Here is a 115343-nt window from a genome sequence, read left to right on the forward strand (position 1 = left end):
CGCCGACCTGCCCGCACTCGGCCGGGGTGTCGCCGCCCTCGGACAGCAGCTCTCGCAGCCGAATGTCGATGTCGGCGGCGTTGCAGCGACGGCATCGTCCATCGCCGGCACGCTCGCCCCGATCGTGGATTTGATCGACTCCGGGACCGCACACGCCGCCACCGGGCAGCTGTCCGCCGCCCCGGTGGGCAGTCCCGAACACATTGCCTCCCAGGTATTGTCGAACGCCGGGTCATCCGATCTGTCCGCTGCACTGACCACCGTGTCGACGATCGCCGACACCGCGGGGAAACTGGCAGAGTCGGGGACTTCGACCGTGGCCGGGACATCGGAAGACTTACCGCAGCTGTCGGCCGCGGCCACCACCCTCGGCGGCCAGGTCGCCCCGCTGACCTCGGTTCCAGCCGATGCACTGTCGACGGCCTCGACTGTGCTGTCAGTACTCAAACCGGCCACGGTCGTCAACCAGGTCCTCAACGTCGCCACCGGGGTGACCGCGCTCGACGTCCCCGGCATCCTGAACAACCTCACGGCGCTGCCGCAGAAGGTCGCCGCCCTCGACGCCCACGGCGCGCACCAGGTGGCCGGGGAGCTGAACAACCAGTTCGCGCCGCTGGTGAAGATGGCCGCGGCCGTGGATCTGCGCTGGGTGTCACAGATCCTGTCGGTCATCCCGGACCCCACCGGGTACACCCAGATCGCCGCACTCGTCGCCTCCATCCTGGGAGGCGTCGACGTCATCCGGCTGGCCACCCTCATCGGCCAGATCCAGGAAATCGCCTGGACCGCGGTCGAGAAACTCCTGCCACCCCCCGGGCAGGCACCCGACCCCCTCGGAGCCGGGGCCGCGATGGCCGGCCTGCTGCCCGTCGGCCTCGACCTGGCCTCGGTGGCGGTGAACATGCTCTCCGGCAAAGCATCCAAGACCCCACCGGAACTACTCGGCAAAACCACGAACGCGGCCACCAGCATCAGTACCCACACGGAGAACGTTGATCTGCCGGCGCTGACCGGCTCACTGACGACCATGGCCCAGTCCCAGGGGGCTGAGGACCTGACCGCCCTGCTCGGCGAAGGCCTCAAGGCCGCGAGTTTCTTCACCTCCGGCGCCCACACCAACTACAACACTCTTGTCGTCGACAACGCCGGCCGCAACGCAATCACCTGGCTGTCCGACTGGCTCAATCTGCAGATCGAACGTGCCGTATGACCTCCCGCGCCCACAACCCCGCCGCCCGCTGGACCTTCTGCCACCTGTGTCATCACCGCGGCTATCACAGCCGCGCCGACGCCAAAGCGGTCCGCAGAAGGCACCCCGGCGAGAAGGGGCTCGCCGTGTTCGTCTGCCCGCACACCACCGGACTGTTCCACCTCGGTCACCGCCCCGACGCGCTGAGTAACGGTCAGATCGACCGGCAACGACTGCGCAACCAAGCAGCCCGAACAGCAGGCGACCGACGAGAATGAGCTGCCACAGCACCACGATCCGACCCCCGATCGCCCTGCGGCTCAGTGCCCTCGGCTGTTTCGGGGTCACCGGCCACCACACTGGCATCGCCTCCCACCGCGCCCCACGGCGAGCCGCAGATGACCTGAATGTTAACCGGCCATTCGAGGCTGAAACCTGGACGAACGGCACTCCCCGCGAGCCTATCCCGCTTGCAACATACACTTGTGGCATTGTAAAGTCTGGGTCTGGGCGGCGGCGAGGTGATTCTCGGACATCTGCTGTCCGAGGCAGGCTGGCGCGCAACGGACCGGGATGGGGGTGTGCACGACATGCCCCACGGCAACGTACTCATTGCGCCCGTGCACCCGGCTGGGCGGCGATGTAACCGCCTCGCCCGCCATGTGATCGGCGGTCGACCCGTGTGTGGGGACGTGCCGTCTGCCCAGAAAGATGCCCCGATGTGCCGCTCGAAAGCCCACGGAAGTGGTCGCCGCTGTCCCGGTTGCGGAAGCTACAAGGCCGCTGCGAAAGCCAACGCGAACAGGCGATTGGGCCGTGAAGCTCGGAAAAAGGTGGTCGACCACCTGAAGGAGCAAGGGATGGTCGAGACAGCGGCCGCGGTGCAGGCAGCACCCCCGAGTGTCCTGCCGGAGCTGATGGCCGCGTTGGGAATCGACCCCTCGGTGCTGGGGAAGACCCCGATGCCGAGTACCCACGCCAACCCGCCGTCGGCGAAACTGCTGATCGCCCATGCTGAGGCCGAGCGCGCGAAGTTGGCCAGCTCGCAGATTACTTCGGCGCGGGCCACTCTCGATGAAGCAGAGCAACGCGTCGTCGACGCCGATGCGGAGGCAGAGGACGCCCGCAAGGCGGTCAACCGGCTTCGGGCCCGACTGAGGAAGGCCAAGAAGGCTGTCGAGGACTGCACCGGTTCACCGTCCGACGTCGCAGCGAAGCAGAAGGACCTCGACGACGCCAAGCAGGCGCATCTCGACGCCAAGCGCCGGCAGGTCGACGCCAGGGAAGATCTGGCAGCGGCGAAGTTCGGGATGCGCGACGACATGACCACCGACACCGAACGCGACGCCTACTACGCATCCCTGTCCGATGACGAGGTCGACACGATCACCCGAGCGCTGAACCGCTGCGCCGCCCCTGCCGCGGAGCATGCGCTCACCGAGGGCGGCCAGCCCGCCCTGGCGTCGACTCCCCGCGACACCACCGTCTACACCGCCGGCACCATCGCGATGGAAACCGGATCCGGTGTCACCGAGGTCGAGGGACGCATCCTCGACGGCGGCACCGCCATCTACCGGCGCGGCTACTCGGACTTCATCATCCTGCAGCGCAGCGGCGACGCCTACCACCCGGTGGGGCAGGCCAGCAGCAAGAACGATGCTCTGGCCAAGGCAAACCGAATCCCGGTCCTGTCCGCGCCTGATCCGCTGCCGACGGACGCCACCGACCTGCAGAAACAAGCCCACGCGATGAAGGGCGAGGTCGGACTGCACGTGGCCCGTAAGGCGGTCTCCGGCGCCGCGTCCACGCCGGCCGCGCAACAGGCGGTGATCGACGAAGAGATGGCCGAGGCCCGGGACACACTGACCCACGCGCTCGGCGGCGGACCGGCCCGCGCCGACATCCACGACGGCATCAAACGGCACAAGATCGCGCTGCGCGAGCAAGCGGCGGACGCGGCCGGTCAGCAGGCGCGGGAAAAAGCCCTCACCGGCGGTGCGAGCAAGGCCGAGGCCGACGCCGCGTACAGCAAGGCACACCGACGCGCCCTGGGGACGCCCACGGTCGGTGGCGGGGTGATCCCGCACTTCGACCACGACATTCCGCCGCACAGCCTCGGCGCCGACAAGCACGCCAGCCTCTGGCGCAGCGGAATACGCGCCTACGGCAAGGAAACCGCCGGTGACTACAGCGTGATCGCGCAGAAGGCGGGGGACCTGAAGGCATGGGGGTTCCAGGTGGGCCCAGGCGGGCAGGTGCAGACCTCGAGCATCGGGTCGCTGACCACCTCGAACGCGCAGTTCGTGCAGAAAATGCTCAGCTACCAGGAGCGCAGCGCATTGACCACCTACACCGGCGGCAGCTACCACGCGATCAACGCCGCGATCACCGGCCGCGACCCCAGTCCGTCCGGGCACGTCAAGACCGTGGTGTCGCAACTGGACTCGGCGTTCGGAAAGTTCCGTGAACACAACCCGAACACGACGCCGATGACACTCGTGCGCGGTACCCGAGTGCCGAGCGGATGGACGGGCAGCACCGAGGAGTACATCGACGCCGCCTTCACGGTCGGTTCCCGCATGCAGATCGGCAAGGTGACCAGCTTTTCCACCAATCACGGCACCGCGAACGCATTCGCCGGCCACCCGCCGTACATGATGGTCGTCCGCACACGAGACGGACTTCCGCTCAAGTCCATCTCGAAGTTCTCCTCCGAAGACGAAGTCGTGCTCCCGATGGGCACCAACCTGCGGTGCGTGAAGGTCGACCACAAGGGCATCGGCGGCCGGCCGACGGTGTACATGGTCGCCGAAGACCTCGTCGCCGAAGCCGACAGCGGTACCGGCGGCGGCGCAACCAAGGCCGCGTAACCCATTCTCTACCAGCTAAAATGACACGTCCCCTCCTTCAGAGGGGCGAGACGGAAGGATTACGGCGATGGCCGCACTCAGCGACGAGCAGCTCGACGAGATCCGCCGGCAGCTCGATCAGGGGATGACCCCCGACGCGATCGCCGACTACCTCGGACGAGTCGCCGACCTGGACCTCATGGACATCGAGACCGTCCGCACCGCCGCCTACGCCATCTCGCGAGGAGAGACCCCATGACCATGACGCCGTCGATGAGCCACCCCACCGCCCCGGCCGACACTCAGATCCGGTACGCCAACGCGTTGACCGGACTGGCCGCCGGTGACGCCTGGGGCTACCAGGTCGAATTCATCAGCTACGCACAGATGCCGGCGTACCCGGTCGCCCCACCGGCCGGGACCTGGACGGTCTCCGATGACACCCAGATGACCCTGGCCGTGCATCGGGCTCTGGCCGAGGTTCCCGACCTCGACGACATCGAAGCCGTCACCGACGCGATCACCCGTCAGTTTCTGCTGTGGCAGGTCGACCCCGACAACACCCGGGCGCCGGGCCGCACCTGCATGACGTCGCTGCGCAACCTCCGTGCCGGTGCCCGCTGGTACGACACCGACGGCGCCGTTGAATCCGCCGGCTGCGGGGCCGTGATGCGCCTGGTCCCCACCGCCTTCGCCCCCGATCCGTATTGGTTGGGCCTGACCGCCCTTCAGGCCGTGATCACCCACAAACACCCGCGGGCCGTGGTGCCCGCGTTGTTGCTCGCCGACGCCACCCGCCACGCCGCCCCCGAGTACCGCGGCCGGTTCCTCGCGCACGCCCTCTCGACTACCGCGCAGATCTACAACGGCACCAGTGGCTGGTCCACGGATCCGTACCTGCGGGAGGTCCTCGCCCCGATCACCGGGGACGTGTCGTCGTACCTGGTAGAAGGGCTGGACGACGGGACCGCGGACATCCTCACCGCCGCCGCGGGCCGCCTCGAACAGCTGCGCCCTCTGCCGCCGGCCGAATTCGGGGACCCCTGTTCCGGGATCGGTGAGGGTTGGGAGTCGGCCAGCGCGGTCGCCCTGGCCTTGCTGGTCGCCGATCTTGCCACCACCTCCGACAATGACGCCCCGGCCGCCCTGACCGGGCCGGAGGCGCTCGCCTGGGCCTCGACGAGCAACGGCGACTCGGACTCCATCGCCTGCATCGCCGGCGGCATCATCGGCTCCGCCCACCCCGAAACGGATTACTGGGCCGGAGCGGGCCTGACACCCACCTTCGAGCCCCGCTACGCCGAGGAAATCAAGGCCGCGGCGAGCCAGCTCCCCGCCGGTGCTCCGGCCGACTGACACTCCTGCCGCGTCTTCGTTCTCGCGACGTATCGCCCCGCCATGGAGCGGGTGTCAGGTCAGGTCGTCGGTCGGGGCGGTTGCCGCATTGGATTTGATCGACTCAATCCCGTTCTGGGCCGCCGCCTTCGATGTGTAACCCTGACTGGCCGCGATGATTTCGCCGTTCGCAGCCTTCAGGTGAAACCGAAACTGGCCGGCGGTGTCCTTGAACAGCTCGAACTTCGCAGTCATCGCTCCTCCTCCGGTGAGTCCACGAGTGTCGCGGACCCCGTGCCACTTCACGGTAGGTCCCGATAGCCCACCGGCGCAGAACACTCTTTTCCTCCGGTACTGCCAGTAGTGTCGTCTCGTCCGTACCGAAAACTCGAGGAGTGGATCTGTGGCACGCAAGGTCGTAGTAGAGCTGGCCGACGACATCGACGGCACCGCCTTCGGCGACGACGGTGAGAGCATCCACTATGCCGTCGACGGCGTCGAGTACGTGATCGACCTGAAGGACGAGCACGCGAAGGAACTCCGGGAGACCTTCGAGTACTACATCGCCCACTCCACCCGGGTCGGCGGCCGCAAACACCGGACGGACCGGCAGGTCAATCCCATCGCGCCGAAGCGGGCATCGGGTGAAACGAAGAAGATCCGCGCCTGGGCGATCGAGCAGGGCCACCAGCTCTCCTCCCGCGGCCGCATCCCCGCAGAGATCGAGCAGGCCTTCCACGACGCCCACTGACCACGGGTGACCCGTGCAGGATCGCCACCCTCGCCGGGACACCCGCCTTCGGAATACCAGCAGATCGTCCGCTGTTGAAGAGGTTGACGGTGGCGCTCATACCCCGGGTACCACACCAGAAGAGTCGCTGCGAGCGACCACTTGCCGAGAGGCGATATGGCGTCACCGTCCCCCTGACCGGGTAAGACCTACAGTGCGTAGCGTTCCCGGGCGAAGGGGATGAGGAGCCGCTGTCACTGGGGAAGGCGACAGCGGCTTCCCCATTTCTCGGATACGCTTTGTCACAAGGAATCCCGGGTGATCGACCCAGGATCGAGATCTCCTCGCTGCCCTTTAAAGCTGGGATGCCGAAGCCCGCCCGGAAGGTATTCGCGATACTCGACGTCCACCACGACCACAGGTTCGACCCAACGCACGATCCCGTGCTCCTGTGCGGCCGCGGCCTCGGACTCTGCTGCGAGCGGGCTGCTTCGGCGTTCGAGGTGGGCCAGCTTCTCCTTCAGCTGGCGGCGCGCGGCCTGAGAAAATCCGGTCCCGACCCGGCCCACGTAGCGCAAGGCACCCGTCTCGTCGTAGGCGCCGAGAACGAGAGCGCCGACCAGGTGGCGCTGCGCACCCCCGCCCGGGATCCAGCCGATCACCAAGGCCGAACTCCTGATGCGTAACAACACTTTCCGCCACGACCGTGCGCGCTGACCGGGCAGATAGGGAGAGGACACTTTCTTGAAAATCGCGCCTTCCATCATGGAATCGCGGGCAGCCTCCAGAATGACCGCGCCGTCCACGCCCTCCCAGTGCGGGAGGATCTGGATGGGCAGGCCGGGCCCGTGCAACTCGTGGCCGAGGTCGGTGAGGGCGGCACGGCGCTCCAGATACGGGGCCGCCGTCAGATCACCGCCGTCGGCAGCGAGAACGTCGAACGGCAGGTACGTGACCGGCACCTGCCGGCGCAGGGCCGTGGTCGGGCGCAGAGTGTTCGCCCGCTTCTGCAACCGCGCGAACGACGGCCGCCCCTGGGTAAGGGCCACGATCTCGCCGTCGAAGACGATGCGGCCACCCCGGTCGAACGTCTCGGACAGCGCCGCGGCCACCTCCGGGTATGAGGAGGTGACGATGTTGAGGTTGCGGGTCCACAACACCGGCGGCTCACCGCCTCCGGCCGCAGCCAGTAGGCGGAAGCCGTCGTACTTCATTTCCGCCGCCCAGTCGCCGGTGTTCTCCGGTGGTTCACCCGGTGTGGCCAGCATCGGCGCAATCAGCCGCATAGAGCCGATTGTGCGCCCATTAACGCAGCTCCGACGACCTTCCCGGTTCACGGCACCGAGAGTGCGGCGCGATCACCGACCCACTCACGGAACCGCCCGGACTGCTCGACCGCCGGTGACATGACACCCTGTCCGAAACAGTTTTCACCCCCGCGACGCCGGAAGGACCCCGCACCACCCATGACCACCTGGACCCTCTGGATCGGCGCCCTGTTGGTCGTCGGCGGCTCGGCCGCCCAGCTCACTCATCGCACCGCGGCGGCCCGCGCCCTCTGGGTGCTCGCCGTGCTCGCCTTCATAGCCACGACCGTCGGGGCGGCGGTGACCGCTGCCGAGTTCTCGCTGCCGTTGGTGCTGATCCTCGTGGCCGCGATCGCGGCGACCTGCGCCCTGATCACGGTCACCCGTAAGCCGGCCAAGGCCAAGGCCAAGGCCAAGGCCAAGGCCGCGGCGGGGCGAGGGGGCGCGCAGTGATCACCGCGGTCTGCGCCGTGGTCCTCGGCGTCCTACTCGCCGGTTCGAACCTGGCCGACCGCCGGCGCACCCGCCAGTCGGAGCGGGCGCGGATCGCCGAGATCGCCGCCGGTCTCGACCGCTTCCAGTGGTGGGTGCTCGAGGATCTCGCCGACGCACGCCAGGCATTCCTGTACCGCGACCGCGCAACAGGGGACGAGAAGGTCCGGGCGTTCCTCGCTGCCCGTGAGACTGCCATCAAGGTCGGTATCCCCGACGAGGTGGCGATATACCGGCTGGCCGACCAGATGATCCGGGAACGGGACCAGCAACGGCTGGGATAAACCCGCCCGTAGCGGTGCGGCCCCGGAAGAATCCGAGGCCCGTCGTACCGATCAGGTTCGGGGCGCGCACCGCGGTGCCGGAGACAGAGGGTCGATTGTAAGCTCCGCCCCTCTGCCCACCGCCGCTTCATGCACAGAGCAACAGGCCGCACCACCGCAACAGGCCGCACCACCGATCTGCGGAACCCCGCAGATCAGGACCGGGAACGGGTCACCGGTCTGGGCGGCGAGTGGCGATTGCTCGTCGTGATCGTCACCGTAGGTCGTCCCTCTGACAAAAAATGGGTCGGAGCACCGGCGTCCGCCCTCGACGAGATGCGCCAGCTCCTCGACTCCCTGCAGATGTTGTCCGCGGACCAGCCTGTCGAGGACAAGGCGGCAGCACGCATTTCTGTCCGAATGCCATGCCCGCGCCGAGGGATAGCTGCCGCGCACTGCGGAAACAGGTCTCCTACGCCGAAGAGTTGACTGCACTTCTCGCCGGGCGGTCACCCGCGATCGGTGCGCAGCGGCCGGACGAGGTGCGGGCCGATGCTTCCCGGGCATAAAGCCCCACCGACCCGCACCACGCTCTGTGCCCCGATGTTCGAACGGGGAACCTGCTGGGCAGAACACCCGAACCCCCCGAGCGGGGCAGTGCCGAGGCTACCATTCGCTCGAACAGGTGTGCGAAACGCGTCAATCGGCGCCCGATCTCTGGCCCCAACGGCAACCCGTTGGGGCCAGGCCAGTGCTTGGTGGGGCGGGAGGGCTGCGGGTGTCAGGCGGCGGCGACCGAGAACTCCGGGCGCCGCCCTACCACCAGCCTCGGGTCTGGCAGTGCGATCGCGCCCTGCTCCGGTGCGCAAGCCCGTCTGCTGAGCGGGTGTCGCGTCCTCGCACTCGTCTGTCGGTGGCAATCCGTAAACTCGGGGTTGTTCTGTTGAGCATCCCCCCAGATTTTGCTCGCGGAACACCCCCCAGTGGCCCGGCATCACCCCCCCGATGCCGGGCCACACCCATGCCGAAGGGGCGACTCATCGAGTGCGTGTTGTCATCTGCAGACAAAGGCCGTGAAACGGGTCTTGACCGGGGGTTATGACACGTCCCCTTCGCTTCGGTCCGAGGATGTTGACCCCACGCCGCTGGTATGTGGTTACGTCGGGTTACAGCTACCTCTTCTGCGTGATCGGCGGCGGTTGTAGGCTCGCGCGCATGACTGACAGCGGACGCGAACTCGATCTCGTCATCTACGGAGCCACCGGGTTCGTCGGAAGGTTGCTCGCCGACTACCTCGCCCGCACCGCCCCGGACGGTGTGCGGATCGGCCTCGCCGGACGGTCCCAAACGAAACTCGAGGCCACGCGGGCGGCGCTCGGGGCCCGCGCCGCCGACTGGCCGATCATCCTCGCCGAATCCAGTGACGCCGTCGCGCTCGCCGAACTCGCCTCCCTCACAAGGGTTGTCGCGACCACTGTGGGGCCCTATGCGAAGTACGGGGCCGAACTGGTCGCAGCCTGTGTCGCGGCCGGCGCCGACTATGTGGACCTGACCGGGGAGGTGTTGTTCGTCCGGACAAGCATCGACGCCCACCACGACAAGGCCCGGGCCAACGGTGTGAAGATCGTGCACTCCTGCGGCTACGACTCCATTCCTTCCGACCTGGGTATTCATGTGCTGCACCAGAGAGTCCAAGCTGACGGTGCCGGCGATCTCGGCGACACCACATTGGTGGCGACGCTGCGTGGCGGCGTCTCCGGTGGGACCATTGATACGCTGCGCACGCAGATCGACGTGTCGAAGAAGGATCGGGCGCTGCGTCGGCTCGCGGCCTCCCCGTACTCGTTGAGCCCGGACCGGACGAAGGAACCCGACCTCGGCCGACAGTCCGACGTGGCCGTGGTCGACGGTGCAGACATCGACCCGCAGGTACGCGGGTGGAAGGCCCCGTTTGTCATGGGCTCCTACAACACCCGTGTGGTGCGGCGCAGCAACGCGCTTCGCGGTTGGGTGTACGGCCGCACATTCAAGTACCTGGAGGTGATGAGCGTCGGTGACTCGCGCCTGTCCCGCGTCTACGCTGCCGGTGTCGCGGCCATCCTCGGCGGGCTCGTCCTCGGTCTCAGCGTTCCGCCCACTCGGTACGTCCTCGACCGGATCCTCCCCGCACCCGGCGAGGGCCCCAGCGACACGACGCAGCGCAATGGCTATTTCGCGATGGACATCTACACCACCACCACGACCGGCGCCCGGTATGCGTCCCGGGTGGCGGCGCAGGGCGATCCCGGGTACCGGGCCACCGCGGTCCTACTGGGGGAGTCCGCACTGAGCCTCGTCTTGGACCGGGACCGCCTTCCCGACGAGGCCGGTGTCCTCACCCCGGCCACCGCCCTCGGCGACGTCCTCGTCGACCGGCTGCGCACCGCCGGCGTGGAGATGTCCGCACGCAAACTCTGACGTGCTCGTGGAAGGGCCTTGGGCCCGTCCATTGCAGCAAAGGCTCCTGCGCGTCCCGGCACCTCGGAGCTGTCCACACACTCCTCGGTCGGACCGGTAGCGGTGCCAGGTGGGCGGGCACCGACCCGGCCGGGGTGATCCTCCCGTCGCGTCGAGGGGTACAGGCCCAGCGCGAGAACACCGACGGCCGGCTGCCGTCGCTGCGTATGGTTGCGAGATCGATGCAACCTGGTCGTCGCGGCGACGGTGTCCCGGTGCCGTGTCGGTGCACCCGCGAGGTCGCCTCCGGGTATCCGTGCAGGCTGTCGGGGACATGTCATCTACCCAGGTGGAGGCCGTAATTTACGGACCCGGCGTGCCAGTCTGCGCGCATCGTGGCCACACGTAGGGGATCCTCCGGAGGGCATCACCATCCGGCTCGTACCTTGCAAGCTATCGCTGTAGTGTTGTCGACGCGGATCGCAACCGCAGCCTTCCCACATCACCGAGAAGGCGAAGAACTGGAAGGACTCTAACGAAGATGGCCAACCCGCATCGACTGACCACCGATCAGGTCCTGGAGTTGATCAAGGAGGAAACCGGCACCGAGCTGTCCGCCTCGACGTTCCGCGGATACGTCACCCGTGGGCAAGCTCCGGCGCCGGTGGAGAAGATCGGCCGCACTCCGCTGTGGAAGCGCTCGGAGATCATCGAGTGGGCGAACAACAGGCCCGGCCAGGGCGCGCGCACCGACATCCCCAAACGGCGCCGCCGCCGCGCCGACTGATCGCCGTCGTTCCCGGTGACCCCCTGGATAGGTGGCAAGCCGACGGAACATCATGTTCCCCAGTGGATCCCGGTGCAATTCGTGTACTTGTCGGGTGGTGGAGTGCAGTGTGTGAATGTGGTGCACCGCGGCGGAAGGTTCTCAAGACCGTTAGGATCGTCCACGGCCTGCGGGGGCTCGGCTTCGCACATCAACGACAGAGCAACGACACAGGGGGAACACACACATGGCAGCTGGTGAGGTCACTCAGGCGGAGAAGGACGGAGCCGAGAAGTACAGCAGGGCCGTCCTGGCGGCGTACGACACCTTCGTCCTGAAGTGGAGCAACACCTACGCCTGGCGCTGCCCCCGCGAACGGCTCCTCACCCACTACAACACCCACCTGGGCGCACGGCACCTCGACATCGGCCCCGGCACCGGCTGGTACCTCCACCAGGCCACCTACCCGACCTCGGCGCCCGAGATCACCCTGATGGACCTCAACACCAACACCATGGCGATGACCACCAGCCGCCTCGCCGACCGGAACATCACCCCCGGCGTGCACACCGGAAGCATCCTCGCCCCGATCGACCGCAGTGTGGGTGTATTCGATTCGGTGGCAGCGAACTTCGTCTTCCACTGTGTCCCCGGAACGTGGGCGCAGAAGGGGAAAGCATTCGGGCACATCGCCCAGGTCGTCGCCGACGACGGTGTGTTCTTCGGCTCCACCATCCTCGGGACCGGAGTGGACCACAACCTCGTCGGCCGCACCCTCAACGCCCTCTACAACGGGCCGATCAAAGCATTCGACAACAGCGCCGACGACCTGGACGGCCTGCGCACCGCACTGTCGGCGGCATACGGAACCGTCGACATCACCGTCGTCGGAACCGTCGCGATCTTCGCTGCGCACCGGCCGCGGCGGACACCGGCGCCCTAGCACGACGAAGCCCCGCCCGGTGAACGAATGCACACCGGAGCGACGGGCCCGCGTTTCGAGCCTCCGCGTGCGCTTGTGTGGATCCACGATGGAGCGAGGTGCCATGTGTTGAGGCACCGTGTCGAAGTCGTGGGGTGACATGGCTGTTCACGCATTGGTGCGATCCACAGGCAGGCGTGGATGGACGTTGCGGTGCGACCTGTGTGAGCACACCTTCGCCGCTGCCGTCCTCGGTCAAGCCCAGGCGGTGGCCTCCCCCGAGACGACGGGGGATCATCGGTGACCGCACGTGCCCGCCGTGCGCGAGTGGCCCACACCTTCCGCAACACAGCCTGAACCGCAGATCGACTCTTCGACCCTTCCTTTCGGCCGGACGGCATGGTAGCGCGGATAGCTAGCGTAGCTAGCTACCTAGGAGTCGTTGGGAACGGTGTCGGCGGCAAAGGACGTACTCCGCTCGACACGAAGGACGTACCTGTGGTGAATCTGGCGCTCAAGGCAGCCGTCGCCGCCGACGAGTTCTCTCCGGAAAGGTCTGACGGCCCTGCATCTTCCGGCCCGAAACAGCGGTCCACACGCACGTACACCACCTGTCCATCGGAGAGCTGTCCGAGCTCCCATGGGCAGGGCGGTAGTGGTGGTTATCCGACAGGTTGTGCTGATGTTCGTGGTCCCCGGGGGCGCGGGCCGGGGAGACGCCGAGGGCGCCAGTGGACGACGCTCGTCGTCGGGTAGGGCGTTGGCTCGCCATTTCTTCGCGGCTCGGTAGAGCCATTGGCCGACTTGTTCGCCGTCGGCGGTGACGTAGTTCGCCGGAACGAGTGCGTCACCGTGCTCTTCGCGGTAGGCGGCGAATTCGGAGAGCATTCGTCGCCACGCGCACCACTCGTCATTAAAAGGAGTTCCGGTCCCGTCTAGAGGCTCCCGTTTGACGTATTCCGATATCGGAATATGATGCTTTCATGGCACGAGCAGCGACGACCTCGGACGTCTTCAACGCGATCGCCGAGCCGCAGCGCCGGGAGATCCTGGCTCTGCTGCGGGCGGGTGAGCGGCCGGTGACCGAGTTGGCCCAGGAGCTGGGGTTGACCCAGCCGGGGGCGTCCAAACACCTGCGGGTGCTCCGGGAGGTCGGGTTGGTGCGGGACCGCAAGGCAGGTAAGCAGCGCCTGTACGGCCTTGACGCTCGCGGGCTGCGACCGGTCCACGAGTGGACCGGTGGGTTCGAGCAGTTCTGGAACGAGAGGTTCGACCGGCTGGACGCGTACGTGCGGGACCTCAAACAGACAAGGCAGGAGGAGTGACCGATGACGGCAACAGGACGGGGTGCGGCGGCCCGGTCGGCGACCACCGCACGACGGCTTCGCCGGAGCAACGCAGCACAGCACACCCCAGACCAAGCAGCACAAGAGAAGTCACACGAAGGGAAACCCTGATGCGTTCGGTACGAGGAGCAACCGTGGGCGACGGTACGGCTGACCGCGAGATCGTGATCACCCGGGTCATCAGTGCCCCACGAGAGGTGGTGTTCGAGGCGTTCACCGAAGTCCGGCACCTGTCGCGGTGGTGGGGACCGGACGGGTTCACCACCACCACGCGGATGTTCGAGTTCCGCGTCGGCGGGGAGTGGGACTTCGTGTTGCACGGTCCGGACGGGACGGACTACAAGGAGTGGATCTCGTGGACCGAGATCGCCCCACCGGAGCGGATCGCGTTGCTGCATGGTGAGTCCCGCGGCGACCCGAACGCTTTCGAGTCGGTCGTGACCTTCGCGCCCGACGGCGCGGCGACCCGGATCGAGATGCTCACGGTATTCCCCACCAAGGGGCTGCGCGACGAGGCGGTCGAAAAGTACCACGCGATCGAGGGCGGCCAGCAGACCCTGGGCAACCTGGCTGCCTACGTCGCCGAGATCGTTCGGAAGGGAGTGGAGGGCTGATGGCCGGTAAGGTGTTCTTCAGCGTCTCGATGTCACTGGACGGGTTCATCGCGCCCGAGTTCCTCGGGGACTTGATGGGGCCGCAGTGGATGGAGCTGCAGCAGTGGATATTCCCGCAGCGGTTCTTCCGGGAGAACGTGAAACTCGGCGAGGGCGGCGAGGAAGGGCGCGACAACGACATCGTGCGGGAGACGTTCGAGCGCACCGGCGCGAGCGTGATGGGCAAGCGCATGTTCGACGCGGGCGAGCAGGCGTGGCCGGACGAGGCGCCCTTCCACACATCGGTCTTCGTCGTGACGCACGAGAAGCGTGACCCGTGGGAGCGCCCGGGCGGGACCACCTTCCACTTCGTCAACGACGGCATCGAGCCCGCGCTCGACCAGGCCCGCGAGGCCGCCGGCGACCGGGACGTCCGCATAGCTGGCGGCGGCGCGACGATCCTGGAGTACGTGAACGCCGGCCTGGTCGATGAGTTCTCGATCGCGCTGTCACCCGTGCTGTTCGGCTCCGGAATCCGCCTGTTCGAGGGCGTTGACGCGGGCCGCGTGGCTCTGGAGCAGGTCCGCGCGGAGCCGACGCAGCGGGTGAGCCACCTGACCTACGCAGTCCGGGAGCGGTAACTGTCTCGAACTGAGCGCTCCGCCGGTGTCCTCGGTAATCCCGGGCATGACGATGACGATGACGCTGCAGGGGGCGATCTCCGCCTCGACGCGAGGTTCTCCTGGAGCCACGCCGGATAGGACACCGCGAATGTCCTCACGGCGCTGAGCGGCGCAGCGGCCATACCTCCCGCCGCACCGCCTGAATCACCGATCCGCAGCCCCGACCCGAACTCCGGGGCGGTCGCCGGGCTGTGAGGATGCACCGGAAGAGTTCGCCTCGCGTTGGAGGGAAAGTGTGATGGGGGAGCTGGCCGCGGCGAGCAAGGCGCCTGTGATGGTGTCGTACTGGTGGAGCCGCGGGGATAATCTCGCCAACCATAAACTCGGCCAGATCCATACCCGCGCAACAGGTGTGGTCGAGGTTGACATCACCGATTCGAAGGCGGTCGACCGGGGATCGCGGTCGCCGATCCCGCGATGCTGGCAGAGCTGGACCAGTGGTGGCAGATGGTCGAAACCGGCGGGCCGGCAACAGCACCCAGAACCCGGGACTGGGCCTGGAGAAGTCTGTTCGGAATCTTACCCACCGGCTCGACGCCGCCACAGTGACGCCGGAGGCGCTCGGTGAGTACCGTCGGCAGATCGCCGCCGTCGATCAGACGATCACCAGCGCGAAAAGCCCTGAACCCTTCGGAGCAAGCCACTGTCGGCGCGGGCCAACGGGCAGGGACCGACGAACCCACCGAATAGCTGCTGTGATGTCGGTGTGCTGATTACTGGGGGCGTGGCGTTTTCGCTGTTCCGAGCATATTGAACTCGGTGGCCGGCTCGTAGGCGGGGGTTTGGGTGTCCAAGGTCGGTGAGGGCCTGTTCGGCGCCGGGCACCGAGATGGGGGAGAGGTCGGTGCGGCTGCGCAGAAGGTGATCGATGGCGCACGGGGTGTGAGGGCCCGACGCGGCCCATTCGACGGCCGCGAAGTGAGATTTTCATCCCGCTGACCCGTATCGAGCCTGTCGGGATCGATGACCCGTCTGCCACCGATTAGTCAGGGCTATAGGGGGCACAGTATGGGCTATCGGCAACCCACGGGGTGTTCTCGGTGGTGAGATGCGCGGGCTCAAACGGAGTCGGTGGGAAGGTGGCCCGTTGTTGGGCCATGCTTTCCTCAGTGGCCATGTGAGGCGGGAATCGCGGATGAAGAGCGCACGTCGTGATCCCCCGGGATGTGCGAGTGTGAGTGGGAACCTCGAATCCCGCCGGTGTGCACATGGGGCGGTGGAGCATTCGGAGCCATGGGATCAGAGGCGAAACAGCCGTTCGATGCGGCGGTGATCGGCGGCTTGGTGGGGGGTTGGTACGCGCTGGGTTTGTGGATGACCGTGAGCGACCGAACCACAGTCGAGATCGAGCGTGAACTCACCATGCTCGGCTAAGGTACGCGACCGTCTCCGGGCTTCGGAGGGCCACAACTTCCGTATCCTATCCACCGCTGTCGACCAGGTATCGATGATCAACAGTCTCGAACGATCGCCGTCGGATCCGACAGGATTCCGCGTTGCGCGCCCAGAAGGACTGGCGAAATTATGCAGCGCAGGCCCGATCGCCGGCTACTCGGTACTCTGCAACTTCTTACGGCGCCGATAGTCGGCTGCTTTCGCGCGGTTTCCGCATTCGGCCATTCCGCACCAGCGCCGGGACGATCCACGGGAGAGGTCGACGAACATCCGGCTGCAGTCGGGATTGACACACTCTTTGACCTTTGAGATGTCCCTGGAGCCGATCAACTCGATCGCGTCTCGGGCGAGAAGGCTGAAGACGTTCTCAACCGACCCGGAGGTAGTCGCTTCGCCATCGACGGTAAGCAGGAGGGCAGGCGGCTGCCAAGCTGCCGCACGATTGAGCAGGGCTCTTTCCTCGGCGGTCAGGGTGTGGACCGATTCGGGCAAGAATGCGCTGACAGCGCTGTAGATCACCTCGCGGAGGTTCCGAGCGTTTCGCACGCTCTCGGTGGAGGGATCCTCCAGCTGGCAAATGAGATGGGCTCCCTGCACCCATCGTCGTAGATCTTCAGGCGTTTCGACTAGTTCGGTGCGCAGAGTTCTGCGCCACAGCATGGTGCCGGCGAAGTCCAGGCAATGCCGTCCACTGACGTATACGAACTCGTTCACGTCACCATCTTGACAGGTGACGCGAACGAGTTCAAACTCAGTCCAGACGTTCCGTCACCATCTAAGGTGGTGACATTCGGAGGCGGCTCACAACGCTGCCGGACCAATTCATCGCTTTCAGCGCTCAGCTCTTCGAAGGAGATCGATTCAATTGCATGACGATGCGCGTATTTCCGCGCCTGCGATGGGGACTTCAGGCACCCATGTCACAGCAGAAACGATCGCGAGTCGAATGGAGAGGCTGCCGTGGTGTCGTGTGCAACGAACCCTCTTCCTGGTTATTGCCACCGCCTGGTTCTTCGACTCGATCGACCTGGGCGCCATGACCTTCCTGCTGTCACCGATCAGCCACCACTTCTCGCTCACCGCAGCACAGACAGGGGTACTCGGCAGCGCAAGCTTCGCCGGAATGTTCTTCGGAGCCGTCGGGGCCGGCGCTATCGCCGACCGATTCGGACGCCAGCGGGTCTTCAAGTACAGCATCATCGCCTGGGGCCTGGCGAGCATCGGACTCGCCCTGTCGTGGAACTTCGAATCCCTGCTCACCTTCCGATTCCTGCTCGGTATCGGCATGGGAGCGGAGTTCCCGGTGGCCGCGGCAATCCTCGCCGAATTCATGCCCTCGTCGAAGCGCGGGCGCTACGCCGCCCTGCTCGAGGGTGCCTGGCCGATCGGATTCATCACGGCCGGCGCGGTGTCCTACCTCCTGGTCGCCTCCACGTTCGGTTGGCGCGGATTCTTTCTCATGCAGGCATCTCTTGCATTGTGCGCGTTAATCATCCGCCGCAACTTGCCGGAGTCCCCGCGGTGGCAGGCCTCCCGGGGGTACACCGACGCCGCCGAGCGCACGCTGATTTCTATCGAGAAGGCCGTCCAGGCGGCGACAGGTCGACCTTTGCCTGAACCGGTTCCTGTTTCCGGTATACAGGGCACAGGAACCGAACGGGGTGGCTTCCGGGCACTCTTGCTTCCCGCACACAAAGCGCGCACCCTGACGGTATGGGCAGTGTGGTTTTGCCTGATGACCGGCTACTACGGGCTGACGACCTGGATCGGCAAGCTCCTGACCGACAACGGCCTCGACGTCGCCAAGAGCATCGGGTTCGTCCTCGCCATGGCCCTGTGGGGAATCCCCGGATTCCTGTCGGCCGCGTACCTGATCGAGCGGCTCGGACGGCGCTACTGCCTGGCCGGGTACACCATCGGATCCGGCATCGCCGCCTTCTTCTACGGCCAGAGTTCGGGCACGTTCGAGCTGATCCTCGCCGGATCCTTCCTGCAGTTCTTCTTCTTCGGCATGTTCTCCTCGATCTTCGCCTACACCCCGGAACTGTTTCCCACCCGCAGTCGCGGCGCGGGAGTCGGCTCCGCCACCGCCCTGGGACGGCTGGGTTCGGTCTTCGGCCCCATCGCGGTCCCCTTCCTGCTCGGCTTCGGCGGCACCGGACTGGTCTTCTCCACCAGCGCGGTCCTGTTCGCGATCGGCGCACTGATCGTGCTCACCCGCCTGCCCGAGACGAAAGACGCTGTCCTCGAACAGATCCACTGACTTTCCGCACCTTCCCACACGAAAGCGAATCCCGTGAACACCGACGAATACCTGTACTTCCTCGACCGCGCGTTCGACGGCATGCTCGCCGTCCTCGGCGAACTCGGCGACGAGCGCGCCAATCAGGCACCACCCTTCGACGGCGCGAACTCCCCCTGGGCCATCACCTACCACTGCACCCAGGTGGCCGACTACTGGATCGGGCACCTGATCGGCGGCCGCGAGAGCAACCGTGACCGAGCGGCCGAGTTCACCGCCCGGGGAACCATCGCAGACCTCACCCGCACCATCGCCGCCCTGCGGGCGAACCTGCAGAAGGACCTCGACGGCTTCGACCCCACTGCGCCGCTGACGAATACCCCACCGGCCGACTACGAGGGGCCGAGCCGCCAACTGACCCCGAACGGGGTCCTCCTCCACGTGCTCGAGGAACTCGCCCAACATCACGGACAGGTCGAGGTTTCCCGCGACGCCCTGTCGACCGTCCCAGTGGAAGCAGCACTGTGACCACCTCGACGACACCCCACCCCCTGTTCCCGGGATTCGACGACCTCGACCTCGGTGCGCTGTCCCGGCGCACCGGGGTGAAATGGGCGCGCGCCGTCGAAGCCGGGGCACTCCCGGCCTGGGTCGCTGACATGGACTTTCCCGTCGCCCCGGAGATCCGCGACGCACTGAAGGACGTCATCGACCGCGGCGACCTCGGCTACCCGAACTGGTTGGGCGGCACTCCCTTGCGGGCCGAGTTCGCCCGGCGGATGTCCGACCGCTACGGCTGGGAGGTCGACCCCACCGACGTGCGGGAGCAGACCGATCTGATCCAGGCGCTGCAGCTGATCCTGCATCTCGCCACCCGACCCGGGGATGCGGTGGTCATTCAGACCCCGAGCTACCCGCCGTTCCTGGCAACGATCGAAACGATGGGGCGGCGCACCGTCGAATTCCCCTTCGTCGACACCGAGAACGGGTGGGCTCTCGACTTCGACGAGTTCGAGCGGACCCTGGCGCAGAATCGTCCCACGGTGCTCGTCCTCGTCAATCCGCACAATCCGACGGGTCGAGTGCACACGCGTGGCGAACTCGAGCGCATCGCCGAACTCGCCGAACGGTACGGCCTGCTGGTGATCAGCGACGAGATCCACGCCGAGCTGATCTACCAACCGCACCGGCACATCCCGTTCGCGTCGATCAGCGAAGATGCCGCATCGCGGACCGTGACGGTCACGTCGGCCGGGAAGGCCTTCAACCTCGCCGGTCTGCGGTGCGCGGTGCTGCACTACGGCCCCAAGGACCTGCTGGCGGCCCGGGACAACGAACCCCCCGACCTGTACGGCGCGGTGTCGGTTCTCGGGGTCGTCGGATCCCTCGCCGCATGGCAGCACGGGCAGGCGTGGCAGGACACCCTCATCCGCGTCCTCGACCGCAATCGCACACGGGTCCACGACGTCCTGACCCGGACGCTGCCCGAGGCCCGGCACCACCTGCCGGAAGCCACCTACTTGAGTTGGGTCGACGTGTCCTCTCTGGGGCTCGGCGACCCCACCGCCACGATCCGCGATGTCGGCCATGTCATGGTCGATGGAGGCGTTCCGTTCGGTAAGACCGGTGGTCAATTCACACGAATTAACTTCGCCACATCCGAAGCCATCCTCGAACGCGTACTGGACGGCATCACCGATGCACTAACGAGTGACCGCACTCCGTTCGCGGAATCGGCAACCCATGCCAACCCCCGCACCCTGACCTAAAGGAACACTTCACCTCGTGACCACAGCAATAAACACACGCGAAGCCCCCTCCGCTACGCACCTGTACAGCCAGGCAATCCGAACCGGTGAACTCATCTTCTGCAGCGGGCAACTGCCTGTCTCGGTCGAACTGGGCGAACTCGTCGGCAAGGACGATCCCGCAGCTCAGACGCGACAAGTTCTTGCGAACATCGCCGCAGTCCTCAAAGCTGCGGACAGGTCTCTGGACGACGTAGTCAAGACCACGATCTACCTCACGTCGATGGACAATTTTGCCGTAGTGAACGACGTCTACGCAGAAGTCTTCCGAAACACCAAACCATCCCGCTCGTGCGTGGCCGTCCGGGCACTTCCCCACAAGGATGCCCTCGTTGAAATCGAAGTCGTAGCCTCCGCCCAGGACCAATCCAGCCGCTGAGAAACAGGGATGCCGTCCGGCCCTATCGACGAAAACTTCCCGCCGGACGGTGTCCCGTTCCATCCAACAAGAGTTATCAGTAGAAGTGCGCAACTGAGATCTCCGGCATGACGCGTGAAGAGAGAAGATGCCGCTGCACTCACTGTAGGAAGGGATCCACCCCAATCGGATCCGTAATGCACTGGCGAAGTTTCTCGATTGGACCTGCCCCATCGTTTTTGGACGACGCAACCCCAGCGCGCCGCTGAGGGCAGTCATGGCTTCCCTTTGGATGCCTCCCTCGAGGTCGAAGCTTTCACTCTCACGCCACGTTTCGTCGGTGTTATCAACATTGAGCCCCACTGCCTTCAGTCGTTCCACAAGGTTCTTGCGGGACGCGATCTGGTTGCGCAGGCAGATCACGTGAACACCGGACGTGTCCGACATCGCTCGTATGCGACCGACTTCGACCAGGATGACGCGATCGCGGTGTCGTTCTCGCGCCGAGTACGAGTTCGATGAGTTCCGGACGACGAGCAGCCCGCGAAATTGTGTGGCGGATCAGGCAGATTCCGCTTCAAGCGGACGGTTTGAACGCCGATCGCACCTGATGACGTGGACTCCGATTATCGCCACCGTTGGTGTGCTCCGATTCCAACGAGCGGTTGGAACCTTTAGGTCTGCGACCGGCACACGTGACAACGGCCGGGGTCCTTCTGCACTTCCCTGTAGGTCAGGTCGTTGTCGCACGCCCGGCATCGGCACTGCCAGCGGAACCGGCCGTCCAGGTAGGATTCACAACCGAGGGCACGGCCTACGACTTTCCTGTGACATGGGAGGTCCTGCTGACCCCGCCCAGTTCAGGTCCTTGGACTACGCGGCGTAGGCCGAAACCAACGACAAAGTCTCTGCTCGCTATCGGCGACGGCAAAGGCCATGCTGGCATCACGCCTGACGCGCCAAATTGGGATTGGTCGTGGTCAAGCCATTCGAGCTGAAACCTCGCTGCTGACTTGCCGGGGCCACGATCCGGTGCAGCAGAAGGGGACGTTCTACTGGACGCGAGGGAGTTTGGAAGTTGCGTCCTCGTACTCCTGCACGATCGAGGTCACGATGTCCGCGGCGGGCATCAGTGCACTGATCAGGCCTGCCGATTGCCCGGCCTCGACCTTGCCGTTCACCACGTCGCCATCGAAGGCTGCATGTTTGAGTGTCGATGAGTGAAACTCGGTTCTGCGTTCCTCGATGTCGGCTGCGGAATCCTCGAGTTTGGCGATGCGGTCGGTGAAGGCGTTGGTGAGTGACCGGATCATCCCGAGCCCGCGCCCAACGGTCCGCGTGTCGGAGACGTCGGCAGCAAGAACCGCCTGCTTGTAGTCCGCGTGGACGGTGGATTCGTGGCTGGCGAGGAAGCGCGTGCCGAACTGTGCGGCCGCCGCCCCGAGGGACAGGGCTGCCGCTAGTCCGGCGCCGTCGACGAAACCGCCAGACGCGATGACTGGGGTCTGGGGAACGGCACGCACGACGGCGCGAACCAGCACCAGGGTGGACACCAGGGTTTCCGGCGGATGTCCGCCGGCTTCACCGCCCACGACAACCAGGCCGTCCACCCCGGATTGTGCTGCCTTGAAGGCGTGTTCCTCGCTCGCCACCACGTGCAGGCAGGTGGTGCCGATGTCGTGGAACTGTGCGAGGTAGCGTTTCGGGCCGCCCTGTGATGCGATCAGTACCGGCGGGCGAAGTTCGAGTAGTAGTCCCATCACCTCGTCGATGCCGTTGCGGTACAGGGGGAGGTTGACGGCGAATGGGCGATCGGTGCTGCGTTTGATAGTGAGGATGGCTTCGCGCAGGTCCGGAATCCGCATCGGTCCGGCTGCCAGCACACCCAGTCCACCGGCCTCCGACACCGCGATCGGCAGGCCCGGGGATGACGATGCCCAGGACATTCCTGCCTGCACGACGGGGACGTCGATGTGCAGCATACGTGTCGCGGCGGTTTCGAGTCTCATCCGCTGATCCGTTCGCTGAGTAGCGTTTCGGCATGGGTCGCCAGGTGCCGCTTCTGGACCTTGCTGCTGGCAGTCATGCCGATGCCTTCGAACCCGTCGACCACTTGCGCGTATTTCGGAACCTTGAAACCGGCGATCCGGGGGCGGAGCCAGGCGAGGATGTCTTCCGCCTCGAGTGCGTGTCCGTCGTTGAGGACGACGAACGCGAAGGGTACTTCGATCAGCCGTGGGTCGGGCACACCGACCACCACGGCTTGCTTGATTGCGGGGTGGCGGTGCAACGCGTCCTCGACCTCGGCCGGGGAGACGTTCTCCCCGCCGACCCGGATGATCTCCTTGGCGCGGCCCACGAAGCTCAGGCGCCCGTCCTCGTCGAGGTTGCCGAGGTCGCCGGTGTGCAACCAGCCGTCGGCGTCGATGGCGTGTGCGGTCTCCTGGGGCATATTGTCATAGCCTTGCATCAGCGACCATCCACGTACCAAGATCTCGCCATTGATGCCTGGCGGGCAGTCGGCGTCGATGTCAATGCCGAGGGAACGGATACGCACCTCGAGGCCTGGTTCCACCCGCATCTTTGCGGCGACTCGCGTGGCCTCGTCCTCCCACCACGCGGACTGGGCCACGTTGGGAGAGGATTCGGAGAGGCCATAGCCGGCAACGCATTCCGTCGCGCCCAACTCTCGGATCACCCGCTCGATGACTGCGGGGGAGGCCGCGACCCACGCGCCGCGCAGCCGCAGATTCCGGTGCGGGCGGTCTGGGTGGTTGAGGAGCAGCAGGGCGATCGTGTCGTTGCCCGAGAAGTGGGTGCAGCGTTCCCGCTCCATCAGTTCCAGGGCCTCGCCGGCGTCGAACTTCGGCATCGTCACGAGCGTGACACTGTGCTGGAGGGCGGACAGCACGGACAGGGTGGAGCCCGCCACGTGGAAGAACGGGCGGGCGCTGTGGAAGCGGTCGCCGATGCGAAATCCCATGCGGCCGCCGGAGAAAAAGGCGTTTGCGCACATGCTGCGGTGGGTCAGCAGCACACCCTTCGGGTAGGAGGTGGTGCCCGAGGTGCTCTGAATGAGCGCGATATCGTCGGGGGTGCAGGTGGGCGCGACTTCTGCTCCGGCGCCGGCCAGGAACTCGTTCCACGATGTCGCGGCGGCGGGGACGGACCCGTCGACAACGACCACAGCGGTGAGGTCTGGCAGGGTGCTCGACGGCAGCGCCGTGTCCACCTCGGGACAGACCTGGCGAAGCATGCCCAGCATGTCGTTGGTCAGCACCTTCTCGGTGAGGAACAGCAACTCCACGCGTGCTTGCCGGAGCACCTGCGCGAACTCGTCGGTGCGGAATCGGGTGTTGACCGGGACGGTCACGGCGCCCAGGGAACTGATGGCGAGGAACAGGGCAACCCAGGTCGGCTCGTTGCCGAGGCAGATTCCTACCCGGGTGCCCCTGCGCACGCCGCGCGCCGCGAGCGCCGACCGTAGCCGGCGCACTGTTTCGTCGAGTTCGGCGTAGGTCATCCGTTCACGCTTCGTGACGACGGCATCGATGTCCGGCGCGATGGTCACCGCACGGCGCAGCGCCTCTGCGGTGGTGAGGGGGCACAAACCTTCGAGCTTCACGGGCGCTCTCCTTCGTGGGCGCGGTGGGAAGTGTTGAATCGATCGACGCCGTCACGCCAGCCTCCGTCTGCCAGGCATCGCTCGATCGCGGCCATCTCGATGCGAATACCGCGATCGAGGTCGGTTTCCTCGCCGAGGTCGATGGCCTGTTTGGTCAGTTCGATCGCCAATGCGGGGGCGCCGGCGATGGATCGGCCCACTTCGGCGGTGACTGCCGTCAGCTCACCCGGTTCGACGAGGCGAGTCACCAGGCCGAGCGCGTAGGCCTCCTCTGCACCGAGCAGACGATTCGTGAACAGTAACTCCTTGGCGCGGCGCTTTCCGATGACCCGCTGCAGGCGCTGGGTCGCACCTACAGTGCCCCAGTGCGGCTCCGGGAACCGGAATGTGGTGTCGCGGGCGGCGATGATGAAATCGCAGGCCATGGCGATCTCGCCGCCGGATCCGACGACCGCGCCGTGGGTCGATGCGACGACCGGTTTGCGGCAGCGTTCGATCGCCTCGTATGCGGCGAAGGACGCCAGGCGGCGTTGGCGTACCCACTGCTCGTCCTTGTCGACGCGTTCCTTGAGGTCGGCGCCGGCGCAGAATGCGTTGCCCTCGGCGCTCAGCAGCACGACGCGTACGTTCGGGTCGGCGTCGAGTTCTTCGAACGATCGCCGAAGTGCGTGGCACAGTGCGAGGTTCACTGCGTTTCGGGCGTGTGGACGGTTGAGCCGGATCCGGGCGATGCCGTCGGCGATGTCGGTCAGCACTGGGCTGTCGGTCAGTGCCGACGAATCCACTGTTGTCGAGGACATCAGATCGTCCCTTCCTCGTGCAGCGCGGCGATCTCGTGGTCGCCCAGTTCCAGAACGGTGCGCAGGATGTGGTCGGTGTCGGCGCCGAGCAGCGGCGGGGCCTGCATCGGTGGGATTCCGTGCGTGCCGTCGTCGCCACTAACGGCCAGGGGGGTGCGGATGGCGGGAAATTCGCCTTCGGTGGGGTGATCGAACGTGCCGATCATCCGACGTGCCTCGGTGTTGTTGTCGTCCAGTACCTCTCGCACGCTGCGGATCTCGCCGATTGGCACGCCCGCGGCGCGGAGGTCCTTGGCGAGTTCTTCGCGGTAGCGTCCACCGATGGCTGCGCGGAGGGCGGTCATGACCAGTTCGCGGTGTTGCACGCGTCCGGCGTTGGCGCGCAGTTCCTCGGCGGCGGCGAGTTCGTCGAGTGCGAGGACCTCGCAGAGCGGAAGCCAATGCGCGTCGCTGCCGCTGATGTGCAGCCATCCACCGTCGAGGCACTCGAAGGCGGCCGAAGGGACCCGGCCCAGGTGTTCCGTGCCAACTCGTGTGGGGTACTCGTCGTTGGCGAACACCCGGGCCGCGGCCAGCGCGAGCAGGCTCACCTGGACGTCCATCATCGCGACGTCGATGTGTGCACCGCGCCCGGTGGCCGCCTTGGACGCCAGGCCGGCGAGGGCGCCGATCACGATCCACAGTCCGGATGTCATGTCGGACAGGGGTATGCCGGCCTTGGCAGGTGGCGCGTCGGGATGCCCGGTCAGGTCCATGATGCCCGACATGGCCTGGAAGATGGTGTCGTAGCCCTTGACGTCCTTGTTGGGGCCGCTCTGCCCGAATCCGGTGTTGGAGACGTACACGAGGGCCTTGTTGTCGGCGGAGAGCGCGTCGTATCCGAGGCCCATCCTGTCCATGTGCCCGGGCAGGAAGTTTTCCACCACCACGTCGGCGGTCTTCGCGAGCTGCCGAGCGATCTTTTTGCCGCGCTCGTGTTTGAGGTCGAGGGTGATCGACTTCTTGCTGCGGTTGAATGCGAAGAAGTACGCGCTCTCACCGTGGGGGAGGGTGGGCTGGAAATCTCGAGTCTCGTCGCCCCGTCCGGGGCGCTCGACCTTGATCACCGTCGCCCCCAGTTCGGCAAGGATCTGGGTTGCCATGGGGCCGGCGAGAACGCGGGAAAAGTCAAGGACGGTGATGCCGGAGAGTAGGCCCGGGGCGGTCATTGGCGGAACCCCCGCATGATGGTGTTGACGTCTTGGCCGGCGCGCATCGCGGCGTCGTACGGCAGGTCTGCGACCCGGTAGAAGAGCTCCTTGATGGCCGATAGTGCCGTCGGGTTCTGGGCTGCCCACTGGTGGGCGATGTCGAGGCCGACCGCGAAGGCGTCTCGAGCTTCGACGACTCGATTGGCAAGGCCGATCTCACCGAGTTCGGAGGCGGTGAGGATCCGTCCGGTGCTGATCAGCTCGAACGCGAGTTTGGTGCCGATCTGACGTTGCAGACCGGTCATGACCAATGCCGGGACGATGGAGTGCTTGATCTCGGGGTAGCCGAGCGTGGCGTCGTGGGAGACGACCATCATGTCGCTGCCCAAGGCCAGGCCCGCGCCGCCGCCGATTGCTGCGCCGTGGACGACGGACACGACGGGCTTGGTTAGGTGACGCAGCAGCGCCTGGGTGTCGGCGGTCAGTTTGGCGCGACGGATCACCGCGGGCTGGTCGGCGGGCGTGAGGTGCGCGAATTCCTTGAGGTCTGCACCGGCGCAGAACCCGCGGCCCTCGCCGGTGAGCAGGACGGCACGTACAGACGGATCCGTATCGGCTGCCTGCAGTGCTGCGTGGAGTGCCTCGGTGAGTTCGGTGTCGAGTGCGTTGCGCTTGTCCGGCCGGTTGAGCCGGAGTATCCGGACTGCACCGTCGTCTTCGCTCAGCAGCACGGACCGGGATACATCGGGGACGGGCGCGGCATCGGTGAGGGTGGAGGGGTTAGACATCTGCGGGCTCCTTGGTCTTTGTGGTCTGCGTCTGGGTGGTGCCGAGTCCTGCGCGGGCGACCATGCTGTGGAGCTGGCGGCCGAGAACTTCTTCGCAGAGGCGGGACGCGTCCATGACGGCATCGAGGTCGAGGGCGGTGTCGACGCCCATTGACTCGAAGAGGCTGACCAGGTCTTCGGTTGCGGCGTTGCCGGTCATTCCGCTGCCGTATTCGATCTGGGCGGGATGTCCGCCGACGCCGCCGAATGCGCTGTCGAAGTAGCGGCATCCGGCGTCGAGGGCGGCGACGCAGTTGGCCAGTGCGGTGCCCCGCGTGTTGTGAAAATGGGCGACCATCGCGACGTCGGGGTGGTCCTTGGTCAGCTGCCGGAAAACCGGGGCAACCGTTCGGGGTGTGCCCTGGCCGGTGGTGTCGCCCAGGGTGATGATGTCGACTCCGAGGTCGACGAACCGCTCGACGTCCTCGACGATGCGGCTCATGGGCACGTGTCCTTCGAACGGGCAGCCGAAGGCGACGGAGACCACCCCGACCAGGGTGAACCTGCCCTTGGCGAGTGCCGCCATCTCGGTGACGTTCGCCCACTGGTCGGCGCGGGTGGTGCGAAGGTTTCGCTGGGTGTGTGATTCGGTCGCGGAGACCAGCAGGCTCAGTTCCTCGGCTCCATAGCCGGCGTCCTGATCCGTGATCGCGCGTTCGACGGCCCTTGGGTTGGGGCACGTCGCCTTGAAGGCCACGCCGCGGCGCCGCGGGGCGGCGGCGAGAACGTCGCTGACGTCGGCGAAGGCAGGTATTCGTCGTGGATGGCTGTAGCTACTGGCCTCGATGCGCGTAAATCCCGCTCTGACGAAAGACTCGAGCAGGGAAACCTTCGAGGCAGTGGGCACGAAGACCTCTTCGTGCTGCAGTCCGTCACGCGCGAAGCATTCGCACATGACAACAGTGTCGTCCATTGATTCTCCTCTGGGGCGGTAGCTCCAGAAAAGCACCAGGTGTTGTCAAAGTCAACAGATGAACCCGATCACTCACTGTTTACGCAGATCGGCGCTAATCTTCCGAGCGTCGCATGGCTCGGGCAAGCGTGTCGAGCTTATGTAAAGCGGATTCGAGCGCGGCGGACTCCTCATTCGTGAGGCACACACGCAATGCCTGATCCCGTTCGTTGGCGGCGGCGATCAGTCCGCGGTAAACCCCCGCTCCCTTCCGGGTGAGACGCAGCTGGGTGGTGCGCCCCGGGCCGAGCTCGCGCTCGAGGAGTCCACGTTCGGTGAGCTTGGCGACGACGCGACTCATCTGCGCCTTGTCCAGTCCCGCCCGGCGGGCCAGCCGGTTGACCGTGAGCGAGGGATCTTCGCCGATCAGCGCCAATGTGCGCCACTCGGCGATGCTCACATCGAACTCTCTGCGGTAACGCAGGGCCGCGGAACCGGAGATCAGATTCGCCAGCCGACTCAATCGGTACGAGAGGAGATCGGAGATGTGCAGGAGGGCGGGTGGACTCGTCTCGATCCGCGGCGCCGGCGTCACGTCGTCTGGGTTGATAGTCACGTGTTCATCCTAGTAAGTGCTGTGTCCGTGCCAGTGGGTCAGAGCCCACATTTCAAACTGTTGACAAACACAACAGGGCGGGTGAGACTGTGTTCGCCCGGTCGGGCGTGACTCCAGTCACCGCTGCTGCACGAGGCGAATGCAGCCCAACTACTGGGAGTCCACGACCACTCATATTCATCACAAATACAGAGGAGCCGAACGGTGACTCATATCAATCATGTGCGCGCATCTTCGGGCGCCGACGAACTCGCGCCGGATAGTGGGGATGTGCGACGCGACGGCCTTTACCGCAAGATCGCCCTCAGGGTGATGCCCCTGCTGGTCATCTGCTACGTCGTCAGCTTCATCGATCGCACGAACATCGGGATTGCTCAGGTCGGCCTGGAACGGGACCTGGGCTTCAGTGCCGCGGTGTACGGCCTCGGGGTAGGCCTGTTCTTCGTCGGGTTCATCTTGTTCGAGGTGCCGAGCAACGCATTGCTCCAGCGGATCGGGGCCCGGGCGACGATGACCCGCATCATGCTCAGCTGGGGTGCAGTCACCATCGCGACGATGTTCGTCTGGGACGAAACATCCTTCTACGTCATGCGTTTCCTGCTCGGCGTCACCGAGGCCGGCTTCTTCCCGGGCGCACTGTTCTACCTGGCGCAGTGGTTTCCCTCGGCGCGACGAACCAGGATGACGGCCATTTTCTTCATCGGTGTGCCTATCTCCGGAATCATCGGATCGGCGCTGTCGGGCTGGATCATGAGCAGCTTCGCCGGAGTTGGGGGGCTCGCCGATTGGCAGTGGCTTTTTCTGATTGAAGGAATCCCACCGATCCTGCTCGCCGGCGCCGTATGGTTCTGCCTCGTCGACCGACCCGCAGACGCCAAGTGGCTCGACAATTATGAAAAGTTAACGGTGAAAGACGATCTCGAAGCCGACCAAGCCCGCAAGGCCAGCGAAGGCAAAAACTCCCAGAACCACAGCGGTCTGCGCGCCGCGCTGCGCGACCCCCGAGTTCTGATTCTCGGCCTGTGCGCTTGCGGCGCCTACACCTTGGCCAACGCAGTGTCATTCTGGACGCCACGCATCATCAACAATGCCGGTGTCGACAACGTCCTCAGCCTCGGATTGTTCTCGGCGATCCCGCCGCTGGCGGGCATCATCGTGATGCAGATCGTCGGACGCCATTCGGACCGAACCCTCGAACGACGTTGGCACGCGGCGGGAAGCTGGTTCGTCGCGTCGGCGGGATTGATAGTGCTGTCGTTCGTCACCCACAGCCCCCAGATGGTGGTCATCCTGCTCGCGGTCGTGGCCGCAGCCCACTACGCCGGTCTCACCGTCTTCTACTCGATACCCTCGATCTACCTCTCCGGTCGAGGTACCGCGACCGGGATTGCCCTGGTGACCACAATGGGCTCCTTCGCAGCTGCAATGGCGCCAGCGCTCCTAGGGTTCATCCAGGAACACACCGGGAGCCTCTCGTTGGGCCTGCAGATCAGCGCCGCCCTCGTGGTGATCGCCGGCGCAGTGCTCCTAGTCGGCATCCCCGCGCATGCTTTGAAGGAGAAGAGTTAAGACAGTTCCTGTCCGACAGCCGGAACGTGAGCTTCGTTGTTCAGGCGACGAGCTCTGGTGAAGTAGGTGTGCCGGTGGTCGTAGGATGGCTCACTCCTCTAGCTAGAGCCCGGCATGATGCACACCATCACGGTGCCGAGCGATCGAACGCATGAACGGTCGATATCTGATCGGAGGATCTGCAGATTGACGACCGTCACGTAATTCCTTAGGGGTGTCCGTCACGTAAACCCCCAGCTCGGGCGTGCTGAGTCGAGGGCAACCCGCGCGGACGGGGCTGCGGATCAGGTTTCGTTGGCGGCCCGATATGTTGCGGGGTCGGTAGGACGGCCCGTCCATGAGAGTTCAATGGCTGGTGTGATCAGTCCGGTCGAGGGGGGACTCGGCGACGACCGGGTTCGGGAAGAGCGATATCGTCCTTCGGGTCGCGCGGTTGCTGGTCAGAATCGGGGGCTTTTCGGCGATCGTGCGATCGGAGACGAGGTCGTAGAGGTCATCGGACTGGGTGTGGTGTTACTCGCGCGTCGCGAAATGATCGCTGATTAACACCAGCGGCCGGGTGCATTCCCGCATCCGCTGTCCGACGGTGCGGTCGGCATGGCCACCGATGAGGTCGGCGAGCACGCGCGAACCCCGAGTCCCCACGGCGGACAACGTTACTCCGAAGGATTTGTGCCACAGAAGTGTTGCCGAAATCGACGGGGCCTAGAGGATCACCGATTCGCCGGCGTCGAGCCCGAGCGGGCAAGGTCCGCAGCATCGCCGCCGGGTGCCTCGGGTTTGCGGTGAATCGAAGTCCTCGAACGTGGCCTGTTGTCCGAGCCTCGCCCCGCCGCAGCCGGCGGGCCAGGGCTCGCCGTCCCTGCAAGGTCGCGACACGCCCATGGGCTGTCCGATTAGCAAATGAGGGGCAAGTTGACTGTCCAGCAAACCGATTCCTAGTCAGCCCAGCGACGAATAGTCCACTCTGGACGAGGTGAAGGGTCCTGTCCCAGCAGAGGCACAGGACGACCACCGACTGCAGTGATCGTCGGCTACAGCGACGCTCACTGTCTTTGGGGTTGAACGATCCGTACCGCTCTCACCGGCTTGGGCGACGGGAACCGCTATCTAGTGCCGCCCGGACGTGCCCGACTCGCCGAGTCTCCGCATCAGCTCACTCCAGCCAAGGCGAAACAGGCCGCACATCCTGGGTTGAACTTGCCGACGCCTACGCTGCGACCGCAGTGTACGAACGATGAACCGCGCAGTTCGCGACACGGGCAGGTCAGGTGCTCCCCGACGGAGATCACCGGGATCACCGGAGCCTTCCGCCGCCGGCCGAGCGGCTGTGCGCTTCTGGACCAAGACCGGTCCCGGCGTGCGCTCGATCGCCCGGTCGTCAGGGTTTGTGCATATTGCTATCAACGCCACCAGGACGCCGCTGAACTAATTGTCGAGACGCCGACCGCAACACCTACCAGTCCTCCTCGACGCCGCGTTCGAAACCGCAGTCGGGCGACGAACCGGTTCGACTGTATCGTGCCATTCCGAGCGAGAAGCCTACTGGTGCAACAGAACCAGGCGGTCGGTTTCGCTTATTCCGCCGGGACGATGTCAAGAATTCCCTAGGGCGAGTGACCTTCCGCGCGTGCGGGGGCTTTGCCCTGGTTTGTCGGCGGTAAACAGGAGTTCGAACACATCCAGGCTAGGTGGTGTGCAAGACCTCTAGGCGCGCCGGCAGGTCGCCAGCGGAACCGCAAGTGGTGTCCGCTGACCCGAGTGGACCTTGACGTCAACCAACCAGCGACCCGGCTTCTGCCGGTAACCGCGAAAAATGGCGATACCACCGAAATCATCGACTTCGGGGACCGTGATGCAGGTTGCCATCGCACGGGCGGGCCACCTGTCCGTGGGAGCTGACCTGCTATACACCGCTGCGCGCATCGTAGGACAGGGCAAGGGGCCTCTTGCGAAACCTGCATCGGTAGGTGTTCAATTTTTGAGCAAACCCCCACGATAGGGTTGTGAGTCAGCTCTCAGTAGCTAGATTCTATGGAACGCAACACCGCACCCGTGGCTCGGCCCAGCGCGCACTTAGCAGCCGAGTCAGCGACACTACCGCCTCAAGGAGAACCCCCATGCGTTTCGGCGTGTTTATGGCCCCATTCCACGCTTCCCCAATCAAGAGTCCGGTCAGTGCGCTCACGCGAGATATTGAGACTGTGAAACTTCTCGATCGACTCGGCTACGAGGAAGTGTGGATCGGTGAGCACCACTCGTGCGGAACCGAACTCATCGCGAGCCCCGAGATCTTCATCGCCAACGTCGCGGCACAGACTACGTCGATCAAGCTGGGAACGGGCGTCCTGTCGTTGCCTTACCACAATCCACTCTGGGTCGCCGACCGCGCCATCCTGCTGGACTACCTGACTCGGGGGCGGTTCATCCTCGGCCTTGGGCCCGGGTCCCTGCCGACTGACGCATCAATGATCGGTCTCGATCCGATCAGCCAGCGCGGCGCGCTGGAAGAGGACACTGATGTTCTGATGCAGTTACTCAACGGCGACAGCCCGGTTTCAGTGAAAACTGCTCGCTACGAGCTGGTGGATGCGATGTGTCAGCTCCGCCCCTACACTCAGGGCGGACTCGAAGTCGGCGTCGCTGCGATCGCGTCACCGTCGGGCCCGCGTATCGCCGGTAAGCACGGCCTTAGCCTGCTGTCTGTCGGGGCAACCCTTACCGGTGATCTCGACCTACTTGGGCAGCACTGGGGAGTTGCAGAAGAACGTGCCGAGCAGTTCGGCACCTCGATGAACCGCGAGGGGTGGCGGCTCGTCGGACCCATGCACATTGCCGAAACAAGGGAACAGGCTTACGAGGAAGTTGAGCACGGGCTCGACGCTTGGTGCAACTACCTCCAACATGTTGCCGCCGTCCCTCACTTCGAACCTGGCGGCACCACATTCACCGAGCGCGTCGATTGGATCAACCAGAGCGGAATCGGCGTCATCGGCACCCCTGAGGACGCCATCCGCCAGATTCGTCTGCTCGACAAGCAGTCGAATGGCGGTTTTGGTGCCTACCTGATGATGGGCCACGAATGGGCGAACCCCACTGCGACAGCGCGCCACTACGAGCTCTTCGCGGAAGCTGTCGCACCCCATTTCCAGAATCGGCTCGACCGCCTGCACGCCTCCGAAGCGCAGGCCCGCGAATCGCGCGCCAGGCTGTACGCCCGGCAAGGTGACGCCCTACAAGAGGCGAGTGAACGGCACGCGGCGGAGAAGGCTGGCGCACTGGGCTGATCACGCAGCCATGCACTTCCAGGGCTGACGAATCGTAGGCGCACGGGCCCGCCAGCGTCATACCTTGGCTGCACGGGCCCGTCTGACGGGCGGTGTGTATTCAGTGCGCGAATGGATGCATCAAGCGGATCTGGAATAACAGACCCCATAATCTACTGCGTGTGCTTTCTGACGCACCGGCCAAGAGCACGCGCGCGATTTCAAAAGGCGTGCTCGTTCAAAGATCAGTGGCCGGTCGTGTCTGCGGGACTATCGCGCGTGCGCCGAGGCTCCTGTACCTAACGTCGCAAAACGCCTGCCCTAACACATCGATCCCAAAGGACCTGAGTCCAAGTTAGAAGAAGGAGCTTCAAATGACCAGTGTTAAGCGAACGCCAACGACTTCAACCAGCGACCGTCCGCACGTGCGGACGACGATCAATTTTTCGAGGCAGCTGGACCAGAACCAGACCTCCGTCTTCGACATGACCACGTGGCAGTGGACCAATATGGAGCTGCACGGTGTGGAGGTCGCGGTGCACGATGCGCGGACAATTAACGAAGGCCTCGATCTCGACTCCGATGGCTATCGGCTCTATCCCCACACTAGTTCCATCGCCGGCAGCCTCGACCTCGCCGAACTTGACCGGGTTTATCACGAAGAGGTCGGAGCGTTCATCAAGGACCTCACAGGTGCTCGGGACGTGATGCCCGCACGCGACGGACTCGTTGTCCGGCATGGAGAGCGTTCTGGAATTCATACCGATACGCGTGATGACGGTGACGATGAACGACGCTTGGTCCAACAGCCAGCGCGGTTCGCCCATCTCGACTACACCGCGTCTTCCGCCGAAATCTTCATGGACCGCATATTTGAGGCCGAGCAGAGGACAGTCGCTCCCTACAGTCGATTCGCCATCTATCAGACCTGGCGCGTCACCTCACCACCCCCGCAGGACAACTTGCTGGCAGTGGCAAACGGGACAACCGTAGATCCTGAAGATCCGATCACGTTCAAGACCCTGATGGGTGACACCGCTGTCGGTGCGCCGGAGGTACAGGCAAGAGTCGTCAAGCACAATCCGGCCCAGCAATGGAACTACTTCTCCGGAATGACTAGCGACGAAATCCTCGTCCTCAAAGGCTGGGACTCCGACGGCTCTCGATGCGGCGGAATAGTCCACACGGCGATCGATGACCCGACCGCTCCCAAGGACGCTGTGCCGCGCTCCAGTATAGAAGCAAGGTTCTACGCCTTCTACGAATGATCCCAAGCGCAACGCGCACAGTTCAAAGAGTAACCGGGACGGGAGGTCGCACGACCACATAAACGCACCCCCGGCGACGACGACGCCCCGACCTGCCACTGCGCGCCGGCGACGTCGTCGTCGTGACGCCCCCACTGGGCCTCGCGCGCGTATCTGCCGTTCGTGCAGCCGTGGCATAGACCCCGAGGCCGCCCGGGTTCATTCATATCACGGCCCTGTACGGCAAGCGTCATCGTCGCCATCCCGCCCGCGGGTGGTCATCAGATTCGTGAACAGGTGGCATTGGCGACCATCGCCGATAGCGCCGCGCTACCGTCACCGCCGACGCCGCCGCAGTCCGCAAGTTCATCGACGGCACGGGTACGCGGACGCCAGTTCGGCCGGCCTTCGCCGCTCCGTGGTCGGATTCTTTCGTCGTGCGCACAGCGCTCTAGGCTTTTCTAGCCAACGCGATGACATGCCGAGTCTTTCGAAACCATTTGGACGCCGACCGGAGCAGACTAGGGGACGCGGGCCATGCCGCGTCCCCATTTCGGACCGCGCGCAGGCTACCGGTCGTGGCTCGCGCAGGGCTCCTGCAGCCGCTCGCATGGGCGCCCACCTTCTGAAGCGTGCTGCGATAGCTATGCGGCCAAATAGATTTGGACTAGGGGACTCGTTCTCGCCAATGTACAACCGCCAACGGTGGGTGGCGACCGGATGCAACGGTCGATTAATCGTTCAGCAACGAACTGGACGTGATCGCTCGACGTCGTGAACGTTGAATTGGACAGTTGTGAGGTCGGGGTCCCTTCGATCGTCAAAGGTAGCCGACTGGGATCCTGATCCCCAGGGCATGGGGGACCGAGACTCCCGCTTGCCCCCTTCTCCATGGACGAGGAAGTGGCATCATACGCACGGATCTGCACTTCGATTACGTCGTCGCAACCTATTGGGGCTGATATTCATCAGACTAACCTTGCCCAGTACGCCGTTCGTCGAATCAGCATCCGCGGCGAGGAAGCAACAGACGGGCCACCGCTCTCCGTTTCGCCCGGACGATTCCGATACGGAGCGGTGCGGGAGCGCGGCGGGGGCATCCAGAATTAATAGGCTTGGTGGAAGAATTTAAGACTCTTCCGTGCCCAGTCTCGTTTCGAGCAATCGCCGGAGCAGTAATGCCCAGCAACTATTGAGACCGTGATTAACTCGGAACTGCAGTAGCTGCAGAAGAGCCTTTTAACTGCAGATTTCGCACGAGCGGCGGAGCGCAATTGGTCGATGCGACGGCGAACTGCGGAGGACGCGGTGATGGGCATGTCAAGACACTCCCGACAATCGGTTGAGGTCGCAAATCTTCACTGGGGCTCGAACCGCCGCCGGCGATGCGTAGAGATGATCTTGGGCGGCCAGGGTCTCATTCGAGAGTCGGTGTGCCCAATCAAATTCTGACGCAGATGAATTGAACAAACATGTTTCTTATCGGCGTGGGTCCCGGCGCAGGAAGCGCGGCGTCGCGAACAACATCCATCTTATGCCGCGTTCACCGACTCTGTCCTCAGAGTGGTCGCTCCGAATCGGGGGTTTCGGTGCGTACGATGTGCGCACGCACCGCTGACGCGTCGGGCGAGATCCACTCGTTCTTTGTCGCATAGTCCACCATCTGGTCGAACGCAGCGTCGTTGACAAATCCATGACCTTCGCGGAGGCGTCGCAAAGCGCCAATATCAAGGTAAGCGTAGACGTCGTCGACGTAGCCCGTCTCGGTGCGACGTAGGACCAGCCCGATTGTGGTCAGCGGCAGCGTAGGAGCACACGAGACATGAAGCCGCTTCAGATCACCTGCGTCTCTGAGCTCAACGTCTTCGGAGGTGACGGTCACGATCATGGGGTGTCTCTCAGTCTCGTCGACAGGACGGTGTATTCACGTGGGTAGGGTCGGCCCATGACTCCCACTCCTCACTAGATTCGGTATGCAGAATGAGTGTGCACACCGAAGAGTGTAGCAACGGACCGGCGTCATGTCACGGTCGCCGAGCAGCTCGAATCTACAGAGTATCTAGCTAATCTCGACACGCCGCGTTATGGTCAGCTTTGCAGTTAGGCCTTCAGGCAAATTCGGTAGAACGAATGTAGGTACTCAGAATGTTTGGACGGGCACGACGCCGGATGGACCTCCCGGCGCACAGACGCGCCGTACGTCACAGCTCGGGCGAGCAGGCGAGCCGACTTTTCCCAATAGTTCGATGTGCATGAACGTCCTCCATCTAACGCGTCACGTTGCAAGGTCACCCCCGTCGGCAACGCGATGATTCCCGGCGAGCCACCAGTATCTGGCATCACCTAAGCGCGATAGCAATTACGTAAGACGCGATAGCAATTACGTAAGAAGGGGGTCGGGGCACTTACCGAACGGCCGATGCGTCCCAATGCTACGAGTCGGCGGATTGCCAGGCCTGACGAGAAGGTGGTCATTTACAGACTGACAGGTCAGGGCTCGGTGCACCCGCAACCAACGGGGCGACACCACTATGGGGTCCGGATCCCATATATCGCGTGACGGCACTGAACTGCACACGGTGCCCCGCCGACCAGCGATGGAAGTGAGATATTGAGATCGGATTCGTTAAGCGCATGGGAGTTGTTTCACTCCGGTAGTGGTGATGCGATGGCACGTAAGGAGATTCATCAATCCTGGATTCGCTCGCGCGCTTCCGGTGTCGATCCGGAGCGTCTTGATCTACGGACCCGGGACTACAGCGACGAGGGCAGCCTGATAGCCATCGGCGGCCAAGTAATCAGCAGCTGCGCAGATCTCCTGGTCGGAGACACGGCATCAGTTGCACTCTTTGATGATGCCGGCACCTTAGTGTGGAACTGGGAATCTAAGCCCGAGTTAGGTCGCTTGCTCGAACGGGTGTCCGTCGTTCGGGGTTACCAGTTCGACGAGGATGGAGTCGGCACATCCGGGATAGGCTTGGCGATGGCCCTTCATCAACCTGCGGTGGTGGTTGGGACGGAGCACTACAAACATGCCTGGCACCGATTCACCTGCGCAACCGCACCCGTCGTAGACCCGGTTACGCGCAGGCGACTGGGGTTCCTCAATGTAGCTTGCCTCGTAGAGGACACCAACCGCTATGTGATTGCTGCGGCCATGGCGTTCACCGAACGTATGCGCTCGGCGATTCGAGATGCAGCAACACCTCGCCAACGTCGGCTCATGGATGCTCATCTGCGATTCCGTGGGGAAGGAGTGGCGGTAGTCACGCTCGACGGCGACATCATGATCACCGATGACGGATTCGCCGACCACCTTCCAGACCGCGCTACCCTATGGTCTGCACTCACTGAATCCGGCCCTGCGACCACCGAACTCGTACTGCCAAACGGCAGAGTCGCTCACAGCAGACTGGTGACACCCGGCCGATTCGAGGATGGATGCGTACTCGTCTTCAGCAGCACGGACGCGCCTCATCGCGACAACGACCCCCTTGGGCGGGCGGAAGCCGACGTGATACGCCGAGCACTGCTTGACTGCCGCGGCAACAAGAGTGCAGCTGCGCAGCAACTTGGAATCTCCCGAGGCAAATTATATCAAAGGATCCGTCGTTACAAGCTGGACTAGTCGCCGATCAGCCTCACTCCGACCATATCGCCAGATCCCACGTTCAATCCCCTGCGGATCTTCATCTACTTCGGCCTGATCGACTGGGGTAAAACGGAATTCGCGGCGGAGGTGCTTTCACGCTGTTGGGGGGAGATTTCCGTAGGCGAAAACGGCGCTCGACGGCACCACCTTCGTATCGACCAACTGTTGCGTTCCGAGTCAGAACGCATGCAAGCGTGAATCTGGATCGCTGGGATCAGCTTCGTGCGCCGCGAGGAGTCGGCCGGCCCAGGAGTTGTCAGGTGCTTTCTGACGATTTCGTAGAGCCTGTCCCACAACCGCCGCAGAGAGCTCGCGTTCAATGTCAAGGCGGGGGAACCGTCCTTCCAGGTCTTGTCGGAGGTCCCGTGAAACATGTTCTGCGCCGAAATCTGTGCGCACGGCCAGTCGAGTAAGACGGGTCAGGGGTCGATGATTTTCCGCGATTTGTGGTGTGGTGTGCAACGCGATCGCATCCCAGGCTTGCTCTCTGAGGCGCCGGTCGAATCCGAAGTCTTCTAGCCAGTTATACGCAGCATTGGCGCCTTCTACTTCGAATCGAAGGGGACCGTCGAACACGTCATTTGCGCCAAGATCGTGTAAGAGACAGGAATGTAATAGCATTGCCGAATTGAAATCGACATCCGCTACGAGTTCTTGCGCGTCTGCAATGAGAACCGCGTAGAGATATGTTCGCACGCTGTGGTTTGCGATTGATTTAGGTTCAACGCGTTCGATGAGATCGACCGCTTCAACGGCACCTGTGATGTCTGTGGAGCGCGCGGTCGCGCGTGCATGATCCATAGCTGAAGGTTCGATCGACATAGATATATCCTTTGTTTAGGTGGATGTGTGTAAGTCTAAATTTGCAATACCTCCGCGTTGTAGCGATCGCGCGCGGCTGACGAATGGGGTCGATAAGCTGTGTACTGCGCGACAATTCCGCCGCTATGGCAAAGTCGCTGATCATGGAGATAGCAGCCTCGCGCGTACCGTGTCACGACCACTGCTGTTGGCGGTTGCAGTTGCCGATCTTACGTCGATTGCGCGAACGCGACTCGTTAGTCGATTTAAGCAATTAGTCGTGTAGCTCGAGTGGTTTGTATCGACAGTACGTGGCGGGACGTTCCCCTCGAGATGTAGCCGATCGCTGCTCGAACTCGATCGGACAGATCTGGCCGAGAGTGGAATGCCTCCTTCCGGTGGTGTATCGCGTGATCCAGCGGAAGACGACGGCGCGGGCCTCACCCGCACTGTTCCAGCGCTTCCGCCCCTTCAGCGTCTCCCGTTTCAACGTCGCGTTCAGCGATTCGGCGGCCGCATTGTCCGCCGATGTGCCGACCGCACCCCACGACCGGGTCACCCCCAGTTCGCGGCAGAGGTCGGCGAACTCGGCCGATGCATACTGGGCGCGCCATACCGGGATCTCGCACACATCGGATATCAATGGAATTGCAGCTACCTGGAAGACTGACATTGCGGCTGGTTGCATCTGCAAGCTCCTGCTGGCGGTGGCGACGCCAGACCCCGGTTCGACGATGATTTATATCAATGGTCGTTCGATCATCAACTCATCACCGAGCACTCAAATAGGGAGCCTCAGTCATGCCGTACATCACCACCTCCGATGGAACCGAGATCTACTACACCGAGCAGGGCACCGGTAGGCCCGTGATCCTCAGTCACGGTTGGCCGTTGTCGTCGGACGCCTGGCAGGTCGAACTCAAGCTTCTCGCCGACGCGGGATATCGCGCCATCGCCCACGATCGCCGCGGCCACGGACGGTCGACGCAGACGTACGAGGGCAACGACATGGACACCTACGCGAAGGATCTCGCCGAGCTGGTTCAGGCACTCGACCTGACCGACATCGTGCTGATCGGGCACTCGACGGGCGGCGGTGAAGTCGTGCGCTACGCCGCGCAGTACGGCGCCGGGCGGGTCGCGAAGATTTTCACGGCCGGCGCGGTGCCCCCGATCATGCTGAAATCTGACTCCAACCCTGAGGGCACGCCGATCGAGGCGCTCGACGCGATCCGCGACGGCGTGTTGAAGGATCGTTCGCAGTTCTATCAGGATCTGTCGATTGCGTTCTACGGTGCCAATCGTGAGGGGGCCAGGGTGTCGCAGGGCGCGAGGGACGACTTCTGGCGTCAGGGGATGACGGTGGGGCTCGCTGCCGCCTACGACTGCGTCAAGGCGTTCTCCGAGACCGACTTCACGGAGGATCTCAAGGCGTTGACGGTGCCGGTCTTCATTGCGCAGGGCGACGCGGATCAGATCGTGCCCGTTGCCGCTGCCGCACTGAAGTCCATCGACCTGGTCAAGGACGGCACGCTCAAGGTCTATCCCGGGGCTCCGCACGGGATCTACGGCACCTACCAGGACGAACTCGACAAGGACATCCTCGCCTTCATCAAGGAGTAGCCCTGCGTATTCAGAGCTCGAATATCAACACGTCGCTCCTCCTAAACGCTGCCGAGGCGGCCGGCTCGCACCACCCATGGGTCGCGCGCTTGGTTCCGATCGCAGCTGCAGCTCGACGAGGCCGACGACCTTTCTGTACCACTACACAATTGATGGAGCAATCATGAGCATTACCGAACACACCCGCAATACAAGAACGATGGAGAGCGGACGAATTTCTGATCCGTCGGTTTCGAAGGGTTTTGATACTGCCGGGCAGCCAAGCACGGAGGATGACGTAAGGGATATCAAGCCCCCTGTTCCCCCTTTCACTCGGGAATCGGCCACCAAGAAGGTACGTGCGGCTGAGGACGGTTGGAATTCTCGTGACCCTGAGAAAGTAGTCCAGGTCTACACCGAGGACAGTTGGTGGCGAAACCGGTCCACTTTCGTGCAGGGGCGTGGTCAAATCCTCGAATTTCTCTCCGGAAAGTGGGATCGAGAACTCGACTATCGACTGGTCAAGGAGCTTTGGGCTTTCGATGGAAGTCGGATCGCGGTCCGGTTCGCCTACGAGTGGCATGACGCTCTGGGCCAGTGGTTCCGTTCGTATGGAAACGAGAACTGGGAGTTCGACGACAGGGGCCTCATGAGGCGGCGTCACGCGAGTATCAATGACCTTCCGATAGAGGAATCGGAGCGTAAGTTGTTCTGGGATAGCGCAGGAGTGCGCCCGACGGATCACCCGGGTCTGAGCGAGCTAGGGCTTTAACACTCCTGCGGCGCACCGCCGATCACTCACCCAGCCTGGTCGACCGTAGATTTCCATGCGTATGCGCGGACGCAGGAATGAGCATTACTGCGGTCGATCAGGAGGTGAGATCGTGCGGAACGCGGGGGAGTCGAGCGGTGACACGGGTCAGATGACGATGCTGGTGGTGTAGTCCCAGAGTTGCTCCGCTGCCTCTGGGTCGAGTGCGTAGGCTGCGACGCCAGCTGTGCGTCCGTTGCCGTCGGGTACGGTTTCCGCTTCCTGATTGTCTTCGAAGTAGCGTCCGCTGATGCCTTCGAGCGCCGGCGAGACTGCTAAGAGGACGGACGTAGCAGCACCCTGCTCTGTTGTTTTGTAGTGCGGCTGGACGATCCGGTTCCCGTTCTCGTCCATCGCACCCATCGCTCGCATCGTGTTGTCATCGAGGTGGCGGAGCAGGTTGGTCGGAATCCATCCGGGCATCAAGGCGTTCGCGGTGATCCCCTCATTGGCCCATCGCTGGGTGATTCCGACTGCGAAAAGTACGTTAGCGGTCTTGGACTGGCCATAGGCTGACCAAGGATCGTAAGGACGGTGATGGAAGTTGGGGTCGACGAAGTCGAATCCTGAGAGCAAATGACCGCCTGAGCTGACAACGACGACGCGGGCGGCGTCTGCGGCAGCGAGGTTCTCGTGCAGGCCGCGGGCGAGTGCGAAGTGACCGACGTGATTGGTCGCGAGTTGTAGCTCGATCCCCCGGGCGTTAAGTTGGCGGTCCGGAAGCGCCATGATTCCAGCGTTGGCAATCAACACGTCCACGGGGCCGTCCCACGCCCGCGTGAATGCGTGGACCGACGCGAGGTCGGCGAGATCGAGAGTCACGGCGTGGACTTTCCCCGCTCTAGGCGGAGCGCTGAACTCATCGACTAGGAACTGGGCGGACGCCCGGTTGCGGGTTGCAATTGTTACCTCGGCTCCGGCGGACGCAAGGGCTCGCACGGTTTCGGTTCCGAGTCCGGATGAGCCACCGGTGACGATGATGCGCTTTCCGCGGAGATCGCGCCCCTCGATCACGTCAGCCGCGGTCGAGCGCGCAGTAAACGGGGTGGTGAGCAGAGTGTGAGTCTTGTTCATTGCGGATTTCTTTCTAAGTCTTAGCCGCTTCGTTTCCAACGTGTTCGGAACAAAGATGGTGCTGGGTAGTGAACTGGAATGGGTGTGCGAGGAAGTCCGGATCACCCTGTCGGCATGCGAATCTGACGGAGCAATGGCCGTGGGGGCAGGTGGCTTTTAGGTCGAGCTACGGACTATTGCGCACAACGACGCCGTGCCTCCGACCGGCGGCGGGAATGGGACTTTACTCGGATCCGTGGTTGGGGGCATCGATTGAATCGGTTGTCTCTGTCTTAAAGTCCTCCCGAGATCAGCCCCTCCGCTTTGGGAGGGCGCTCGCGTGTCACCGCGAACTTCCTTCGACCGTAGCTCGAAGGGGCTGGACTACCAATGCGTGAGAAGCCGAGATAGTTTATTGTGAGTCCGATCTGTGGAGGTTTAATGGACCCTCTCGACGATGTGCTGTCGATCCTCGAAGTGACCAGCCATCTCTCGATCGGCCTTGTCGCCGGGGGCCGGTGGGCGATTCGATTCGATCCCCCGACCGGTGTCAAGTTCAATTCCGTAAGGAAAGGCGGGTGTGTCCTCCGCGTCGACGGAGTCGAGGACGCAGTCATGCTGAGGGAAGGAGACTGCTTTCTCCTCACCGAGCCGCGGACGTTCACCCTCGCTAGCGATTTGGGGCTGGACGCCGTCCCCGCGTACCCAATCTTCGCGGCTGCCGTGGACGGCGTCGCGCGCACCGGGACGGGCGACGACGTGGTGATGCTGGGAGGTCAGTTCTCCTTCGGAGATGGTGCCCGTGCGTTACTGCTCGATGGGCTACCCCCGGTCATCCACATTCCCGCGAGCACGGTCGAGGCGACAACTATCCGGTGGGCCCTCGATCAGATCGAGACGGAACTCCGCACGCACCCGGTTGCGTCGACACTTGTCGCCGAACACCTTGCCCTCGTCATGCTCATCCACGTTCTGCGTCTGCATCTGGCACATAATCCGAGGTGCGGTTGGCTCGCGGGGCTTGCCGACCCCGTTGTCGCACCAGCTCTGAACGCGATGCATGCGCGGCCGGCTCATCCGTGGACTGTCGCAGAACTGGCGCACGCCGGGACGGTTTCGCGCTCGACTTTCGCCGCCCGGTTCAAGTCCGTGGTTGGGCGCGGTCCGCTCGACTATCTAACCGACTGGAGAATGGAGATCACGTCACATCGACTCCGGAGCGGAACCGAGACCCTCGCGGCTATTGCCACTGCAGTTGGCTACAGCTCAGAGAGCGCGCTGAGTACTGCTTTTAAGCGGGTTACCGGTACCTCACCCCGCATGTATAGGGGAAAGTACGTGAGTTCCGGACCGTCTCTATCTCTTGAATAGTTCGGTCATTAGGTCCGTCCGATTGACGGGTCACGGCAGAATCTGACGATCGGACTCCTAAGGCATAATTAAAGGTTTATCTTTGCGCATTGCTGCCACTGACGCCGCATCGAGATTCAGAGTGGCCGCTACTACGTCAGGTGGAGTAAGACCCAGCCATTGGTTGAGTGAGACATCGGCAAAACGATCGCTCCGGAAAAGCTCCAACATTTGAACCGGATCGTCGCCGACGTTTTCGAAGTAGTGGCCCATACCGAAGGGTACGTAACCGACGTCGCCTGGGTAGTAATCGAACGTTCTGGCTTTTCCGCTGGAACCGAACACAGTCATCCGGGCATGCCCGGAGATCCAGTATTGCCATTCGTCATTATTGGTGTGCCAGTGCAGCTCTCGGATCGCACCGGGCTGAAGCTCAACCCACGCGGCGGCAATGGTCGAGGCCGACGGGAAGTTCGACGAGTCGGTGACGCGGACACTACCGCCAGGAACTTCGATCGGATCCTGAGTCAGCATTCGGTGACTCATTCGCTCGGCGGTCCCGGCAGGTGACCGTGTCGCCTCGATATCCGCCACCAGTGCGCCCGGCACCTCACCGTTGAAGATGTAGCGATCGTGTTCGATCTCTCCGGCAGTCGGAGTATTCGCGAATGCAGACTCGGGTAATCCGAAGTTTTTCGCTAGCACGTGTTTCGGAGTGTGCGCGAACCAATCAGTGACTAGAAACGTTTCGTTCTCCGAAAAGTTTCCGTCATCGAAAACAAGGAGGAATTCGCAATCTTCCAGCGCTTGGATCGAGTGCGGGAACCCCGCGCGGAAGTTCCACAAGTCACCAGGTCCGATATCGTCGATGAAGTTGCGCCCTTGGGGATCGATAGCCGCAATGCGTGCGTTGCCCGCGAGCATAAATGCCCACTCTGCTTCTTTGTGCCAGTGCAGCTCGCGGTAGGCACCCGCGTCGAGCCTCATGTTCACGCCCGCCATCGTCGTCGCAACCGGTAACTCGCGAACCGTCACCTCGCGTGCCCAACCCCCAGGTAGTAGCCGATTGTGGGCGGCGGAAAACGGGAACTTGAGGTTCGGCAGGCTACCCGAGTCGGTCCTCGGTGCTCCGGGATTCTGCTGACTGACAGCGATATTGTCTGGCCCGAGAACGGAGGCGCCGTCTTCTCCGCGAATTGTGGGCACCATGCCCTGATCGTCAGTTGCCGTCATGGGTTGCTCCCGTCAGATCCTAGCCACGATACCAAACACGTGATGTAGTCGCATTCACCATTTTCGGAAGCTGACGAGCAGCTCTCTGCCCCTCAGAGGTACTACCTCAGGAGGTCATGCCCCGGACGCCGAGTCCAGTGCGGCATTGGTGACGCCCGCAATTGGCTGTCCGACAAAGGAACCGAGCAAGATTCCGGTGAGTGTTTCTCGGGGGGCCTGACTAGCGTTCGCGGCCGGCGAGTGGACACGAGTCACCTCTCGGGTCGGTCGCGTATCCAATGATAGACCGAATGCGTCAGTGAGTGATACGCAGAGTGGATCCGGCCCGACGTCATGTCGGTGGGACGAGTTCGAGACTGATGCCAGAACGCACGGTCGCGTGTTACGCAGTCGAGCAGTAGGAGTATCGGTTGTTTTCCAGCATTGACATGCGCTTTCGGTCATGGAAACGTGTCCAGGTATTCGAGGTCGTCCGAGAACTGGACCACCCCGCTGGGCAGATTGGATTGCTAGACAGTCTGCCTGTCCCGTAGCGCTTGATGGCGGAGTCGATCGGAGCGTCGACTGTCGTGACTGTTGTTGTACTGCAACAATAGTCGTGATGGTGAGCCTTAACTTGGTGAGGTGTCCATGCCTGCGTGAGGACATTCTGCACGAAAAGGTGGGCACGGAAGGTATCCGATGGCAGGACGACACTCGCCGAATGATGAATACGCAGACGGCGCAGCGGAGGTGCCCGCGGCTGGGCGTGGCCCGAATCGAGGCGGGCCGTTTTCGCAAGAAGACGATAACGCTCCGTCCGCGGGGTGGGGCGCCGCGCGCAGTGTGGCACGCGTCGTGGCCGAGGCTCGGGCGCCAATCAAAGGTCCGCACGCAATTCTGAAGATGAATCACGAGGACGGCGGTTTCGACTGTCCTGGATGTGCCTGGCCTGATGACCGAAACGGTCTGCACCTCGACATCTGCGAAAACGGCATCAAACACGTCACGTGGGAAATGACCCGTAAAAGGGTTGATCGGGAATTTTTCGCATCGCACACCGTCACGGAGTTATCCGGTTGGAGCGATTTCGCGCTAGAGGACCAGGGGCGCCTTACAGAGCCGATGAGCTACGACTCGGCCACCGACAAGTACGTCCCCATCTCGTGGAAGGATGCGTTCACACTCGTCGGGTCCACCCTGCAAGGATTGGACAGTCCCCACCAGGCGTCGTTCTATACCTCCGGCCGACTGTCTAACGAGGCCACGTTTTTGTACCAACTATGGGTGCGCGAGTTCGGCACGAACAACCTGCCAGACTGTTCGAACATGTGCCACGAGGCGTCTGGCCGCGCGCTGCAGGCGGCAATCGGCACCGGTAAGGGTACCTGCGATATTGACGATTGGGAGCAGGCGGATCTACTGATTGTGATGGCCGTTAATGCGGCCTCTAATGCACCACGGATGTTGACGGCATTGGCGCAGGCGCATCGGCGCGGTGCGCAGATAGTGCATATCAACCCGCTCATCGAAGCCGCGTCCCGCCGCACTATCGTCCCGCACGAGTTCGTCGCAATGGGAACTTTCCATGCCACCAAGACAGGAACGATGAACGTCCAACCACGAATCGGCGGAGATCTCGCACTGCTTCGGGGCGTGGCCAAGGTTGTGCTCGAACGCGCAACAACCGATCCCACTGCGATTGATCACGAATTCATCAAACGCTTCACAACTCACTTCGAGTCGTATAAAGCACTCGTCGAGGCAACCTCATGGCCCGATCTGGTCGAACAGTCCGCCGTGTCAGAGCATTCGATCCGTGATCTCGCCGAGTTGTACCTCAGCGCGGACCGCACCGTGATCAGCTGGTGTCTAGGTCTGACACAGCAGGAGCACGGCGTCGACACAGTTCGCGAAATCGTCAATCTACTCCTGCTCCGAGGCAATCTTGGACGCGAGGGTGCAGGCCCGTCACCGATCCGAGGACACAGCAATGTTCAGGGCAACCGCACGTGCGGTATCGACAACCGGCCCAGCGAAGAGTTTCTTGATGCACTCGACGAAGTCTGCGCGATCTCATCGCCGCGCGAGCACGGCTTAGACACTGTCGCGACGATCGAGGCAATGCGCACAGGGAACGTCAAAGTGTTCGTCAGCATGGGCGGCAATTTCAGCATGGCCGCACCCGATACCGACGCCACCTTCCAAGGCCTTCGCAACACTGACCTCACCGTCCAGGTCAGCACTAAGCTCAACCGCAGCCACCTCGTACACGGCCGAGCAGCATTGATCCTGCCGTGTCTAGGCAGGACGGAAAAGGACCTTCAGCATACCGGCGAGCAAGGTGTCAGCGTCGAAGACTCGATGAGCAGGGTGCACCTGTCCTACGGAATGCGCAAGCCCGCCTCCACACACCTGCTGTCGGAAAGCGCCATCCTTGCCGGCATGGCTCGCGCAACACTGCCCGACTCGGCAACTCCGTGGGAATTCTACGTCGACGATTACGACCGAATCCGCGACACGATGTCCGCCGTTCTCCACGGCTTCGAGGATTTCAACCGACGGGCAAGGATGCCGCATGGATTCCGGATCCGCCAACCCGCCAGGGAACGCATCTTTCTCACCGAGTCCGGAAGCGCAGAATTTCTGCCCTCTCCGTTACCAGATGTCGTTCCTCCGAACGGAAAACTGATGCTGTCCACGATGCGGTCGCACGATCAATGGAATACAACCATCTACTCAGACAATGACCGCTACCGAGGGGTCAAGAATTTGCGGACGCTGCTGTTCATGAACACGAAAGACATGGCTGACCGAGGGCTCGAGGAGTTCGACCTCATTGACATCACGAGCTTCGCCCGAGACGGCAGCACCCGCAGCGTAAGAGGCTATCGGGTGATCAGATACGACATACCAGCCGGCAGCGTCAGCGGCTACATGCCGGAATTAAACGTGCTCTGCGCTATCAGCGACTTCAGTACGCAGAGCGACCAACCCCTGATGAAGCACCAGATTGTGTCCGTAGCCGCAGCAGCAACCGACCACACTTCTGGTATTTCTGGAGTGAGCACACCATGACGCGATTCGGTGACGCGACGCGCGGCGCAGTGGCAGGCGCCCTCGGCACAGCGGCCATGGATGCCCTCTGGTACACCAGATACCGACGGGGCGGCGGGAAGAGCGACTTCGACGACTGGGAGACCTCGGCGGGACTCGATCGCTGGGACGACGCGCCAGCGCCCGCGAAATTTGGAAGGTTGGTCATTTTACGCACTCTGCACCGTGACGTACCTCCGCAGCGCGCACGACTTGTCAACAACGCTGTCCACTGGTCCACCGGAGCAGGATGGGGTGCCATCTTTGGCCTAATAGAGGGTGCAATCACTAGTAGAAGAACCTGGCACGGACTGCCCTTCGGAGCAGCCGTGTGGCTACAGTCCTATGCCGTGCTCGCTCCTGCCAAGCTCTATCAACCGATCTGGCGTTACGACACGAAGACATTGGGCAAAGACTTCAGCGCACATCTGGTCTTTGGCTTCACGACCTCCGCCGCTCTCAATTGGCTTCTCAGAGCTGAGTAGTGCGATGGGGCGCTCGACGGTATATGCAGGCGATCTGCAAGCCAGCACGGCTGCCCGAGGTATCCGCCGCCACGCCTGGACGCGTGGGGCGCATTCAGTCGACCGGCCATCTGAGATTCTCCCGGCCTGCCTATCGCATGAAGTTTGCAACGTGAGCGGCTTGGGAAGTCGGCCGACCCCCCCCCTACGACGGGCCGCCGACAATCGTGGGCTCGGACATCGGAATGAGACAGCAATGAAGACAGTGGGAGTAACCAATTTCGGCGGTCCCGATGCTCTACAGGTTTACGAGTTGCCAGATCCTCACGCCGGCCCCGGGGAAGTGCGGATCCGTGTTCACGCCGCGACCGTCAACCCCGGTGATCGAGACCTCCGCGTCGGTAAGGTCGCCCTCGAAGCCCCTGGACCGCCCTATATTCCAGGTATGGAGGCCGCCGGCGTGCTCGACGAAATCGGCGACGGGGTCAGCACCGACCTGCAGATCGGGGACCGAGTGATGGCGATGGTGCTGCCGAACCGCCGGGAGGGCGGAACCTACGCCCAGTACGTCGTCGTGCCGGCCGGATGGGTTGCCCGGGCCCCCGCGGGCGCAACCCATGCACAGGCAGCGACGCTGCCTATGAACGGACTCACAGCACGTCTGGCGCTCGACCTGCTAGGCCTCGACCCGGGAGACACACTCGCGGTCACCGGCGCGGCAGGCGCGTTCGGCGGATACGTGGTGCAACTCGCAAAAGACGATGGCCTGACAGTCATTGCGGATGCCTCACCCGCCGACGCCGACCTAGTCCGCGCATTGGGCGCCGATATCGTGGTCCCCCGGGGAGACGACGTCGCACAGCGCATCCGACAGGCCGTTCCGGAAGGCGTCGACGGACTGGCAGACGGCGCCTTCATCGGCTCATCCCGCCTTGCCCCCGCGATCCGCGACGGCGGAGGCATCGCCATGATCCGCAACGAATCCCCAGACGCGGCAAGAGACGCCGAACTTCGTCGGCGCGACATCGTCCGCCACGTGGTTTACGTACCGCAGTACAACGGCGACCGTAGCAGACTCGAGGATCTGCGCCGCCAAGCGGAAAGCGGCGATCTGAGCCTGCGTGTCGCCCGCACCTTCCCCCTGGACCAGGCGGCCGAAGCCCACCGCCTCCTCGAGGCGGGCGGCATACGAGGACGGATGGTTCTCGAGCCCTGATCTCCAACCGGCTCCGGGCCCACCGCAACCCGGACCACACCGAGCGGATCGTCATCGGCCAATCTTCAGATGCGCCGATCTGAAAAAAGTTCGAATACGGTGAGGGGATCGTTTGGGGGCCGCCGTCAGCATGCCAGAGGGAGGCTCACGTCCAGTGACGCCTATGGCGGGCACTAACTAAGAAGCCAAGCAAGTGTCAGTCGATCACTCGGTCACATACGGGCGTGGTCGGCACATTGATTTTGAGCTTGGCCGAATCAACGCTTGGATACGATCGGCGTCCTCCTCAAGGAAGGAAGCGTCATCGAACTGAATCAGAGCAGTCTGACCGGGCTGGCAATCAATTACGGACTGAGAGCGGTGGGGTGGTGCGGTTGACCGACCGTATCCGCCACACTTCTGCCCATTCGATCTCGCTGACCGCGCCGTTGACGATGCGCGGCACTGCAATGCCACAGAGATCGCCGAGCACGGCGCGGATGAGCGCGCCGTGCGTGATCACCACGATCTGGCATCCGGGGTGCATGTGAACGATCTCGTCGAGGGCGCGGCGGCCCCTGGCCGAGACCGCCTCGAGGGGCTCGAGGTCGGGGAAGTCGCAGTCGGGCCATCGCTGCTCGGCGTCCGCCCGGGTCAGCCCTTCGGCGGCGCCGTAGCTGCGTTCGATGAGGTCGGAATACGTTCCTGCGATACTGTTTCCGAGATGCGCGGCGATGATCCTGCCGGTGTCGACCGCTCGCGAGAGCGGGGAGGTGACCACCGTATCCCACGCATCGGCTCCGAGCATCCGCGCGGTATCGCGGGCCTGCGCGCGGCCGACGTCGTCGAGCGGTGTGTCGGTGTGGCCCTGCAGCAACCCCCGCCGGTTCCAGTCGGTGCGGCCGTGACGCACCAGCGCCAATCGGGTCGTCTGGCTCATCGCGACGTACTTGCCAGCGCTGCCGCACCGAGAGTGGGTGCGGCGACCTGCGTCGGGTCCGGGTAGAACAGAGCGCGGCGAATCGTCAGACCGACGCGGTCGCCGACCACCGGCCGGGTGCCGCGTACCGCACAACGGAATTGCGCACCGTCGCAGGATACGACGACGTCGCTCGCGTCACGCCCGAACAGAGACGACATGACGATCCCCTGCGTGGTTCCGACGTTCTCCACCGTCGTCACCGCGATGTCGGTGGGCAGCACGGCGAGGGTGCCCACGCCGGACGACGTGTCGGCCAGCCGATCCCGCCCCACGTGAACGGTGCCGTCGGCGCTCGAGAACCCGTTATCGGACACGGTGCCGTGCACGAGGTTCGCGTCCGAGAGGAATTTCGCGACGAATGCCGAGCGCGGTCGCTGCACCAGTTCCTCCGGTGTGCCGACCTGCTGAATCTGCCCGCTGTCGAGCACGACGACCCGATCGGCCAGGGCGAGGGCCTCGGCGCGGTCGTGCGTGACGTGCACGACTGTCAGGTTCTGTGTGCGGGTGAGGGTGCGCAGTTCCAGACGTAACCGATCGCGCAGCGGTTCGTCCAACGCAGACAGCGCCTCGTCGAGCAGCAACCCGCGCGGCTGTGCCACCAGTGCCCTGGCGAGCGCGACGCGCTGGCGCTGACCACCGGACAGGGTCGCCGGATCGCGCTTCGCCAACCCGGGCAGCCCCACCAGCTCGAGCACTTCGGCGACCCGCTCGGCCCGCCGGGCGCGCGGCACCTTCCCGACCTCGAGCGGGTACGCAACGTTGCGCCCGACGCTGCGGTGCGGCCAGATCGCATGCTGCTGGAAGACCATTCCCAGTTTGCGCTTCTCCGGGGGCACGGTGTGTGCGCCGTCGGCGACGACCTCGTCGCCCAGGCACACGAGGCCGGCGGTGGGGGCGAGAAAACCGGCGACGGTCCGCAGCAGGGTGGTCTTACCCGAACCTGACGGTCCGACGAGCGCGACGAACTCGCCATCACGCACGTCCAGGTCGATACCGGACAGTCCCACGGTGCCGTCGGGGTAGTGAAGGTCGACACCGGTGAGGGTGATCGCGGACATGACGATGACTTCCGATCTGTAAATGGGTCAAAAGCGCCCGGCGCGGCTGCCGGCGAGCAGGCCGATACCCGCGATGCCGACGAGCGCGACGAGCAGGGACAGCGCGGACGCGGCGTTGTAGTCGCCGGCCTGCTGCAGGTTGAAGATGGACACCCCGAGGGTCTGGGTGCCCGGTGCCACCAGCAGCACCGACATGGTCAGCTCGCGCACCGCGGTCAACGCCACCAGCATGCCGCCTGTCGTCGCGGCCGGCACCGTCATCGCCCACGGCACGTCCCGTAACGACCGCAGGCGGGACGCACCGGACGCGCGCGCCGCCTCTTCCAGCGAGGTGGGGGTGGTGGACAACGGCGCACGCACCGCTTGCACGACGATCGCCAGGAATGCGGTGACGTACGCGCACAGGATCACCCACCGGGTGTCGAACAAGCTCGTGTAGCGGCCGACGATCAGCCAGCCCACAGCAATGACCAGCCCGGGCACGGCCTGCGGCAGCATCGAGAGCAGATCCAGGCTCGTGTTGTCCCGCGAACGGGTGCGGGTCGTGAGCACTCCGACGACCAGCCCGGCGACCGCGCACACGATTCCCGCACCGGCGGCGAGGAAGAGCGAGTTCTGTACGCCGACAATGGTTCCCGGCGCGGTCACGGCGGCCTCGATGCTGTCGAGTGTCAGATTTCCCCACGTCAGCGGCACGCCTGGGGCGGGGAGCAGCGCCTGGGTGGCGAGCGCGAGGATCGGCAGTGCCGTCAGGGCGAGCCCCACGGTCCAGGCGAGCGCCCCGGAGAGGATCCGCGCGCCGCCGAGAGGTAGCGGTTGCGGGGCGGTGACCGGGCCGTCGAGTTGCCGGGTGCGCCGAGACAGTCGCCGATCGACGAACACCGCGAGCACGGCGAGTAGCAGCAGCACGATCCCGATGGTCGAGACCACCTCGAGCGGACGGTCCACCGTGCCGGACTGGATGTACCGGTACACCATCGTCGACAACGTCACGTACCGGTCCGGCAGACCGATCAGGGCGGGAATCCCGAAGTCGGCCAGGTTCGACACCGCCGTGAGGGTGAACGCGGCGAGCAGTGCGGGCCGCAGCAGCGGCAGCGTCACGGTGCGCATCGCGTGCCACGGGGAGGCGCCGCCGATGCGGGCGATCTGTTCGAGGTCGCCGGGCACCCTTCGCATCGCCGCCGCGATGATCAGGTACGCCATCGGGTACGAGTGCACCGTCAGCAGGAACACGACGCCGTCGCCGCCGTCGATGTTCCACAGCGGAGCACCGAACGTCTCGGTCCAGAACCGGTTCACCGTGCCGCTCGGGCCGAGCAGGCCGGTCCACGCAATCGCGCCGACGAAGGGCGGGATCAGCAGCGGCGACAACAGAATCAGGCGCAGAATACCGCGCCCGGGCAGATCGGTGCGGTCGAGCAGCAACGCCATCACGGTCGCGAGAACCACCGCGAACACCGCCGACAGACCGGCCGACACCACGCTGTGGGTCGCGGCGCCGACGATATCGTCGTCGATCAGCTGTCCGATGTGGTTGCCGCCGACGCCGAGTGACACGACAGTGGCGAGCGGCGCGACGATCACCGCCGCGACGAACAACCACACCGCCACCCGCACGGCGCCGACGGGCTCGAACCGCCGCCCGGGCAGGGCTCGGGCGGCGGGAGAAGATTCGGTGCTAACCGACGAGGCCATTGAACTTCCGGACTGCCTCGTCCTGGATCTGCGTGATCTTCTGCAGATCCGGGGTGAGCAGCGCGAGTTCGGACAGTGCCGGTGCTCCGTCGGGGGTGCCGACGTCGCCGCGCACCGGCAAATACTGCTGCTCGACGGCCAGTTCCTGGCCCTGCTTGCTCACGAGGAAGTCGACGAACTTACGTGCCGCCTCGGCGGCGTCCGAGTCGGTGAAGATGCCTGCCGGCTGCGAGATGTAGGGAATGCCGTCGGTGGGATAGGCCAGCCCGATCGGAGATCCCTTCGCCGCCAGTTCCCGCACCAGGTAGTCGACGACGATGCCCACCGGCTGCGTTCCGGCCGCGACGGCCTGCCCGACCGGTCCATTACTTTCGGCGACCACCGGTTCGTTCGCGGCCAGTGCCTCGAGCCAGCTCTCGCCGAGTTCGGGGGTGCTGAGCCACACCGCGGTGTTGAAGGCGGCGGCACCGGACACATCGGGGTTCGGCAGCGTGATCTTGCCGAGGTACTTCGGGTCGGCCAAGTCCTTCCACGCGGTGGGAGGCGAGTCGACCGCCGAGGTGTTGTACGCGATCACCGTCGGGATGATGCGGGTGCCCACGTAGAAGCCGTCGGGGTCGACGACGTCCGGGTTCAGTGCGTCCACGTCGGCGGGGGTGTACTGCTGCAGGAGCCCTTCGGCCTTGTAGCCCTCGAAGGTCGGGGCGTCGGCGGCGAGCAGCACGTCGGCGCCGATCGTGCCGGTTGTGCGCTCGGCCTCGATGCGGGCGGTGAGGTCGCCGGTGCCCGCGCGGAACACCTCGACGTCGATGCCCGTCTCCTCGGTGAACGCGGCGACGAGCGCATCGATCTTGGCCTGCGGTTCGGAGGTGTACACCGTCAACGTCTGGCTGCCGCTCGCGGCGGTGCCGGTCTGTTCGGCGTCGGATGCGGCGGGCTCGGAGCACGCGGCGAGGGTGAGCGCGGCGACGGTGCCGAGCGCGGCGACCGATATGCGGCGGGACAGGGATTTCACAAGTTTCTCCTGGTCGAAGGGGTGGGTGTCGAGGCGGAATGACGAGTTCGGGTCAGGGCGCGGCGGCGGTGAGGGTGGGGCTCGACCGGAACAGCACGTCGGGGGTGTGCAGGGGAATAGGCAGCGCGCTCACTCCGTTTCGTGAGCATCGGACGATCGAGTACGTCGGGGCGTCGAACCCGACGACGGTGTCGGCGGACGTCCCGGTGTCCTGCAGGTAGGCGAGCGAACCGCCCACCCACAGCGGGATACCGGCGAACAGCCCACTCATCGGGTGGTGGAAATGGCCGGCGAGGATCGCCATGACGTCGGAGCCGTCGAGCGCCGCGGCCAGTTCCTCCGGGGCGGCCAGTTCACGTCCGGCGAGTGTGGCTGCGGGTGACGGTACCGGTGGGTGGTGCAGTGCCAGGAGTGTGCCGTTCGGTGCGGGCGAGCCAAGCTCGGCGCGCAGCCGGTCCAGGTCCTCTCGCGACACCGATCCTGTCGCGGTGTCGAGCCCGATCACCCGGAATCCGTGCACGTGTTCTATCGGGTTTCGCCCGAAAGTCGTTGTGAAGCTGACCGGTTCGTCGTGGTTTCCGGGGACGACGACCACCGGGCATCCGAGCCGTTCGCGCAACTCGTCGAACGCCGCGGCGAGGGCCGGGTAGGTCGAGGATTCGCCGTGGTGCGACAGGTCTCCGGTGACCACGACGACGTCGGGACGCAGCATCGACGATTCCACGCGCTCGGCGACCTGCCGCACCCGGGCGGTGCCGTCGACCTGTGTGTAGAGCGGTGCGGTGGCGGTGGCGTGCACGTCGCTCAGGTGCAGCACCGTGAGTTCGGTGGTGTCGAGCAATCGCACGCGCAGCGCCTCGAAGTCGGGCTCCGTGAACCCGTGGGCACGAAGATAGTTCGTGACGGTTTCGTACCGGCTGCGGACGTGAGCGAGGGCGGTGGCCAGCGCCGGCGGTGGCGAATCCAGGTGGAGTTCGAGTGCCCGGGCGTGGTCGGCGGGGTCGAGTGACAGTCCCGTCAGCAGTCGCCTCACCGGTTCCTCACGGTGGGGTCGCACCTGCGGTCCCGAGCGGGCGTAGTCGTCGAGGATCACCGCGTGCGGAACGCCCACTGCCGCGAGAGCCAGGGCGACGACCAGTCCGGTGCGGTCCTTACCCGCGGTGCAGTGGACCAAGACCGGGGCGGGGGAGTAGGCGAGGGCGCGTAGCGCCTCCGTGAGGGCGCCGCCACGTTCGTCGAGCAGTGTCCGGTAGACGACGGCGATGTCCCCGATCTGCGGCGGACCCGTGCGCGGGTCGTACAGCGGATGGTGCGCCACCGACCAGTCGCGCGTCGTATCCGCGGTGGCACGTTCGGTGACGTCGCGCAGGTCTATCACCGTGCGGATACCGCACGCGCGCAGACTGTTCCGGCCTTCGGTGCGGAGGTGATCGAGCGCTGCGGAGCGGAACAGTACGCCCGGTGAGAGGCCGGGCCCCGCGACCGCCCGCACATTGAAGGTGCCGGCTACCTCCATCGACTCCACGATCCACCTTTCACCACTCAACGTTCCATTCGTTCCGGAACGGCGTTCCGTCGGTGACATCGTGTGGGGCGGGATTGAACGGGTGGGACCGCGTCGCCCAACAGTCGGTGGCGGGAACGCTAACAGTCAGAGGGGTTCCGAGTGTCGCAGCCGCTCGTACGCTGCGGTTCATCGGGAAGTGAATCGCTGAGCGCGTCAGCGACGACGTCGCGCGCCCCGGTGTCCACCGCACCCCGCTCGGGATGGCCCAGCACCGCACGTTGCAGGGCATACAGGATCGTGAACTGGCTGATCCTCGCCGAGAACGAATCCGCCTCGTTCTCGTGCAGACCTGCTCCTGCCCACAAGACGTGCTCGGAGATACGGGTCAGCGGGGTATTGGAGTAACTCGTGATCGCTATTACCGACGCGTTCCGTTCACGCGCCGCCGCGCACGCCCTCAACGTGTGGGTGTTCGCGCCGGAGTAGCTGACCGCGAGACACACATCCTCGGCGTTCAGCAACCGCGCCGAGAACTGCTGCCCGAGGATGTCGAGCGGCGCCTCCACACTGCGACCTGCGGTGGTGAAACGTAACGCCGCGTCCTGGATCGGTGGGGACGAGAAGCCGTTACCCACCATCAGGATCCGTCGGGCCCGGACGATCAGGTCCACGACGACCGCGAATCCGGCGGCATCGATCGTCGCGTGGGTCGCGGTGAGCGCCTCGGTGGCAGCCCCGAACGCCGCGTCCGCCGGGGTAGCCACCTGATGCTCGGGGTCCGTTGTGACGCGGGCCAGTTCGAGCCGGAGATGCTGAAATCCACGAAATCCCAGTCTCTGACATGCGCGCACCACAGTAGCCGGGGACGTGCCCGATGCCGCCGCGAGTTCCGCCGTCGACAGCTCGACCACCGCCGCCGGCTCAGCGAGTACAGCCCGCGCGACTCGCTGTTCACCGGGGCCGAGTGTGGCCAGGCCGGCACGCAACCGTGCGAGAGTGGCGCTCGAACGCCACGGGTCGGCGGAGGAATGCGACATGTCGGCTGCTGTCCTGTTCGTCCCCACGCCGGTGGACTCCGGCAGTGTCAGGACCGTCAGGGTAGCCACTCCTGCGTCGTCGCCGATGGAGAGTAGTGACGCTTCACTCCAGCGTCACCGAACAGTTGGTAGCAGGTCACCAGTTCGTCACCGTGATGGTCGGCGTCGATTGCTACGGAAACGGTTTCGATGCGCGCCGCCCGGGCCACCGCCTACAGCCGCTCTGCTGCGCAATCGCATCGCAGCCGCAGCCGCAGCCGCAGCCGCAGCCGGTGGTATGCACGTCGCCCGGACGAGTGACCTGTTCGGTCTGGCCCGGTCGAGTTACTACCTGAGCTGCCTCGGCCACGCCTGGCGGTGGACCAAGCAGTTCCAACAGCGGTACGCCAACGAGCACCGACACAGCGGTACGAGCAGGCAGACGCCGTCGGCGATGTCGGTGCGGGCGGCCGAGATGCGTCGTGCCCGGTCCAGGACCGGCTCGGCCGGATCTGGACCGGGCATCCCGAAAAGTCCGCCGCCGCCGTGCAGCGGCCGCCGCGGGCGGACTCAAACCGCACCGGCTCGCGACGTTCACGCGGTCGAACGATCCGCGGTTCGAGCAGAAGTTCGGCGATGTCGTCGACTTGAACCCGCCGGAGAGAGCGAACCGCTATGTGAGGACTGGGATCTCTCCCCTCCCTATCCTGGCTCGACCTGGTCGAGCGCTGGTTTTAGGAACGGACCGACAAGGCGTTGCGGCCCGGCGTGCGTTCCTCCGTAATCGACCCGTTAGCCTCGATCCAGGAGCACCGCGACCGACCACAAGGACTCCCTCCCGTACGTCTGGACCGCGGCCGCCGAATCACTCCTCCGAGAAAGTTGCCCGCGGGACTAGTCGAAACATTCAGCCCCAGCACTAGGGAGGTCGCCGCGGAGGGTCGTTCGCATCGAGGTTGAGTGATACGAGGACTGTTACTTTCTCCAGTCGACTGCACGTCTCGTCCCACCGAGCATTAGAGCACCACAGTCCGATGCTCACTGAGCAAACTGATCAGCGAGGATTCAATGACGAATCTCGAATTACCCGATGTGACCGAGTCTCGTTCCACTCGCGTAGCGCTCAAACGCGTCGTTGCCGCATCCATTATCGGTTCGACGCTTGAATGGTACGACTTCTTCCTCTACGCCACCGCGTCGGCCCTGGTGCTGGCCCCGGTATTCTTTCCCAGTGCTGATCCCACGGTCGGTACCCTGCTGTCCTTCGCGACGTTCGGAGTCGGGTTCGCTGCGCGCCCGATCGGATCGATAATCTTCGGCAATATCGGCGATCGACTCGGACGCAAACCCGCGCTGATCGCCACGCTGATACTGATGGGCATCAGCACCGCACTAATCGGACTCGTGCCAGGGTACGACACCATCGGCATCGTTGCACCGATCCTCCTCGTTGCACTGCGCCTGTTGCAAGGACTCGGTGCGGGCGCCGAACTTGCCGGAGCGACGATTTTCGCCTCCGAGTACGCCCCCAAGAATCGCCGCGGCCTCTTCGGCTCGATTGCGACAATCGGGACCTACTCGGGCACGGTCCTCTCTTCGGGGATCTTTGCCCTGTTCTTCCTTCTTCCTTCGGAGGCATTCGGATCCTGGGGTTGGCGAATTCCCTTCCTGCTCAGTGTGGTCGTGGTCGGTGTCGGCGTGTACATCCGCCTGCACATTGATGAGACCCCGGAGTTCAAGGAAGCGGCGGAACGGGATGAAATCGTCAAAGCTCCGTTGGCCAATGTCTTCCGGTACGAGTGGCGCAGTGTCCTGCTTGTCATTGGTATCGTCGCCGGCGCCTTCACGACGACCTACGCGTACCAAACTTATTCTCTCTCGTACATGAAAACTGTTCTCGGTATTACCGGGGCAATCGGAACCCTCGCGGTGGCTGTTGCCGCGTTCATCGCCATGTTCGTGGTCCCACTAATGGGCGCTTTGTCGGACCGGGTCGGGCGTCGGCCGGTGCTGATTAGCGGTTGCATCATCTCGGCCATATTTGCCTTCCCGTTCTTCCTGCTGCTGAACACCGGGGACAACACGCTGATTATCATCGCGATGATCGGAGGTGTCGGCATCGGCGTTCCCACGATCCTTGGTGTGCAGGGTGTGCTGCTCAGCGAATTGTTCTCCACCAAGAACCGGTTCACCGGGTTCTCGGTCAGTCGCGAGATAGGTTCGATCCTCTTCGCCGGCGCCACACCTTTCGTTGCCACGAGTTTGGTGACCGCGGCAGGAGGCCAGTCCTGGCCGGTCTCGCTCTACGTCATCGGCGCATGCTTGATCACCCTCGTGACCGGCATCGTGATGCGCGAGCCAGCGCCGACTAGCGAACAACGTGACGCGGTTCCAGCACCGAATAACACTGCGGGCCGGTGAAGTATGAAGATTACGGAAAGGAACCATCGATGACATTCGATGCCTCCGCACTCCCCGGGCGACTCGACGCAGACGAATCTCTGGCGCTTCCCACGCTTCTCCGCACTCGAGGACAGGACTGCCCTGATCGGATCTTCCTGCGCAATGTGGACGGCAGCGATCTCAGCTACGGTGACCTCGAACGCCGCGTGCAGGGATGGATGGCAGCACTTGCCCTGCAGGGGGTAGGACCGGGAGACCGGGTAGCCACGCTCCTACCGCCGTCCTTCGACGCGGTAGCCGTCTGGATGGCGGCCGCCCGATTGGGCGCCATCGAGACCCCGATGAATACTGCGTTGAAGGGGGAGTTTCTCGCGCATGTGATCCGTAACGCGGCGCCGAGCTGCATCGTGGCGGCATCCGCTTTCTTGGGCCAGCTCGACGAGGTGGTACGTGGGAAGCAGGAGATCCCACGGGTTCTCCTCGCTGGTGACGAGCAGCGTGGCACCTCGGTCGTAAATCCGGTAGTGCCCAGCCTCGATGACGAGTTCGACGGGGAAGAGTGCATCGCCCGCCCACACGATATCGCGACCATCGTCTACACCTCGGGCACCAGCGGGCGCTCGAAGGGAGTCCTGGTTCCGTGGGCTCAGGCGTTTGCCACAGCCCGCTGGCTCATGCCGCTGGAGGGGCGTGAAGGCGATGTCTGGTACGGACCGTGGGCCATGTTTCACGTGTCGGGCAAAGTCGGGCTGTACAGCAGCGCCCTTCTCGACGGCCAACTCGTCATCCGTGACGGGTTCAGCACCTCGAACTTCTGGACGGACGTGCGACATTTCGGGGTCACCTCGACGATGATCGTCGCTTCGACTGTAGCGTTCCTGTCCCGGCAGGATCCGACCGAAACTGATCGCGCGCATAGCCTCCGAAATGTGTGCGCGGCGCCGATGCCGGAGGACCCAGACGCCTTCAGCAGACGTTTCGGTGTCAAGCTGTGCACCGTATTCAATATGACCGAGACTGCATCGCCGATATCAACCGGCTGGGATCCGGCACCATCCGGCTCCTGCGGCACGGCGCGGCCGGGGGTCGAGGTAAGGATCGTAGATGAGCACGGCGCAGATGTGCCGACGGGAACAGCCGGGGAGCTCCTCCTGCGGGCCGCGGTCCCACATGAGACCATGGCAGGCTATTGGAAGGCCCCGGAGGCGACAGTCGAGGCCTGGCAGGATCTGTGGTTTCACACCGGTGATTCGGTTCGGCGCGACAACCTGGGCCACTTTTACTTTCTGGACCGCCTCAAAGACACCATCCGCCGTGGTGGTGAGAACATCTCATCGACGGAACTCGAAGCGGCAGTTAATGAGCATCCCCTCGTCCGTGAATCCGCGGCGATCGGAGTGCCGGCGGCATGGGGGGACCTTGAAGTGAAGCTCTTTATCGTGCCGGAGGTGGGCTTCGATGCAGAGGAACTCGCCGCCTATCTCGACTCGCGTCTTCCTCGATTCATGCGCCCCAGCCTCATCACCGTTGTGGACTCGCTGCCCAAGACCCACACCGCCCGGATTCAAAAGGCTCAGCTCCGGGCCCTCGTGGACGACCGGGTCACCTGGGCCAGGCAACGAACTAACGCGTAACGCCCTCGACTATCTGAAAGCTGAAAGGACGACAACTAAATGACCATTCAGTCGATGGGGGAACCCACCAAGGACGCAGTGACCGTGCGCGGCTTTGATTTGGCATCGGAACTCATCGGGAAGGTCAGTTTTGCCGATCTATTCTTACTCGAACTCAGCGGCCGACTGCCCAGCGAAACCGAACGTAAGATCCTCGACGCGGTACTCGTCGCGCTCACGGAGCACGGACTCACGCCCACAGCGGTGGTTGCACGGCTCACCGACCTCGGGGCTCCCGGCGCACTGCAGGGCGCCGTTGCGGCGGGGCTCCTCGGAGCGGGAGACCATTTCCTGGGCGCGCTTGACGGGTGCGCCAAGATTCTGCAGGAATGGCCCAGCGACAACGACCCGGCCTATGCGGTCGCAGTCATCAATCGGCTGCGCGAACGCGGGCTTCGGGTACCGGGACTGGGACATCCCACCCATGTCGATGGTGATCCCCGGACAGCTGCCCTATTCGGTTTCGCAGAGACCACCGGATTAGGAATGGTCATGGCGACGCGGCTGAAAGCACTTCAAGAAGCAGCCGAGACGAGGTCTGGTCGTGTGCTGCCGATCAATGTGGATGGTGCAAGCGCGGCGCTCTTGTCAGAGATTGGACTGCCTTGGCAGATTTGTCGTGGTGTCGCGCTCGTCGCGCGATCCGCAGGCCTGGTCGGACATGTCTGGGACGAGTCACAGCACCCGACCGCGACCGCCATCTGGCAGGCCGCCGAGACCACCGCGCCGTACCGTTCACCGGCATTGAGATAATTGTGTGTGAATCGGTCGCGACGACGCTATCGGGCGGAACACCAATGATGGAGATACTTGTCGTGGACGATCACGAGATCGTTCGCGAAGGGTTGGCGGCGTCGCTGAACAGCGCCAATATCCAAGTAGTGTCAGCCGTGGGGTCAGGAGCCGCGGCTCTCGACGCACTCTCCACAACTTCAGTCGATGCCGTCATAGTGGATCTTCGGCTACCTGACATGTCGGGCCACGAGCTGATCAGACACATCAAAGCGAAGTGGCCGAACATCAAGATCATCGTCCTCAGCACCTACCTGAGCGAAGAGACGGTTCGGCTAAGCCGAGAATCCGGTGCTGACGACTATGTCGCCAAGTCATCAGGACTGTCGGAACTCCGTGCAGCACTGTCGCGGCTGGCCGATTCGGTCTCCCTCGACGAGACTCCAGCCGATCTGGTCAGACGCCTGCGTTCGGACGGTGACGACGTCCTCCTCACACCCCAACAAGAGCGAGTGGTCACCCTGGCCGCCCAGGGGAAGACCGACAGGGAGATCGCCGTATCGCTCTTCCTCTCAGAATCGACGGTGCGCTTTCACATGCAACGACTCAAGGAGATACTCGGTGCACGGTCCAAGACACAGGTCATCGCCGAGGCGATCCGCCGTGAACTCATCCGTCCAGGGCCGCCATGACCCGCTTCGCTGACTCGGCGGGCTTTGCCATGGGCCTCGACGAGATGGACGGCCTATGCCGGATGGTAAAGGAACTACTCGCATGCGACGCCGTGGCCATCCTGCTGTGGGGAGGGAATGCCCCCGAGGTCGGTGTCGCCGACCTCTCACGAAATGATGCGATCAGACTTGCGCAACAATTCGCTCCCAACAAGAACACAATGGGCAGCCGAACGCGCACCGACCCTTTCGACCCCTTCGATGACGACGGGGAGACGATGAGTGGATGGTCGCTCCACGCGGTGTTGACTCGCGTTGGTTTCGCCTCGGCCACCCGGGCGGCACTCGTCCGCGACGGGCAAGTTGTAGGACTCCTCTGCGCTTTCACGAAATCCGATGGCCGAGTCGACACGGCATTGGTCAGCGCGCTGGCGCGCTGCTGCGAGTTCGCTCTCGAGTACCGTGGCCCAGTCGAATCGCTCTCGAAGATCGACTCGCTCGTACTCCACGCTGACTCGTTCATCACCCTGATTCCGGCCCTGACAACGGCCATTACGGCACTTCTCGGTGAGATCTCTGTAGGCCTGTCGGTCTTCGACGCCGAGGTCGGCCTCCTCAAGACCATGAACGGCTCCTTCGCGCTTCCCCCGGAGATCACGAAGTGCTACTCGATCGACCCAAACGATCTGCACAGCAACGCGGCCAGGGTTTTCGAACTGCAACGACCCTTCGCGAGCAATCGAGTGATTGGGGACCCGGCCATTCTCCAGAACTATCCAATTGCGTTCGGGATCGAAAACATGATTGCCCTGCCACTGGTCATTTCTGGAAACTCCACCGGCGTCTTGATGATTGCGAACAAAGATGGAGGATTCCAGCCTTCGGATGTGGAGCACGCGGCCGAACTGGTGCCACAAATATCCGTCGCCGTCGAGCTTGCCCGAATCAACGAAGCAAGGCGCTTTACTTCGAATGCGGAGCAGGTCCTCGCCGAAATCAGCCATATGTCGGCTGACCCGGTCCTCGATCCCGACAGCTTCCGCCCCTCGCTCAGCCGGGCGGCAGAGCTGATCTACGCCGACGAACTCCGGCTCACGAACGGAGCAGGTACGGTTCTCTCCGTTGCGCCGGACCGTGTCGTCCTACCGGATCCCTCGGTCAAGGCCTACAGCCTGGAGTTTCCCGGTGGTCGGGCCTGGACCGACCCACTCCGGCTGGTAGCGACTCGAACCCTTGGCGGGGTCTTCAGCCCCACCGAGCACCAGTTTCTCTCCGGAGTTGCCAGAGCACTCACCGAGGTGAAGATGAGGAGTCGTGCACAACGCCAGGAGGCAGAACTGATGCAACACCGGGAGAGGCAACGCATCGCCGATGACCTCCACGACGACGTCTCGCAGCTTCTTTTTGCGGCGCAACTAGAGCTCGACAAGGGGGCGCAAGAGGAGAACCTGGCTGGACGAGCTACTCGGGCCGCCTCCGAACTGATCCGCAGGGCGGAGGGTGCACTTCGAGACGCAATCTTCGTCCTCCAGCAACCAGAGGTTGCCGCGTCAGCCGCGTTGGTAGACGTAGTCGAATTGATCCGCACTGAGTGGGCGCTCGAAGTCACCTCCGCAATCGACCCCACGATTGATCGCAGAGTCTCACCGGAAGTCTGCACAGAAATCACACGGGCCGCCCGTGAATGCCTGATGAACGTCGTTAAACACGCGGGCCCGTGCACGGCCTTCCTTTCCGCGCGCCTAGTGGATGGTTTCGCCATCGAAATCGCGATCACTGACACCGGGTTCGGTCTCCGTGGAACCGAGTTCGAACCCGGCGGTGCCAACGCTCATGGATACGGTTTGTCAGCACTACGCCGTCGTGTGAGCGCGTTGGGCGGATCGGTCACTGTCCGTGGTCAGGCTGGCGTTGGAACGACTGTGACGATCCGGATACCGATTCCGAATCAGATCGAAGCTCGGTGAGGATTCCAGCTGCTGCCTGCCTAGAGGCTGGCAGTTTCGGCAGTTGTGCGACCCGAACGGCACCGGAACGATAGAACCGCGAGGAAGCACGCGAGCTTCACGCGTCAGCCGAACCGAAGCGAGGACGACATACATGAATCAGAATCGGTACCGCGCAGAGGGACCGGACGTCGAGAATATCGATGTCGGAGGCCAGGCCGTAATCATGTCGCGAAGCGACAGCGTGGCAACCATCACCCTTAACCGTCCCGACCGACTCAACTCAATCACTGTCGAGATGCTCGACTGCCTGGAAAGAGCGTGGAGAATCGCAGCCGATGATGACACCATTCGAGTCGTGGTGCTCACCGGTGCGGGGCGGGCATTCTGCGCCGGTGCCGACATCGACGAGTATCTCTCTGAGCCGCCCAGCCTGTCCCGGTTGCTCTCGCCGAGCAAGGATCTCAGGCCTGATCGTGGCCTCGAACTTCGCAAACCGGTGATCGCCGCCATCGACGGCCCCTGCCTGGGTGGCGGGCTCACACTCCTGCTCTCCACCGACATTCGGTTCGCCACAGTTCGATCGACGTTCGCAACCCCTGAAACCGGCTGGGGGATACTCGCCTGTTACGGCGGGACTCAGAGACTCCTTCGCCAGATGCCACACGCCGGTGCAATGTCGATGCTACTTGGCGGTGAACGACTCACAGCAAAACAGGCACACCAGTGGGGACTCATCTCCCATCTCGTCGAGAGCGAAAGCGTGCTCGACGCCGCACTCGCCATGGCACACCGGATTGCTCGGCGGGCTCCGCTAGCGACCCAGGCCACGAAAGAACTTGCCTTGCGGTCCTACGATATGACCATCGATTCCGGTATCCGACTGGAAGACACCATGGTCCGGCTGCTCCAGGACAGCTTCGACGCCGAAGAAGGCATATCGGCATGGAAAGAACGACGAGAACCCCGCTATGAGGGACGGTGAACCACTAGTGTCAGGATCGCACTACGCAGAAGCGGTCTCACTTCAGGCCTTACTCGACTCGCTGGGTATCGACCCCGAGTACGAGGACGGCGAAGTCGCATCCGCACAGGCGCAGGGTGTCCGCCCGCTGCCACGCCTGAACTTCACACAGTTGCTCCAACTCACCCAGGCGCGATTCGGATCCGATCACACCCTGTTCGAGTTTCCCGACTCGGCCTCGTCGATGACGGTGGGTGAACTCGATACAAGGGCGCACCGATTCGCTCGAGCACTGATGGCAGCCGGTGTCGACCACGGGGATTCGATTGCAATATGGGGGCCAGCGTCACAATTGTGGCCGACGGCCCTACTGGGCGCGGGGATGGTGGGTGTGCGGGTATGTGGGCTGAACACCAGGTATCGGGGTGAGGAGCTTTCTCACGTGTTCTCCACGCTTCGTCCCTCTCTGCTGATTGTGATGACAGGATTTCTCGGAATCGACTCGGAAACGCTGGTCCGTGGGACAGTCCATAATTCGCGAAAGGATGGACGATTCGATCCCAGGGTGCTAATCGCGCAGAACGGACAAATCGATGGTGACATCGAGAGATTCTTCAGCGCGGGCGATCTCATAAGCGACATTGAATTCCGATCGCGTGCGAAAGCGGTCCATCATCGCGACGCGGCTCTCGTGCAATTCACCTCAGGCAGTACCGGAAAACCGAAGGCGGTCCTCCTCTCCCAGTCCGCCTCCGTCGCCGCAGCGCACTACGGCGCGGAAAGTATGGGCCTGGACACCTCCGATCGAATGTACAGTCCGCTACCCTTCTTCCATATCGGTGGGACGATCTCGACCGCGCTCGCCGCCCTCACCAGCGGTTGCGAAATGGTAGTCCCACAGAGGTTCCGGGTAGCAGACGCGTTGGCGACGATCAAGGCAGATTGTACGGCGTTCCAGGGACACGGAGCCTTCTGGCGGATCCTTCTGGAAGAGTACCGGGCACATCCCGTAGCCCTGCCACGGTTGCAGAAGGGCTGGGCAAGCGGAGACTATCAGCTTCTGCGTTCAATTCACGACGAACTCGGTGTCGCAGGGCTGGTCAATATGTACGGGTCGAGCGAGTCTGGAACCATCGCCTGCACTCTGCCTCAGGATCCGATACAGATTCGCCTCGACGCATTGGGCCGTCCGACCCCGGGCACACAAATTCGTGTCTCGGACGTGGCCGGCGAGGGCGAGGTCCAGCCGGGCCAGGTTGGTGAGCTATGGCTTCGCGGCCCAATGGCGATGCTCGGTTACCTCGGCGAGAAGGAACCTCCCCATCAGGACCATCGGGCCTGGATCCGGACGGGAGATCTCGTGCGTGTGGAAGGCGGCGTGCTCTATTACGCAGGCAGGACAGACGACCGCTTGAAGCCGGGTGGGGAGAATGTCTCGATCATCGAGGTGGAGGAGTTCATCGCGAAGGACCCGGCGGTGGAGCAGGTTGTCGTCGTCGGCGTGCCCGACGCCAGACTGGGGGACGTCCCCGCGGCCGTGGTTCGCGTGCGCTCCGGCGAAGCGACCGCGGACTCCATCATCGCGCGGTGTCGCGAGAACATCGCCGATTTCAAAGTTCCCCGACATGTTCGCATCGTCCAATCACTGCCGATGCTAGACACCGGCAAGGTCGACCGGCGCCGCATCCGTGCCGAACTCGTCGACTATCTCCAACGCACTGCAATAGGCGGCGATTCATGACTGCGCCGTCCGATCTGGTCCGTGTGACCATCGACGGCGCGATAGCGACGATCGAGCTGGCACGCGACGCTAAGCGCAACGCACTCAACGTCGAGTTTGCCAACGATATAGCGGATGCGTTTGCACGGATAGATTCCGCCGACTGTGACCTCGTCGTCCTCCGCTCGGCCGGACCGGTGTTCTGTGCCGGCGTCGACCTGACCGAGCCAATGCGTCTGGACAGTGAATCACCGGAACTCGTCGTCGTCCAGGCAATCCTGAACAGCAACGCCTTTCTCGTTACCGTCATCGACGGCCCCGCGCTGGCCGGTGGCTTGATCTTCGCGGCGCTCAGTCCCGTGGTCATCGCGTCGGAACGCGCGATCTTCTGGCTGCCCGAGCGCTCCATCGGCCTCTTTCCCGGTCGCGTACTCGCGTTCCTCGAAGAGGTCATGCCACCGCGGCAGGCATTCTGGTACGGCCTGACGGAACGCCAGATTGATGCCAAGCAAGCACAGGCACTTGGGCTCGTTAGCGAGGTGATTGCGCCCGAGATCCTCGACATCCGCGTCGCCGATCTTGTGTCCGAGCTCGCAAGCTCGGCGCCGGGCTTCCTGCAGGCGGCACGGGCAAGTTGGGCTCTCCATTTCACTTCCCCTTCTCAGCTGTCTCGGCGCGCAGACCTGGACGCGCTATTGGCGCGCAATGTGCACGATCACCAGAGGTTTTGACACGGCAGCGGCCACATCGGAGGGAGCGGAGTGCTGAGGAGGTTGGCATCCGTGTCACAGGTGCAGATTGCGTTCGGCGCGAGTGGCTTCTCGGGGTTGAAGCCACGGACGCTCAGAGAGTGAATTGGTGGAGGCACGGCAAGGTTGGTGGCCCGGACCCGCGGAAGCGATTGGCCTCGGCTCCGACCGGGTGAACCCTAGCTGTTAGCCCTTGGCACGCTATGAACGCCGACGTGGTCGATGGGTGAGTTGCCGTCGATCCCGGTATGGGTTCGGCGGTGATTGTCTTGATACAACCAGGCTTGGTAGGTCGATGAGCGGGTCTCGTCGCTGAGGGTGTGTGTCTACGACGCCCGCTCCGCGGCGAGGGGCCGATTGAACCGTTCGACTTTTCCGATGGTCTAGGGCCGGTACGGTCTGCTTCGCTTGTGTGCAATGTCCGGACCGAGCGTGTCTCTGAAAACGTCCGAGCAGTCGCATGATCCGTTGTCGTTTAACACTCGCGTGCCGGTGACGTGATGGCCTGAGAAGAAGTCGTTCGCTCGGGACCAGAACACGGCGGCGGCCTTCTTCTCATCGCGCATAATCTCCGAGTACGCGAGCCGGGAGGGATCGTCGACGTAGTGGCGCAAGTACGAGTAGCCCACTCCGGAGCGGTTGCGTCGTCCGGCGGCGCGACGAATTTTGCAGTGTCCACCGACGTCCGTGATGCGGCCGAGTTTCTTGATGTGGACGTGGACGAGGTCGCCCGGTGCATCGTGCTGCAGTGGTGCGCGTGTAGTAACCACACCGACCCCGGAGGTCCTTACTATCTCCGCTCGCCACGCCATCTAGCGCCTGGACCAGCGGGCCGGAATCGCATGGAACCACGTCGGTAATCACCGCTCGGGAGTAGGACCTGCTTCTCCTGTCTTCGAGAACTTAATCTTCGGCGTCGGACACGTCTGTCCAATTGACCGTCACTAGATGATTGATGAACTGCGTATGCGGATGCGGCCCGATCCGTAACCAGATGCCTCGTATTTGCGGAGGCAATTGGTGAGACGATCGGTCATCACAACCTTGGGCGTGTGGACGTCACCCGTCTAGGCCGGATCGGCGGGGACACGGGTATGCACGTGCTAAGTTGTGTATCTCGTCTTGGGCACAATTCGACTCAGGGATTGCCTGCCACAGTCGTTCGATGAAGCGGCGTGTCGTCATTCCGAAGTGTACAAGAATCTCGTCCTCGGTAGCGCCCCCGAATGGTGCCCACATGCTGGCGAATTCGATGAGGCGCTCTGCCTCAGTGTCAGGATGGTTGCGTTTGCGGTTGGCTTCAACCCAGGCGGCACGACGCCTCTGGCGCCACTGGCGATACTCACGAGAGTTCACAGAAATCACACATCTGATCGGGACTGCGGAAGCCTTGGAAGTTTGGGAGGTGGGAAATGCGGAGAATGCCAGTCGATCTTGCGCTGACGGTCAACCACTTATGTGACGCCGGCCAGACAGTGGGCTCTTCCTCCTGATGTCATCCTGGTCAATTGCGACGAAGCAGACGCGGGGCGGCGCTGGGCCTGCATGCGATGCTGTGAGGCAGACAGACTGGCGAGCATTACGATGCTGGAGCGGCACAATTCTGTTGGACGAGCGGTGGACCGAGTGTCGCCCAGGTAGTTATGGCCGCCGTACTCGCCGTTTGCGGGCGGACTTGCCGGGGGCGCTGTTATGAACAATGCCGATGTGCTCCAGATTTTTTGGGCAGACAGCGCCCGCAAGGCGGATGGGATGAGGGGTGGGGAACTCCCTACCAACCGGCTTCTCCAAGTCGGCCCACGTACGAGGCAGGTTTACCCTCGGCAGCGTGCGATTCGCGAGATGCGGCGTGGCGACCGGACTCCACTGCCGTTGCAACCCGGCGGGGCCGGACCTCGGTTTCGAGACCCCGTTCCGATCACCCGGCGGTAATGCCGCCATCGATGGCTAGTGCGGCTCCGGTAATGAAGGGGGCTTCGTCACTCAACAGGAATGCGACGAATGCCGCGATCTCTGCTGGCTGCGCGATCCGGCCGACTGGGTGCATTGCGCCTGCACTGCGCACAGCTTCGTCTGGATCGACGCCCATGTTATTGCGGAGAAGTGGTGTGTCCACGCCACCGGTGACGAGCGCGTTGATACGGATTCCGATCGCCGCCGTGTCGAGTGCTGCTGAGCGGGTGAGACCGATAACTCCGTGCTTCGCGGCGCTGTAGGAGGACATGCCCGCCATTCCTGTAACACCCAAGTTTGATGCGTTGTTGACGATCGCGCCTCCGCCACTTGTCCGTAGTGCGGGTATCTGGTATTTCAGCCCGAAGAAGACGCTGTTGAGGTTAAGGGCGATGTCTGCGTCCCATGCGCTGCCGGTGATCTCATCCACGGGGCCGTACGCGGTCGCGGCTCCGACGTTGTTAAACGCGCCGTCGAGTCGACCATAGTGGCTGATCACCTGCCGTACCAGATCTGCTACGGAGGCCTCGTCGCGTACATCTGTTGGTACAAAGTGTGCCTCACGCCCGTCGGCGCGGAGATCGGCCTCGAGTGCTCCACCGGTCTCTGCGCTCCGCGCAGCAAGGACGATCTTTGCGCCCTCGGCGGAAACCCGCTCGGCGACAGCGCGTCCCATGCCTGACGTAGCACCTGTGATTAGGATGACTTTGTTTGCGAAGCGTGCGGACACGTTCACTCCTTTCGTTCTTACTAGCAACTTGGTGCTATGCGGGGGCATTAGCCATCGGCGGACTCCGCCGTGCTGAAGCCGTCGATTGGCCGGCGGCGTTATCCGCTCGGAGTATTTGCCTGACTTTCCAGGTGAGTACACCCAACTCAACCACGTGTCGGGCCCACGTTCGGCTTCTCGGTACGGCCTGGGGCTCGCGGATTAAGCATCTTCACGGGAAGGGCGCTGTTGTGCCGCATTGCTCCGCCTGGCTCGGGGTGAGGGCCGACGGGATCCGTCGAGCGCTCGCGCTTGTAAGCCGGATTGCATCAACAGGTTCGCAGCCTCGACCGCAGGCGTGCACGCGAACCGAGCTCATGCCTATTGCTGGATCCGCTTCTGAAATTTCGGCGGGTTGTGACATGTCTGGCCTGCTGAATTGGTATATGCCTACTGCCCGCTTTCTCACAACCTCTAGTTTGAACCCTTGTTCCAGGAACGTCTTCAATTCCATTGATCAGGTTGGAGCACTCGGCAAGGCTTTGCAAGAGGGCACTCTCAAGTGCGGTGGTATCTCCGGCGGAACCGCTTTTAGGTGTCCGGCCGTGATCGTTTCCCCGATGGGACGCGAGTGACTGCTGTGGAGACGGGGGTAGATACTGCTACGTACCCGAAATGCCCCGCCGGTCACCTCAACGTGAGTGGGAGGTAAGTTCCTGGCATGGCGAGTGCGGCGCTGGCAGGGGTCGAGTTGGCGGCGGAGCCTTGCCGAAATGCCAGTGCCAGCTACGAACCTGGAGGACTCGTCGCTATCGCTTGATCTCCCCAGGTACGACTTTAGCGGCTGGCTAAACCAACACCAGATTGTGCCAGTGGCAATATTCCGAGCAGGGCGTCGAAGTCGCCGAGTAGGCATGATCGGGGACGCTCCTCCAGGGGTCCCAGACTCGTCAAAGTGACTGCACCCGTGAGGGCATGACGCCTGTCAGCAGGCCGAACCCTTCACCGGAGGTGGCAAAGGAGAATGTATACGATCGGCGCTGGATTCTCTCGTTCCGGTGTCGCGCCGAGGTCGCGCGACACTGCAAAGCTCCAGGAGATCCTGGCTGGGCATACCTGTCGGAAGGGACATACTTTCGCTCACCATAAACACTAGGCGAGATGGCGCATGATCCGTACGCGGCCGAACCTACATCGCTAGACCACGCCTTCGCGTTCGTCGTACTGATGACGAGCCTGCATGATGACATCAGCATTGACGTCAGTCCACCGCGCGAGTGCTTGCGCAATTTTGAGTAGATCTTGGCCCAGTTTGGTGAGCTCGTATGTCACGCGCGGCGGAGTCGTGGGGAAGACCGTCCGAAGGACGATCCCATCCCTTTCGAGACCGCGAAGTGTGGAGGCGAGAACCCGTTGTGTGATCCCGTCGGTCGAACGGCGTAACTCGTTGAAGCGTAGTGTCGTCGACCCTAGATTGCAGATAACGATCACCGACCACTTGTCGCCGATTCGCTCGAGAACGCTCTTGATCAACGCCTCCCGGGATGGATTCGATACCTCACAGGAATCGGCGGCCGCCTGCCCAATGGTTACTTCTGAGATACCTGGTGACATCAGAGTGCTCTCTTGTCGATTGCCGACCGGCTACGGATACTAAAGATAGTATCATTCGGATACCTGGTATTAGAAGGGTAATGGTTGTTGATGAAGGTTGTTGCCGTTCCAACTTATGGCGGTCCCGAAGCGCTGCAGCTCTTGGATGTCCCTACACCCGAGGCCGGCCATGGGCAGGTGCGCGTGCGGGTCAGTGCTGCGACGGTCAATCCCGCTGATGTGTTGTTCCGTGTGGGAGATGTCGATCACCTGATGCAAGAAGGCGTTCCCAAGCCCTATCGGCCAGGGATGGAGATTGCGGGCGTGATCGATCAAATCGGTGAGGGCGCCAGCACGGACCTTGTCGTCGGCGACCGGGTCATTGCGATGGTCATTCCCATCGAATCATCTGGCGGTGCATACGCCGAGTACATCGTCCTCGATGACACGCAAGTCGTCCGAGCGCCAGCCGGCGCAACCCATGAAGAGGCCGCAACGCTCCCGATGAACGGGTTGACAGCCCGCGCGGCACTTGAGGACATCGCCGTCCCGGCGAACGCGACCATTTTGGTTACGGGGGCGGTTGGTGCCGTCGGTGGTTACGTTGTTCAGCTCGCCAAGCATGCCGGACTCACCGTCGTGGCTGATGCGGCTCATGCCGACGTGGAACTGGCGCGCGGCCTCGGGGTCGATGTTGTCGTCGATCGTGGACCGGACTTGGGGAAGCGGGTCCGGGAGTTATACCCCGACGGCGTCGCCGCAGTGGTGGATGCAGCCCTCTTGCAAGAGGAAATCGCGCCTGCAGTAGCTCCGGGCGGAGTCATCGCGAAACTGCGCTCACTGGGTGAGCGCGGCACACGGCCTATCGAGGGATTTGACGTGGAGATCAAACAAGTCGCGTGCATGCGGTATCGCGATGATCGTGACGTTCTCGAGGAATTGGTCACGCTCGTCGAGCAAGGCGCACTGACGCTAAGAGTGGCGGGGACCGTGGACGCAAAGAAGGCACCCGACGCTCACCGTGCGCTGGAAGCCGGTGGCCTCCGCGGACGCATGGTCCTCAAGTTCTGAACTGTGTCTAGTGCCGTTACACGGCAGACTACTGGGTGCTGAAGGTTCAAAACTTGACATTTTGATCTGCCCATATGATCACGTCAAGATCGACTGGCGGCGCACTCGGCGAAGATCTATGGACGGCCTTGGCCCCTAGCTTTCCGATTCCATCGAAGCTGACGGCTTTGACGGTGATACCGACAGAACGAGTAGGATCTAGATGATGAGTAGTCCGCAGGACTGGAACGAATGGAACGCCAACATCATCGCCGAATTTCGGGCGAACGAGGGCAGAGTTGGTGGCCCGTTCGCGAATACCTCGGTGGTCATAGTTCACCATCGTGGCCGTAAAACAGGGCGCGATTTGGTGAGCCCGATGGTGTATCTACCTGATGACCAGGATCCGGACACGATCTACGTTTTCGCCTCAAAGAACGGCGTCCCTACCAATCCCGATTGGTACTACAACCTCGTCACCTCAGGCGAGGCGGAGATCGAACGTGGTACCGAGCGGTACCCGGTGACCGTCGTCGAGGTGACAGGTGAGGAGCGCGATCGGATCTACGCCGAGCAGGCACGTCGGTATCCCAATTTCGGTGAGTATGCGGAGAAGGCTGCGGGCTTCCGGACGATCCCTGTGCTGGCGCTACGCCGCGCGTGAGATCCATCAGGGGCAGGTCACAGCATAGTCGAGAACTGGAGACCCTTGCATTGGCCGTGCCGACAAGACGGTCGCGGCGGGATGAGCGCCGGTGAATTCGTTGCCAGTGACATGGGAGGGTGCCGCCCAGACGGCAGAGGTTTGAACTCTCTTTCCAGCATCGATCTCGCGTGAACAACGTCGATCTTCCATTGATCTCGCGGTGCCAGCGTCAGGGCTGCGGGCGAACTAGCCTGCGGCCGCGTCGAGTAACAGCCGATCTCTGATACCTATCAGTCGCTCAGCAAGATCGGGTTTGCCCCTGCCATAACAGTCGAAGCTAACGCAGACCTCGAAAGGTCGCTCTAATGTCTTCGATCACGGCGTCGCGGTTCTCCCACGGACTGCCAGATTCATGGGCGTTGATGTATATGGGGTTATACCACTCTTTAACATCAGGGCCATCGAGGAAGGTGTGGACCCGATCCTCGGTGGAGACGCCAGGCGGATTCTCGTAGCCGAGAAAAGTTACACCCAAGGGTGTCTCGACGATAGGTTTGCGGCCGTGTGAGGGGACCCAGGGGTGCTGGTTGGAATTTGCATGGGTCCGAATGGAGTTAGTGATCGCGTCATTCATCCACCCGATGGTTGCATCTGTAAGCAAGTGTTCGCGCAAAGGTGAGCATTGCATGTCGCCGGCCGACTCATTCACTGTGGTCCAGCGTTCCAGCATCCAAGCCAGCATTCTGACCGGCGAGTCGGCCAGACCATATGAGTGGTTCGGGGCGTCAAGTAGGCCGTCCTGTACCTGGTCGGGTACATAGTCAGGGACCATGAAGTCGGCGTTGCGGTCCCTGGGCCGTTCGCCCTGAAACAAGTCGAGGCGGATGGCACGCGTGAGCCAGATGCCGTACACCTCGGCGGCGTACCTGTGGCCGAGCTGGCTGACTACCACTGCGCCGTTGTCGGAGCCGCCGGCCGCGTACTCTTCGAACCCGAAGTGCTCGGTCATCAGCTTGTGCCATAGCTCTGCCATGTTCCAGAAGTTCATGTCCGGTTTGGTGATTGGGGCAGAGAAGCCGAATCCCGCGAGCGACGGGACGATCACGTCGAACGCGTCGGCGGGGTCACCACCATAGGAGGCCGGATCTGCTAACTGCTTGATAATCGTGGTCCACTCGCGGAAGCTCGACGGGGAGCCGTAGGAGAGAAGCAGCGGAATCGGCGCAGGGCCCTGTCCCGGTTCCTTGATGAAGTGGATCGGGACGCTGTCGATGATCACGCGGTAATGGTCGAACTCATTGAGCGCGGCCTCTGCACCGCGCCAGTTGAATTCGTTGATCCAGTAGTCCACCAGTTCCCTCATATAACCGGCGCTGGTGTCTTTGTCGATGTCATCCTTGTTCATATCCGCCGGCCAGCGGGTGGCGATGAGCTCTGCCTTCAGGTCGTCGAGCTTTTGCTGAGGTACCGAGATCAAGAACTTGTCGGCTGGTGCGTCTGTCATGGTGCTGTCTTCCTGGTGCTGAACTCACGTTGGGGTTAGAGGGGGAGGTGTCTTCGAGGGGGATCGGTCTGCTTCACTGTGGCGTTGTGCTAGTCGCCGCAAAAGCTTTCCCGCGACCTCGGAGTTCTCACTACGGTCTGCGCCAGGTACCGGACGCTGAAGTGAGACCACAAGGTGCTGACGATATTTCGTGGCGATGTGTACCTTGGCGCTAGGGCCGCCGAATCAGGCGGCGCCGGTGGCGGACGAGACCGGTTGGTTTTAAGAATCCGACCTCGCCGGCCCAACGCCCAACCGTAATCTGCCATCTTCCAGAACCGACGCGTTACGAAGGAGTGGCATCGGCATCAGCTAGAGCAGTTGGGCTGCTCTCGGCCACGTTCTTCAGGATCACCCGAACAATGTCCTGCGTGATCGCTGTCATCGCCAAAGATTTGCCGCAGCCTTGCGGTATTCGGCAACTACCAGGGCTCGACTGTCAATCGAGGTGCGTCATGGTCTGGAGGTGGAGATCGGTTCCTTGGGTTCAGGGAATGGAAAGCGCGCTCCTGCGGAGCGTTTGTGGACCAAGACTGTTCGGTCAAACGTCACACAGATGTCGCCGTGCTGGTTCAGGCCGCGGGTCAAGACAGAGACGACCCCCGCCTGCGGCCGGCTCTTGGACTCGCGTGCGGCGGTCACAAGGCTCTCCGCGTAGAGCGTGTCACCGACGAACAGCGGGTGGGGTAGGGCGATATTCGTCCAGCCGAGGTTCGCCACGGCGTGCTGCGAGACGTCGGAGACGCTGATTCCGAGGACCATGGCCACTGAGAGCCCGGAGTTCACGAGCTGCTTCCCGAACTCAGTGTTGGCGGCGTAGTCGTCGTTGAAGTGGAGCTGGTGGGTGTTCATCGTCAGCAGCGTGAACCACGCGTTGTCAGTCTCGGTGATGGTGCGCCCAAGCGGATGTTGATAGTGGTCTCCGACTGCGAAGTCCTCGAAGTAGCGGCCCAGGCCGTTCTTTGGTTGCATCCGTCGTCCTCCTAATGGTAGTAAGAATTACGAGAATAACACTACATGGAGGTCGGGATGTCTCGCACCGCTGGTCTACTTGAGGGCGTCAATGCTGTTGTGACAGGAGGGGCAAGCGGAATCGGCGCGGCGATCGTTCGGCAGATGACGCTTGCCGGTGCCACGGTGGTCGCATGGGATGTGCGACCACCCGATGCCGGTACCTTTGACGACCTTGACACCAAGGTCGCCTACGTGGAGTGCAATGTCGCGAATCATGCGAGCGTGGAAGCCGCGCTGAGGGAGACCGAGTCTTTGGTCGGAAACATCGACTCATTGGTCAACAACGCCGGTGTCACGCGCGACCATCTGGTGAAGGATTTGACGGTGGAGGAGTGGGACACGGTCCTCGACGTGAACCTCAAAGGCGCGTTCCTCACGACGAAGGTCGTGACGCCGGGCATGGTGGCGCGCCGATCCGGAACCATCGTGAACATTTCCTCCCTCGGTGGAAAGGTCGGCACGATCGGTCAGGCGAACTATTGTGCTTCGAAGGCGGGCCTTGTCGGCCTGACCAAGGCCACTGCGAAGGAGTTCGCCCGCTACTCGATTCGGATCAACGCCATCCAGCCCGGGCTCATCGACACCCCGATGACCAAAGCTCTGCGCGCCGACATCTACGAGAAGAAACTCGCAGAAGTTCCACTCAAGAGGGCAGGTACGCCCGACGAGATCGGGACGGGTTGCGTATTTCTGGCGAGTGAAATGAGTAGTTACATAACGGGAATCGTCATCGAAATCGGCGGCGGTCGCTATATCTGACCCACAGAAAAGAGAGAACCATGGCTGAAACCCCGGCCCTCACCGTCAGTGAGCCGGACCAGGACGGTATCGTCCTGGTCACGATCAACCGCCCAGAGAAGCTGAACGCTCTCCGCGAAGTCGAACACGACCGGCTGTCGACGATCTGGGCGGAATTCGACGCGCGGGATGACGTACGCGTCGTCGTGGTCACCGGCGAAGGCAAGGCATTCAGCGCTGGTGGAGACCTCGCATTCGTCCAAGGTCTCACCACCGATGACCACACCCGTGCGAATGCATGGTGGGCGGCTCGTGGAATCGTCCGTGGCCTTCTCGACTGCCGTAAGCCCGTCGTTTCTGCACTTGAGGGCGTGTCGGTCGGCGCAGGTAACGCGGTCGCACTCATCGCGGACATATGCATCGCCGCCGAAGACGCGAAGATCATCGATGGGCATCTCGCGTTCGGTGCCTCGCCGGGCGACCACGCAGCATTCCTGTGGCCGTTAGCCATGGGCATCCAGCGTGCACGAGGCAAACTGCTCCTCGGAGAGGCGTTGAGAGGGTCCGAGGCAGCCGAGCTCGGGTTGGTCTACGAGGCCGTTCCCGCTGGCACGACCTTGGACCGCGCAATGGAGCTGGCTCGCAAGATCGCGCACTTCGACCCATTCGCAGTTCAGGCGACGAAGGTCTCGGCCAACGGGATCCTGCGCCAGCACTGGCAGACGTTCGAAGCGAGCCTGGCCCTGGAGTTCATGTGCTTCGTGAACCAGTCCACACGCGACGCGCTCGACGAGGCCACCACCCCGCGTCGGAGCAACAACGGCATTGTTAAGTCCACGAATGAGGAGGCATCAGCATGAGCACCCCCGAAAGGCTCCGCGAGCAAATTACCGCTCTGGCGGCCGGTGCCGGCACCCACCGCGTCTCCGGTTGGACTGGTGCAATTGCCATCGCCGTGGGCGGTGACCACTGGCTTACCTGCGTCGTTGAACCTTCTGCCGTGCAACTGACTGAGGAGTCGATCGAGGCGCCGACCACTCTGAAGGCCGCGTCTTTTGATGCACTTCGCCGGTGGCTGATCGACGGAGTCGACTACACCCACCTCGTTGCATCAGGTGAGTTCACGATCGATGGAGTCTACTTCGACGTACTCCTGCTGTCGAAGGTCTTCGGCCTTCGGCCCGACCGAAAGCTGAGCGAAATTCGATGAGAAATGTCTACATTGCCGGCGCGGGGCGCCTGCCGTTCAAAAGCAAGTATCCGCTGAACTACCAAGAGCTCGCGCTCGACGCCGCCAGACTGGCTCTCGCAGACGCGGAGACCGACAAATCCGCTGTCGATTCTGTGGTGTACTCGATCTACAATGACCTGCTGCTGCGGCAAGGCACCCCAGACGTGATGCTCCACGAGTATCTCGGATTCAACGGTAAGCCTGCCCAACGCGTGACACAGGGAGCTGCGACTGGTGGCTACGCATTCAAGGCAGCCTACGCAGACGTCGCCTCCGGGTTGTCCGATGCCTGCTTGTTGATCGCCGTCCAGAAGGCTCTCGACGTCACTGAGCTCACTGCCGGTCAGCGAGGCGACGCGGCCCTCACCGCGGAGAATTGGACACTCGATGCGACCTGGGACATGCCGTTCGCGCAGCAGCCGTGGGCACTTATTCTCAACCGCTACATTGCGCGTTACGGGGAACCCACACCGGAGGACCTCGCTGCGATCGCGGTGAAGAACCGTGGCAACGCAGTACTCAACGAATTTGCGCAGCTGCGCACACCGGTCACACTCGACGAGGTGCTGAACTCGCGGTTGGTCGGCGCCCCGACCACTATGTACGAGTCGTGCCTTTACAGCGAGACCGCCGCTGCGGTCCTGCTGATTTCCGACGACGCACCCGTATCCTTGCCGCGACGGCTCAAGGTCGCAGGGGTCGGCACCTGTCACGCCGACGGCGTTGCCTGGTCCGACCCAGCCTCGGATCCGGGAATCCCATCCGTAGGTGGCTCCGTTGCACGCGCATACGACATGGCAGGAATCACCGACCCAGCGACGCAGGTCGACCTCTTCGAAGTGCACGACCTGACAACTGGCGTCGAGCTGATCACCTATGAGGAGCTTGGCCTAGCTCCGCGAGGTGGCGCGACCAAGCTCCTTCGCAGCGGGCAGACGCAGAGAGGGGGAGCAACACCCATCAACGTCTCCGGCGGCAGGATCGCAGCAGGCCACATCGCCGGTGCCTCCGCAGTTTTCAGCATCTCCGAAGTAACCGATCAACTCCTCGGCCGAGCCGGAGCTCACCAGGTTCCGACGCCGAAGGGAGTAGGTGTCGTGTCGTCGACAGGCGGTGCTGGCCTGAGCCTGGGCGCGGCCGCCGTGCTGACCCGATGAGCACCAGTCGCCCGCGGCCAGTCAAGCAGCGCAGCAGGAAGGTACCCCGATGACCACGCAACCGAAGAATCGATCATCGTTCGAGATCGACGACGAGCTCAAAGTCCTATACAAGTATGGCTACGGTGGCATCACGCCGTTCTTCGCCAGCCTCGCTGAGGGTAACGCAAGCTTCCAGATCAGCGCCTGTGAGGCTTGTGGGCTGAAATTCTGCCCTCCTCGAATTCACTGCCAGGAGTGCTGGCGTGACACTGCCTGGGTTCAGCACACGGGCGAGGGGGTGATTGAGTCGCTGGTCTGGGCCTACTGGATCCCCATCGACTCCCCTGCGCGCGGATTCACCGACCTGCCGTACGCGTACGCTGCCATCCGGCTCGACGGCTGCCGCAACTTGCTCCGCACCCGTGTGACTGGGCTTGCTCAGGGGGTCCCGCTTACGGAAGCGACCGGAATCCGAGGGCGTCTGAGAACAATCGACAACCCGTCAGGCCGCCTGGGTGATTCGTACTTCGAGGTCGACCAGGCGCCGGAGTCGGCCCAGTGATGGAATCGGCGGGCCTTTTTCATGTCGAGGCGGGTCAGATCGCGGCGATGGAGCGCAGCTTCGGTTCCGAGTCGGCGTACAGTCAACAAGCTCTTGCGCCGTTGACCTTCACGCAAGCCAGCGCCCACGAGGACGAGCAGTCCCCGCTTCGCCCGCACCCTGGCCAACCATGGAAGGGCTCGGGTATTTCCGCGACGGGCGTGGAGCGCGACGCTGGCAATGACGAGGGATGGTTGCACGCAGAGCAGCACTTCGAGTACCGCCGACACCCCAGAGCGGGTGAATGTCTACGCTGGAAGCGGCGTCTCGGAAAGGCGTGGTCCAAGAACGGGTCGAGCGGAGTGCTGAACTTCCGTGAGGAGATTACCGACTTCGTCGACGACTCGGGCCACGTTGTCATCACCTCACGGATTGTGCGCGTGCAGCGGGTTCGCTCAACGGACGAGAATGGGAGCTGAGGGATGCTTCCGTCCGTGCTCGGGCCCGGTCACCGCACGCGAGTTCAAATTGTGGACTGCCTCACGCGCACCCAGATTGTGCAGTACGCAGGTGCCTCGGGCGACTTCAACCCCATTCACACCGATGAGGTCTTCGCGACCCAGGTCGCCGGACTGCCGTCGGTGATGGCACACGGGATGCTCACCATGGGTGTTATAGCGCGCGCCCTCACTGACGTTGTCGCACAGGATTACATCAGTGCCTTTGGTGGTCGATTCAAGTCCTCGGTTTGGCCCGGCGACACCATTACAGTGGAGCTGGCTCGCGGTGGTGCCGATCAGGAAAGGGTGGACATTGTCGCCACCAACCAGTCCGGTATCGAAGTCTTCACGGGTTACGCCCGACTTGGGTAATCCCTGTTAAGCGGACGACCCGCCGTAATAAGCGAAACCATAAAGACAAGAGCATCTCTCGTGGAGAACTAAGCAACGACACATCGATGTTGCCACCGGAACTAGATTACGAGTATCAGTACAAAATGGACTGCCACCAGACAGGGAGCAATTGCCCTTAAGCGCTGTAACTCAGCTGAGTGATCGAGATGCCGGGCACCTCGCGGATCCCCCGCAGCGAGATGTGCCGCACCGAGAATCCTCTGGTGTGGACCGTCGGGGCAGATTCAAATCTGGAATCAGTCGCGTCGCGAGTCTTGCAGTATCTGGCCCAATCCTTATGATAAACACAAGCAATGATATCTTCGACGCCTGTGACGCTATCGAGGATAGTGCACGTTGCTGCTCGGCGTTCGTGGCGTTGTCGTCGGGTAGGCAGCACAGTTCTCGGTTCTACCAAGGGGTGAAGAGAAGAATGACCGCTGACGTTCAGAACAGCACACGAGTTCCGAAGGCGTCGGACGTGCTTGCGAACCTGTTGAAGGTACGGATTCTCAGCGAAGGACTCGCGCCCGGCGATCGACTCCCCCCCGAGGCGGACCTGATCGAACAGTACCGGTTCAGTCGCGGCACCGTCCGGGAAGCGCTGCGCATGCTGGAGACGGACGGCATCGTCGCTATACGGCGCGGACCACGTGGGGGCATCGAGGTCGCCCAGCCGGATGTCTCGCGCGTGACGCGCTCGTTGGCAGTGCTCCTCGCCTTCGATGGAACGCCGGTCTCAGACCTTGTCGAGTTCCGGCTCATAGTCGAGCCGGGCGCCGCCGCGATGGCTGCACGTCAGGCGACCCCCGAACAGCGTGAAGAACTGCTGGCAGTGACCAAGGTTCATCACGACGACGTGCCTCACTCCGTGGAATTTCACCGCCTTCTGGGGCTTGCTACCAACAACTACTTCACGAGCACAATGCTCACCACCATGAACCAGGTCTTGGAATGGCAGACCAACACTACCGAGCTGTCGGCCCATCAACAGTCCGACACCTCGGCAGCGCACCGGTCGATTGCGGAAGCCATCAACCGAGGCGACGAAGCGAAGGCTTCTCGAATAATGCGTGCTCACATTGTCGAGTTCAAGGAGCTCTTGGCCCGGCAGGGGCGCCTCGACCAGCCTGTTGTGCCTCGACCCACGGGTAATTCTCAGCAGCAAGGCGCCGCCCTGTACTGATGGCCGGCACTTCTGATGGCACCGCAAGAATGCACTAACGACGATGAACAAACCCAGGCCGACACTGGGTCAGCCTGCATTGCCAAAGGAGCGCAGTATGGCCGACGGTCTCTTTCTAGCCTTTACGCATCCCAGCCGTCCTGAGTTAGAGGACGAGATGAACGATTGGTACACGACCCGCCACCTTCCCGAGATTCTGCGGTTGGACGGGGTCACCAGTGCCAGTCGATTCAGGTCGCTCGACCCTGATCCGGACTTCCGCTACCTAGCCGCCTACACGCTGCAAGGTGAGGATCTGCACGAGATCGTGCGCAACATCTATGCCGACGGACCGAACCGCACTCCGACGGAGACGACCAGGCGTCGTCCGCCGACTGCGTTCGCCTTGTACGAGTTCCTGGAAACTCAGCGCGGGTAATGACCGAAGTTACTTAGCGTTGCCTGGCAGGCGCCGCCTTGATGGGAGTGTCTTCGCCCATGCATTGTGACCGACATCGGCGGGCCGCGAGGCTAAGAGTGCGAGCGGTCGATGAGTTCGCGCAGACTGCAGCGCTTTGGCATTGCCAGACAGGCACGAATGCATCCTGCCGTCTGAGTGTCCCGTAGCGAGCGCCCCGGGATCGGCGCACTATGTCTTCACCGCGACGGTTGCGGCTCGCAACCGCCAGCCGATGTTGGCTGTGGGTTCCGGCGCGATGCTCTAGGACGACGGTTGGCCGCTAACCGGGGAGGTGCGCGGTATTTCGCGGCTTTCACATTGGAAAAGTGGATTGCAACTCCGGGTGTAGGCCGCCAAGCAGTGGAGGTGCCTGTCGCTGGAGGTGGAGACCGCTGTATCTTCACGACGCCCCTGACAACGGTCAGAAGAAATACGATCGACTGCACTGCAAGGCAATCGGGCGGTGGGGTTCGACCCCAAACTTCGATATTGATCCGGACGACGGCACCCTCAGCGCCGTAAGGGTCGGCTATTCCGACGGCAGATCCTAATCATGGCGATGGCGATGGCGATGGCGATGGCGATGGCGATGGCGATGGGGCGGACGGCTGGCTGACAACAGCGACCAGATCACACATCCTCTGTCCACGAATGTGTTTCGGGCAAATGAGGTGATCCCTGAGTGATATCCAGGGGTGGACAATAAGTCGTGGGGCGGACTATCCTGATGAGCATTATGATCCTAACACCAAACCCGAGCCTCCCGAGTGGGGTCGAGGTGAATCATCACGAGTTCCGGATGGCAGTCCGGTCCTGGATCGACGGGAACCTGCCCGCGTCCTGGCGCCATAGCTCGTTCGGCCCAAGCGACGAGATGCATCTGCGGCAACGCACTGACTTCGGTCGGCTGCTTGGGGAGGCCGGCTGGTTATCCATCTGCTGGCCACGCTCGGTCGGAGGGCGTGAGATGGACTCTTCGCGCAGGATCATCCTGTTGGAGGAGCTCATCGCGGCCGGAGCGCCGGAACCCATGAACACGAACGTTCTCGGAATCTTCGCGCCTACCTTGATCAAATTCGGCACCGTCGAGCAGTGTCAGCGATTCCTCCCGGCAATGGTCAGACATGAGTCGATTTGGTGTCAGGGGTTCTCCGAACCCGGAGCGGGATCGGACTTGGCCGGGATCGCCACGAAGGGCGCGATCGTGGGGGATGAGCTCGTCGTGACGGGCCAGAAGGTGTGGACTTCCTACGCGCACATGGCCGAATACTGCTACGCGCTTGTCCGCACATCCGGTGAAGGGAGTCGGCATTCCGGTCTCTCACTGGTTGTCCTGCCGATGGACCAAGAAGGTGTTCAGGTCCGCCCACTGCGCAACATCGCAGGAACGGAAGAGTTCTGCGAGGTCTTTCTCCAGGACGTTCGCGTTCCGCTCGAGAATGTCGTCGGTAATCTTGGCGACGGCTGGCGACTTGCAATGTATGCGCTCGCGCAGGAGCGCTCGGTCGGTCTGGCCCAACGTTCTTTGAAGCTCGAAGGCGAGTTTCGGCGGTTGGCGCAGATGGCCACGCAGGAGCGGTCCAATGGTAACCCGCGTGCAAGCGATGCGCTGTTCTCACGTGGTGTGGTCGACGCCTTCGTGCGATCGAAGGTTGTCTCGGCAACGGTACGCAGGGCAATTGAGCTCGATGCCGTCGGCGTCGACGTCGGTGCGTTGTCGTCGATAGCGAAGGTCTTCTGGAGCGAAAGTCACCAAGCCCAGATGGGCCTGGCCGCAGAACTTCTTGGGCCCGAGTTCGTTACGGGTGACGGTGCCGGAGCGGATTGGTACAGGGCTGCGATGTACACCCGCGCAGAAACCATCTACGGCGGCACGTCACAGATTCAGCGCAACGTGCTCGCTCGCTCACTGGGCCTACCGAAGGGAAGTTGAGTCGATGAGTTACGTTACGACTGATTCTGCGTTGGTCGAGGGCATCGTTACTCTGCTGAGTAGGCATAGTTCGGGACCCGGACAGGTCGGGGATGCATCGGCGCTGTTGAAGGAGGCCGCGGTGAGTGGCTGGCTCGACATCATGGAAGTCGGTATTTCGACCTCCTCCGACGTGAGTCTCGAGGAGGCCTTGCTCGTCTGCGAGATGTTCGGTCGCCAGGTGGCGCCGTTCTCTCTCGTCGTCGCCGCGGGCTTTCTCAAACCTCTGATGGCTGCGGTGGGGCCCGGACAGTTTGCTAGCCGGGTCGAGTCGTGGCTCGAGGACGGCGCTGTAGTGGCGATCCCTAGGCCAAAATTGGTTCTCGACCCGGAGGTTCCGCAGCAGGCGCGCTTCGTACTTAGTGGTGACCTCCGTGTCGAGTACGTCGACGGACTGGGACGTCTCTACGGGAGTGTCGACCGGCTCACGGACGGTGTTGCCCGGGCAGTGGTGGTCGCCGTGGGGGAGTTGTTGGTGGCAGTGCCCACAGATGCGCACGGGGTCACCCTCACGCCGATTCCGACGGTGGTCCCCGGTTTCGATGCCGGGCGGGTGACCTTTGACGGTGTTGCACTCGACGAGACTTTCATCGTCGAGTCGAATGCTGCTGCAGCAGTGAGTAATGCGGCGATGACGTGGAGTCTCGCCCTGGACGCGTTCGCGGTAGGTACATGCCGCGAGTTGGTGGCGACGGCCGTTCCGTTCCTGTTGGCGAGAGAGCAGTTCGGCAAGCCGATCGGGGCATTCCAGGCCGTCCAACATCTTGCCGCAGATATGCAGATCGCTGCCGAGACCAGCCACAGCTGTCTACTGGCGGTTGCTCGATGTGTGGTCGAGTCCCCGGAGAGCTCGCTCGATGCCGTTGCGGCATCGCGGCTGCATTGCGGTGCCGCCGCTGTCGCGACGAGTCAGGCCGCTATTCAGCTACGCGGAGGTATTGGCTTTACCTGGGAAATGGGGATCCACTTCTGGTATCGCGCGTCACAGTTCGCGCAGAGCTACCTAACAGAGGAGGCCGAGCTTCGGGCGTTTCTCGCCTATCGTCTCGGGAACTTGAGTGTTGACGCAGGGAAGGCCTCCGTCGAATGATGAATTCACGAACGATGGGCGCGCTTGTCAGCCACAGGGCCAGGACCCACGGAGACTTCGTGTTCGTCACAGTGGACGGCACATCGGTGCCTTATCACGAGTTCGATGCACTCGTCACACAAGCCGCGCGCGGACTTATGGGCGTGGGCGTCTCGCATGGGGATCGTGTTTGTCTGGCATTGCCCAACAGTCTGGCGTTCTTGGCGGCGAGTTTCGGCCTCATGCGCCTAGGGGCGATCCAAGTGCCACTGAGCCTGGAATATCGCAGTGCCCAGGTCGCGTACGTACTGGCCGACGCCGACGCCAAGGTGTTGGTAAGCACAGGTGCCTTCTTCGACGAACACCGCGACACGCTTATCGAGGCGAGTCTCGATACAGTAGTCCTCACGAGTGGCGGCCTACCTGCGGCGGATCGCCTAGTCACCCGCTCATGGGCTGATGTTCTTGCCTCCGGAGATGGTGCGACCGCAACGCTGCCGGAGGTCGTTCCGAGCGATACGTTGGCCATCATCTACACCTCGGGCACCACTGGTGATCCGAAGGGCGTCCAACTTTGCCATGAGCACGAACTGACGATCGCTGAGAACATTGCGGCGAGCATCGCCCTGACTCCCGATGACTGCTTCTACAATTTTTACCCCCTGCACCACAACACAGGTCTCGGCATCATTACCTGTGCGGTCCTCACTGTGGGTGCTCGGATGCTGCTCATCGAGCGCTTCTCCAAGAGCCAATTCTGGCCGGACGTCGTTCGCCATGGATGCACAGTCTTCTACGGGATGGGCCCCATCCTCGAGATCCTCGACAAGGACGAGGCCGCAGACACGAAGGCACAGGGCCACCAGCTTCGAGTGTGTTTCGGCATCGCAATGGGTGAAGGTCAGGCCGAGAAGTTCCGCAGGCGCTTCGGCGTCGACTTCGTCAGCGGCTACGGGTCGACCGAGGTCAACATGGTGGCAATCGCTCCCATGCTCGATGGTCACCCCGGTGCAGCGGGCAAGGTCCTCGACGACTTCGAGGTCGCGATCGTCGACACAACTGACCACCAGCTACCGGTCGGAGAGGTCGGCGAGATCGTCGTACGTCCTAGGCGGCCCTTCATTACCTCACTCGGGTACTGGCGCAAACCCGCCGAAACTGCAAAAGTATGGCGAAATCTCTGGGCGCACACCGGTGACGCCGGTCGGCTCGACGCCAACGGTTACCTCTACTTCGTCGACCGGATCAACGACGTCATCCGGCATCGAGGGAACAATGTTTCCTCGATCGAGGTCGAGACCCTGATCCTCGCAATGGACGAGGTCGCCGAGGTCGCGATCATCCCGGTGGCCTCGGAGCTCGGGGAATTCGACCAGGACATCTGCGCCGTCATCGTCGCCCGCGCAGGCGTGGAGCTGAGGCCGGCGCAAGTCATCGCTCGGTGCGACAAGGAGCTTCCGCGTTACGCCGTGCCCCGGTACGTCGACGTGGTTGCCGAGCTACCGAAAACTCCCACAGGCAAGGTGCGCAAGAACGTGCTCCGCGGCGCGCCTGCCTCTGCGGCCCGCTGGGACCGCGATAAGCACCTCCTCGACCACGGCGATACCACTGGAAAGGCTGGATAAGTAAATGGGACAGTTTGAAGGAACAACCGTGTTGGTTCTAGGTGCCTCAGGAGGAGTAGGCCGCGCAGCAGCCGAAATGCTTCTCGACCGCGGAGCACGGGTGGGGCTGCATTACCGCAGCAACTCCGAGCCCGTCCAGCAGCTCGTAGAAAAGTATGGCAAGGACCGGGCCCTGGCTGTGCAGGCCGATCTCACCGACGGCGATTCGGTCCGGGCTGCGGTGGCAGAGGTGGCGGCAGCCTTCGGTTCGCTCGACGGCTGCCTCAACACCATCGGTACGGCGCTGCGAATGAAGCCGTTTCTGGAGATCCCGGAGGAGGCCATCGACGACACGATCGCCGTCGAGCTCCGCAGCGTCATCACGGTAGCCCGAGCGACGCTTCCACTTCTCATCGAGACCGGCCGTGGACGTCTCGTCTTCGTCGGGTCCGACTCCGGCAAGGTCGGTACGTCCGGCGAGGTCATCTCGGCGGCATGTCGGGGTGGGATCATCGCGCTGGCGAAGTCGCTGGCCCGCGAGTACGCACGGAATAACGTCCTGGTCAACGTGATCTGCCCCGGGCCGACCGACACCGGACTCTGGGACGACCTGGTAAAAAACGACGAGTTCGGCGGCAAGATCGGGAACGCGATGATCAATGCGATCCCGCTGCGGCGGCTCGGCACTGCTGAGGAGGTCGCAGCGGCAGCCGTTTTCCTTCTGTCAGAGGAGGCGTCGTTCATCACAGGCCAGGCGATCAGCGTCAGTGGCGGGTTGACGATGTCATGAAGCGGCCGCTGGAAGACGTTCGGATCCTCGCCGTCGAGCAGTACGGTGCCGGCCCATGGGGGTCGGTTCATCTTGCAGACCTCGGCGCAGACGTCATCAAGATCGAGGACCCTCGGACGAATGGAGACGTGGGCCGCTACGTTCCGCCATTCGCCGAAGACGAGGACAGCCTCTTCTTCGAGGCCTTGAACCGCAACAAGCGCAGCCTGAGCCTGGATCTCACCACCGACGCAGGGCGGGCGGTCTTCCACAGGCTCGTAGCCGAGTCCGACGCCGTCTACTCCAACCTGCGTGGCGATGTGCCCGCCAGACTCGGGCTGACCTACGACGACCTCAAAGACGTCAACCCGGCGATCGTCTGCTGCTCCCTCTCTGCATTCGGGATGACCGGACCTCGAGCGGCCGAGCCGGGATACGACTACGTAATGCAGGGACTGACCGGCTGGATGTCACTGACCGGTGAGCCGGGCGGTCCTCCGCAGAAGACGGGCCTGTCTCTGGTCGATTTCGCGGGGGGCTACGTCGCGGGGTACGCACTTCTCGCTGGACTACACGCCGCACGACGGGACGGCGTGGGCATGGACTGCGACGTTTCTTTGTACGAGACAGCATTGAGCATGCTCAACTACCAAGCGACCTGGCATCTGACCTCTGGTATGACGCCCGAACGCACGCGGCATTCAGCACATCCATCGCTTGTGCCTTTCCAGAACTTCCAGACCTCGGACGGCTGGATCGTGGTGGCCTGCCCTAAGGACAAGTTTTTCGACAGGTTGCTCGTCGCGCTCGGACTGGAGAGCGTGCGCTCCGACGCGCGGTTCATCGACTTCAACTCGCGACGAGAGAACAAGGACGCACTGCTCGAGATCCTCGAACCGACGATCAGGGCTTGGCCAGCCGAGAAGCTACTGGCCAAGCTTGCCAAATCGGGTGTTCCGTGCGCTCCGGTCAACGATGTGGAGAACGCATTGCGGGACCCCCAGTTGGAAGCGCGTGGAGGTTTCACCGAGACGTCACATCCACGCTTCGGCACGGTCAAAGCTGTGGCATCGCCGGTCCGCGTCGGAGCGCCGTTCACCGAGCACAGACGTGCCCCTCGGCGAAACGAGGACGCAAAAGATGTCCTCACCGGTGTCCTCGGGATGGACGAGAATACAATCGGCGCGCTGCGCGAGTCGGGCGCGTTCGGACTGGCTCCGTGGGGTGAGGTATGACGATTGCACGCAGCTTCGCCCGGTGGACCGCGGAAGTTTCGGTCACGGACATCCCGGCTGAGATCCGCCGGAGCGCGCTCCTTCGCGTACTCGACGGCCTAGGTACCGCTTTCGCGGCCGCCCGGATGAACAACGCGCCGTTCGCCGTCCCGGTAGCTCGGTCGCTGGGTTCCGGCCAGGAAGCTACCGTAATCGGATCCACCGTAGCTGCCTCCGCGCCCGGAGCGGCATTCGCCAACGGTGTGCTCATGCACAGCCTCGACTTCGACGACACCCACACGGCCGGCTTGGTCCACGCCACCGCGATGACCCTCCCCGCTACCCTGGCCGTCGCCCAGCGTCAGGGCAGTTCAGGTCCAGAACTAGTGCGGGCACTGGTACTTGGCTACGAACTCGCCGGCAGACTGAGCTCCGCTGTGCCACACGGCTTCCACGCAAAGGGCTTCCATGCGACATCGGTATGCGGCACCTTCACCGCCGCACTCACGTCGTCGCTACTGTCCGGGCTGTCGGTCGAGCAGACGGTCAACGCATTGGGTATCGCGGGCAGCCAGTCGTCAGGAAGCATGGAGTTCCTGGCCACGGGCGCGTCCACCAAGCAGATCCACCCCGGATGGTCGTCGTTGGCAGGCGTCCTCGCGGCCGGGATGGCGTCCGGCGGTGCGACCGGTCCGGACACCATCATCGAGGGGGAACACGGACTGTTCGCGCTCTTCGCCGATACAGAGCCAGACCTCGACTCTGTCCTGGCCGATCTCGGCGAGTCCTGGCAGGTTGAGGGCGTCGAACCGAAACCGTACCCCGCATGTCACCTGATGCACCGGAGCTTGGACGTGGCACGAGAGCTGCAGCCGACCCTCGACGCCGACCAGGTCCAGGACATCCTGGTCCGGATACCCGCAGAGAGCGTGCCGATCGTGTGCAGCCCCGCGGACGTCAAGCAGCGCCCCCGTTCGCCATACGAGGCGAAGTTCAGCGTTCAGTGGAGCATCGCCGCCATGTTGATCGACGGCGAGGTCGGCGTCGACACGTATCGAGCCGACCTGATCGACCGGCCCGATGTTCGTCGATTGAGCGAGAGAGTGCGCTTCGAACCAGTCAATGACCCACGCCCAGCCGCGCAGCAGCCGGGAGATCTCACTGTGACGCTGAAGGACGGCAGCGTCGGGCGGCTCCGCACGGACGACTCATCGTTCGACGGTTTGGCGACAGACCTCGACGAGCTGGTCCTTCCGAAGTTCCGACTCAACGTCGGTGCATCAGAACATGCAGTCGGGCAACTCATCGACGCCGTCATGCTTCTCAATGACGCGCCAGACCTCACGGAGGTTTCGGCGGCACTCCATGACGTGACCGACGATTGGGCGACCAATCGTTCCCGGTTGACGAGCGAGGCGGTCTCATGACCCGGGCATACGCAGGCGCGGCAATCGTCGGTGTGGCCGAATCCGACCTCGGCGCCACCGGACGCGCCGCGCTGGAACTCCAGGCACAGGCGGTTCACCGAGCCCTTGCCGACGCTGGACTCAAGCTGAGCGACGTCGACGGGATCGCCTCGGTCGGGGTGCCACGCTTTCCGGCGATACAGGCGGCTGAATACCTCGGCATCCAGCCGACCTGGAGCGACAGCACATTCACGGGCGGATCGTCATTCGAGCTCATGACGGCCAGGGCCGCCCAAGCAATCACCGCCGGGCACGCCGAGACAGTGGTCGTGGTCTACGGCTCGAACCAGCGATCGGCGAAGTCACGGTCCCTCGGTGGAGTGCTTGACCCGCTGCAGCCGGAGTCTCAGTTCGACGCGCCCTATGGCGCACTCAACCCCGTGTCGTTTTATGCCATGGCAGCCGCACGGCACACGCACGAGTTCGGTACCAAGCCTGAGCAACTCGCGGAGATCGCCGTCGCAGCTCGAGAGTGGGCCAAGCTAAACCCCAAGGCCTTCCGGTACGACTCAGAGTCGCTCACCGTCGACGACGTGCTCTCCTCGCCACTGATCTCAACGCCACTCCATCTCTTGGACTGCTGCTTGGTCACCGATGGCGGGGGAGCGGTCGTGCTCACCTCCGTCGATCGAGCGGCTGACCTACCGCGCACCCCGGTCCATATCCTCGGACACGGAGAATGCTCGACCCATCACGGGTTCACCCAGATGCCGGACCTCACCAGCACCGGTGCGGTGCAGTCCGGCCGCGCTGCCTTCCGTGAGAGCGGCCTCACCCCTGCCGAAGTCGATGTCATCCAGGTCTACGACTCGTTTACGATCACAGCCCTCCTGTCGCTGGAGGCCCTTGGGTTCTGCAAACGAGGCGAGGGCGGATCCTTCGTTGAGGACGGAAAGCTACGTCCCGGTGGGGGATTCGCCTTCAACACCACAGGGGGCGGCTTGTCATATACGCACCCGGGCATGTTCGGGATCTTCCTCATCATCGAAGCCGTCCGCCAGCTCCGCGGAGAAAGTGGACAACGGCAGGTTCACGGTGCGGAGACGGCAGTGTGCCATGGCACAGGCGGAATCCTCTCGCACAATTCAACCTTGGTATTGGGAGTGCAGCGATGAACTCGTCGTACGCGGAGTTCCCGTCGCGTCCCGTCCCCCCTGTGACCTCCGAGACCCAGGAGTGGTGGGACCACACGCGAGAGCGCAGGCTCACCGTGCAGACCTGCCAGCAGTGCAAGCGGTCTCAGCTCTACCCCCGTGCCTTGTGCGTGTCGTGCGGATCGCTGACCCTGGAACTTGTAAAGGTCTTGGGCACCGGCACCGTGTACTCCTTCACGGTGCTCTCCAAGTCGCCGAACCCCGAGCACTTCGTGCCGCCCTATGTTGTGGCACTGGTTCGGCTCACCGAGGGTCCCGTCCTGCTGACCAACATCGTCAAGGCAGATCCCGCCGACGTCTTTTGTGAACTACCGGTGACGTTGGCCTGGGATCCACTGCCCGATGGCAGACACCTCCCACTATTTGCACCGGACAACAGCTCACACCGAGCCAGATAGGAAAATTCGATGGATTTCACTTTGAGTGCCGAACAGGAGACCTACCGAAAGACGCTGCGGCACTTCGTTCAGCGAGAAATCGAACCGGTGGCGAGGGAATGGGAGCACTCGGGTCGTTACCCCACCGAGATTGTCGACCAGATGAAGGCAATGGGACTCTTCGGCCTTCTCGTGCCTGAGGAGTACGGCGGCGCCAACGCCGACTTCGTCTCGTTTGCGCTGACCTTCGAGGAGATCGCCCGAGGCTGGATGGGCGTCGCCGGAACGCTCGGCAGCCACTCGATCGCTTGCTGGCTGATCGCCCGCTATGGCACGGACGAGCAGAAGGAGGCTTTTCTACCAGAGCTGGCCACCGGGCAGCGCCGCAGCGGCATCGCCCTGACTGAACCTCAGGCCGGCAGCGATCTGCAGGGCATCAGGACCACGGCCCGCCGCGAAGGCGACTACTACATCGTCAACGGCGCGAAGACGTGGATCACGAACGCTCGCTATGCAAACCCACTGCCCACTCTGGTGAAGACCGACCCTACGACGAGCCCGGCGCACAAGGGGATGAGCGTCCTGCTCATCGACGCTGAACTGCCTGGGTTCTCTGTCTCGCGGGACATTCCCAAAATCGGTTACAAGGGCACCGAGTCGTGCGAGGTGGTCTTCGACAACGTCAAGGTTCCGGTCAGTTGCCTACTCGGCGAAACTGAAGGGCGGGGTATGCAGCAGGTGCTGTCTGCGCTTGAGACCGGCCGGATCAACGTCGCCGCTCGCGCGTTGGGAGTCGCCCAGGCGTCCTACGACAAGGCGATTGCCTACAGCAAGGATCGAGAAGCATTCGGCAAGCCCATCTCGGACTTCCAGGCCATCCAGCTAAAGCTCGCCGACATGGCCACCTCAGTGCAGGCAGCACGACTGCTCACCTATTGGGCAGCCAGCAAACTGGACCGGGGAGAGCGCGCCGACCTGGAATCGAGCATGGCGAAGCTCTTCGCGTCGGAGGTCGCTCTCAAGGCAAGCCTCGAGTCAATGCGCATCCACGGCGGATACGGCTACTCCACGGAGTTCGAGGTGGAGCGCTACTACCGCGATGCACCACTGATGGCGATCGGTGAGGGCACCAGCGACATCCTCCGCACCGTGATCGCAAAGGCGTTGCTGGCCGGCGCGGACCTAGGATAGATATGACCGATCTCCTGTCGACCCGACGTATCGGAGTGGTTGTGCCGAGCGTCAACACCGTGATCGAAGGCTGGTACCCATACGCCGTCCCCTCAGACGTACGCGTGCATGTGAACCGGATGTTCATCGGACAGGCGGTCACCGCAGCCTCCCTAGAGGAGATGGATAGCTACGGAATCGAGGCAGCCAGAACCCTCTCCACCTGCCGACCCGACGTCGTCATCTACGGGTGTACTGCATCGAGCCTCGTCGGTGGCAGGGAGTACGACCTTCAGCTGATGAGTGAGCTACGTGAAGCCACTGGGGTTGCCTCCCTTACCACGACCGAAAGCGTGCTACGCGCCCTTGAGCACCTCGGCGTCACGACGCTGGCGGTCGCTTCTCCGTATACCGACGACCTCGGAAACACCGAGGTGGAGTTCCTCACAGCAGCAGGGCACCCGGTGCTCGGTCATGCACACATGGGGATCCTGGGTGGATTCGAACTCGCCTTGCCGTCGGCGGAAGACATCACCCGGATCGCAAGACAAGCATGGGCAAACACCGATGGCGGGGCTGATGCCCTATTCATCGGCTGCATGAACTTCAACTCACATCGGGTAATCGAAGCTATGGAGGCGGAGCTAGGTGTTCCGGTGGTGAGTGCCACACAGGCAAGCCTCTGGGCTGCCCTACGAGAGATGGGTAGGACCGACGCACTAAGCGGCCACGGGTCACTGCTTGCAGGGGGTCGGCGCGAAACGGAGAGCTGACGTCAGCCTCTCCATAATTCGAGTACTCGGACTCGTGGTCGGGTCGTGCCAGAGTCTCTGTTTCCTGCCAACCGACCCGGCGAATTCTGCCCGCCTACTCGGTGGAATAGACTGTAAGCAAAGCAGTTTCGTCTGCCGAGGCAGGCTATCGATTCGGTTCATTCGAAGCAGCCGCTGGGCGGGTCTCGACGATGCGTTTGCGGGCTACGAGATCCTTTGAGGGGCGTAGAGACGAGGACCTTCGACGACATTGTCCGAGATAACGTCGTCGTTCGTCGAAGCGACTTGACTTAGTTGTCGCCAAACATGACCTACTGCTGCGGGCTCCGAAGCCAACTTTGCGGGCCCGGTAAAGCGGCAGTGGTTACGCTGGACTCCCGCACAGGTCGACGTCGTCCGGCCAAGGCGAGGGGTGCAGCAAATCTTAATCGAAAGGTTTATGTTCGGTTGTTGTATGCATCCACTCCCGAGGCGTGGACAGTCTGTCGTTCTGGCGGAACGATGTTGAGCTGTGGGTAAGTGATCGCAGACGAAGACAATGCTGCCCTGAGTTGCTGTGTGATCGATCTCGATTGCTTGAGGCAGACGGCGATGTCGGTAGCGCCGACACAGGGTCTGGCGATCGACGAATAGGACGGATAATGTGAACGTCGCCGCAAGGGAAGTGAATTCGACTGCGGCGGTTGATAGATCTCGCGCAGGGAGCCAGTGGTTCTGAGATCTGACGCGATCGGAACAAGCTTGCAAGGGTGACGGTATTCAGAGATCGATTGACCTCTGATCGACCACCTTAGGACCATCCAGACTACGAGAGAGGAAAGCATGTCCTACGACCCGTACGAGACGCTCCCCAACCTGCGGAGCTTCGAGCTGATCTCTGCCGACATCACGGACGGGCAGACGCTGAATATAGACCAGGTGAGCGGAATATTCGGTGCCGGCGGCCACGACAACTCCCCGCAGCTGTCCTGGTCCGGATTTCCGGCGGAAACCAGGAGCTTCGTAGTCACCGTGTTCGATCCCGACGCTCCGACGGCGTCCGGGTTTTGGCACTGGGCGGTGGCGAACATTCCGGCCGACACCACTTCTCTGGCGAACTCGGCCGGTGACGACGACGGCACCGGTTTACCGAAGGGTGCTCTCGCCTTGCGGAACGACGCCGGACTGCGTCGCTTTCTCGGCGCGGCACCGCCGCAAGGCCACGGCCCGCACCGCTACGTCGTGGCCGTGCATGCACTCGACGTCGACACCCTTGAAGGTGTCACGGAAGACTCGACGCCTGCCTTCCTCGGATTCAACGTGTTTTCTCATGCGATCGCTCGCGCGACGCTCACGGGAATTTACGAGCAGTCGTAGCACCCCCCCGTATGTCGCTGTTCGCACGCGTTTCGTCGGATATGCAGCGTTTGCTTTCGGCGCCAACTGGCATCGTTGATCCGTGGCCCGCTGCCGAACAGGCGCGTGTGGATGCGGCGCGCGCAGAGGGGGCGCCGCGATTAATCGGGTCAAGCCGGGGACGAATGAGACATCGTCCAGGATTCGTTCCCACGTCTGGTCGGCGGTCTTGGTGCTGCCGACCGGGAGGAGTGCCGATTGATCATTCATTTGCCCGAGCTCACGCGCCGAAGCAGGACCTCAAAGCGACCAAGCCGACGGGCCGCGAGACCGGGCAGGAGTTGCTCGCACCTTCAGGCACCTGGGCCGGCGGCCGGTCATCTAGTAGTCGGGAGGTGCGTTCGAGGTGAGTCCGACTGGTAAAGGTTCGGAGAGTCCGCCAGTAGTTTTGCCTGTGAGTATCTCGAAGCGCCTGCCGCTAGTTCACGACGGCGATGAGCTCGCGCATTTGTGGGTTCAGCATCCGCCGCGGGCGCCCTTTTATGTTGCGGTCCAGCAGTTGGCGAATCGGGGCGCACCAGTGTCAAGGGGCGCGCGCGGCGGAGGTGCGTTCACCTGTCACCTAGCGTAATCCGAAATGATCCGTCGGGCCCGCCACCGTCCAGTAGCGTATTTCAGTGGATCATGGCAGATCTGTGTTGTTCTCAGATGCCTTCGGCGCGGGTGCTCGGACATCGTTAGGGCCTCTCGCTGGCGTCAAACGGGGTGATCGGCAGACCCGAACGGGTTCGGTACCTCGCAGCCGGAACAGCACTTCGGATGCGGATTCGATGGCGTCCTCACTACCGATGCGTCGTCGGATCCACGCAACTACGTTTGGCTCGTTTGCAAGCCCCTTGCGGGTGGGGCGTCATCGAGCGTGACTGCGTCGGACGGATCTGGCGCGGCACGGCTTCGCCGCATGATTTCTGGGAATGCGTTGGTGCGCTTGATGGACCGGACGAGTTTACTGCCGGTTGAGCCATTCCCACGACGGCATCAATCGGACACCCAACCACTCGACGCCCGTCATTCCTCCGTTCGCGCGGGCCGGTTCGCCAGGTCCGATTGAAACTCGGACCGACCCTCGCTGTCGATGGAATCGTGCCGGATACGACTCATCTTGAGGGATGCGATCCGCCAGCGTCCGTCGTCGGTCTTCTCGTAGGTTTCGTGGTAGTACCCGTAGTAGGTCGCCTCGCGCAGTGGACCGTCCATGACGAGTAGGCGCTCGATCTGGGCCCAGTCGCCCCGCGCCCGCTTGGCGTCGAGGATCTCGATATCCGGCATGGACACGCGAATTACGGCGTAGATGTTCTTGAGCGCATGCGGGAGCCACTCGCGCAGTTCCGCTCGGGTGCTGTGCACTTCGTTCTGCGTCTCGCCGGGCGCCGGCATGAACTGCGCGGTCGCCCCCTCGGTGAAGCAGTCCGCCCAGCTGTCCCAGTCGCGTTCCTCGACGGCCCGGACGTAGCGGTGCTTGAGCGTCGTGATGTCGTGGCGGGCATCGAGTATTTCCAGGGTGCTGATCACGGTTTAGTCTCCTCGTTCGTTTTCTGTTCGGTTGCGGCAATCGAGTCGGGCCGCCAATCCGGACGCGGTGACCGGAAGGTGCAGCCAAATCCGGTCACCGAGGGTTGGAGCGTCTCGGTGGATTTGGTAGTCGACTTCAGGGGCGGGTAAGCGTGCTAAGCATTTGGTCCACTATCACCTGCATTTTCGATCCGGTCCAGCGGCGATAAGCTCGGTCGGTGTGGTGTAAACCGGAGCGGGCGTTAGCCTCTGGTGATGGGGATTATGCCGGAAGTTGTGCGTGAGTCCACTACCTTTCTTTGCGGTCGGGCATCATCGACCGTGACCCGTCGGCGGGGATGCGTGCTGATCGAATCTGACAGCGGTTGGTAGGTCAGCACGCGCCGCTACCGCTCGAAAAGTCTATGACGCAGGCTAATCCGGTCAACCACATGTGGCTAGATTCGAGAGGTCCCGACTACGTCGTTCGACGTGTTTGACTATCGGCTGCAGGGTCCTGCGGTCGCCCGCACGGGGCGTGCTGGCGCCGAGCAGAATCTCACATAGATAGATCCGCGGTGAGCGGATAGCCGGCGCCGAATTCGCGGGTACGGTGTACGTCGTTTTCGAGTGCAGTTATGAGTTCTTCCTTCGAGGAGAACGTCACCTGGCCGCGAATCCATTGATCCAGATAGACGGAGATCTCGGCTTGGTACAGATCCTCATCGAAGTCGAGCAAGTGTGCCTCGAGGAGGCGTGGACCGGTGCGGCCGTAGAACGTCGAGCGTCGTCCGATCGACACGGCCGCCAGAATGGTCCTTTTGTCGGGCAGGATGCATCTACCAGCCCAGACCCCATCGGACAGACCTGAGCTATCTGAAGTGTCGTCGAGCTCCAGATTAGCTGTGGCGAAGCCGAGTTCACGGCCGCGCTGGTCTCCATGTGTCACGATGCCCCGGACGAGGCTGGGAGTGTTGGCCTCCTGCGGACGAATGGAAGTCGCCGCATCGGTGGACATCACGGCGGCGTGGACACCGAGGAGCTCCAGGTCGGCAGGTAGGTCGTCTGGTGGATCGAGCAGAAGCGGCGTAGTTACGCCCAGTTCCCGCATGATTTGGGCTACGTCGGCGGCGCGGTTTCTGGCTGCAAGGAGTCGCTCGGTGGGTGGGCGGGTATGTGCATCGACGTCACTCGTACGTCGCTCAACGAGTACCACTCCGTCACCGTGGTCGGCGATGCGATCGAACTGCGTGTACAGGTCGGTGTCGATGGAGGTCAGGTGTGGTGCGAAGTCAAACTCCTGGTGGAGATGGACGAGGGGAGTGTCGGCAACGTGTGGTCGGCCGACTCGATAGGCGACGTAGTCGATGCCGGACACTTCACTGCGGAAACCGGAGGTGCGGAGCTCCCCGAATGGCCCCGAGCGTGTAGCCACGAATGTAGTGCGTACATGTAGTTCGCGTGATCGTCGATAGAGCGCGACGTCGTCGGCGGAGAGCCAGTTGAGCTGGTGTTCGGCCGCGAACGCCCGGCAGTCGTCGGCACTGGCCATGCGGGTGGGTTCGCTGGGCGAGACAAGTGCAGCGAATGCGCCGACGCGGTGCAGTCCGGCGGCCCGGGTGAGGTCCGTGACTGTCTCGGCTGGACCGTGGAAGGCGAGTACGCCGCGGTCGTGTGCGCGTCGCGGCACGACGTGGCCGGGTCGAGTGAATTTCGCGGCGGAGGTGGAGGGCGCTGCCAGCTGCTGAAGTGTGCGGGCCCGGTCCAATGCGGAGATGCCGGTTCCCACGCCGTCTACTGCGTCGATCGAGACTGTGTAGTAGCCGCCGGCAGGATCGGCGACCATACCGGCCATCGGTGGGAGTGCTAGTCGTTCGCAATCCTTGCCGGTTACGGCGGCGCAGATGAACCCTGAGCTGTGGTGGATGAGGAAGGTCAAGTTCGACGAGGATGCCTTCTCTGCTGCGAGAAGCAGGTACGCGTCCGGGTCCCCTACTGCGCTGCCGGTAAGGACAATTGGGCGCCCGATGGCGAGATCTGCCAGAGCCTGCTGGACGCGGGCTATAGGACTTTCCATGGTGGGGTCTCCATTCTGCTGCGGTTGCGGTCGGAATCGGGTGTCTCCACGCGTGCTAGCTGGGCCGCTTCATTTCTTCTTTCCACGAGCACTGTGTTGCCGCTGGTGGTAGTAGCACTCGGGGATTCTCTGCACTGCACCCAGAGCTAGAATGATTCGTGATGCCGAATTCTGTCAATGGCGGCCTTCCTGGGGACAACCTAGCGAACATACTGGGATAATAGAAAATATCGCTGCACTATGGACGTTCGGATCATTGACTGGTTATAGTTAAGCGGCAACATGGATTCGCTATACCGAACAAAGTAGGAGGGGGCTGGAGGGGTGACTCTCGATTTAGTGGTGATGGGTGCATCAACCCGTCGCTGCAACGGCCTCATCTGCGACGAAAGACGAGCCCCCGCTTCTCATGCCCGTATTCGCAGTGCCGGACTACGACGCCGACCCGCCACTGTTCGTCGTCAAACTCTCTCGGGTCGTGATCAGAGCGAGACTCTCGCCCAGAGCCGGCTTGATCGCCTTCGCCCCCAATTTTCGACCGCGATTGCGGAACGACCGGGCGGTGCACGGCCTTGCGCCGCACCGAACTCGAAACAGCTGAACTACCGGGACTGAACCGCGACCCCTGCGGCGCAGCCCGCTCCACCCCACGCACCATTTTCGGATGTCAAAGCCGTACGTGCGGTTATCAATCGAGAGGAACGCCATATGCCTGGCGACAAGCAATTCAACGTGCTCACCGACGAAGCGCTCAACGAGCTCAGAGGCTTCATCGGCAAGGAAGCACGGCGGGGCCGCCCGTACGTCGAGCTCATGTCTTCGGACGCTATTCGCCACTTTGCGTACGGCATCGGGGACCGGAACCCTCTGTGGAACGATCCCGAATACGCTGCAAGCACAGCGCACGGTGCGCAGTTGGCTCCTCCGACGGCGCTCTACGCAACCGACCGCATCCTCTCCGGGTATGTCACCGGCCTCTCCGGTGTCCATGCAATGTTTGCCGGCACCGAATTCAAGTACGAGCGACCCATCAGGGTCAACGACCGCATCCGTGCTGTCGCCAAGCTCAAGGACCTGATCGAGCGCCCCAGTAAGTTTGCCGGAAGGTCTGTACAGCAGATTTACGCCGTCGAGCTCTTCGACCAGGAGGACAAGCTCGTCGCTACGGCAGAGTCGTATTGCTTCCGAACTGAGCGGGACGCCGCACGCGAGCGGTCCAAGTACGAAGTGCCTGCACCCGTGACCTGGACGACCGAGCAGATCGCCGACATCGCCAACCAGTACAAGGAACAGGACGCGCGACGCCGCGGCGCGCTTCCTCGATACATCGAAGATGTCAACGTCGGTGACGAGGTGCCCCAGTTGATCAAGGGTCCGTACACCGCCACCACCGCGATCGCATTCCTCCTCGGATGGGGCGGCCTCTACGTACGTGCGCACGGCGATGCTTTCGACCTCTACGAGCGTCACCCCGGACTCGGAATCCTTAACGACTGGGGTGTCCCCGAGCCGCCTGAGCGTGTTCACTGGGATCCCGTTCTGGCGGCGAACGTCGGAGTCCCCGGTGCCTACGACTACGGTCCGGAGCGCGTGTCGTGGCTGGGCCACCTCATGACCGACTGGATGGGAGACGACGGGTTCCTCGCACGACTCAAGGTCGAGGTCCGACGCCACAATTTGATCGGCGAGCTCGTGACTTGTAAGGGCACCGTCAAGTCTGTCGACCGGGAGAACCGGACCGTTCACCTCGAGCTCTACGCTCACAATCAGGACGGGGACGAGTCGGCACGCGGCGAGGCCGAAGTGGTTCTCCTCTCGAAGGACTCTGTTTCATCATGACCGCCGCCCGATCCTCGGTCGCGTCCGTCGACCCTCCCGGCTCCTACTTTCACGCTGTCGAGAACTTCAGCTGGGCATCCCTGTGGGACCTCTTCGACGGGAACCAGGACCGACTCAACATTGCGCACGAATGCCTCGATCGGCACCGTGAGCTCGGCGCGGCAGTCCGGCTTCGTCGGTCGGACGGTGCCTATCAGACGCTGACCTTCGCCGAGCTGGCGGACTGGTCCAGTAGGTTCGCCCATCACCTCGAGAATCTTGGGGTGGCGGCAGGGGAGCCAGTCGGAATCATGCTCGAGCCGTCGCTGGAGTTCTACGCGGCGGTCTTCGGCGCAATGAAGCGTGGTGCTGTCGCGGTGCCGCTCTATACCCTCTTTGGACCAGAAGCGCTCAAGGCTCGCATCGATGACTGTGGCGCACGTGTGTTGCTTGTTGGCCCTGAACTCATGCAGGCTTCGCGCGACCTGGAGGGTGTTGACGCCATCGCACTCGACAACGAGGTGTTGAAGACGATCGAAAGCCTCAGCACCGAGTATGAGGTCAAGACGAAGCCTGAGGACCTGGCAGTACTTCAGTACACCTCGGGTACTAGTCGGCTATTGCCCGAGGCGGTTCGGCACGATCACCGATCGATTGTCACCTTGACCTTGGCGGGAAGGTACGGTGTCGGCCTGCGACGCGGAGATCGTTTCTTCTGCCCTTCCTCGCCCGCCTGGGGGCATGGTCTATGGCATGGAACTATCGCCCCACTCAGCCTCGGGGTAAGTACCGGCGCATACGCTGGCCGGTTCGACCCCGCGGAACTGGCCGATGCGTTGCACCACTTTGCCATTACAAACCTGGCAGCTGCTGGCACGGTGTATCGCATGTTGGCGGGCAAAGACCTCCTGAGTCGGCTTCCGCGACTAGACAAAGCCTCCTACACGGGGGAAGCGTTGAGCCCGGAGATTCTCGAAGCGCTCGAGACCGCTCTAGGGACATCGGTGTGTGGCATGTACGGCACCACGGAAACAGGCGTCATTCTGGCCAACTACCCCGGTTTCGGTGACTACGCAGTCCGCCCCGGCGCGCTCGGGAAACCCGTACCGGGGTGGGAGGTGTCGGTCATCGACGACTCGGGCGCCGAGGTGGCCGACGGTGTCGTCGGAGAAGTTGCGGTTCGGCGCAGGGGTGAATGGTTCAGATCCAAGGACCTGGGACAACGCGATGCAGAGGGCTACTTCTGGTACCTCGGGCGAGCAGATGACGTAATCATCTCCTCGGGGTGGACAATTAGCCCGCTCGAGGTCGAAAACGCGTTGTGCCTTCACCCGGAGGTCACCGCAGCGGCTGTGATCGGCATACCGGACGACCTGCGCGGTCAGGCTCTGAAAGCCTTCGTGGTCAGTACCCGGAACGACGCCGAGATGGTCGACGAGTTGCAAAGTCTCGTCAAAACGCGGCTCAGCGCCCATGAATACCCGCGGAAGATTGCTTTCATCTCCGAGCTGCCAACCACGGTCAACGGAAAGATCAATAGGCGGGCGCTTCGAGTCGAGCACGACGAATCGACAAGTTGATCATCGCGATGCTGAAAAAGGTGAGGCTCTATGGTCGACGTTGACCAGCTAACGCAGGCGGAGCAACGTGTCGGTGGCGGCCCGTTGAAGGGGATTCGGGTGCTCGATCTGACTCACGTCCTGGCGGGTCCACTTGCCACGATGTTGCTCGGCGATCTCGGCGCCGAGGTCATCAAGGTGGAGCGACCACACGTAGGCGACGAAACTCGCGTTATCCCGCCCAGCCAGTCCGGGGAAAGTCACTACTTTCTCAGCGTCAACCGAAACAAGAAGAGCATCACTGTCGACCTCAAGAGTCCGCAGGGTCGGGATCTGATACTTCGGTTGATCGAGACCTCCGATGTTGTGGTCGAGAACTTTCGGCCGGGGGTCGCAGCCAAGTTGGGGCTCGATGCTGAGAGCGCGAAGCGGCGCAACCCGGCCGTCGTCTACTGCTCGATCTCCGCATTCGGCCAGGACGGCGCATGGGCGAACCGGTCAGCCTTCGACATAGCTGTCCAGGCGATGAGTGGGGCCATGACGGTGTCGGGTGAACCTGACTCCCCACCGATTCGTGCAGCGATCCCGTTGGCGGATCTAGCGGCCGGTCTCTTCGCCGCCATCGGGGTGCTTGCTGCACTGGTAGAAGCCAAAGAAACCCGTGCAGGAAAGACTGTCGACATCGCGATGCTCGACTCGACGCTCGGGCTCATGGGCTACTTGGCCTCCTACTACCTTATGACGGGAGAAAGTCCCAAGCGCGTAGGTAGCGGGCACGTCAGCATCGTCCCATACGGTGTTTTCAAGGCTTCGGACGGGTATCTCGTCATCGCCACGCTTACCGAGTCTTTCTGGCCGAAGTTGTGTAACGCCATAGACAGAGCCGACTTGGCAGCAGACCCAGAGCTTGCAACCAATGAACAACGGCTAGAACGTCGCGCTGACGTCGACCGGACAATTTCGGAGACGCTCAGTTCGCGAACCGTCGAGGACTGGTGTCAGCGACTAGCGGCCGCCGATGTGCCACATGCACCGGTCCTCACGGTCGCACAGGCACTCGAACACGAGCAGGTTGCTGCCCGCGGCCTAATCCGCAGCGTTGAGCATCCCACCCTCGGGCAGATCCGCACGATGGGGCCGGCGATCAAATACGGGAACGAGCCACCGCTCCCGGCCACACCGGCACCGGTCATGGGTGCGGATACGACCGCAGTACTCAGCTCAATCCTGGGCCTGACCGGACCTGAGATTGAGGAACTCGCGAGCCGGGGTGTCATCGGCAAGCCCTCAATCCCATATGAGGTCGAATCTCAGGACACTGGATCTCGCTCGGCACACCGAGCGAAAGATGGAACGCAGCGTGTACCTGTCGTGCAAGTGATGGAGAACAAATGAAATGCAGCGTGGGATTGCATCCAACCAACTCGGACGACTGGGAACGGGTTCTGGCGGAGGACTACACACGTCCTCCATCACCGCAGGACCATGAGGTCTGGTACCGCGCGCTGCGGATCGTTGATCTTGCCGACGAGCTTGGTTTTGACAACCTTTGGACGACCGAGCACCACGTCACGCCTTACGGCATGATTCCGAACCCGCTAACCTTCCTCGCTTATGTTGCAGGAAGAACCCAAAATCTGGGTGTAGGTACCTCGGTCATGGTTCTGCCCTGGTGGGAGCAGCCCCTTCGGGCGGCCGAGGAGATCGCGCTGGTCGACACGTTCCTTCAAGGACGCGAACTCATCATTGGTGTTGGTCGTGGTATCGCCAAGAGCGAGTACGACGCGTTCGGTGTGGACCGGTCCGCAGGCCGCGAACGTTTTCGTGAGGCACTTGACATCATCCGACTCGCGCTACGAGAGGAAAGCTTTTCCTACGAAGGTGAGCACTTCCAGGTCTCTCAGACTTCGATGCGACCCCGGCCGGTGCACGCGGACCGCATTATCGACAACATGGTCGGTGCGTTCACCAGCGGAGACTCTCTCCAGATGATGGCTGATGCTGGCCTGGGAATGATGTTTACGGGAGGCAAGTCGCTCGAAGCCTGCGCGGCCGACGTGGTGGCCTTCAACGCCACACGTCGACGCGCAGGGTTGGAGCCAACCCAACCCATCGTGCTGAACTTCACGCTCTGTACGGATTCGAAGTCGGACGCTGACATCGGCCGGAGATCCTTCTCACGGCTCTCCGCCGAGATCGGCTGGCACTACAGAATGGGTGACGCGGCCCAGTTCGAAGGTGTCAAGGGGTACGAGTCCTACCTGAAACAAGCCAAGGAAGCTGCCGGCAAGTCGATCACGGCATTTGGTCGAATGGACGACCTGGTTCTTGCTGGCAATCCCGACGAGATCATCGCCCGTCTGGAGCCGCTACTCAAATCCCTGGCCGCCAAGGAGGTCCAGTTCCAGTTCCTCTTCGCCGACATCCCGCTCAAGCTCGCAGAGGCCAGCATCAAGTTGTTTGCGAAGGAAGTCATGCCCATGGTGAAGGAGCTGAATGCACCTCTCACCGAGGAACTCTCGGGGCTCTCAGTCGTCTAATCCGTAGTTGCTGGGCGGGTGAGCGCGGTAGACGACCGAGCCATCGTCCGGCGGCGAAAAATCGCCACTCTTTCGACCCATTTTGAGGTATCGGTGTCGAAGGCGTGATGCTCAAATTTCGGAGGTCAGCATGCCAAACGTGGGAACCGTCGCTATTGATCAGCGATACAATGCCCTATTGAGTCCGTTCCAGCTCGGCTCCATCGCATTGAAGAACCGAGTTGTGATGTTACCCATGGGGGCGCGCCAAAGCCGCGACGGCCTCGCCTCAGAGTCTGATATCGCCTGGCTCGAGGAGCGAGCCAAAGGTGGAGTTGGACTTATCATCACCGGCGGTCAGATCGTCAGCCCCTCCGCCGTCGTCCCCAGCAACATGGATGGGACCCCCGGCAATGTTTACCGCCTTATGGAGGCGTTCCGACCCGATGGTGTGGACGCTCAGCGTCGACTCGTCAGTGCCGTACATGCACACGGTGCGAAAATCTTCGGCCAACTTGTGCATCAAGGCCGCGATAACTCCTTCCAGGTCGGCTTGTCATCCGTCGCGCCGATTCTCGCGCCGTCGCCGATTCGAACTGAAGGCGCCTCCGATACTCCGCACGCGCTCAGCCTCCGCGAAATCGAGCAGATTGTTCACGAGTTCGGGGTCTCTGCGCGCAACCTCCAGGATGCCGGCTACGACGGTGTAGAACTGCATGGGGCGCACGGCTATCTAGTCGCACAGTTCATGTCGCCGATTGCAAACACTCGCTCAGACCACTATGGCCTCCAGTCGATCGACAATCGGACGCGTTTCCTCCGAGAGATCATTGCCGAGGTCCGCCGTGTGTGCGGACGCGACCTGGTTCTCGGCGTCCGTCTCTCAGCAGACGAAGAAGTCCCCGGCGGGGTCGATCTTCCAGTGACCAAGGACATCATTGCTCGGGTCGAAAATGATGGCCTCCTCGACTACGTCTCCATCTCCCGCGCTACCAGGGGGAACTACGTCAAGGACTCAAGTGTGGCATTTGGTGCGGCCCGTGAGTCGGCAGCTGAAGTCCGCCGCAACACGAAATTGCCCGTAATTGTCGCCAGCCGAATCACAACGCCGACCCTTGCGGAGGAAATTCTCCGAGAAGGCGACGCCGACCTTGTTGGTCTTGGCCGAGCATTGATCGCCGACCCAACCTTCGTCCTTAAGGCGAGCGGCGACATGGAGGGTGCCATTCGTCCGTGCATCGGATTTGTCCAAGACTGTAGGCAGGCGGTCGGCGGGGTCCTATGTGGTGTCAACGCCAGCGCCAGCCGTGAGGGCCAGTGGTCAGCCTTCGACGTCCGGCGAGGAGCAAGGCAGCGGGTGGCCGTTGTTGGCGGAGGCCCTGGGGGGTTGGAGGCAGCAAGGGTGGCAGCGGAGGCGGGTCACGACGTCGCGCTGTGGGAGTCCAGCGACGTTTTGGGGGGGCAGGTGCTTCGCGCGGCATCGGCACCCAATCGTAGCGAGCTAAGAGGGCTAATCGAATACCAGACCAGCGAGATCTACCGGTTGGGGGTAGAGGTCTCCTTGGGGTCGCCGGCGACGCCAGACGCGGTTGAGGCGTTCGCAGCCGACGTCGTAATCATCGCGACCGGATCGCTGCCGCAAGTCCGCCCGTATCCGAACGCAACAGTCCCGATCACCAGTACATGGTCCCTACACGACACCGTTCCGAACGATCTACGGCATGCCATTGTCGTCGACGACGGAAGTGGCTTCTGGCCGGTTGCGAGCGCTGCTGAGATACTGGTCGCGCGGGGAGGGAATGTCGAGCTTGTCGGACCCTACGGAACGATCTTGCAGAACATCCCAGCAGAGAGCGCCCCAGGCGTGCATCGGCGGCTTCGAACGGCAGGCGTCGTCTACTCGCCGTTCACGACCCTCACCGATATTGAGGAAGAATACGTGCTGCTCAGAGATGTCATCACCGGTGAGACCCGACGGGTTGCCTGCACACTGGTTGTTCTGCAGAGCCCACAAATCACCGTGCCACTGGAGCCGCTTCCGACAGCACCCGAAGTGATCCGAATCGGTGACTGTGTGGCACCGCGAAGGATCTCGCACGCTATTTTGGAAGCTAACAAAGCGGTTCGATCGATGACGTCGCAGGCCACCGGGGTCGTCGGACGATGAAAATGGCGTCGACGACCGTCAGCACGGGAGAATCACCCGGTGTCTTGGCGGCGGCGGCACGAACGGAGGTCGTCTCCGCTTCCGGACTCCGGTACCTCGAACCCGTGCGAGGTGTCGGGGTCCGGAGCGTAGATCTCCGTGGGGCCGAGTTTTTTTGGCGCCACGAGTACCGCAGTCAATTCCACGAGTCGCGGCCCTCCGCCGACGGATTGCTGCGGCGTATTCAATACACAGGAGGAAAGAATCCCGGGGTAGGAATGATGGGCGCCGCCGAACCCGGCGACTCGCCGACGTGGACTTCGTATGGCCGGACCCCTGGAGCATGTCCCCACACATACTGACATCTCTTCCATACTGGGATGCAGAACGTCTGCACCGGTCAGGTGGACGAAGATTGAGTGTGTACGTCGACTGGCCCACTCGGCTTGACCCGCGCGTACAAGCACTCCAATCGAACAATACCGAGATAGCCCACAGGGAGACGCAGTGAACATCGAACAGTCGAGCACCGTCATCAGCGAAGGTGCGCGCATCGAGCAGCTACTCGCAAAGCGCGAGATTCATGATGTCCTGCTCACATACTTGAGGGGAGTAGACCGACTTGACGCCGAACTCATCGAGTTCGCCTACCACCCAGACGCCGTTGATGACCACAGCGGTTACGAATTGCACGGAACGGGAATCGGAACGACGCTTGTCGCACTTGTGAGGGATCTGTTCACGTCGACCTTTCATTTGCTCGGGAACCACCTCATCGAGGTCGATGGCGACACCGCGTACTCCGAAGCGTATGTGCTCGGATACTACACTGCAGTCGACGACCAAGGCGACTATCTGCTCATTCGCGCACTACGGTACATCGACCAATTCGAGCAGCGAAATGGTAAATGGAAAATCGTACGCCGACGAATCATCCGAGAGTGGGATCGGATCGACAGGAATCAGGAACGACCCGAAGACAGGCCATACGAAGTTCCGAGACGAAACCGCAATGACATATCCTACGATCGCGGCCTGTCGTCATGACCTTAACTAACCTGGAAAAGGCCCTGGCGGACAACGATATCCGTGAGTCCATGGCCCGATACCTTATGGGCGTTGATCGGCTCGACGCCAATCTGATCGAGTCGGCATTCCACAAGGATGCCGTGATCGATCACGCCGGTTTTATATGGTCTGGAAGCGAAATCGGTGAAGTGCTTGTCTCGGCCATCTCAACCATGTTCGACCGTTCGATGCACCTGCTCGGAAACCAACTCATCGAGTTCGTCGGGGAATACGCGTTCTCGGAGTCCTATGTTCTCGCTCATTGCGTTCTGCCGATCCCGGACGACGACACGCTGATCTTCAGAAGCCTGCGATATGTCGATCGCTTTGAGAAACGCGATGGACGTTGGCGGATCCAGGCGCGACGCACAGTCCGGGAGTGGGACCGTCTCGAAAAGCCACTAGCGCCGACACAAGAACTGCCGTCGAACGGGCCAACTCAAGACCGCGAGCGTCTCAAGGCTGACTACATCGCCGCCAATGGTTTTTGGCCCGAGGCGCACGAGGCACTTCTGGAGCTCGACCCCGACTTTCTGAGGGCGTATCTCAACCTCAGTAATCAGGCTTCCGCACGCGGGGCGCTTGAGCCGAAGGTTCGGGAGTTTATCGCTATCGCCATGGACGCATCCGCCACCCATCCTTACAACACGGGCACTAGGAATCACATTCGGCAGGCGCTCAGACTGGGTGCGACCCGGGACGAGGTGCTCGAAGTTCTCGAGATCGTGTCGCTGATCGGAATCCGCACGACGACGGACGCAATGCCAATGCTTCGAGAGGAAGTGCGGGCTATCGAGAAGGAGACACGATGACGGCCACATCGAATCTCAATGGGGCAGTCCCTCGGTACGACGATCTGCCAGTGGACCGTGGAGGGCGGTCGGCATGGGGGATCTTCGGGGCGGACGATACTATCGGCCGCATCAACTTGCTCACTGACCAGAATGCGCGGCAAGCAGCTGAACTTGTCCGTACCGGAAAGACATTCCCGCTCAACCTACCTCTCGACCACTTCCCTCGGATGGCACACCGAGCGGCGCCCACGCACGAACTTCAGCGCCGAGGCCCGGATATCTACAAGGGTGCCATGATTGCGTACGACGAATTACTCCACGACTTCAACCCCCAGGGGTCCAGCCAATGGGACGCACTCGCGCACGCAAGCGCGGATAACGAGCTCTTCTACAATGGGACGACGGACGCTGACATCGTCGCGGGACGGCGATGCACGATCGATCACTGGGCTCGACGAGGCATCGTCGGCCGTGGTGTCCTTCTGGACGTCGCGCGCTACTTCAGGGAGAGCGGGATCGCCTATGACCCTTCAACGGCCCCGGAGGTTTCCGTTGCGCACCTCGAAGGCGCTTTGAGCCTAAGTAACACCGAGCTGTGCTCGGGGGACATCCTGCTCATCAACCTCGGTTTTCTCGATTGGGTCGACGGCCTAGACGAGTCCGCCCGCAATGCCGCTATGACCACTGCGCCACTCAGCTTCGTCGGTCTCGAGCATCACGAGCGTATGGCGCGGTGGCTCTGGGACAAGGGCGTCGCGGCGGTCGCGACGGACGCACCTGGAGTTGAGAAGTTTCCAGCCGACTTCACGAAACCCTTCGGTTCCATGCACCGAGTTCTGATCGGATTGCTCGGATTTCCGCTGGGGGAGCTTTTCGACCTGAAGGCTCTCTCTGCCGACTGTCAGGAAGATGGGACCTACGAGTTCATGTTTACGAGCGCACCCCTCAACATTCGTGGGGGCGTAGGTTCTCCTCCGAACGCTCTTGCGATCAAGTGAGCCCGATCGACGATCTGAGACAGGACACATGGTGAACCAACCCATCTCCACCAATGCCTTCCTTCACGGAAAGTCGGTCGAGACTTTCGAGCGACTCGTTGTGCGCAATCCCTCAGATGGCACTGTTCTAGCTGAGGCCGCTCGGTGCAACGCTGAACATGTGGATGCCGCGGTCGAGTCTGCGCGGCGGACTTTTGAAGGGGAATGGTCGTCGACGACCGCCGCTGAGCGCGGAGCGGTGTTGCGAATGGTCGCCGATCGCTTGCGTGATCGCGTAGAAGAGTTCGGTCTTTTGGAGAGCCAAGATACCGGTAAGCCGTTGAAACAGGCGCGGGCCGACACCATGACGGCAGCGCGCTACTTTGAGTTCTACGGCTGCATAGCCGAAACGCTTGAGGGTTCCACTATTCCATCGACGCGTGACATCGTGGCATCGACTGTTCGTGAGCCCTATGGTGTTACGGCACATATCAGTCCGTGGAACTACCCCCTCCAGATCGCAGCGCGGTCAATTGCCCCCGCCCTCGCCGCCGGGAACACCTGTGTACTCAAGCCAGCCGAAATTGCTCCGCTGAGCAGTATCTTGCTCGCTGAGGTCGCGGCAGAGGCCGGTCTGCCCGCTGGCGCCTTCAATGTCGTCCCAGGCCTGGGTACCGAAGCCGGTGCGGCCTTGGCCGGGCATCCCGGTATCGACCACCTCGCTTTCACCGGCTCGCAGGCAGTGGGATCCGAGGTTATGGCTCTGGCCGCGCGGAACATCGTGCCCGTCAGCCTGGAACTCGGGGGCAAGTCGCCGAACGTGGTGTTCGCCGACGCAAATCTCGAGAAGGCGTTGCCGTACATCGTCAACTCGGTCATTCAGAACGCTGGCCAGACGTGTTCGGCTGGTTCGCGGCTGCTCGTCCATGAGTCCATTCATGATGAGCTCGTGGGCATGATCCTGGACAGGTTCGGCGCGGTCACGATGGGCCCTGGGCCTTCCGACTACGACCTCGGACCGTTGATTTCGGCTCAACAGTTGGAGCGAGTTACCGGGTACGTCGAGGAGGCGAAAATGTATGCGCAGTTGCGGAGTTCGCTCGAACTCCCGCGACGTGATCTGCCACCCGGTGGCCACTATTTTCCGCCGACGCTCCTCGATGACGTGGATCCGTCGGCGCGGATCGCTCGGGAGGAGGTCTTTGGCCCCGTCCTGGCCGTGAGCACGTTCGGGACGACTGACGAAGCTATTGATATGGCCAACAGCACCGACTACGGCCTCATCGCTGCAGTGTGGACTCGGGACGTCGCTCGGGCGCATGCCGTTGCGGGCGCAGTTCGTGCCGGCCAAGTCTTTATCAATAGCTACGGAGCTGGCGGTGGGGTCGAACTGCCTTTTGGCGGCTACAAACGCTCCGGATTCGGAAGGGAAAAGGGCAGGGTGGGGTTGGAAGAGTACTCCCAGGTCAAAACCATCACCATCCGGCTCGATTCCGACGATTGACACACCATCACGACGAAGCGAAGGGGAACCCGAAGGTGTTAAACGAACAAGCGAGCGATCGACTCGCGAGACTAAAGAAGCTCGGCAGTACGGTCTTCGGACCATTTGTCCACATCGCACGGTCGAAGCCTGCGACTGGGGCCACCCTGGAGGCCAGGCTGCGTCGCCTCGAGGATGAAGTTGCGATCAGGGATGCATTCGGCAGGTACCACTACTTCTACGATTGTGGCAGCGCGGAAAGTGTCGCGGAGCTCTTTACAGAGGACGCGGTTCTTGTCAATCCCCGGGGTACTTACGCCGGCAGAGACGCGATCAAGCGCAACTACGACTACCTCGTGAACCGTTCCGGTCCCGTCTTTCACTACGCGACCAACGTCACGGTGCGAATTGACGACGCCGAGCCCGACAAGGCGCACTCGACTGCGTTCCTGTGGTGTGTGCACTCAACCGGTGAAGACGGAGATGGACGTGCAACCAGGATCGGTGCGGCCGGCGGGACATACGCTGTCGAGTGGCAACGACTCGACGGAGAGTGGCTGATGGCCGCCAGCCGACTGACGCTCAACTATACGGCGGGATTCACTCCCCCCGCCGCTTCAAAGTCCGGAAATCCACCCGAACCCGACATCGCGGAATCCAGTGCAGACTGGCTGCGTGACGATCCTGAATCCGCGTGGCCGAAAGCGTGGGCTTAAGGTAGGGGAGTTGCCTGACGCGAAGTGGCGCCGCTCCACCTCAAAGTAACTAGGACTTGGCTCGTGGGGCACCGCCGACAAGAAGTACGGTGCGAGGCCGCCCCGAGAGGCCGCCCAAGGGAAGCACAGAGGTTTCGCCCTACCCTTTCCGATTGGATTACCGATGCGCTCATCACCGATTGCGGCCTTTGGTGCAATGAGTATCGGACTGACAATGTCTTCACCACCAAATGATGAACGGTCAGGTATCCGACCTCGACCAGGATCGGAGCCATCCATTGGAATTCACCGCCTCGCCACCGTCGGCGTCTGTGAGGGTGAACACCTCTGTGCGTGACGGGATACCCAATCACCTTAGACTCCTGGGTGATTGGGTATCCTCATACTCGCGGGCCCGCAGCATTTTACGTCCGCTAACCACTGCAGCTACCACAGCTGGGCTGACCGCCAGGACTCCTCAAGGTGGGCGCGCAGTCAGTCTGAGCAAGCAACCGGTGGCATCGAGCTCTCAACTGTCCCGAGACCCACTATGTAAGGATTCGCGATGCTGAACGGTCCCGCACTACTATTCTGTCCCGCCGACCGACCGGATCGATTTGCAAAGGCATTGGCCAACTCCGACCACGTCATCGTGGACCTTGAGGACGCCGTGGCGTCGAACTCGAAAGAGGCTGCCCGACAGGCCCTCGTAGCAACACCGCTTGATCCCGCGAAAGTGATTGTGAGGCTGAACGCACTTGACAGCGGATACAGCGAGGCGGACCTGGACGCAATAGACCAGACCGACTACAACTTGCTGATGCTCCCGATGGCCACCTCACGTGAACAGGTAGAGAGCCTATCCCCTCGAAAAGTCATTGCACTGTGCGAAACGCCACGTGGAATCCTATCCGCACTCCAGATCGCGGAAGCATCCAATTGCGTTGGCATGATGTGGGGGGCGGAAGACCTCGTCGCGGGCTTAGGCGGACAGTCGAGCCGATTCGCACACGGCACCTATCGCGATGTCGCCCGATCGGCGAGATCAACGGTATTGCTCGCCGCCGCGGCGGCCGGCGTCCATGCAATAGACGCGGTGTATCTGGACATCCCGGATGCTTCGGGACTCAAGAGCGAGGCGGAGGATGCGGTCGCCACCGGATTTGATGCCAAGGCCTGCATACACCCCACGCAAGTGACGGTTGTGCGCGACGCATTCGCCCCTGACTCAGAAGAAGTCGAGTGGGCTCGTGGACTACTGGAGGCGGCTAAGACGCAGCGTGGGGTATTTCGGTTCTCCGGACGCATGGTCGACGGCCCCGTCTTTCGGCAGGCCGAACTCATTCTCCAGCGCCATGCCGGCACGGGGGGAGACTCTTCGTCCTTCTGTCGATGATGTGGATCGTCCGTAGCGGGTACCTGTAGTATCGGCATGTGGCCAAGGATTCGGTAGTGCGAAAAACTACGAGCCGTCTGGTGCCCTCTGTGGTTACCGCGATGCGGGTACTCGATTACATCTCCTCGACCGGCAGAACTCGCGGAAGCCGGGTGGCGACCTCACTCGGGCTGAACGCGAGCACGTGCCACGAAGTCCTCAAGACGCTGGTACACGGGGGTTACCTGGACTACGACGCCGAATCGCGTGAGTACTGGCTCGGACCCACGATCGCCACGATGGCAGTCAAAGGCCTCTCTACCGACTCGATCATTGCGGCTGTCCGACCTGCGCTCCGCCAATGGGTGCGCGAGACGGAGTTCACCGCGTTCGTCGCGCGCTGGTTACCCGACCACACGGTGCTCGTCGTGGACAAGATCGAGAGCACTAAGGAAATCAAGATGACCCTCGAAATAGGGCAACGCTTTCCTCCGACCGCCGCCGCGCTCGGGAAGAGTTTTATGGCCTTCATGGATCCCACCGAGTTAAACGACGTGCTGGATTCGATTGACCTGCCAGCGTATACGTCAATGTCGATCATTGACCGAGAAGTGTGGAATGCGGAGTTGGACAGGGTCCGCAAACTTGGGTGGTCCGAGTCGTCCCGCGAGTTCTACAGCAGCACCAACTCTGTTGTCTCTCCGGTGTTCGACCCTGGAGGGCGGGTTCAATTCGCCATCGGCTCACTCGCCGCTGCGACGGACCTCACCGACGAGAGGATCGCCGAGTACGGCGCCAAAATGAGGGATCTCGCGATCGACGTTCAAGTCAAAATATTCGGAATTGCGGACCGACCGCCGCGCCCGCATGTTGGATCAATTGAGCCTTCGCAGGAGGCAAATTAGCAACCCAGCAACTACACCGAATGTCGCTTCTATGGCGGGAATGCTGAACGGCCACAAACACATCTAGTATGTAACTGCCTTAGCTCCATCGTATCCAAGCTATCTCTATGGGTGTTGGCATACTTGTCGTGGCGGGTTGCGGCACCGCCAATGCTTGAGTCGGGTGAAATCACGCTCGACAGTCGCGGAGTCGGTGGAGCGGGCGAAGGCCGGCGGTCGCCCATCTCGCGAGCCCTTTTCCTTCCGGCGTGCGATCTGACGGATCGTCGCCGTGCCGATCCGGATAGATCTCGAGCAGCGGCGCCAACTGGGGGTTGTCGCCGACCTGCCCGGCGGTCAGCAACATCGCGACCGGAGCGCAGGTGCCGTCGACGAGGGCGTGGATCTTCGTGGTCCACCCGCCCCGGGAACGTCCCAGTGCGTGATCGGTGGGCTCGCCTGCAATCGTGTAATTCGACTCAGCCCCCTGTGGGTCTGACAGGTGGAGCACCCGCCGCGTGCTGGTGGGCACGCACGCTGGTCGAGTCGATCGAGACCAGCGCCGCCAGTGCGTCGTCGTCGACATCGCTGGTCGCGTGTACGGCGTGGAACATCGCTTCGTAGGTTCCGTCGATCGACCAGCGCTTGTGTCGTTCCCAGATCGACTGCCAGGCCCCGAACTCGTCGGGAATGTCCCGCTACG

General features: G+C 62.8%; 96 protein-coding genes and 5 pseudogenes (2 of these 101 running past the window's edge). 70 read left to right on the top strand and 31 right to left on the bottom strand.

Going from position 1 to position 115343, the window contains the following annotated elements:
- The 5 genes from ACLIVD_RS39395 to ACLIVD_RS39415 form a co-directional block, all read left to right on the top strand.
- On the top strand, positions 1 to 1210 hold the 3' portion of the coding sequence (locus ACLIVD_RS39395; protein ID WP_491933338.1) for a cutinase family protein. The gene continues 779 nt to the left of window position 1, outside the view; 1210 of the gene's 1989 nt are visible here — the last part of the coding sequence; its start codon lies beyond the left edge, outside the window; the stop codon is at positions 1208 to 1210.
- A complete protein-coding gene (locus tag ACLIVD_RS39400) occupies positions 1207 to 1467 on the top strand; it encodes a hypothetical protein (protein ID WP_491933340.1) in 261 nt (86 codons plus the stop codon). The genes ACLIVD_RS39395 and ACLIVD_RS39400 overlap by 4 nt, the downstream gene beginning before the upstream one ends.
- A 582-nt stretch (positions 1468 to 2049) precedes the next feature.
- Positions 2050 to 4059, top strand: a complete 2010-nt coding sequence (locus tag ACLIVD_RS39405) for an ADP-ribosyltransferase (RefSeq protein WP_491933341.1) — start codon at positions 2050 to 2052, stop codon at positions 4057 to 4059.
- Between the two features lie 67 nt (positions 4060 to 4126).
- Positions 4127 to 4297 carry a helix-turn-helix domain-containing protein gene (locus tag ACLIVD_RS39410; RefSeq protein ID WP_491933343.1) on the top strand — a complete coding sequence of 57 codons (171 nt, stop codon included), beginning with the start codon at positions 4127 to 4129 and terminating at the stop codon, positions 4295 to 4297.
- Positions 4298 to 4311: 14 nt separating this feature from the next.
- On the top strand, positions 4312 to 5394 hold the full coding sequence (locus ACLIVD_RS39415) for an ADP-ribosylglycohydrolase family protein (protein WP_491933522.1): 1083 nt from the start codon (positions 4312 to 4314) through the stop codon (positions 5392 to 5394).
- Positions 5395 to 5448: 54 nt separating this feature from the next.
- Here ACLIVD_RS39415 and ACLIVD_RS39420 read toward each other — a convergent pair whose 3' ends face one another.
- Positions 5449 to 5628 (bottom strand): YegP family protein, encoded by a 180-nt coding sequence (locus ACLIVD_RS39420; protein ID WP_005256424.1) that lies wholly within the window; start codon positions 5626 to 5628, stop codon positions 5449 to 5451.
- A gap of 148 nt (positions 5629 to 5776) precedes the next feature.
- On the opposite strand from ACLIVD_RS39420, the gene ACLIVD_RS39425 reads away from it, so the two are divergent.
- On the top strand, positions 5777 to 6124 hold the full coding sequence (locus tag ACLIVD_RS39425) for a histone-like nucleoid-structuring protein Lsr2 (protein ID WP_491933344.1): 348 nt from the start codon (positions 5777 to 5779) through the stop codon (positions 6122 to 6124).
- 281 nt (positions 6125 to 6405) lie between these two features.
- Here ACLIVD_RS39425 and ACLIVD_RS39430 read toward each other — a convergent pair whose 3' ends face one another.
- Positions 6406 to 7389, bottom strand: a complete 984-nt coding sequence (locus ACLIVD_RS39430) for an ATP-dependent DNA ligase (protein WP_491933345.1) — start codon at positions 7387 to 7389, stop codon at positions 6406 to 6408.
- 180 nt (positions 7390 to 7569) lie between these two features.
- Between ACLIVD_RS39430 and ACLIVD_RS39435 the strand changes: the two genes are divergently transcribed.
- From ACLIVD_RS39435 to ACLIVD_RS39455, 5 genes are all read left to right on the top strand, one after another.
- Positions 7570 to 7863 (top strand): hypothetical protein, encoded by a 294-nt coding sequence (locus ACLIVD_RS39435; RefSeq protein ID WP_491933346.1) that lies wholly within the window; start codon positions 7570 to 7572, stop codon positions 7861 to 7863.
- Complete coding sequence (locus ACLIVD_RS39440) at positions 7860 to 8186, top strand: hypothetical protein (protein WP_491933347.1); 327 nt, start codon at positions 7860 to 7862, stop codon at positions 8184 to 8186. The genes ACLIVD_RS39435 and ACLIVD_RS39440 overlap by 4 nt, the downstream gene beginning before the upstream one ends.
- A 1194-nt stretch (positions 8187 to 9380) precedes the next feature.
- The gene (locus tag ACLIVD_RS39445) at positions 9381 to 10622 is read left to right on the top strand and encodes a saccharopine dehydrogenase family protein (protein WP_491933348.1); all 1242 of its coding nucleotides are present in this window, start codon (positions 9381 to 9383) and stop codon (positions 10620 to 10622) included.
- 520 nt (positions 10623 to 11142) lie between these two features.
- Positions 11143 to 11388: a helix-turn-helix transcriptional regulator gene (locus ACLIVD_RS39450; RefSeq protein ID WP_206016654.1), complete on the top strand. Its 246-nt coding sequence runs from the start codon at positions 11143 to 11145 to the stop codon at positions 11386 to 11388.
- A gap of 226 nt (positions 11389 to 11614) precedes the next feature.
- The gene (locus ACLIVD_RS39455) at positions 11615 to 12310 is read left to right on the top strand and encodes a class I SAM-dependent methyltransferase (RefSeq protein WP_491933351.1); all 696 of its coding nucleotides are present in this window, start codon (positions 11615 to 11617) and stop codon (positions 12308 to 12310) included.
- Positions 12311 to 12951: 641 nt separating this feature from the next.
- Here ACLIVD_RS39455 and ACLIVD_RS39460 read toward each other — a convergent pair.
- Positions 12952 to 13183 (bottom strand): annotated as a pseudogene (locus ACLIVD_RS39460) (helicase associated domain-containing protein); the annotation flags it as partial.
- An 89-nt stretch (positions 13184 to 13272) separates the two neighbouring features.
- Between ACLIVD_RS39460 and ACLIVD_RS39465 the strand changes: the two are divergent.
- The 4 genes from ACLIVD_RS39465 to ACLIVD_RS39480 all read left to right on the top strand — a co-directional run bounded on the left by ACLIVD_RS39465 (position 13273) and on the right by ACLIVD_RS39480 (position 16285).
- Entirely contained in the window at positions 13273 to 13614 is a 342-nt protein-coding gene (locus ACLIVD_RS39465) for an ArsR/SmtB family transcription factor (protein WP_491933352.1), read from the top strand.
- Between the two features lie 131 nt (positions 13615 to 13745).
- A complete protein-coding gene (locus ACLIVD_RS39470) occupies positions 13746 to 14249 on the top strand; it encodes an SRPBCC family protein (protein WP_491933353.1) in 504 nt (167 codons plus the stop codon).
- Entirely contained in the window at positions 14249 to 14869 is a 621-nt protein-coding gene (locus ACLIVD_RS39475) for a dihydrofolate reductase family protein (protein ID WP_491933354.1), read from the top strand. Before ACLIVD_RS39470 ends, ACLIVD_RS39475 begins: the two co-directional genes overlap by 1 nt.
- Before the next feature lie 1275 nt (positions 14870 to 16144).
- Positions 16145 to 16285: a hypothetical protein gene (locus ACLIVD_RS39480; protein WP_491933355.1), complete on the top strand. Its 141-nt coding sequence runs from the start codon at positions 16145 to 16147 to the stop codon at positions 16283 to 16285.
- A 174-nt stretch (positions 16286 to 16459) separates the two neighbouring features.
- Here the strand turns inward: ACLIVD_RS39480 and ACLIVD_RS39485 are convergent, their stop codons facing one another.
- The gene (locus ACLIVD_RS39485) at positions 16460 to 17020 is read right to left on the bottom strand and encodes a CGNR zinc finger domain-containing protein (RefSeq protein WP_491933357.1); all 561 of its coding nucleotides are present in this window, start codon (positions 17018 to 17020) and stop codon (positions 16460 to 16462) included.
- Between the two features lie 256 nt (positions 17021 to 17276).
- On the opposite strand from ACLIVD_RS39485, the gene ACLIVD_RS39490 reads away from it, so the two are divergent.
- The 4 genes from ACLIVD_RS39490 to ACLIVD_RS39505 are packed head-to-tail and all read left to right on the top strand — an operon-like array spanning position 17277 to position 20735.
- On the top strand, positions 17277 to 18569 hold the full coding sequence (locus tag ACLIVD_RS39490; RefSeq protein WP_491933358.1) for an MFS transporter: 1293 nt from the start codon (positions 17277 to 17279) through the stop codon (positions 18567 to 18569).
- A gap of 33 nt (positions 18570 to 18602) precedes the next feature.
- Entirely contained in the window at positions 18603 to 19076 is a 474-nt protein-coding gene (locus ACLIVD_RS39495; protein ID WP_491933359.1) for a DinB family protein, read from the top strand.
- Positions 19073 to 20317 (top strand): MalY/PatB family protein, encoded by a 1245-nt coding sequence (locus ACLIVD_RS39500; protein WP_491933360.1) that lies wholly within the window; start codon positions 19073 to 19075, stop codon positions 20315 to 20317. The genes ACLIVD_RS39495 and ACLIVD_RS39500 overlap by 4 nt, the downstream gene beginning before the upstream one ends.
- 16 nt (positions 20318 to 20333) lie before the next feature.
- The gene (locus ACLIVD_RS39505; protein ID WP_491933361.1) at positions 20334 to 20735 is read left to right on the top strand and encodes a RidA family protein; all 402 of its coding nucleotides are present in this window, start codon (positions 20334 to 20336) and stop codon (positions 20733 to 20735) included.
- Between the two features lie 1031 nt (positions 20736 to 21766).
- On the opposite strand, the gene ACLIVD_RS39510 is transcribed toward ACLIVD_RS39505, so the two are convergent.
- The 7 genes from ACLIVD_RS39510 to ACLIVD_RS39540 all read right to left on the bottom strand — a co-directional run bounded on the left by ACLIVD_RS39510 (position 21767) and on the right by ACLIVD_RS39540 (position 28664).
- Positions 21767 to 22723, bottom strand: coding sequence for an NAD(P)H-dependent flavin oxidoreductase (locus tag ACLIVD_RS39510; protein WP_491933362.1), 957 nt, complete (start codon positions 22721 to 22723; stop codon positions 21767 to 21769).
- Entirely contained in the window at positions 22720 to 24339 is a 1620-nt protein-coding gene (locus ACLIVD_RS39515) for an AMP-binding protein (protein WP_491933364.1), read from the bottom strand. The genes ACLIVD_RS39510 and ACLIVD_RS39515 overlap by 4 nt, the downstream gene beginning before the upstream one ends.
- The gene (locus tag ACLIVD_RS39520; protein ID WP_491933365.1) at positions 24336 to 25139 is read right to left on the bottom strand and encodes an enoyl-CoA hydratase/isomerase family protein; all 804 of its coding nucleotides are present in this window, start codon (positions 25137 to 25139) and stop codon (positions 24336 to 24338) included. The genes ACLIVD_RS39515 and ACLIVD_RS39520 overlap by 4 nt, the downstream gene beginning before the upstream one ends.
- Positions 25139 to 26347, bottom strand: coding sequence for a CaiB/BaiF CoA transferase family protein (locus tag ACLIVD_RS39525; protein ID WP_491933366.1), 1209 nt, complete (start codon positions 26345 to 26347; stop codon positions 25139 to 25141). The genes ACLIVD_RS39520 and ACLIVD_RS39525 overlap by 1 nt, the downstream gene beginning before the upstream one ends.
- On the bottom strand, positions 26344 to 27117 hold the full coding sequence (locus ACLIVD_RS39530; protein ID WP_491933367.1) for an enoyl-CoA hydratase/isomerase family protein: 774 nt from the start codon (positions 27115 to 27117) through the stop codon (positions 26344 to 26346). The genes ACLIVD_RS39525 and ACLIVD_RS39530 overlap by 4 nt, the downstream gene beginning before the upstream one ends.
- Positions 27110 to 28069, bottom strand: a complete 960-nt coding sequence (locus ACLIVD_RS39535) for a hydroxymethylglutaryl-CoA lyase (RefSeq protein WP_491933368.1) — start codon at positions 28067 to 28069, stop codon at positions 27110 to 27112. The genes ACLIVD_RS39530 and ACLIVD_RS39535 overlap by 8 nt, the downstream gene beginning before the upstream one ends.
- A gap of 94 nt (positions 28070 to 28163) precedes the next feature.
- Positions 28164 to 28664: a MarR family winged helix-turn-helix transcriptional regulator gene (locus ACLIVD_RS39540; protein ID WP_491933369.1), complete on the bottom strand. Its 501-nt coding sequence runs from the start codon at positions 28662 to 28664 to the stop codon at positions 28164 to 28166.
- Between the two features lie 204 nt (positions 28665 to 28868).
- Here ACLIVD_RS39540 and ACLIVD_RS39545 point away from each other — a divergent pair, with 204 nt between their 5' ends.
- Positions 28869 to 30233, top strand: a complete 1365-nt coding sequence (locus ACLIVD_RS39545) for an MFS transporter (protein WP_491933370.1) — start codon at positions 28869 to 28871, stop codon at positions 30231 to 30233.
- A 345-nt stretch (positions 30234 to 30578) separates the two neighbouring features.
- On the opposite strand, the pseudogene ACLIVD_RS39550 reads toward ACLIVD_RS39545, so the two are convergent.
- A pseudogene (locus ACLIVD_RS39550) lies at positions 30579 to 31086 on the bottom strand (ATP-binding protein); the annotation flags it as partial.
- 1267 nt (positions 31087 to 32353) lie between these two features.
- Between ACLIVD_RS39550 and ACLIVD_RS39555 the strand changes: the two are divergent.
- Both ACLIVD_RS39555 and ACLIVD_RS39560 read left to right on the top strand, forming a co-directional pair.
- Positions 32354 to 33520 (top strand): LLM class flavin-dependent oxidoreductase, encoded by a 1167-nt coding sequence (locus tag ACLIVD_RS39555; RefSeq protein WP_491933371.1) that lies wholly within the window; start codon positions 32354 to 32356, stop codon positions 33518 to 33520.
- Positions 33521 to 33873: 353 nt separating this feature from the next.
- A complete protein-coding gene (locus tag ACLIVD_RS39560; RefSeq protein WP_491933372.1) occupies positions 33874 to 34767 on the top strand; it encodes a CmcJ/NvfI family oxidoreductase in 894 nt (297 codons plus the stop codon).
- Positions 34768 to 36304: 1537 nt separating this feature from the next.
- Here ACLIVD_RS39560 and ACLIVD_RS39565 read toward each other — a convergent pair.
- Positions 36305 to 36634 carry a hypothetical protein gene (locus ACLIVD_RS39565; RefSeq protein WP_491933373.1) on the bottom strand — a complete coding sequence of 110 codons (330 nt, stop codon included), beginning with the start codon at positions 36632 to 36634 and terminating at the stop codon, positions 36305 to 36307.
- 780 nt (positions 36635 to 37414) lie between these two features.
- Between ACLIVD_RS39565 and ACLIVD_RS39570 the strand changes: the two genes are divergently transcribed.
- Positions 37415 to 38374 carry a helix-turn-helix domain-containing protein gene (locus ACLIVD_RS39570; protein WP_491933374.1) on the top strand — a complete coding sequence of 320 codons (960 nt, stop codon included), beginning with the start codon at positions 37415 to 37417 and terminating at the stop codon, positions 38372 to 38374.
- A 201-nt stretch (positions 38375 to 38575) separates the two neighbouring features.
- Here ACLIVD_RS39570 and ACLIVD_RS39575 read toward each other — a convergent pair whose 3' ends face one another.
- Both ACLIVD_RS39575 and ACLIVD_RS39580 read right to left on the bottom strand, forming a co-directional pair.
- Positions 38576 to 39220 carry an HD domain-containing protein gene (locus ACLIVD_RS39575; RefSeq protein ID WP_491933375.1) on the bottom strand — a complete coding sequence of 215 codons (645 nt, stop codon included), beginning with the start codon at positions 39218 to 39220 and terminating at the stop codon, positions 38576 to 38578.
- Between the two features lie 253 nt (positions 39221 to 39473).
- Positions 39474 to 39806, bottom strand: a pseudogene (locus ACLIVD_RS39580) (integrase core domain-containing protein); the annotation flags it as partial.
- A 194-nt stretch (positions 39807 to 40000) separates the two neighbouring features.
- Between ACLIVD_RS39580 and ACLIVD_RS39585 the strand changes: the two are divergent.
- Both ACLIVD_RS39585 and ACLIVD_RS39590 read left to right on the top strand, forming a co-directional pair.
- Entirely contained in the window at positions 40001 to 40822 is an 822-nt protein-coding gene (locus ACLIVD_RS39585; RefSeq protein WP_491933376.1) for an alpha/beta fold hydrolase, read from the top strand.
- Between the two features lie 163 nt (positions 40823 to 40985).
- Positions 40986 to 41573, top strand: coding sequence for a nuclear transport factor 2 family protein (locus tag ACLIVD_RS39590; RefSeq protein WP_491933377.1), 588 nt, complete (start codon positions 40986 to 40988; stop codon positions 41571 to 41573).
- Between the two features lie 147 nt (positions 41574 to 41720).
- Here ACLIVD_RS39590 and ACLIVD_RS39595 read toward each other — a convergent pair whose 3' ends face one another.
- Positions 41721 to 42686 (bottom strand): SDR family NAD(P)-dependent oxidoreductase, encoded by a 966-nt coding sequence (locus tag ACLIVD_RS39595; RefSeq protein ID WP_491933378.1) that lies wholly within the window; start codon positions 42684 to 42686, stop codon positions 41721 to 41723.
- 420 nt (positions 42687 to 43106) lie between these two features.
- Between ACLIVD_RS39595 and ACLIVD_RS39600 the strand changes: the two genes are divergently transcribed.
- Positions 43107 to 44036: an AraC family transcriptional regulator gene (locus tag ACLIVD_RS39600; protein WP_491933379.1), complete on the top strand. Its 930-nt coding sequence runs from the start codon at positions 43107 to 43109 to the stop codon at positions 44034 to 44036.
- Positions 44037 to 44093: 57 nt separating this feature from the next.
- On the opposite strand, the gene ACLIVD_RS39605 is transcribed toward ACLIVD_RS39600, so the two are convergent.
- A complete protein-coding gene (locus tag ACLIVD_RS39605) occupies positions 44094 to 45248 on the bottom strand; it encodes a cupin domain-containing protein (protein WP_491933380.1) in 1155 nt (384 codons plus the stop codon).
- A 681-nt stretch (positions 45249 to 45929) separates the two neighbouring features.
- Here ACLIVD_RS39605 and ACLIVD_RS39610 point away from each other — a divergent pair.
- Positions 45930 to 48305 carry an FdhF/YdeP family oxidoreductase gene (locus ACLIVD_RS39610; protein ID WP_491933381.1) on the top strand — a complete coding sequence of 792 codons (2376 nt, stop codon included), beginning with the start codon at positions 45930 to 45932 and terminating at the stop codon, positions 48303 to 48305.
- A gap of 738 nt (positions 48306 to 49043) precedes the next feature.
- The gene (locus tag ACLIVD_RS39615) at positions 49044 to 50003 is read left to right on the top strand and encodes an NADP-dependent oxidoreductase (RefSeq protein WP_491933382.1); all 960 of its coding nucleotides are present in this window, start codon (positions 49044 to 49046) and stop codon (positions 50001 to 50003) included.
- Between the two features lie 340 nt (positions 50004 to 50343).
- Here the strand turns inward: ACLIVD_RS39615 and ACLIVD_RS39620 are convergent, their stop codons facing one another.
- The 6 genes from ACLIVD_RS39620 to ACLIVD_RS39645 form a co-directional block, all read right to left on the bottom strand.
- A complete protein-coding gene (locus ACLIVD_RS39620; RefSeq protein ID WP_491933383.1) occupies positions 50344 to 50922 on the bottom strand; it encodes a histidine phosphatase family protein in 579 nt (192 codons plus the stop codon).
- The gene (locus tag ACLIVD_RS39625) at positions 50919 to 52022 is read right to left on the bottom strand and encodes an ABC transporter ATP-binding protein (protein WP_491933384.1); all 1104 of its coding nucleotides are present in this window, start codon (positions 52020 to 52022) and stop codon (positions 50919 to 50921) included. The genes ACLIVD_RS39620 and ACLIVD_RS39625 overlap by 4 nt, the downstream gene beginning before the upstream one ends.
- Before the next feature lie 27 nt (positions 52023 to 52049).
- Positions 52050 to 53720 carry an ABC transporter permease gene (locus tag ACLIVD_RS39630; protein ID WP_491933385.1) on the bottom strand — a complete coding sequence of 557 codons (1671 nt, stop codon included), beginning with the start codon at positions 53718 to 53720 and terminating at the stop codon, positions 52050 to 52052.
- On the bottom strand, positions 53704 to 54735 hold the full coding sequence (locus ACLIVD_RS39635) for an ABC transporter substrate-binding protein (protein WP_491933386.1): 1032 nt from the start codon (positions 54733 to 54735) through the stop codon (positions 53704 to 53706). The genes ACLIVD_RS39630 and ACLIVD_RS39635 overlap by 17 nt, the downstream gene beginning before the upstream one ends.
- 52 nt (positions 54736 to 54787) lie before the next feature.
- Positions 54788 to 56251, bottom strand: a complete 1464-nt coding sequence (locus tag ACLIVD_RS39640) for a tyrosine-protein phosphatase (RefSeq protein ID WP_491933523.1) — start codon at positions 56249 to 56251, stop codon at positions 54788 to 54790.
- Between the two features lie 128 nt (positions 56252 to 56379).
- Positions 56380 to 57348: a MurR/RpiR family transcriptional regulator gene (locus ACLIVD_RS39645; RefSeq protein WP_491933387.1), complete on the bottom strand. Its 969-nt coding sequence runs from the start codon at positions 57346 to 57348 to the stop codon at positions 56380 to 56382.
- 978 nt (positions 57349 to 58326) lie between these two features.
- On the opposite strand from ACLIVD_RS39645, the gene ACLIVD_RS39650 reads away from it, so the two are divergent.
- The 8 genes from ACLIVD_RS39650 to ACLIVD_RS39685 all read left to right on the top strand — a co-directional run bounded on the left by ACLIVD_RS39650 (position 58327) and on the right by ACLIVD_RS39685 (position 68098).
- Positions 58327 to 59679 carry an MFS transporter gene (locus ACLIVD_RS39650; protein ID WP_491933388.1) on the top strand — a complete coding sequence of 451 codons (1353 nt, stop codon included), beginning with the start codon at positions 58327 to 58329 and terminating at the stop codon, positions 59677 to 59679.
- A 29-nt stretch (positions 59680 to 59708) separates the two neighbouring features.
- The gene (locus ACLIVD_RS39655) at positions 59709 to 61295 is read left to right on the top strand and encodes an AMP-binding protein (protein ID WP_491933389.1); all 1587 of its coding nucleotides are present in this window, start codon (positions 59709 to 59711) and stop codon (positions 61293 to 61295) included.
- 39 nt (positions 61296 to 61334) lie between these two features.
- Complete coding sequence (locus ACLIVD_RS39660; RefSeq protein WP_491933390.1) at positions 61335 to 62087, top strand: citryl-CoA lyase; 753 nt, start codon at positions 61335 to 61337, stop codon at positions 62085 to 62087.
- Positions 62088 to 62149: 62 nt separating this feature from the next.
- Positions 62150 to 62758 (top strand): response regulator, encoded by a 609-nt coding sequence (locus ACLIVD_RS39665; protein WP_491933391.1) that lies wholly within the window; start codon positions 62150 to 62152, stop codon positions 62756 to 62758.
- On the top strand, positions 62755 to 64704 hold the full coding sequence (locus ACLIVD_RS39670; protein WP_491933392.1) for a GAF domain-containing sensor histidine kinase: 1950 nt from the start codon (positions 62755 to 62757) through the stop codon (positions 64702 to 64704). The genes ACLIVD_RS39665 and ACLIVD_RS39670 overlap by 4 nt, the downstream gene beginning before the upstream one ends.
- Positions 64705 to 64837: 133 nt before the next feature.
- On the top strand, positions 64838 to 65668 hold the full coding sequence (locus ACLIVD_RS39675) for an enoyl-CoA hydratase/isomerase family protein (RefSeq protein WP_491933393.1): 831 nt from the start codon (positions 64838 to 64840) through the stop codon (positions 65666 to 65668).
- Positions 65655 to 67388 carry a class I adenylate-forming enzyme family protein gene (locus ACLIVD_RS39680; protein ID WP_491933394.1) on the top strand — a complete coding sequence of 578 codons (1734 nt, stop codon included), beginning with the start codon at positions 65655 to 65657 and terminating at the stop codon, positions 67386 to 67388. Before ACLIVD_RS39675 ends, ACLIVD_RS39680 begins: the two co-directional genes overlap by 14 nt.
- A complete protein-coding gene (locus ACLIVD_RS39685; protein WP_491933395.1) occupies positions 67385 to 68098 on the top strand; it encodes an enoyl-CoA hydratase/isomerase family protein in 714 nt (237 codons plus the stop codon). The genes ACLIVD_RS39680 and ACLIVD_RS39685 overlap by 4 nt, the downstream gene beginning before the upstream one ends.
- Before the next feature lie 197 nt (positions 68099 to 68295).
- Here ACLIVD_RS39685 and ACLIVD_RS39690 read toward each other — a convergent pair.
- The 3 genes and pseudogenes from ACLIVD_RS39690 to ACLIVD_RS39700 all read right to left on the bottom strand — a co-directional run.
- Positions 68296 to 68862, bottom strand: a pseudogene (locus tag ACLIVD_RS39690) (integrase core domain-containing protein); the annotation flags it as partial.
- Positions 68863 to 70034: 1172 nt separating this feature from the next.
- The gene (locus ACLIVD_RS39695; RefSeq protein WP_491933396.1) at positions 70035 to 70799 is read right to left on the bottom strand and encodes an SDR family NAD(P)-dependent oxidoreductase; all 765 of its coding nucleotides are present in this window, start codon (positions 70797 to 70799) and stop codon (positions 70035 to 70037) included.
- Positions 70800 to 71975: 1176 nt separating this feature from the next.
- Positions 71976 to 72392 carry a winged helix-turn-helix transcriptional regulator gene (locus tag ACLIVD_RS39700; RefSeq protein ID WP_491933397.1) on the bottom strand — a complete coding sequence of 139 codons (417 nt, stop codon included), beginning with the start codon at positions 72390 to 72392 and terminating at the stop codon, positions 71976 to 71978.
- Between the two features lie 90 nt (positions 72393 to 72482).
- Between ACLIVD_RS39700 and ACLIVD_RS39705 the strand changes: the two genes are divergently transcribed.
- A complete protein-coding gene (locus ACLIVD_RS39705; protein WP_491933524.1) occupies positions 72483 to 73442 on the top strand; it encodes an NADP-dependent oxidoreductase in 960 nt (319 codons plus the stop codon).
- Positions 73443 to 73647: 205 nt separating this feature from the next.
- Complete coding sequence (locus ACLIVD_RS39710) at positions 73648 to 74085, top strand: nitroreductase/quinone reductase family protein (RefSeq protein WP_491933398.1); 438 nt, start codon at positions 73648 to 73650, stop codon at positions 74083 to 74085.
- A gap of 319 nt (positions 74086 to 74404) precedes the next feature.
- Here the strand turns inward: ACLIVD_RS39710 and ACLIVD_RS39715 are convergent, their stop codons facing one another.
- Both ACLIVD_RS39715 and ACLIVD_RS39720 read right to left on the bottom strand, forming a co-directional pair.
- Entirely contained in the window at positions 74405 to 75571 is a 1167-nt protein-coding gene (locus tag ACLIVD_RS39715) for an epoxide hydrolase family protein (RefSeq protein WP_491933399.1), read from the bottom strand.
- A 492-nt stretch (positions 75572 to 76063) separates the two neighbouring features.
- Positions 76064 to 76582 (bottom strand): MaoC family dehydratase, encoded by a 519-nt coding sequence (locus tag ACLIVD_RS39720; protein WP_491933400.1) that lies wholly within the window; start codon positions 76580 to 76582, stop codon positions 76064 to 76066.
- A 57-nt stretch (positions 76583 to 76639) separates the two neighbouring features.
- Here ACLIVD_RS39720 and ACLIVD_RS39725 point away from each other — a divergent pair, with 57 nt between their 5' ends.
- The 20 genes from ACLIVD_RS39725 (at position 76640) to ACLIVD_RS39820 (ending at position 95715) form a co-directional block, all read left to right on the top strand.
- Complete coding sequence (locus ACLIVD_RS39725) at positions 76640 to 77383, top strand: SDR family oxidoreductase (RefSeq protein ID WP_491933401.1); 744 nt, start codon at positions 76640 to 76642, stop codon at positions 77381 to 77383.
- A gap of 20 nt (positions 77384 to 77403) precedes the next feature.
- Positions 77404 to 78222: an enoyl-CoA hydratase-related protein gene (locus ACLIVD_RS39730; protein WP_491933402.1), complete on the top strand. Its 819-nt coding sequence runs from the start codon at positions 77404 to 77406 to the stop codon at positions 78220 to 78222.
- On the top strand, positions 78219 to 78572 hold the full coding sequence (locus ACLIVD_RS39735) for a hypothetical protein (protein ID WP_491933403.1): 354 nt from the start codon (positions 78219 to 78221) through the stop codon (positions 78570 to 78572). Before ACLIVD_RS39730 ends, ACLIVD_RS39735 begins: the two co-directional genes overlap by 4 nt.
- On the top strand, positions 78569 to 79750 hold the full coding sequence (locus ACLIVD_RS39740) for a thiolase family protein (RefSeq protein WP_491933404.1): 1182 nt from the start codon (positions 78569 to 78571) through the stop codon (positions 79748 to 79750). The genes ACLIVD_RS39735 and ACLIVD_RS39740 overlap by 4 nt, the downstream gene beginning before the upstream one ends.
- Positions 79751 to 79799: 49 nt before the next feature.
- Positions 79800 to 80294, top strand: coding sequence for a Zn-ribbon domain-containing OB-fold protein (locus tag ACLIVD_RS39745; protein WP_491933405.1), 495 nt, complete (start codon positions 79800 to 79802; stop codon positions 80292 to 80294).
- Positions 80294 to 80752, top strand: coding sequence for an FAS1-like dehydratase domain-containing protein (locus tag ACLIVD_RS39750; RefSeq protein ID WP_491933525.1), 459 nt, complete (start codon positions 80294 to 80296; stop codon positions 80750 to 80752). Before ACLIVD_RS39745 ends, ACLIVD_RS39750 begins: the two co-directional genes overlap by 1 nt.
- 3 nt (positions 80753 to 80755) lie before the next feature.
- Entirely contained in the window at positions 80756 to 81145 is a 390-nt protein-coding gene (locus ACLIVD_RS39755) for a MaoC/PaaZ C-terminal domain-containing protein (RefSeq protein ID WP_491933406.1), read from the top strand.
- Positions 81146 to 81599: 454 nt separating this feature from the next.
- Positions 81600 to 82352: a FadR/GntR family transcriptional regulator gene (locus ACLIVD_RS39760; protein ID WP_491933407.1), complete on the top strand. Its 753-nt coding sequence runs from the start codon at positions 81600 to 81602 to the stop codon at positions 82350 to 82352.
- A gap of 97 nt (positions 82353 to 82449) precedes the next feature.
- Entirely contained in the window at positions 82450 to 82770 is a 321-nt protein-coding gene (locus tag ACLIVD_RS39765) for a DUF4286 family protein (protein WP_491933408.1), read from the top strand.
- Between the two features lie 748 nt (positions 82771 to 83518).
- Positions 83519 to 84724 carry an acyl-CoA dehydrogenase family protein gene (locus ACLIVD_RS39770; protein WP_491933409.1) on the top strand — a complete coding sequence of 402 codons (1206 nt, stop codon included), beginning with the start codon at positions 83519 to 83521 and terminating at the stop codon, positions 84722 to 84724.
- Positions 84725 to 84728: 4 nt separating this feature from the next.
- On the top strand, positions 84729 to 85853 hold the full coding sequence (locus ACLIVD_RS39775) for an acyl-CoA dehydrogenase family protein (protein ID WP_491933410.1): 1125 nt from the start codon (positions 84729 to 84731) through the stop codon (positions 85851 to 85853).
- A 14-nt stretch (positions 85854 to 85867) separates the two neighbouring features.
- Positions 85868 to 87457: an AMP-binding protein gene (locus ACLIVD_RS39780; RefSeq protein WP_491933411.1), complete on the top strand. Its 1590-nt coding sequence runs from the start codon at positions 85868 to 85870 to the stop codon at positions 87455 to 87457.
- A 4-nt stretch (positions 87458 to 87461) separates the two neighbouring features.
- Positions 87462 to 88226 (top strand): SDR family NAD(P)-dependent oxidoreductase, encoded by a 765-nt coding sequence (locus ACLIVD_RS39785; RefSeq protein WP_491933412.1) that lies wholly within the window; start codon positions 87462 to 87464, stop codon positions 88224 to 88226.
- Positions 88223 to 89440, top strand: a complete 1218-nt coding sequence (locus tag ACLIVD_RS39790; protein ID WP_491933413.1) for a CaiB/BaiF CoA transferase family protein — start codon at positions 88223 to 88225, stop codon at positions 89438 to 89440. Before ACLIVD_RS39785 ends, ACLIVD_RS39790 begins: the two co-directional genes overlap by 4 nt.
- Positions 89437 to 90846 (top strand): MmgE/PrpD family protein, encoded by a 1410-nt coding sequence (locus tag ACLIVD_RS39795; RefSeq protein WP_491933414.1) that lies wholly within the window; start codon positions 89437 to 89439, stop codon positions 90844 to 90846. The genes ACLIVD_RS39790 and ACLIVD_RS39795 overlap by 4 nt, the downstream gene beginning before the upstream one ends.
- Positions 90843 to 92000 (top strand): acetyl-CoA acetyltransferase, encoded by a 1158-nt coding sequence (locus ACLIVD_RS39800; RefSeq protein WP_491933415.1) that lies wholly within the window; start codon positions 90843 to 90845, stop codon positions 91998 to 92000. Before ACLIVD_RS39795 ends, ACLIVD_RS39800 begins: the two co-directional genes overlap by 4 nt.
- Positions 91997 to 92437, top strand: coding sequence for a Zn-ribbon domain-containing OB-fold protein (locus ACLIVD_RS39805; protein ID WP_491933416.1), 441 nt, complete (start codon positions 91997 to 91999; stop codon positions 92435 to 92437). The genes ACLIVD_RS39800 and ACLIVD_RS39805 overlap by 4 nt, the downstream gene beginning before the upstream one ends.
- A 9-nt stretch (positions 92438 to 92446) precedes the next feature.
- Positions 92447 to 93607 (top strand): acyl-CoA dehydrogenase family protein, encoded by a 1161-nt coding sequence (locus ACLIVD_RS39810; RefSeq protein ID WP_491933417.1) that lies wholly within the window; start codon positions 92447 to 92449, stop codon positions 93605 to 93607.
- Between the two features lie 2 nt (positions 93608 to 93609).
- Complete coding sequence (locus ACLIVD_RS39815) at positions 93610 to 94359, top strand: maleate cis-trans isomerase family protein (RefSeq protein WP_491933418.1); 750 nt, start codon at positions 93610 to 93612, stop codon at positions 94357 to 94359.
- Positions 94360 to 95181: 822 nt separating this feature from the next.
- Positions 95182 to 95715, top strand: a complete 534-nt coding sequence (locus tag ACLIVD_RS39820) for a YbhB/YbcL family Raf kinase inhibitor-like protein (RefSeq protein ID WP_491933419.1) — start codon at positions 95182 to 95184, stop codon at positions 95713 to 95715.
- 1047 nt (positions 95716 to 96762) lie between these two features.
- Here the strand turns inward: ACLIVD_RS39820 and ACLIVD_RS39825 are convergent.
- Both ACLIVD_RS39825 and ACLIVD_RS39830 read right to left on the bottom strand, forming a co-directional pair.
- Positions 96763 to 97266, bottom strand: a complete 504-nt coding sequence (locus ACLIVD_RS39825; protein WP_491933420.1) for a nuclear transport factor 2 family protein — start codon at positions 97264 to 97266, stop codon at positions 96763 to 96765.
- 538 nt (positions 97267 to 97804) lie between these two features.
- Entirely contained in the window at positions 97805 to 99322 is a 1518-nt protein-coding gene (locus ACLIVD_RS39830) for a 3,4-dihydroxy-2-butanone-4-phosphate synthase (RefSeq protein ID WP_491933421.1), read from the bottom strand.
- 732 nt (positions 99323 to 100054) lie between these two features.
- Between ACLIVD_RS39830 and ACLIVD_RS39835 the strand changes: the two genes are divergently transcribed.
- The 12 genes from ACLIVD_RS39835 (at position 100055) to ACLIVD_RS39890 (ending at position 114661) form a co-directional block, all read left to right on the top strand.
- Positions 100055 to 101161 carry an FAS1-like dehydratase domain-containing protein gene (locus ACLIVD_RS39835; RefSeq protein WP_491933422.1) on the top strand — a complete coding sequence of 369 codons (1107 nt, stop codon included), beginning with the start codon at positions 100055 to 100057 and terminating at the stop codon, positions 101159 to 101161.
- On the top strand, positions 101158 to 102720 hold the full coding sequence (locus tag ACLIVD_RS39840; protein ID WP_491933423.1) for an acetate--CoA ligase: 1563 nt from the start codon (positions 101158 to 101160) through the stop codon (positions 102718 to 102720). Before ACLIVD_RS39835 ends, ACLIVD_RS39840 begins: the two co-directional genes overlap by 4 nt.
- A gap of 30 nt (positions 102721 to 102750) precedes the next feature.
- On the top strand, positions 102751 to 104094 hold the full coding sequence (locus ACLIVD_RS39845; RefSeq protein WP_491933424.1) for a CaiB/BaiF CoA transferase family protein: 1344 nt from the start codon (positions 102751 to 102753) through the stop codon (positions 104092 to 104094).
- A gap of 8 nt (positions 104095 to 104102) precedes the next feature.
- The gene (locus ACLIVD_RS39850) at positions 104103 to 105239 is read left to right on the top strand and encodes an LLM class flavin-dependent oxidoreductase (RefSeq protein ID WP_491933425.1); all 1137 of its coding nucleotides are present in this window, start codon (positions 104103 to 104105) and stop codon (positions 105237 to 105239) included.
- A gap of 130 nt (positions 105240 to 105369) precedes the next feature.
- Positions 105370 to 107385 carry an oxidoreductase gene (locus ACLIVD_RS39855; RefSeq protein WP_491933426.1) on the top strand — a complete coding sequence of 672 codons (2016 nt, stop codon included), beginning with the start codon at positions 105370 to 105372 and terminating at the stop codon, positions 107383 to 107385.
- Positions 107386 to 107871: 486 nt separating this feature from the next.
- Positions 107872 to 108411, top strand: coding sequence for a nuclear transport factor 2 family protein (locus ACLIVD_RS39860; RefSeq protein WP_491933427.1), 540 nt, complete (start codon positions 107872 to 107874; stop codon positions 108409 to 108411).
- On the top strand, positions 108408 to 109244 hold the full coding sequence (locus tag ACLIVD_RS39865) for a nuclear transport factor 2 family protein (RefSeq protein ID WP_491933428.1): 837 nt from the start codon (positions 108408 to 108410) through the stop codon (positions 109242 to 109244). The genes ACLIVD_RS39860 and ACLIVD_RS39865 overlap by 4 nt, the downstream gene beginning before the upstream one ends.
- Complete coding sequence (locus ACLIVD_RS39870; protein WP_491933429.1) at positions 109241 to 110224, top strand: cyclase family protein; 984 nt, start codon at positions 109241 to 109243, stop codon at positions 110222 to 110224. Before ACLIVD_RS39865 ends, ACLIVD_RS39870 begins: the two co-directional genes overlap by 4 nt.
- A 28-nt stretch (positions 110225 to 110252) precedes the next feature.
- Positions 110253 to 111707 carry an aldehyde dehydrogenase family protein gene (locus ACLIVD_RS39875; protein WP_491933430.1) on the top strand — a complete coding sequence of 485 codons (1455 nt, stop codon included), beginning with the start codon at positions 110253 to 110255 and terminating at the stop codon, positions 111705 to 111707.
- On the top strand, positions 111704 to 112402 hold the full coding sequence (locus ACLIVD_RS39880; protein WP_491933431.1) for a nuclear transport factor 2 family protein: 699 nt from the start codon (positions 111704 to 111706) through the stop codon (positions 112400 to 112402). Before ACLIVD_RS39875 ends, ACLIVD_RS39880 begins: the two co-directional genes overlap by 4 nt.
- Positions 112403 to 112946: 544 nt before the next feature.
- A complete protein-coding gene (locus ACLIVD_RS39885) occupies positions 112947 to 113777 on the top strand; it encodes an HpcH/HpaI aldolase/citrate lyase family protein (protein WP_491933432.1) in 831 nt (276 codons plus the stop codon).
- Between the two features lie 80 nt (positions 113778 to 113857).
- Complete coding sequence (locus ACLIVD_RS39890; protein ID WP_491933433.1) at positions 113858 to 114661, top strand: IclR family transcriptional regulator; 804 nt, start codon at positions 113858 to 113860, stop codon at positions 114659 to 114661.
- 29 nt (positions 114662 to 114690) lie between these two features.
- On the opposite strand, the pseudogene ACLIVD_RS39895 reads toward ACLIVD_RS39890, so the two are convergent.
- Positions 114691 to 115343, bottom strand: a pseudogene (locus tag ACLIVD_RS39895) (IS5 family transposase); it runs 91 nt beyond the window's last position.

It is taken from the genome of Rhodococcus sp. G6(2025) (genome assembly GCF_058628105.1).

Excerpts from the sequence above, each read along its gene's own strand:
- ACLIVD_RS39620 (WP_491933383.1), bottom strand. The coding sequence starts at position 50,922 with ATGAGCCAGACGACCCGATTGGCGCTGGTGCGTCACGGCCGCACCGAC.
- ACLIVD_RS39475 (WP_491933354.1), top strand. The coding sequence starts at position 14,249 with ATGGCCGGTAAGGTGTTCTTCAGCGTCTCGATGTCACTGGACGGGTTC.
- ACLIVD_RS39625 (WP_491933384.1), bottom strand. The coding sequence starts at position 52,022 with ATGTCCGCGATCACCCTCACCGGTGTCGACCTTCACTACCCCGACGGC.
- ACLIVD_RS39855 (WP_491933426.1), top strand. The coding sequence starts at position 105,370 with ATGCCAAACGTGGGAACCGTCGCTATTGATCAGCGATACAATGCCCTA.
- ACLIVD_RS39605 (WP_491933380.1), bottom strand. The coding sequence starts at position 45,248 with ATGACGGCAACTGACGATCAGGGCATGGTGCCCACAATTCGCGGAGAA.
- ACLIVD_RS39595 (WP_491933378.1), bottom strand. The coding sequence starts at position 42,686 with ATGAACAAGACTCACACTCTGCTCACCACCCCGTTTACTGCGCGCTCG.
- ACLIVD_RS39745 (WP_491933405.1), top strand. The coding sequence starts at position 79,800 with ATGACCACGCAACCGAAGAATCGATCATCGTTCGAGATCGACGACGAG.
- ACLIVD_RS39725 (WP_491933401.1), top strand. The coding sequence starts at position 76,640 with ATGTCTCGCACCGCTGGTCTACTTGAGGGCGTCAATGCTGTTGTGACA.
- ACLIVD_RS39765 (WP_491933408.1), top strand. The coding sequence starts at position 82,450 with ATGGCCGACGGTCTCTTTCTAGCCTTTACGCATCCCAGCCGTCCTGAG.
- ACLIVD_RS39740 (WP_491933404.1), top strand. The coding sequence starts at position 78,569 with ATGAGAAATGTCTACATTGCCGGCGCGGGGCGCCTGCCGTTCAAAAGC.
- ACLIVD_RS39710 (WP_491933398.1), top strand. The coding sequence starts at position 73,648 with ATGAGTAGTCCGCAGGACTGGAACGAATGGAACGCCAACATCATCGCC.
- ACLIVD_RS39410 (WP_491933343.1), top strand. The coding sequence starts at position 4,127 with ATGGCCGCACTCAGCGACGAGCAGCTCGACGAGATCCGCCGGCAGCTC.
- ACLIVD_RS39465 (WP_491933352.1), top strand. The coding sequence starts at position 13,273 with ATGGCACGAGCAGCGACGACCTCGGACGTCTTCAACGCGATCGCCGAG.
- ACLIVD_RS39660 (WP_491933390.1), top strand. The coding sequence starts at position 61,335 with ATGACCATTCAGTCGATGGGGGAACCCACCAAGGACGCAGTGACCGTG.
- ACLIVD_RS39525 (WP_491933366.1), bottom strand. The coding sequence starts at position 26,347 with ATGACCGCCCCGGGCCTACTCTCCGGCATCACCGTCCTTGACTTTTCC.
- ACLIVD_RS39875 (WP_491933430.1), top strand. The coding sequence starts at position 110,253 with ATGGTGAACCAACCCATCTCCACCAATGCCTTCCTTCACGGAAAGTCG.
- ACLIVD_RS39650 (WP_491933388.1), top strand. The coding sequence starts at position 58,327 with ATGACGAATCTCGAATTACCCGATGTGACCGAGTCTCGTTCCACTCGC.
- ACLIVD_RS39870 (WP_491933429.1), top strand. The coding sequence starts at position 109,241 with ATGACGGCCACATCGAATCTCAATGGGGCAGTCCCTCGGTACGACGAT.
- ACLIVD_RS39820 (WP_491933419.1), top strand. The coding sequence starts at position 95,182 with ATGTCCTACGACCCGTACGAGACGCTCCCCAACCTGCGGAGCTTCGAG.
- ACLIVD_RS39810 (WP_491933417.1), top strand. The coding sequence starts at position 92,447 with ATGGATTTCACTTTGAGTGCCGAACAGGAGACCTACCGAAAGACGCTG.
- ACLIVD_RS39730 (WP_491933402.1), top strand. The coding sequence starts at position 77,404 with ATGGCTGAAACCCCGGCCCTCACCGTCAGTGAGCCGGACCAGGACGGT.
- ACLIVD_RS39400 (WP_491933340.1), top strand. The coding sequence starts at position 1,207 with ATGACCTCCCGCGCCCACAACCCCGCCGCCCGCTGGACCTTCTGCCAC.
- ACLIVD_RS39795 (WP_491933414.1), top strand. The coding sequence starts at position 89,437 with ATGACGATTGCACGCAGCTTCGCCCGGTGGACCGCGGAAGTTTCGGTC.
- ACLIVD_RS39680 (WP_491933394.1), top strand. The coding sequence starts at position 65,655 with ATGAGGGACGGTGAACCACTAGTGTCAGGATCGCACTACGCAGAAGCG.
- ACLIVD_RS39555 (WP_491933371.1), top strand. The coding sequence starts at position 32,354 with ATGCGTTTCGGCGTGTTTATGGCCCCATTCCACGCTTCCCCAATCAAG.
- ACLIVD_RS39755 (WP_491933406.1), top strand. The coding sequence starts at position 80,756 with ATGCTTCCGTCCGTGCTCGGGCCCGGTCACCGCACGCGAGTTCAAATT.
- ACLIVD_RS39830 (WP_491933421.1), bottom strand. The coding sequence starts at position 99,322 with ATGGAAAGTCCTATAGCCCGCGTCCAGCAGGCTCTGGCAGATCTCGCC.
- ACLIVD_RS39570 (WP_491933374.1), top strand. The coding sequence starts at position 37,415 with ATGGCACGTAAGGAGATTCATCAATCCTGGATTCGCTCGCGCGCTTCC.
- ACLIVD_RS39685 (WP_491933395.1), top strand. The coding sequence starts at position 67,385 with ATGACTGCGCCGTCCGATCTGGTCCGTGTGACCATCGACGGCGCGATA.
- ACLIVD_RS39800 (WP_491933415.1), top strand. The coding sequence starts at position 90,843 with ATGACCCGGGCATACGCAGGCGCGGCAATCGTCGGTGTGGCCGAATCC.
- ACLIVD_RS39415 (WP_491933522.1), top strand. The coding sequence starts at position 4,312 with ATGAGCCACCCCACCGCCCCGGCCGACACTCAGATCCGGTACGCCAAC.
- ACLIVD_RS39575 (WP_491933375.1), bottom strand. The coding sequence starts at position 39,220 with ATGTCGATCGAACCTTCAGCTATGGATCATGCACGCGCGACCGCGCGC.
- ACLIVD_RS39780 (WP_491933411.1), top strand. The coding sequence starts at position 85,868 with ATGGGCGCGCTTGTCAGCCACAGGGCCAGGACCCACGGAGACTTCGTG.
- ACLIVD_RS39455 (WP_491933351.1), top strand. The coding sequence starts at position 11,615 with ATGGCAGCTGGTGAGGTCACTCAGGCGGAGAAGGACGGAGCCGAGAAG.
- ACLIVD_RS39840 (WP_491933423.1), top strand. The coding sequence starts at position 101,158 with ATGACCGCCGCCCGATCCTCGGTCGCGTCCGTCGACCCTCCCGGCTCC.
- ACLIVD_RS39775 (WP_491933410.1), top strand. The coding sequence starts at position 84,729 with ATGAGTTACGTTACGACTGATTCTGCGTTGGTCGAGGGCATCGTTACT.
- ACLIVD_RS39445 (WP_491933348.1), top strand. The coding sequence starts at position 9,381 with ATGACTGACAGCGGACGCGAACTCGATCTCGTCATCTACGGAGCCACC.
- ACLIVD_RS39510 (WP_491933362.1), bottom strand. The coding sequence starts at position 22,723 with ATGAGACTCGAAACCGCCGCGACACGTATGCTGCACATCGACGTCCCC.
- ACLIVD_RS39615 (WP_491933382.1), top strand. The coding sequence starts at position 49,044 with ATGAAGACAGTGGGAGTAACCAATTTCGGCGGTCCCGATGCTCTACAG.
- ACLIVD_RS39705 (WP_491933524.1), top strand. The coding sequence starts at position 72,483 with ATGAAGGTTGTTGCCGTTCCAACTTATGGCGGTCCCGAAGCGCTGCAG.
- ACLIVD_RS39700 (WP_491933397.1), bottom strand. The coding sequence starts at position 72,392 with ATGTCACCAGGTATCTCAGAAGTAACCATTGGGCAGGCGGCCGCCGAT.
- ACLIVD_RS39480 (WP_491933355.1), top strand. The coding sequence starts at position 16,145 with ATGGGATCAGAGGCGAAACAGCCGTTCGATGCGGCGGTGATCGGCGGC.
- ACLIVD_RS39430 (WP_491933345.1), bottom strand. The coding sequence starts at position 7,389 with ATGCGGCTGATTGCGCCGATGCTGGCCACACCGGGTGAACCACCGGAG.
- ACLIVD_RS39560 (WP_491933372.1), top strand. The coding sequence starts at position 33,874 with ATGACCAGTGTTAAGCGAACGCCAACGACTTCAACCAGCGACCGTCCG.
- ACLIVD_RS39435 (WP_491933346.1), top strand. The coding sequence starts at position 7,570 with ATGACCACCTGGACCCTCTGGATCGGCGCCCTGTTGGTCGTCGGCGGC.
- ACLIVD_RS39565 (WP_491933373.1), bottom strand. The coding sequence starts at position 36,634 with ATGATCGTGACCGTCACCTCCGAAGACGTTGAGCTCAGAGACGCAGGT.
- ACLIVD_RS39785 (WP_491933412.1), top strand. The coding sequence starts at position 87,462 with ATGGGACAGTTTGAAGGAACAACCGTGTTGGTTCTAGGTGCCTCAGGA.
- ACLIVD_RS39470 (WP_491933353.1), top strand. The coding sequence starts at position 13,746 with ATGCGTTCGGTACGAGGAGCAACCGTGGGCGACGGTACGGCTGACCGC.
- ACLIVD_RS39600 (WP_491933379.1), top strand. The coding sequence starts at position 43,107 with ATGGACCCTCTCGACGATGTGCTGTCGATCCTCGAAGTGACCAGCCAT.
- ACLIVD_RS39805 (WP_491933416.1), top strand. The coding sequence starts at position 91,997 with ATGAACTCGTCGTACGCGGAGTTCCCGTCGCGTCCCGTCCCCCCTGTG.
- ACLIVD_RS39450 (WP_206016654.1), top strand. The coding sequence starts at position 11,143 with ATGGCCAACCCGCATCGACTGACCACCGATCAGGTCCTGGAGTTGATC.
- ACLIVD_RS39630 (WP_491933385.1), bottom strand. The coding sequence starts at position 53,720 with ATGGCCTCGTCGGTTAGCACCGAATCTTCTCCCGCCGCCCGAGCCCTG.
- ACLIVD_RS39760 (WP_491933407.1), top strand. The coding sequence starts at position 81,600 with ATGACCGCTGACGTTCAGAACAGCACACGAGTTCCGAAGGCGTCGGAC.
- ACLIVD_RS39770 (WP_491933409.1), top strand. The coding sequence starts at position 83,519 with ATGAGCATTATGATCCTAACACCAAACCCGAGCCTCCCGAGTGGGGTC.
- ACLIVD_RS39865 (WP_491933428.1), top strand. The coding sequence starts at position 108,408 with ATGACCTTAACTAACCTGGAAAAGGCCCTGGCGGACAACGATATCCGT.
- ACLIVD_RS39815 (WP_491933418.1), top strand. The coding sequence starts at position 93,610 with ATGACCGATCTCCTGTCGACCCGACGTATCGGAGTGGTTGTGCCGAGC.
- ACLIVD_RS39885 (WP_491933432.1), top strand. The coding sequence starts at position 112,947 with ATGCTGAACGGTCCCGCACTACTATTCTGTCCCGCCGACCGACCGGAT.
- ACLIVD_RS39530 (WP_491933367.1), bottom strand. The coding sequence starts at position 27,117 with ATGTCTAACCCCTCCACCCTCACCGATGCCGCGCCCGTCCCCGATGTA.
- ACLIVD_RS39590 (WP_491933377.1), top strand. The coding sequence starts at position 40,986 with ATGAGCATTACCGAACACACCCGCAATACAAGAACGATGGAGAGCGGA.
- ACLIVD_RS39670 (WP_491933392.1), top strand. The coding sequence starts at position 62,755 with ATGACCCGCTTCGCTGACTCGGCGGGCTTTGCCATGGGCCTCGACGAG.
- ACLIVD_RS39520 (WP_491933365.1), bottom strand. The coding sequence starts at position 25,139 with ATGTCCTCGACAACAGTGGATTCGTCGGCACTGACCGACAGCCCAGTG.
- ACLIVD_RS39715 (WP_491933399.1), bottom strand. The coding sequence starts at position 75,571 with ATGACAGACGCACCAGCCGACAAGTTCTTGATCTCGGTACCTCAGCAA.
- ACLIVD_RS39420 (WP_005256424.1), bottom strand. The coding sequence starts at position 5,628 with ATGACTGCGAAGTTCGAGCTGTTCAAGGACACCGCCGGCCAGTTTCGG.
- ACLIVD_RS39675 (WP_491933393.1), top strand. The coding sequence starts at position 64,838 with ATGAATCAGAATCGGTACCGCGCAGAGGGACCGGACGTCGAGAATATC.
- ACLIVD_RS39790 (WP_491933413.1), top strand. The coding sequence starts at position 88,223 with ATGAAGCGGCCGCTGGAAGACGTTCGGATCCTCGCCGTCGAGCAGTAC.
- ACLIVD_RS39610 (WP_491933381.1), top strand. The coding sequence starts at position 45,930 with ATGGCAGGACGACACTCGCCGAATGATGAATACGCAGACGGCGCAGCG.
- ACLIVD_RS39750 (WP_491933525.1), top strand. The coding sequence starts at position 80,294 with ATGGAATCGGCGGGCCTTTTTCATGTCGAGGCGGGTCAGATCGCGGCG.
- ACLIVD_RS39585 (WP_491933376.1), top strand. The coding sequence starts at position 40,001 with ATGCCGTACATCACCACCTCCGATGGAACCGAGATCTACTACACCGAG.
- ACLIVD_RS39405 (WP_491933341.1), top strand. The coding sequence starts at position 2,050 with ATGGTCGAGACAGCGGCCGCGGTGCAGGCAGCACCCCCGAGTGTCCTG.
- ACLIVD_RS39640 (WP_491933523.1), bottom strand. The coding sequence starts at position 56,251 with ATGGAGGTAGCCGGCACCTTCAATGTGCGGGCGGTCGCGGGGCCCGGC.
- ACLIVD_RS39720 (WP_491933400.1), bottom strand. The coding sequence starts at position 76,582 with ATGCAACCAAAGAACGGCCTGGGCCGCTACTTCGAGGACTTCGCAGTC.
- ACLIVD_RS39845 (WP_491933424.1), top strand. The coding sequence starts at position 102,751 with ATGGTCGACGTTGACCAGCTAACGCAGGCGGAGCAACGTGTCGGTGGC.
- ACLIVD_RS39655 (WP_491933389.1), top strand. The coding sequence starts at position 59,709 with ATGACATTCGATGCCTCCGCACTCCCCGGGCGACTCGACGCAGACGAA.
- ACLIVD_RS39535 (WP_491933368.1), bottom strand. The coding sequence starts at position 28,069 with ATGGACGACACTGTTGTCATGTGCGAATGCTTCGCGCGTGACGGACTG.
- ACLIVD_RS39735 (WP_491933403.1), top strand. The coding sequence starts at position 78,219 with ATGAGCACCCCCGAAAGGCTCCGCGAGCAAATTACCGCTCTGGCGGCC.